Genomic DNA, 100,500 nt, shown 5'->3' on the forward strand with positions numbered 1-100,500 from the left:
ACCTGTTCCATATAGCGAGGATATTAAAATGGTTTTTACACCTAGAAAATATATGACAGACGACCAACGTTTTGCAGCTAGACGTCCAGATGTATTGGTTTTTGAAACTCCAGTTTTAGAAGAAGATATGACAGTTATTGGTGATATTTTAGCAAAATTAACGGTTTCTACTACGGGAACTGCTGCCGATTGGGTTGTGAAAATTATTGATGTTTTCCCAGAAGATGCTGAAGATTTTGAAGAAACACAAGATTACTTAAAAATGAGTAATTACCACATGATGGTACGTAGCGAAGTAATGCGTGGACGTTTTAGAAATAGCTTTGAAAACCCAGAGCCTTTTGTGCCAAACGAAGAAACGAAGGTAAATATCAAACTTCAAGATGTGTACCACACCTTTAAAAAAGGACACAAAATGCAGGTGCAAATTCAAAGTACGTGGTTTCCTTTAATCGATATCAATCCGCAAACCTATGTGGACAATATTTTTAAAGCTAAAAAAGAGGATTTTCAGAAACAAACACATCGCGTTTACAATTCATCTAAAATAGAATTTAAAGTTTTAGATTAACTAGAACTTGATGTTGATTGATAAAACATTCGTTTTCAGCGCATTGAAAATAAGTCAACATCTGATAAATACTATTATTTAAACCCTTATTTATTGAGAAAACTGCAAATAAGTTTCTCTAAAAATTATATATTCGCAATCAAACTTAAACTAGATACGGCATGGCAATACTTTCCTTTGTAGGATTTACACTTCTTGTTGCAATAATTGCATATTTTGCTACAAAGAAGACAAACGAAAGCACCTCTGATGGATATTTTCTTGGAGGAAGAAGTTTAACAGCAGGCGTAGTAGCGGGTTCGCTACTCTTAACAAATTTATCAACCGAGCAAATTGTAGGACTTAACGGGTCGGCATATTCCGAAGGAATATCTGTTATGGCATGGGAAACCCTTGCTGCACTTGCAATGGTGGTAACCGCAATTTTTTTATTACCTAAATATTTAAAAGGCGGACTCACAACGGTACCTCAATTTTTGGAAACACGTTATGATAAAGGAACCAAAACTATTGCTTCTGGACTTTTCTTACTGGGGTATGTTGTCATCTTTTTACCAATCGTTTTATACTCGGGTTCTTTGGCAATTTCAACCATGTTTAACATCCCAGAACTATTAGGAGTTTCTCTTGGAACTTCTATTTGGATTTGTGTTTGGGGAATTGGAATTATAGGTTCTATTTACGCCATTTTTGGTGGACTAAAAGCCGTTGCAGTTTCCGATACTGTTAATGCAATTGGTTTACTTATTGGTGGATTAATGATTCCTGTTTTTGGATTGATGCTTATTGGAGATGGTTCTGTTACCGATGGAATTTCTACGTTGGTTGCTGAAGCTCCAGAAAAGTTTAAATCGATGGGAGGACCAACAAATTCAGTGCCTTTTAGTACAATTTTTACAGGGATGATGCTGGTGCAACTTTTCTATTGGGGAACCAACCAAGCTATTATCCAACGTGCTTTAGCGGCCAAAAACCTAAAAGAAGGACAAAAAGGATTACTATTGGCAGCCTTTATCAAAATTTTAGGGCCACTTATCGTGGTACTACCTGGAATTATTGCATATTATATTTTTGGGCCAGATTTGGAAACTCCAGATCAAGCTTATCCATTATTGGTAAATAAAGTACTTCCAACGGCCTTACTTGGCTTTTTTGCAGCTGTGCTTTTTGGAGCGATTTTGAGTTCGTTTAACAGTGCTTTAAACAGTTCTGTTACTTTGTTTAGTATAGATTTTTATAAAGAATATATCAATAAAGAAGCTTCGGAAATTACTGTAATTAAAAACGGGAAATACTTCGGAATTGTATTAGCAATTGCAGCAATGCTTATCGCACCTTTTATCGCTAATGCACCAAACGGATTGTTTGGATATTTACAAGAAGTAAACGGTTGTTATAGTATCCCAATTCTTACAATTATCGTGGTAGGATATACTACCAAACGTGTTCCTGCAATTGCTGCGAAAGTAGGAATTATTTCTGGATGTGTTTTGTACATTATTAGTCAGTTTATTGTTAAGCCACTTGTTGCTAGTAATGCTATAGAAGCGGCTAAAGCTTCAGGAATTACAGACGCAGATAAACTTGCAGAAATAGGTACACTTGCTTATCCGCATTACCTGCATGTAATGGCAATTTTATTTGTTATTAATATTATTATCATGCTTATTATCGGAAAAATAGCGCCAAGAGAAACCGATTTCGAATTAGAGTACACGCAAAAAGTAAGTATCGAACCTTACAAATATTTAATTCCAGTTGGAGTTGCTATTTGTTTAATGGTGATAGGTATTTATGCATATTTTGCTTAGTCTATAACCTGATTTACAACATATTTAAAAGCGGAAAACTTAATTGTTTTCCGCTTTTTTGTTTTTACAGATGTTTTAAATAATCGATATTTTGTAGAAAAAATTCGTAACTTTAATACGTTAACGTGAGTTCGACATAAGAATGATGTATATATGATAAAATTGACCTATTAAAAAAGTATAGAAAATCAAGGAAGCAGTGAGGGGTGATAGATTAAAAGCTGTTTGAGCGGAGCGAGTTCTTTTAATCTGTGGCGGGTGTTTCCGTAGATTTTTATTACTTTTTTAATCAGTCTTGACTTTTTTGTTTCGTTTTTGTGTCAAGACAAAAATGAAAGCATTGTTAAATGAAATAAATAGCTATGTTACGAAAAGTTTTTGGAAGTGCTGTATTTGGTATCGAAGCTACAATAATTACTGTTGAAGTAAATATAGACAAAGGCATTGGGTATCATTTGGTGGGATTGCCAGACAATGCTATCAAAGAAAGTAATTACCGTATTGCTGCGGCGTTGCAACACAACGGATACAAAATCCCTGGAAAGAAAATTACTATCAATATGGCTCCTGCGGATATGCGCAAAGAAGGGTCGGCATACGACTTAACTTTGGCAATGGGAATTTTAGCAGCGTCTGAGCAAATAAAAGCTGATAACTTAGCAGATTATTTAATCATGGGTGAACTCTCCTTAGACGGCACTTTACAACCCATAAAAGGCGCATTGCCAATTGCTATTAAAGCAAAAGAAGCAGGCTTTAAAGGTTTTATTTTACCTGCGGAAAATGCCAAGGAGGCTGCCATTGTATCTGGATTGGAAGTTTATAGCGTAACCGATATCAAAGAAGTAATTGCTTATTTTAATGAGAACACGCCTTTACAACCTACGGTTGTTAATATAGCTGATGAATTTGCCAAAGCACTCGAATTTCCAGAGTTTGATTTTGCCGATGTAAAAGGGCAGGAGAGCATCAAAAGAAGTATGGAAATTGCCGCTGCTGGCGGACATAATATTATTTTAATTGGTCCTCCAGGTTCTGGGAAAACCATGCTTGCCAAGCGCTTGCCGTCTATTTTGCCACCCATGACACTCGACGAAGCGCTCGAAACAACCAAAATTCATTCGGTTACGGGAAGAACAATTAATAGCGGAATTATGAATGCGCGTCCGTTTCGGAGTCCGCATCACACTATTTCCGATGTTGCACTGGTGGGCGGTGGTGCTTATCCACAGCCTGGCGAAATATCGATGGCGCACAACGGCGTTTTGTTTTTAGATGAATTACCCGAATTTAAACGCAGTGTTTTGGAGGTTATGCGCCAACCGTTGGAAGATAGAGAGGTTACCATTTCGAGAGCTAAATTTACCGTTACGTATCCGTCGAGTTTTATGTTGGTGGCTAGTATGAATCCGAGTCCAGGCGGATATTTCAACGACCCCGATGCTCCCGTAGCGACTTCGCCTGCCGAAATGCAACGTTATTTGAGTAAAATTTCTGGTCCGTTGCTCGACCGAATTGATATACATATTGAAGTAACTCCTGTGCCGTTCGAAAAACTTTCCGAAGAAAGAAAAGGAGAACGTAGCACTATTATTCGGGAGCGGGTGAATAAAGCCAGAAGGATACAAACAAACAGGTTTGAGAAATTGCCAAACATTCATTACAACGCACAAATGAATACCAAACAAATCCGAATGTACTGCCAACTGGATGAAGCTTCATTACAATTGCTTAAAAGCGCAATGGAACGTTTAAATTTATCGGCTAGAGCCTACGACCGTATTTTAAAAGTAGCACGTACGATTGCCGATTTAGAAGAAGCCGAACAAATAAATGGCACGCATATTAGCGAAGCTATTCAGTATAGAAGTTTGGATAGGGAGGGTTGGCTTAGCTAAGTTGCTTGTTTTACAAAGAATTTACTCAGATAATTTAGCGATTTATAAAACTTACTGTATATTTATTCTGAATGATTGAAGCTTAATCTTTTACAGAAAATATGACAGAAATAAATATCAATTGCGATGTAGGTGAGGGGTTTCAAAACGAAGCCGACTTGATGCCGTACATCCAATCGTGTAATATTGCTTGTGGTGGCCATGCTGGCGATGCTCATTCTATAGCCGAAGTTGTAGCTATTGCGCAACAAAATAAGGTGGCTATTGGAGCGCATCCGTCGTATCCAGATGTTGAAAATTTTGGTCGGGTGTCTATGAAGCTTTCCGAAGAAAAATTATTAGCAACCCTACAAGCGCAATTACAATTATTTGAAAACGTACTTTCTCAACAAAATGCTGTTTTTCATCATATAAAACCACACGGCGCACTGTATAACGATTTGGCAAAAGATGAAGTTTTATCAACTGTATTTTTAAAGGCTGTACTTCCGTATAAAAAAAGTGTAGCACTGTACGCTCCTTATAAAAGTGCTATTGCGCGAAAGGCTTTGCAAAACGGATTCAGAATTTTTTATGAGGCTTTTGCCGACCGTGCTTATAACGACGATTTGTCGTTGGTAAGTAGAACCAAACCCAATGCTGTTTTAACTGATAAACAAGCTGTGTTACAGCAAGTTTTACAAATTGCTACGCAAGAAGAAGTTACAACCTATCAAAACACAAAAGTACCGCTAGAAGCTAGTACATTTTGCGTGCATTCTGACACCGAAAATGCGGTGGACATTGTAAAATATTTACACCAAAACAAACAAACTGTTACTCTTGGATAAGTTTAAAATTGAATACCGACCGTACGGCAATAAAGCTTTATTGATGGAATGGCCCCGCACTGTGAGTGAGGCTATTTTAAAAGATATATTGAAGTTTAAAAGTGTTATTGCTAAAGAAATAGAAAATGTAGAACTCATACCTGCCTACAATTCGTTAACGCTTATTGCTACGCAAAATATCGAGTTTTCAAAGTTAATAGCTCATTTAAAGACACTGTATAAACTAAATTATACGCAGGAAGATATCGAACGGAAATTATGGCATATTCCTGTGTGTTACGACCTCGATTTTGGAATTGACATGGAAGCTTTTTCGTTGGAAAAAAAACTAGCAATCGATGAAATTATTGAATTGCATACAGCGCCTTTGTACACTATTTACTGCATTGGTTTTTTACCTGGATTTATGTATTTGGGCGGACTTTCTAAAACTTTACATCATCCCAGACGTAAAGAACCGCGCTTACACATTCCGCAGGGTTCTGTAGGGATTGGAGGTGAGCAAACAGGTATTTATCCGCAGGAATCGCCAGGAGGTTGGAATATTATTGGCAACTCGCCAGTAAAAGTATTTAACCCAAGCAACGAGCCACCATGTGGGGTGCAAGTGGGCGATAAAATTAAATTTTACCCCATCAATAAAGACGAGCACGAACTTATTACCATTCAGGTAGATGCTAAAATTTTTCACCTTAAAACCTACGAGCTAGATGATACAAATACTTAATCCAGGATTTTATACTACCATTCAAGATTTAGGACGTTTTAGCTATCGTGATAAAGGAGTGCCTGTAAGTGGAGTGATGGATGCTATTTCGGCGCAATTTGCCAATAAGTTATTGGGAAATTCTAAAAACTCGGCAGTACTCGAAATAACAATGGTTGGCCCCGAATTACTCTTTGAGACCGAAACGCTTATTGCCATTAGTGGCGCAATTTTGTCGCCTAAACTTAATGGAAAACCTATTTTTAATGATGAAGTGTATCATGTTCAAAAAAACGATGTGTTGAGCTTTGGGAAATTAAAAAGCGGGTTTCGGTGTTATTTGGCGGTACAAGGTGGTTTTAAAACCGAAACAGTGTTGGGAAGCAAATCGTGGTATGTATCGCTTACCGAATTTTCGTATTTGCAAAAAGAAAAAACCTTAGAAATTGCCAAACGCAAGGAACATAAAATAAAAGCCCATTTGCCAGGTATGGACCACGATTTTAACCAAAAAGAACTCGAAGTTTACAAAGGGCCAGAATTCAACTTACTTACCAAAGAGCAAGAACAGCAAGTGTTGAGTGGCATTTTTAATGTTGCCAAAGAAAACAATAGGATGGCATATCAGCTAAAGCAACATTTGTATCCGCACTCGTATTCTATTTTAACCTCGGCAACACTTCCAGGAACGGTGCAACTTACGCCTTCGGGGAAACTTATTGTGTTAATGAAAGACGCTCAAACAACGGGCGGATATCCACGAATTTTACAACTTACAGAACAAGCAATTGCTTTGTTGGCTCAAAAACGTACTGGCGACGAACTTATTTTTACACTCATAGCATAAACTTCTTCGCAAATAAGCATTAAAATATCATCTTGTGGGAGTGCTTTTGCTACTTTAAACGCTTTTTCTTTAAAGCTGTCGTGGTTGATAAAAAGCGCCCATAAATTGGTAGCCATTTCGGTGAAGTTTTTCGGCGGAACCGAAGTTATAATATTGCTGTCGTAGGCAGTAAATATTAAGGTTTTAATAATATTTCTAGCGGTATTAATTTTGGTTTCTATGGGTTTTAATACCTCACTTACCGTTTGTGTAATGTTGGGGATAAGCGCCGATGTTGTATCGAGTTGGTATTTTTTCTGCGGAATACGTTGGTCAATAGCTGTGCGCGCATTGAGCAATTCGATGCGGTAAGTAGCTATGGTTGTAAATGCTGAAATTTGATTTCTACGGAAAATATCTTCTATTTCATTTAAAAACACATACAAAGCATCTGGCGCACTTCCGTCGTCGTTATCGAGCAATAGCTGTATTTTTCCTACCGAATGCGTTGTTTTTGTGTGTATATGATGGTACACATCGAGGTATGAAATAGTTGGTAACATAGCATTTTATTTTGTTGCAAGTTGCTGAAAATTAAGCGATTTGAAAAGGGGAAAATACCGTTTTTTGTTTTTTTAGTTTGAAGTCTTTAGTTTTTGGTTTTTAGTTTGAAGTTTCTTGTTTCGTCATTTCGACAGAGTGAGGCAACGAACGACGAGAAATCACATTACGTAAGGTTTTTTGGTTTTAGGTTTTTAGTTTCAAGTTTCTTGTTTCGTCATTTCGACAGAGCGAGGCAACGAGCGACGAGAAATCGCATTATGAAGGGTTTTAGGTTTTGGTTTTTTTGTTTGAAGTTTCTTGTTTCGTCATTTCGACAGAGTGAGGCAACGAGCGACGAGAAATCGCATTACGAAGGGTTTTAGGTTTTAGGTTTTTGGTTTGAGGTTGCAAAGATGCAGAGGTGCAGAGGGACAAAGTTTCAACCGAGAAACCCTTAACTATTTTACTTATTTACTCTTTCACTTCTTTTAAACAATTAACCGATTCAACGATTCAACAGGATGTGATACCTCGACTCCGCCTGTCTGCCGACAAAGGCAGGCTCGGTATGACTATTTATTTTCAATTGTCATTTCGACAGAGCGAGGCAACGAGCGACGAGAAATCGCATTATGAAGGGTTTTTGGTTTTGGTTTGAGGTTGCAAAGTTTCAAAATTGCAAAGTTGCAAAGGGACAAAGTTTCAATCGAGACAACCTTAACTTATTACCTCATTAACTTTTTCACTTTTCTAATAAGATGCGATACCTCGACTCCGCTCGGTATGACAGTTAGAAAGAAGGTTGTAATCGAGAAAACCTTAACTCATTAGCTCATTAACTCTTTCACTTCTCTTAAACAATTAACCGATTCAACAATTAAACAATTCAACAGTTAATCAATTAACTTTTTCATTTAAAAAAAACAATCAAGGTCTTTATAGATAGAAATAGCATTTCATCAAAAAAAATAAAAACGATATAAAAACTAAAAATAAAAATATCTATTTTAGTAAACGAAAGAAAAACCTTAACAATACCAACTGAAAAATGGCACAAAAACCTAAAAAATGCATTACGCATAAAAAGGCGTTAAAACTACAAGAAAAGTACGCTAAAACTATCGAGAAAACCCTTAAAAAAGAATACGGCAAAGACTTTGCAAGCCAATTTTGGTGGTCTGTAGAGGAGTTGGAGGAGTATATTGCTTATTTTAAGCAAGAAGCCAAAGACAAAGGTTATACCGATTTAGGCTTACGTTTTTCCTTAGGGAAATACGAAGACGACGACAAAGACGGAAACCTCTCGGGCTTTATTATGCCAACGGGCGTAAAAACTACTAAGGCACTTGCCGACGACCCCGAAATGATTGAGGACGTAGATTCTTATAATGATTCTATGACAGGGTGGCCACCAGCTTAGATATACCAGATGTTGTACTTACGAATTTTAATTTTTTTACTCATACTGGCTACCACTGTGGTGGCTGGTATGAGCTTTAAAAAGTACCAACATACCCCAAATCGAATTATTTTTTATTTGTTACTATGTACTGTTTTTACAGAGTTTGTAGGACATTTATATGCCTTCTTTTATTATTTTCCTAATGCTGAAATAACCATTCTTACAAAAAAATATTTTCCCAATAAAAATTATTGGATATATAATATTTTTAGGATTCTTACCTTTTATTTATACCTGTATTATTTTTTAAAAACGCTCCGTTTGCCTTTACACAAAACCATTGTAAAATGGCTTTTTGCAATATATACCTCCTGTATCATTGCCAATTTCTGGATGATTGAAAACACTTTTTTTGAAAAAAATATGATGTTTGTACGGTTTTTTGGAGGTATAGGCTTGCTCTTAGGTGCATTTTTGTATTTCCGAGAGGTGTTTTTATCAGAAAAAATAATAAATGTGTATCATCGGTTATCGTTTTGGGTCATTACAGGCTCTATGTTTTATTATTTAATAACAGTACCTATTATAATTTTCGATAAGTTTTTGTACGACCATCAAGATATTTATTTAAGTATTTTAGTGTGTTGTAATATAGTCCTTTATGGAAGTTTTATAATAGGGTTTATAATTCATAGGAGACGGAGTAATAACGCAGAAAACAGTAAATTGCAACCAAACAGAGGTTAACTTTTCAGTTTAAATAATCATTCCTATGGAAAGTAGAGAAGTACTTATTGGGGTTATTGTGTACGGAAGTCTGGTTGTATTACTGGTTACACTGATAGGAATTATTTCGTTTTTATTTTATCAGAAAAGCAGAAACAAACTTTTAATACAACGCGCAGAAGAGCGTCAAAAATTTCAGCAAGAATTAACGCATGCACAGGTAGAAATGCAAGAGCAAACCTACCGAAATTTAAGTTGGGAGTTGCACGATAACATTGGGCAATTGCTCTCTATAGCCAATCTCGAGGCAAACAGGTTGCGTTTTAGTCTTGATAAAGACGAGCAATTGAGTTACCAAGAGTTGCGCAATGTACTACGGCAAGGTGTTAACGAAGTCCGTTTATTATCGCACGCTTTAAATGCCGATGTGGTTTCGAGAGCGGGCTTAAAAACTTCTTTAGAAAACGAGTTAGAACGCTTTAAAAGACTCAACTTTTTGGAAGTAGATTATAAACTGAAAGGAACTCCTTTTGAAGTAGATAGCAAACACGAACTGATTATTTTTAGAATTTTTCAAGAGTGTTTTTCCAATGTGGTAAAGTACTCCAAAGCCACCAAATTAAAAATCGATTTGGAATATCATCCTTCAGAAATAATAATTAAAGTAGCCGATAACGGAATAGGTTTTAATACTGAAGAAGAAAAATCGGGCTCAGGAATGTTAAATATGCAAAACCGAGCCAATCTTATCGGTGCAAATTTATTGATTGAAAGTAAAATAAATGAAGGAGTTTCTGTAACTTTGACGTATCCAACCAAGCTAAACTCGTAATGAAAAAGTATACTATTGCCATTGTAGACGACCATTTATTATTTGCAAAATCCTTATCCTCTTTAGTAGAATCGTTTCAAAAATATGAAGTTACCTTTCATGCTGCAAACGGACAGAGTTTTATAAATACCATACAACACAAACCTTTACCAGATATCGTTTTAATGGATATTAATATGCCACAAATGAATGGTATCGAAACCATGAAATGGCTTAAAAAACACCATCCAAAACAAAAAGTATTGGCACTTTCGATGGACGATAACGAAACTACCATTATCCAAATGCTGTGCCATGGCGCCAAAGGTTACATTTTAAAAGATATTCATCCCGATTTTTTTGAGCGCGCCTTAAACGATGTGATTGAAAAAGGGTTTTATTATTCTGATATGATTACCGACGACCTTATGGATGCAGTGATGCGAGAAGAAGCCAACCCATCTGAAAATTTAATCAAACCTCGTGAAGCAGAATTTTTAAGGCATGCCTGCTCTGAAATGACGTACAAAGAAATTGCCTCGCTTATGAATCTTTCTCCAAAAACCATAGACGGCTACCGCGAAAGTTTGTTTTATAAACTCAACCTTAAAAGTAGAGTAGGACTGGTTCTTTACGGCATCCGAAATAGGTATGTTGAGATTTAGAATTTTTAGTTTTTGGTTTGAAGTTTCTGGTTTTAGGTTTTGGGTTTGAGGTTTTGGGTTTTTGGTTTGAAGTTGCAGAGAGACAAAGTTTCAACTGAGAAAACCTTAACTTATTACCTCATTAACTCTTTCACTTTCCTTATTTCGTCATTTCGACAGAGTAAGGAACGAACGACGAGAAATCGCATTATGAAGGGTTTTTGGTTTGAGGTTTTTTGTTTGAGGTTTCAAAGGTGCAGAGAGACAAAGTTTGAATCGAGATACCTTAACTTATTTACTTTTTACAATTCTCTTATTTCGTCATTTCGACAGAGTGAGGAACGAACGACGAGAAATCGCATTAGGAAGGGTTTTAGGTTTCTTGTTTTGTCATTTCGACAGAGTGAGGCAACGAACGACGAGAAATCTCATTAGGAAGGGTTTTAGATTTTTGGTTTTTAGTTTGAAGTTTCAATGGTGCAAAGGTGAAAAGAGACAAGGTTTTAAACGAGAAAACCTTTACTTTTTACCTCTTTCACTTATTTTAAACAATTAACCGATTCAACACTTCAACAAGATGAGATACCTCGACTTCGCCTGTCTGCCGACAAAGGCAGGCTCGGTATGACTTCAAATTATCAATTCTCAATTAATATTTATCAATTAAAAATTCTCACTCCCCATAATATTCCAACAAATCTTGAAGTTTTTCGATAGAATCGTCGAGACCACCGTTGCGGTTACGCAATAGCCAAGTCTGTTTTTGGTTTTCAATAATCGGTGCAAGTTCGTTTGCTAAAGCTTCTTTTTTTGCTGTTGGAATGTTTTCGGTGGCATAGTTTTTAGCTTTTAGTCTGGCTTCTCCCAAATGAGCGCCATGCAATGCAAGTGCCGAGGCTTGTTTGAGTTCGGCAATTACAATATCGGCATCTTTGGCGGTCGGTTTTCCTTGTGCTAAAATTGCCAAAGCCTTGTTGATTTCTTCTTCCGAAGCTTTTAAACCTTTTATCGTTAAATGTTTTGTTTGGTAATGTCCTTTCATTGTCCATCTAAAGCGACGCAACATCAAATGAAAAGCATTGGCATTTCCTGCAGGAATATCGGCTTTTAAATACGCATCGCCCAACATAAGTACAGCTTTGCCTGTGTTTCCTGTAGCATCTTCAAAAACATATTCATTCAGTAAAAACTCTAAGTTATCGACGGTGTTTTCGTTGTAATTCCACGAATATGAAGCGCCCAATAAAAAAGGAGCATAGCTAACAGATAGCGGTTGAAAGTGTCCGAAATCTCCCCAATTGGTGTTTAGAAAACCTTTTGCGCCATTTTTATAACCTTCTAGTGCCGCATTTTTTAAATTCTCGAAAGCGTTCGAATTCCGCCCGATTTCCGAACGCCAAGAAGAAGTACCAGGACACACGTAAAAGTCGAGTCCTGCTTCTTTAAATTTCGGTAAGTTTTCATCAAAAGGATAAGTAGCATCGTAGCCCCAAACTACGGCTGTCATATTTTTCGGAATATCTTTAATCAGTTCTGGATGATTTAAAATAATATCGCCCCAAAACTGTGCTTGGTAGCCTTGTTTATTTACTTCGTCGTTGAGTTGTGTAAGGTAATTTAAGTAGACTTGTCCTTTTCCGAGTTTCTCACAAGCATCTTTCGATTTTCCGAGGCAAAGTTCCACAGTTTCATCGCCACCAATATTAAAATATTTACTCGAAAAGTTAGGCAGTAACTCTTCGTACAAGCTCTTCATCAATTCAAAAGAAGCAGGGTCGGTAGGGTTTAAACTTGTGCGTTTGCGTTTTCCCCAAACAGTTTCGCAATCGTCGGGACATTCAGCCAAATCCAAATACGTATCGTGCTTCAGCCAATTTTCCATATGTCCAAACGAATTTTGATTCGGCACCAAATCGATATGGCGTTGGGTACAGTACGCATCGAGTTGCCTAATTTCTTCCGCAGTAAAAGGACTCGCATTTTTCCAAACCTCTTCGTGGTCTTTATAAGCAAACGTATGTTCGATATACAATTGTAATTCGTTAATTTTCCAAGTCGCCAATTTATCGATAAGTTGGTAGAGCGTTTCCATGGTAGGCACCTTATCGCGACTTACATCGAGCATTACGCCACGACGTTCAAAATTTGGCCAGTCGGTAATTGTTAGGCAAGGCAACGCTTTTTGTTGGTCTGCCGAGTAGGTAAGGAGTTGTAAAAGTGTTTGTTTTCCGTAGTATAAACCCGCCAAATTTTGCCCAGTAAGTTGGATGCTGTCGGTACTTATTTTTAGCGAATATTCCTGCGGTCGTAGGTTGAGTGAATCGATACTGAGATTGATGTATAATTTTGAAAAGCCAACTTTTTCAGCAATATCCATACTGCCCACAAAATCGTTATTGATTCCTAAACTGATGAGTTTTTGAAGTTGCGTAGCATTTGCAGGAGTCAACACAGTGCAGGAGTCGGAAACCGTAATCTTTTGAGGCGGATTGATAAGATAGTTTTGTATAGTTTGCGCCGTAGCGCTGTATATGGTAAGACAGAAAAAAAGGCCGTAAATAATACTTTTCATATAAAAAAATTAAATAGTTCTGAAAGATACTAATAAATTTAAAATGAAGATTGAGCTGTGTTTGGAGGATGAATTTTGCATATTTATAATAGAGAGAAATTGAAGAAGGCGTTACTATGGCACGGGTATTGCCTATACAAGTTGATTAAAATGTTAATTGTTGTGTAGAGCGAGTAAAATAGCAGTAAAAAAGACAATTAACTTTCTACAGAAACTGAAAAATAATATCCATTCTGTGTGACAGAATGACTTAAAAAATACTATGAGTAATAATAAATTTTTGAATATGGACAGTTTGTCATTGCAAAATATTGACGATGACGCCGAATTGATTCCGTTGATGACTCCAGAAGATGAGGAGGAAATAAATAATGAAGTTTTACCAGAAACGCTTCCAATTTTACCATTGAGAAATACAGTGCTTTTTCCAGGTGTGGTAATTCCGATTACGGCGGGAAGAGACAAATCGATTAAACTGATAAAAGACGCTTCTAACGGAAGTAAGGTGATTGGAGTTGTTGCTCAAAAAGACGAAACTGTTGAAGACCCAGCTATTAGCGATTTAAACACAACGGGAACTGTTGCTAGAATTCTACGAGTTTTAAAAATGCCCGATGGAAATACAACAGTAATTATACAAGGGAAAAAGCGTTTTGAAATTGAAGAAATCACTTCGACAGAGCCTTATTTTACTGCAAAAATTAAAGATTTACCAGAAGTAAAACCAGCAAACGATGATGAGGAGTTTCAAACCATTATCGATTCGATTAAAGAGTTGGCATTACAAATTATAAAAGAGAGTCCGAATATTCCTTCGGAAGCATCTTTTGCGATAAAAAATATTGAGAGTAATTCGTTTTTAATCAACTTTATTTCTTCAAATATGAATTTGGAAGTAAAGGACAAACAGCAATTACTTGAAACCCAAAATTTACAAGAAAGAGCGCTTAATACTTTGAAGTACATGAATGTTGAACTTCAGAAGTTGGCGCTTCGAAACGATATACAATCGAAAGTTCGTTCGGATTTAGACCAACAGCAACGCGAATACTTTTTACACCAACAAATGAAAACCATTCAGGAAGAATTGGGCGGGGTTTCTTATGAAGAAGAAGTTGAGCAAATGCGAGAGCGTGCTACCAAGAAAAAGTGGGATGCTAAAGTTAAAGAGCATTTTGACAAGGAATTGGCAAAAATGCAACGTATGAATCCGCAAGTTGCCGAATATTCTATTCAGCGTAATTATTTGGATTTGTTTTTGGACTTGCCATGGAATGAATTTTCAAAAGATAAATTCGATTTAAAACGCGCACAAAAAATATTAGATAGAGACCACTACGGACTCGAAGATGTTAAAAAGCGAATTATCGAATATTTGGCAGTTTTAAAGCTACGTAACGATATGAAATCGCCTATTTTGTGTTTATACGGACCTCCAGGAGTTGGGAAAACCTCTTTAGGGAAGTCGGTTGCCGAAGCCTTAGGGAGAGAGTATGTGCGTATTTCGTTGGGAGGTTTACGCGATGAAGCCGAGATTAGAGGGCACCGTAAAACTTATATTGGAGCGATGCCAGGAAGAATTATTCAGTCGCTTAAAAAAGCAGGAACATCCAATCCTGTGTTTATTTTAGATGAAATAGATAAACTTTCTAGTAGTCATAACGGCGATCCTTCTTCAGCAATGTTAGAGGTATTGGACCCAGAGCAAAACAAAGAGTTTTACGATAACTTTTTAGAAATGGGTTACGATTTATCGAAAGTAATGTTTATTGCTACTGCCAATAATTTAGGTCCAATTCAGCCAGCACTTCGCGACCGTATGGAAATTATCAATGTAACGGGATATACCATTGAAGAAAAGGTCGAAATTGGAAAACGTCATTTACTTCCGAAGCAATTAAAAGAACACGGATTAAAAGCAACCGATTTAAAAGTAGGGAAGAAGGAACTCGAAAAAATTGTTGAAGGTTACACTCGCGAGTCGGGTGTTAGAGGACTTGATAAGCAAGTAGCAAAGATGGTGCGCCACGCAGCAAAATCGATTGCTATGGAAGAAGAATACAATGTAAAAGTTACCCCAGAAGATGTTGTTGAAGTTTTGGGTGCTGCTCGTTTAGAACGCGATAAATACGAAAATAACGATGTTGCCGGAGTGGTAACAGGTTTGGCTTGGACGAGTGTTGGAGGTGATATTTTGTTTATCGAATCGATACTTTCTAAAGGAAAAGGAGCGCTTTCAATTACTGGAAATTTAGGAAAAGTAATGAAAGAGTCGGCTACCATTGCGATGGAATATATCAAATCGAATGCCGAAAGTTTAGGAATTAAACCAGATATTTTCGATAAGTACAATGTGCATATTCACGTGCCAGAAGGAGCAACACCAAAAGATGGTCCAAGTGCCGGAATTACGATGCTTACTTCGTTGGTGTCTTTATTCACTCAGAAAAAAGTAAAGAAAAATATTGCGATGACTGGCGAAATTACACTTCGTGGAAAAGTATTACCAGTTGGAGGAATCAAAGAAAAAATACTTGCGGCTAAAAGAGCTCGTATTAAAGAATTGATTTTATGTAACGAAAACAAACGCGATATTTTAGAAATAAAAGAAGAGTATTTAAAAGGACTGACTTTTCATTATGTAAATGAAATGAGCGAAGTAATTGATATTGCAATCACCGACCAAAAAGTGAAGAACGCGAAGGAGTTGTAGGGAAGAGGTAATTATTAATTTATAATAAGAAGTCATACCGAGCCTGCCTTTGTCGGCAGACAGGCGGAGTAGAGGTACCCCATAAAGTTTAACTGTTGAAGTGTTTAATCGGTTAATTGGATTAATAAGTGAAAAAGTAAAATAGTTAAGATTTTCTCAGTTGAAACTTTGTCTCTCTGCACCTTTGAAACTTTGCAACCTCAAACCAAAAACCTCAAACCAAAAACCTCAAACCAGAAACATCAAACACGAAACGCGAAACAAAAACCTTTAAGGCAATAATAAATAAACAAATGAAAAAAATAACAATCGCAATTGACGGATTTTCATCCACAGGGAAAAGTACCATTGCAAAGCAATTGGCAAAAAAGCTAAACTATGTGTACGTAGACACTGGCGCGATGTACCGAGCGGTTGCATTGTTTGCGCTTAACAATGGTTTTATTTCAGAAAAAGGAGTTGATATAGTTAAGTTGATTGAGAAATTACCAACAATTGATTTGAGTTTTAAACGCAATGAAACTTCTGGAAATGCCGATATGTACTTAAACGGGGAAAATGTAGAAAAGGAAATTCGAACTTTACGCGTGTCGAATGTGGTGAGTACAGTAGCCGCTATTTCTGAGGTTCGAAAAAAGCTAGTAGAACAACAGCAAATAATGGGCGCCGAAAAAGGTGTTGTAATGGATGGGAGAGATATAGGAACTGTTGTTTTTCCTGATGCTGAATTAAAACTGTTTATGACTGCTTCTGCGGAAAAAAGAGCATTCAGAAGATATAAAGAACTTTTAGACGGTGGTGAAAGTGTGGTTTTTGAAGATGTTTTGAAGAATGTACAAAATCGCGACCATATCGATTCAACTCGAGAAGATTCTCCATTATTGCAAGCCCCCGATGCTATAGAATTTGATAATAGTGATATGGGCTTAGAAGAACAATTTGAACGCATCTACAATTTCGCACTTCGAATTATAGAAGCTTAAATATTAAACTTAAAATATTCATTTGAATTTCAGTTATTTAAACTTTCAGTCTAATTATTTGAAAATCAAAAAATAAGTTGTAAATTTGCACTCCTTTTTAGCATACCCAAGAGGGAAAAGGGATTGAAAATCAATTTTTTATATAAACATCTTCTGTGTTTAAATTGTGTTAACCTCTTGATTTAAAGCAGAATACAAATTTTTATCAGCACATGGCTGAAACTAAAGAAAACACAGCAAAAGAAACTGTTTCAAAAGAAGAGTTTTTACAAAATTTCAACTGGCACAACTACCAAGAAGGTATTGATCAAGTTGAAGATGCTAAATTAAAAGAATTCGAAAACTTAGTAGAAGAGAACTTTGTAGATACAGCTGATGAGGAAGTTGTTGAAGGAACTGTAGTTCATTTAACAGACAGAGAAGCGATTATCGATATCAACGCGAAGTCTGAAGGTGTAATCTCTTTAAACGAGTTTCGTTACAATCCAAACTTAAAAGTTGGAGACAAAGTAGAAGTTTTAATCGACGTTCGCGAAGATAAAACTGGACAGTTAGTATTATCTCACCGTAAAGCTAGAACTATCAAAGCTTGGGATAGAGTTAATGCAGCTCATGATAAAGCAGAAATTGTTAACGGTTTTGTTAAGTGCAGAACTAAAGGAGGTATGATTGTAGACGTATTCGGTATCGAAGCGTTCTTACCAGGATCTCAAATTGATGTGAAGCCAATCCGCGATTACGATGCGTATGTTGGTAAAACAATGGAATTCAAAGTTGTTAAAATCAACCACGAATTTAAAAACGTTGTTGTTTCTCACAAAGCGCTTATCGAAGCAGATATCGAAGAGCAGAAAAAAGAAATCATCGGGCAGCTTGAAAAAGGTCAAGTACTTGAAGGGACCGTTAAGAATATTACTTCTTACGGGGTATTCATCGACCTTGGTGGCGTAGATGGTCTTATCCATATTACAGACCTTTCTTGGTCTCGTATCAACCACCCGAACGAGGTTGTTGAGTTAGATCAGAAATTAAACGTTGTAATTTTAGACTTTGATGATAACAAATCTAGAATTCAATTAGGTCTTAAACAATTACAAAAACACCCATGGGAAGCTTTAGGTGAAGACGTTAAAGTTGGAGATAAAGTAAAAGGTAAAGTAGTTGTTATTGCAGATTACGGTGCGTTTATCGAAGTAGCTGATGGTGTTGAAGGATTAATCCACGTTTCTGAAATGTCTTGGTCTACACACTTACGTTCAGCTCAAGATTTCGTAAACGTAGGAGACGAAGTAGAAGCAGTAGTTCTTACTTTAGATAGAGAAGATCGTAAAATGTCTCTTGGAATTAAGCAATTAACTCCAGATCCATGGACTGATATCACTACTAAATACCCTGTAGGTTCTAAGCACACAGGTATCGTACGTAACTTTACAAACTTTGGAGTATTTGTTGAATTAGAAGAAGGAATTGACGGATTGATTTACATCTCTGATCTTTCTTGGACTAAGAAAATCAAACACCCATCTGAATTTGTAAACGTAGGAGACAAATTAGAAGTTGAAGTTCTTGAGTTAGACGTTGACGGACGTAAATTAAGTCTTGGTCACAAACAAACTACAGAAAACCCTTGGGATAAGTACGAAGCAGAATTTGCTGAAGGAACTGTTCACAATGCAGAAATTTCTGAGTTAGTTGACAAAGGAGCTACAATCGAGTTTAACGAAGATATCGTAGCATTTGTTCCTTCTCGTCACTTAGAGAAAGAAGATGGTAAGAAGTTGAAAAAAGGAGATACAGCAGATTTCAAAATCATTGAGTTCAACAAAGAATTCAAAAGAGTTGTAGCTTCTCATACAGCTATCTTCAAAGAAGAAGAAGAGAAAAACGTTAAAGCTGCTGCAAAACGTAGCAACCAAGCAGAGAAAACTACTCTTGGTGATGCTAATGCTGAGCTTCAAGCGTTGAAAGATAAAATGGAAGGGAAAAACTAATTTCTATTTCATTTAAAAATTAAACCCTCCAATTCGGAGGGTTTTTTTATGTCTTATTTTTATGAATGTCCGCAATCTGTCATAATGTACAGTCACCTCGAGCGTAGTCGAGAGGTAATTTGGCTTCACAGCTTTAAATAAGGTCTCGACTACGCCTGTCTGCCGACAAAGGCAGGCTTGACTTGACATTTTAATCTTGGTATGATATTATAGATATTCAATATTTTTTAAATCAGTCTAGACTTTCCTGCCTGCCTTTGTCGGCTCTTAGGTTTGTTTCGTTTTTGTGTCAAGACAAAAATGAAAGAACTAATTAAAACGTTACAGGACGTTACCTCTTAAATATGATTCAACAGAAGTACTACTTTAACGCTTCCTTATAAGTACGTAAACAACGTTCGCGTGCTTCTTTATGATCTACAATTTTTTCAGGATATGTAAGTTCGTTATAATCTTTCACCCAAGTTTGGATGTATTTCAAATCTTTGTCGAATTTTTTAATTTGAGTAGTAGGGTTAAAAATTCTAAAATATGGTGCAGCATCAACGCCACTTCCTGCAGCCCATTGCCAATTCCCAACATTACTACTCAACTCGTAATCGAGTAGTTTTTTGGCAAAATAAGCCTCGCCCCAACGCCAATCGATAAGAAGATGTTTGCATAAAAAACTAGCAACCAACATTCGTACGCGGTTGTGCATATAGCCAGTTTCATTAAGTTGTCGCATCCCTGCATCAACTAGCGGATATCCAGTTTTTCCTTCGCACCATTTTTTAAATTCTGTTTCGTTATTTCTCCATTGAATACGGTCGTATTTTTCACGGAAGGCATTGTGTGTGGTTTTTGGAAAATGCCATAAAATTTGCATAAAAAACTCCCTCCATATCAATTCATTAAAAAAAGCTTCCCCTTTGTTTACAATTGTTTTTTTTATGATACTTCGGATGCTTACAGTGCCAAACCTTAAATGAACGCTTAAATTGCTAGTAGCATTTTCCGCAGGAAAATCTCTTGTGTCTTTGTAATTGCTGATGAGTTTTTCTGAAATATCGTAGTCTTTCACACTGATGGCCGATTTTTCAAAACCAATTTCTTCTAAAGTGAGTTGTGGAAGTTTTGTATTTTTATAAAAGTTTCGAAATTGATTTTCAGTATCACTTTCAGTTAATAATGAAGTTTTAAACGTAGCTTTCCATTTTTTCATGTACGGCGTGTACACTACGTAAGGATCGCCGTCGTCCTTTACAATCTCGTCTTTTTCAAATATTACTTGATCTTTATACGTTTTAAATTCAATTTCATTTTCTTTTAAAAACTCAGCTATTGCTTGGTCTCTTTTTCGTGCATAAGGTTCGTAATCGTGGTTGGTGTAAACAGCCTCAATTTTGTATTCAGCAATTAAATTTTTAAAAACATCAAGCGGGGAGCTGTAGTAAAGTGCAATCGAACTTTGATGCTTTTCTTGTAGTGTACTTCTGAGTTTTTGGAGTGTTTCATAAATAAGAGTAACGCGAGCATCGTCTTTTGGAAGTTCGGTTAAAATGTCTTTGTCGAATATAAAAATAGGTAAAACAGGAAGTTTACTTTGTAATGCTTTATTTAGTGCTGTATTATCGTCAATTCGTAAGTCTCTTCGGAACCAAAATAGAGCAATGGGAGTTTTCATTTGTAGGCGGATGTTATTTCTGTTTAATAAAATCAGTATAAAATTAAACAAAATTAAATTGGCAATCGATTCTTTTTAAGGTTTCATTAACAATTAGAATCTAGTTAATATGTAAATTCGTGGAGATTCTAACTAATTAATAGATTAAAATGAAAAAACTTTTCCTTTCTGCATTTGCGCTTTTAGCGATAAATTTTGCGAGCGCACAAATTACAACACCACAACCTAGTCCGACTTCAAAGTTGGAGCAAAAAGTTGGATTAACCGACGTTACTGTTGCGTATTCACGACCATCGATGCGTGGACGTGCAGTGTTTGGAGACTTGGTTCCTTATGGAGAAATCTGGAGAACTGGAGCAAACCAAAACACGATAGTTACTTTTAGTGACGATGTTAAAATAGGAGGTTCTACCGTAAAAAAAGGAAGCTATGCTTTGTACACCAAACCAAATCAAGGAAGTTGGGAAGTGTATTTTTACACAGATACAAACAACTGGGGAAATCCAGAAAAATGGGATGATAGCAAAGTAGCGGCAAAGCTTACAGCCGAAACGTATCAATTACCTTTTGAAGTTGAAACTTTTACAATTGATGTAGATAATTTAACAAACAATGGCGCTTCTTTAGGGATTTTATGGGAGAACACGTATGTAGAAGTGCCTTTTGAAGTTCCAACTTCAGAAAAAGCAACTGCGAGTATTGAAAAAGTAATGGGAGGTCCACAAGCTGGCGATTATTATGCTGCTGCAGTTTACTATTTACAAGAAGATAAAAATTTAGATCAGGCGCAAGAGTGGATTGATAAAGCTATTTCAATGCAAAAAGAGCCACCGTTTTGGATGCTTCGTCAAAAATCGTTAATTCAAGCTAAAAATGGTGATACCAAAGGAGCTATTGCTACCGCTAAACAATCGTTGGCAGCAGCAGAGAAAGCAGGAAACAAAGATTATATCAAGCTAAATCAAGATTCAATATCAGCTTGGGAAGCACAATAAACAATCAATTTTGAAATATTTTTCTGTAAAATGTTTTTTCAGCAAAAAAAATATTCATAATATTGAAGTATGAACAAACAACTAATTAACATCGTTTCTATTCAAGTCGCAGTGATTATTTCATTGGGATAGGGAAGGATGTGATTATAATATAACAAAGCCTTCCTATTTTCGGAAGGCTTTTTTTATTGCCAAATTTTATGAAATATATAAAAGTCATTAGCAGCGTCATTATTATTAATTCAACTTAAGTTGATATGATTCTGTATGTATAAAAAGGACTTGTATCAATGTTGATGCAAGTCCTTTTTCTTTTTATACGCTGAATTTAGACGCTATATTTTGAAAGAAATAGATTAAAAATCATAAAAAATTACAGTTGAATGTCCTAAAAAAATGCATTTAACTTACTGAAAAACATATAATTAACTGTTAATGATTGCAATTGAATTTAAAGTTAAAAGATAAATACAGGAAAAATTAGAAAAACATTAATATAATTTTGAATATCATTAAATAATACTCGAAAATTTAACATATAAAGTGAATTTAAAAAAATTTAGTTACCAAGTTACACAAGACCCAACGCTACCAGCAGCACAAGCCATGTTGCATGCTTTGGGATTAACAGATGAAGATTTACAAAAGCCTTTTGTAGGGATTGCAAGTACAGGGTACGAAGGTAACCCTTGTAATATGCACCTAAACGATTTGGCTACGCATGTTAAAAAAGGAACAGAAAATGCAAATTTAGTAGGGCTGATTTTTAACACCATTGGAGTGAGTGATGGAATTTCTAACGGAACTCCAGGAATGCGTTTTTCATTACCTTCTAGAGATATCATTGCCGACTCTATGGAAACGGTTGTCGAAGCGATGAGTTATGATGCTTTGGTAACTGTTGTAGGATGCGATAAAAATATGCCTGGTGCTTTAATGGCGATGTTGCGTTTAAACCGTCCTTCAATTTTGGTGTACGGAGGAACTATTGCCTCTGGATGCCACAAAGGAGAAAAACTTGATATCATATCTGCTTTTGAGGCCTACGGAAAGAAAGTAGCAGGAACTATAGATGAGTCTGAATTTAAAGAAGTAATTCATAAAGCCTGCCCAGGAGCAGGAGCTTGTGGGGGGATGTACACCGCAAATACAATGGCTTCGGCTATTGAGGCGTTGGGAATGTCGTTGCCTTTTAACGCATCCAATCCTGCGGTAAGTTCAGAAAAAATAAAAGAGCAAGAGTCAGTAAAAGCTGGAGAAGCACTTCGATACTTAATTGAAAATGATATCAAACCATTAGATATCGTTACTAAAAAGTCCTTAGAAAATGCTTTTAGATTGGTTACTGTTTTAGGAGGTTCAACCAATGCAGTTTTACACTTTTTGGCAATTGCAAAAGCAGCACAGCTTGAGTTTACGTTAGAAGATTTTAAACGTATAAGTGATAATACTCCTTTGTTGGCCGATTTAAAACCAAGTGGAAAGTATTCTATGGAAGATTTACACGGAGTGGGAGGAATTCCAGGAGTTTTAAAATACATGCTTGAAAACGGAATGTTACACGGCGATTGTTTAACGGTTACAGGAAAAACATTGGCTGAAAATTTAGCCGATGTTCCTAACTTAATTGATGGACAAGAAATCATTAAAACATTAGACAAGCCAGTAAAAGATACAGGACATATCCGTATCCTATTTGGAAATCTTGCTACTGAAGGTGCCGTGGCAAAAATTACAGGAAAAGAAGGACTTTCGTTTAAAGGGCCAGCAAATGTATTTGATAGCGAGGCAGCAGTAAATGAAGGAATAAAATCTGGAAAAGTTAAAAAAGGAGATGTGGTTATCATCCGTTATGAAGGACCAAAAGGAGCACCAGGAATGCCAGAAATGCTAAAACCAACTTCTTCTATTATGGGTGCTGGTTTAGGAAAAGATGTGGCACTTATTACCGACGGACGTTTCTCTGGAGGTTCGCACGGATTTGTAGTCGGGCACGTTGCTCCAGAAGCACAAGTAGGAGGGAATATAGCCTTGGTGGAAAACGGAGACATCATTTCGATTGATGCTGTAAACAACACAATAGATATTGAAATTTCTGAAGAAGAACTTTCAGAAAGAAGAGCAAAATGGGTAGCTCCACCTTTAAAGATACAAAGAGGAGCATTATATAAATATGCTAAAACGGTTTCTTCAGCCTCAAAAGGGTGTGTAACCGACGAATTTTAGATCATCCAATTTGATAATTGCAACAGGGAAGCTGCAACTAAAAGATTGTTACTTATGGAAGTAAAAACATTGAAAAAAGAGGAAAGTAAAACCGGAACTACAATTAGAATTTCGGGAGCTGAAGCAGTAATTCACTGTTTGTTAGCCGAAGGCATTGATACTGTTTATGGATATCCAGGCGGTGCAATTATGCCAATTTATGATGAGTTGTACAAGTTTAGAGACGAACTTCATCATGTATTAACAAGACATGAGCAAGGTGCTACGCATGCTGCGCAAGGGTATGCACGAGTTTCTGGAAAAGTAGGGGTCGCAATGGCTACTTCGGGACCAGGAGCTACCAATTTAATTACCGGAATTGCCGATGCGCAAATCGATTCGACACCAATGGTTTGTATCACCGGGCAAGTAGCACGTCATCTTTTAGGTTCTGATGCCTTCCAAGAAACAGATATCGTAGGAATTTCTACACCTGTTACCAAGTGGAATTATCAAATTACGGAGGCTTCAGAAATACCAGAAATTATGGCAAAAGCTTTTTATATTGCCAAATCTGGTCGTCCTGGACCTGTATTGATTGATATTACTAAAAATGCGCAGTTCGAAGAGTTTGATTTTGAATATCAAAAATGTACTGCCATCCGTAGTTATACAGCAAAACCAACCGTAGAAACTTCAAAAATAGAAGAAGCTGCAAAACTGATAAACAATGCCAAAAAACCAATGATTGTTTGGGGACAAGGTATTATTTTAGGAAAAGCAGAAGCCGAATTAAAAGCGTTTGTAGAAAAAGCAGGAATACCTGCCGCTTGGACTATTTTAGGAGCTTCGGCATTGCCTTCAACGCATCCTTTAAATGTTGGGATGGTAGGAATGCACGGAAATTATGCGCCTAATTTACTTACTAACGAGTGTGATGTGTTAATTGCACTAGGAATGCGTTTTGACGACCGTGTAACGGGCGATTTATCGACCTATGCAAAACAAGCTAAAGTGTTGCATTTTGAAATTGACCCTGCCGAAATTAACAAAAATGTTCATGCCGATGTTCCTGTTTTAGGTGATGTGAAAGAGTCGTTACAGCAGTTATTACCGCTTGTAAATGAAAACAAACACGAAGCTTGGCACAACGAGTTTAAAGCAAAATACCAGATAGAGTTTGATAAAGTAATTAAGAACGACATTCACCCAGAGAAAGAAGGTTTAACGATGGGAGAGGTTATCGAGCAAATTAATATTGCATCCAACCGCGAAGCTGTTATTGTTTCCGATGTAGGTCAGCATCAAATGATTGCGTGTCGTTATGCTAAATTCAACACCACCAAAAGTAACATTACTTCTGGGGGTTTAGGAACTATGGGGTTTGCACTTCCAGCGGCTATTGGAGCTAAAATGGGAGCGCCAGACCGTGAAGTTGTTGCTGTTGTTGGAGATGGAGGTTACCAAATGACAATTCAAGAATTGGGAACTATTTTCCAATCGCAAGTCCCTGTAAAAATAGTGGTGCTTAACAATGAGTTTTTAGGAATGGTACGCCAGTGGCAACAATTATTTTTTGATAAACGATATGCTTCTACAGAAATGACAAATCCAAATTTTGTTGCTATTGCTGAAGGGTATCATATCCAAGCTAAAAAAGTAACCAAAAGAGAAGATTTGGAAGCTGCAGTACATGAAATGATTGCTTCACCAGATGCGTATTTCTTAGAAGTTTGCGTGGAAAAAGAAGATAATGTATTCCCGATGATTCCTACAGGAGCTTCGGTTTCAGATATTCGTTTGAGTTAAAAATTAGCAACTTTATTTTGATTGAAACAAATGTTCAGTCAGCAGTAAAATGCTAGTAACAAGATAATAATGGAAGAAAATAAAACATTTACTATATCGGTTTATTCTGAAAACAACGTAGGTTTATTAAACCGAATTTCTGGAATATTTTTGAAAAGACATATCAATATTGAAAGTCTAAATGTTTCAAAATCAGAAATCGACAATGTGTCTAAATTTACAATTGTGGTACACACTACAGAAGAGTGGACACGTAAAATTGTTGGGCAAATTGAAAAGCAAATAGAAGTAATAAAAGCGTATTATCACACCGATGATGAAACGATATTTTTAGAAAATGCACTTTTTAAAATTGCTTCAAATTTATTGTTTGACGAGCGTCAAATTCAAAATATCATCAAAGAAAATCATTCAGATATTGTAACGGTTTCGCCTCAGTTTTTTGTGATTTCAAAATCGGGAAGACGTGAAGAAATTGAAAATATGTACGAGCAATTAAAACCTTACGGAATTATGCAATTTGTTCGTTCAGGAAGAATTTCAGTATCAAAATCAGAAATGCAAATTTCAAATCTTTTAAAAGAATTTCAACTTTAATTAATCAACTAAAAATAACAAATAGAAAAAATGGCAAATTATTTTAATACACTTTCACTAAGACAGCAATTGGAGCAATTGGGAGTTTGTGAATTTATGGATATCTCTGAGTTTAGTGATGGTGTAGAGAAGCTAAAAGGTAAAAAAGTAGTAATTGTAGGTTGTGGAGCGCAAGGACTTAACCAAGGACTTAACATGAGAGATTCTGGGTTAGATGTTTCGTATGCACTTAGAGAGGGCGCTATTAAAGAAAAAAGACAATCGTATGTAAATGCTTCTGAAAACGGATTTACTGTTGGAACTTATGAAGAGTTGATTCCTACGGCCGATTTGGTTTGTAACTTAACACCAGATAAACAACATACCAACGTAGTGAGTACGATTATGCCGTTAATGAAAAAAGGTGCTACTTTATCGTATTCTCACGGATTTAATATTGTTGAAGAAGGAATGAAAGTGCGCGAAGATATTACCGTAATTATGGTTGCGCCAAAATGTCCTGGTTCGGAAGTTAGAGAAGAATATAAAAGAGGATTTGGGGTACCAACATTAATTGCTGTACACCCTGAAAACGACCCAGAAGGAAAAGGTTTAGAGCAAGCGAAGGCTTATGCTGCTGCTACTGGAGGACATAAAGCTGGAGTGTTGCGTTCTTCTTTTGTAGCTGAAGTAAAATCGGATTTAATGGGAGAGCAAACCATTTTATGTGGATTGTTGCAAACAGGTTCGATTCTTTCATTTGATAAAATGGTAGAAAAAGGAATTGACGCTGGTTATGCTTCAAAACTTATTCAATACGGATGGGAAACCATTACAGAGGCTTTAAAGCACGGTGGAATTACCAACATGATGGATCGTTTGTCGAATCCTGCAAAAATTGAAGCGTTTAAAATTTCAGAAGAATTAAAAGAAATTATGCGTCCGCTTTTCCAAAAGCATATGGATGATATTATGAGCGGTCATTTCTCGAAAACCATGATGGAAGATTGGGCAAACGACGATAAAAATTTATTGACTTGGAGAGCTGCTACAGGAGAAACAGCTTTTGAAAAAACACCAGCGGGAGATGTTGCAATTTCAGAACAAGAGTATTTTGACAATGCTGTTTTGATGGTTGCTTTTGTAAAGTCGGGTGTAGAATTGGCTTTTGAAACAATGACAGAAGCTGGTATCATTGAAGAATCGGCTTATTATGAATCGTTACACGAAACGCCACTTATTGCAAACACCATTGCTAGAAAGAAATTATTTGAAATGAATCGAGTTATTTCGGATACTGCAGAGTACGGATGTTATTTATTCGACCATGCGTGTAAACCACTTTTAACTGATTTTATGAAAAAGGTAGATACTAATATTATTGGGAAGCCTTTTGCAACTTCAAATGCTGTTGATAATAAAGAATTGATTGAGGTAAATGCACAAATCCGAAATCATCCTGTAGAAGAAGTAGGAGCTTGGTTGCGTTCTTCAATGACAGCAATGAAAAAGATAGTTTAACGTCCCTTCCAACTTCTTCAAAATGGAGGAGAGATAGGGCATAATTAAAACCACTTTTACAGTCTCTTTACATTTTAAAGAGGTTTACGGTGGAGACAAATTTTATGCAAACAAAATCAATATTCATACCTACATTAGAAAATGTAAGAAATGCTGCTGCTACCCTCAATGGGGTGGCGGCAGTTACTCCTTTAATGAAAAATCTTCGTTATTCGAAGGCTTTTGATGCCAATATTCTTTTAAAAAGAGAAGATTTACAAATTGTACGTTCGTACAAAATTAGAGGAGCTTACAATAAAATTAGTTCGCTTACTTCTGAGGAAAGAGCAAAAGGAATTGTGTGTGCTTCTGCAGGGAATCATTCGCAAGGAGTAGCTTTTTCGTGTAAGGCTTTAAAAATTAAAGGAACTATTTATATGCCAGCGCCAACACCTCAGCAAAAAATTGAGCAGGTGCAAATGTTTGGAGAAGAATTTATTGATATTGTTTTAGAGGGCGACACTTTTGACGATGCTTACAAAGCTGCCATGGCAGAATGTACGCGTGTTGGTAAAACTTTTGTGCATCCTTTTGATGATGAAAAAGTTATTGAAGGGCAGGCTACTGTTGGACTTGAAGTGCTGGAGCAAACCAAAAAAACAATCGATTATGTGTTTGTGCCTGTTGGCGGCGGTGGCTTATCGTCTGGTTTGGCAAGTGTTTTTAATGTACTTTCTCCGCAAACCAAAATTATTGGTGTGGAACCTATGGGAGCGCCTTCGATGAAAACTTCTTTGGAAAAGAAAGAAAATACCGAACTGAAAGAAATTGACAAGTTTGTAGATGGAGCAGCAGTGCAACGTGTGGGAGATAAAACTTTTGCAATTTGCCAACAATTATTAGACGAGATGGTTACTGTTCCTGAAGGAAAAGTTTGTCAAGAAATACTCGATTTATACAATAAAGATGCGATTGTTGTGGAGCCAGCTGGAGCCTTAACCTTGTCTGCACTCGAGCAATATAAAGAGCAAATAAAAGGGAAAAATGTAGTTTGTGTTGTGAGCGGTAGTAATAACGATATTACACGAACTGCAGAAATTAAGGAGCGAGCTTTATTGTATGCCAATTTAAAGCATTATTTTATCATTCGTTTTCCGCAACGTGCTGGTGCTTTAAAAGAGTTTGTTGCTGAAATATTAGGCCCTACCGACGATATTACTCATTTTCAGTATACCAAAAAGAATGCAAAAGAAAATGCGCCTGCAGTAGTTGGGATTGAATTGAAAAATGAAGACGATTTAGAACCATTGATAGACCGAATGAAAGCTAAAAATTTCTTTGGAGAATACTTAAACAATAAACCCGATTTGTTTCAATACCTAGTTTAAAATTATTGTTATTTTAAGTAGTTGCACATGTAAATTGTTGCATTTTAATAGAAGAATTACGAATTTTATATCATTCGAGGAAAGTAATAAAACCTGAACTTGTTTCGGGTTTTTCTATTCCGAAGCAAAACGAATAACTCCAAATAGTTGTCTTTTAAATGAAAAAAGAATATGGAGGTTAACGATAATCAAAAAAATATTTATGGAAACCAACACTTTTAATAAAATACCCGAGAAATACCAAATTACAGAACTTGTACATCAAGATAAATTTTTAGTTGGCGGACAGCTAAAACCATGGACAGGTAAAACCACCGAAGTATATTCTTCTATTTCTTCTACGGAAGATTATAAACCAACGCTGTTAGGAACAATTCCGTATATGAGCGAACCCGAAGCAGATGAAGCGCTTGAAGCTGCTGCAAAAGCTTTTGATAAAGGAAAAGGACTTTGGCCAACTATGAAAGTAGCCGACCGTGTGGCGTGTATGGAGAAGTTTGTAAAGCAAATGGAAACCAAACGCGATGAAGTAGTAAAACTTTTGATGTGGGAAATTGGTAAAAACCTTCCAGATTCTGAAAAGGAATTTGACCGAACTGTTGAATACATTTATGATACAATTGAAGATTATAAACAACTCGATAGAGATTCGGCTAACTTTCAAAAACGTGACGGGATTTATGCGCATATCCGCAGAGGACCGTTAGGAATTGTGTTGTGTTTAGGACCTTATAATTATCCGTTAAACGAAACTTTTGCATTGCTTATTCCAGCGCTTATTATGGGGAATACGGCTATTTTTAAGCCTGCAAAACACGGAGTTTTACTAATAACTCCTTTGTTGGAAGCGTTTAAAAATTCGTTTCCGAAGGGAGTGGTAAATATTGTTTACGGACGTGGAAGAGAAGTGGCTGCTCCAATTATGAAATCGGGGAGAGTAGATGTGTTGGCGCTTATCGGAAATAGTAAGTCGGCAGTTGCGTTGCAAGACCAACATCCGTACAAAAACAGATTGCGACTCGTATTAGGTTTGGAAGCAAAAAATCCAGCTATTGTTATGCCAGATGCCGATTTAGATTTGGCAATAAACGAATGTATCGCAGGAACATTGTCGTTTAACGGGCAGCGTTGTACCGCTTTAAAATTAGTGTATGTACATGAGGATATTGTAGAAGAATTTAACAAACGATTTGCTACTAGAGTAGATGCTTTAAAGTTTGGAAACCCTTGGGAAGAAGATGTAAAATTAACTCCGCTTCCAGAGCCAGAAAAGCCAAATTATATTCAAGAATTGATTGAAGATGCTAAATCTTTTGGGGCAACTGTTATTAATGAAAAAGGAGGAGAAATTACCGATAATTATATTTTTCCAGCAATGCTTTATCCTGTAAATAAACAAATGCGCGTGTTTAATGAGGAGCAGTTTGGGCCTGTTGTTCCAATTGTACCTTTTAAAGATATAGACGAGCCGTTAAATGATGTTGCAGATTCTAATTACGGACAACAAGTAAGTTTGTTTGGGTCTAATATTCGCACTTTGGCACCGCTTATCGATACGCTTGTAAACTTAGTTTGTCGAGTTAATTTAAACAGTTCTTGTCAGCGTGGGCCAGATGTGTATCCATTCACTGGGCGCAAAGATTCAGCGGTAGGGACTTTAAGTGTGCACGATGCTTTGCGTTCGTTTTCAATTAGAACTTTTGTCGCTTCAAAAGACAACGAGTATAACAATAGAATTTTAAACGATTTATTGGGAAGTAAAGCTTCTAACTTTGTGAGTACGGATTATATCTTATAACTCAACAACACTAGAAACTAAATTAATTGAGGTCTGAAAAGTCTGAAAAACGTTTTGCTGAATTTATTTCAGTAGCTCACAAATGTGATGAGAAACTGAGTCGAGCTCAGTTTGACGAATTTTAAACTTTTCAGACCTCATTTTTATATTTTTAAATTTGAATATCCATAACATTAAAATGTTAGGTGAGCCTGCCTTTGTCGGAAGACAGGCGTATTCGAGACCCTATTTAAAGCTGTTAAGCCAAATAACCTCTCGACTACGCTCGAGGCTGACGGTACACTATAACAGATTACGGACAATCATATTTTCAAATAAAATCAATTGATTTCATCTTTAATTGTGTCTAGTATTTCTAGCGCAGTTGCATGCTCGTCTTGATGAACAAATACTTGAACCTGATCTACAACTGTTGGACCAAATCCAGCTAGTCGTCCCGACTCTGTGTCGTTTTTAATTACTGGAGATATATTTGCTTCTTCAAACCGACTTTTAATAAGTGTTGCTTGAATGTAACTTCCTGTAAATACTCTGATATAATCTTTGTTTTCCATAAATGTTGTGCTTAAAATTAATTTATTCTGGGGTAAAAAGGACCTAAACGTTGGTTGTATTTCCGCTGAAAATACAAAAAGTAATTGTAGAGTTTGTAATTTACTTCATATCCATAATCGATTTTCGGACTATAGTCAATTTGCATTTCGTATAAGTTTGGATTGTAACGTTGCGGATTCAGCACACGTTGATTCCAATTTATAACATAGATATTGTTTCGACTTTCTAAAAATTCTTGAGAGTAATAACCTTCGGGTTGCGCAATACTATTTAACCAACTGTAAAAACCTGGATCGATAATAATTATTTCGTACTCAGTTTCTTCATCTGCAATTCGAACGGTGTCTTGTGTTCCTTTATTGTCAAATGCCTGTTTTTCTTCTGCTGAAATATTTAAGTCTGATATTTCATCATCAGTATAAGAAGCATCTGAAGTGTTTGTGGTACCACATGCCATCAGTATAAAAAGAAGAAAGAAAGTTGCTAAATATTTCATGAATTTTAGAAGGTTGTTTGTATTAAAGATATAAAAAAGTCAGGCGAAAAACCTGACTTTAACTTTTAATAATGATATGTTGAATGTTTTTTAGCTGTTAAAGAAGCTTCCTAACAAACCTCCAAGACCACCTTTTTTCTTACTTGATCCAATTACCATATCGGCAACATCATCTAAAACACTTCCGTCTCCATCTGTATCGATTAAAGAAGTGATTAAGCTTTGGTTTTCTTGCGATTGCCCACCAAGCATACTTCCTAAAAGGCTACTCATATCGTTCGAACCGCTAATGTTGTTTTCTTTAGTTTGTTTTCCTAGATATCCTAAAACTAGTGGCGCAGCAATTTTTAAAATCTGACTTACAGTTCCTGCGTCGATACCAGTTTTACTACTTAATGCATTTTCGATATTCGATTGGTTTCCACCCAAAACATGTCCTAAAATTCCAGCACCGTCATTAATAGCAGTATCGTCTACACCGCCACCAAAGAAGCCACCTAAATTATCTAAAATACTTCCGTCGTGCTTGCTGTTAATTGCATTTAAAAGTCCTGCAGCTCCATCTGGAGAAGAGGCATTTTTTTTCATTGCACCGGTTAAAAGTGGCAAAGCCATATTTAATAAGTTAGAAGTTTGATCTTCTGAAGTTCCTGCTTGGCTACTAATTCCGCCAATTATCTGACGACCTACGTCGCTATCTAATAATGATGCTAATCCTGACATTTGCTATTTTTTTATAAAGGTTATAATTTCTTACAAGATACAAAAAAAGTCCTTCGATTTGGAAGGACTTTTCTAAAATATTAATTTGTTTAGATTATTTTCTATTTAATACAGAAAACATCGATGTATAACCTATTTAAGCAGACTTTCAATTTGGTTTGCCAATTCAACTCCAATTCGGTCTTGTGCTTCTGCAGTAGCAGCTCCAATATGCGGTGTAAGTGAAATTTTTGGATGCATTAAAACTTTGATAGCAGGTGTTGGTTCGTTTTCAAAAACGTCGATACCAGCAAATGCAACTTTGTTACTATCTAGCGCATCGATTAATGCAACTTCATCTATAACACCGCCACGAGCAGCGTTTACAATTCCTACACCATCTTTAAGTATTTCAAATTCTTTTTTCCCTAAAACGTACTCTTTCTGTGCAGGAACGTGTAAGGTTAAAAAGTCAGCTTGCTTTAAAACTTCTTCTTTTGAAACTGTTTTGATATTGAAATCTACTTTTTGTCCGTCGAAAAACTCAAGTGGAATAGTGATATTTTCAATAAAAGGATCGAAAGCAACTACTTTCATTCCTACACCTAAAGCAATTTTTGCTGTCTCTTGTCCGATTCTCCCGATTCCGATAATACCAAGTGTTTTACCTCTTAATTCAATTCCGCCAGCATATGCTTTTTTAAGTTGTCCAAATTTGCTTTCACCTTCCAAAGGCATATTTCTGTTGGCATCGTATAAAAAACGAACACCTCCGTATAAATGAGCAAAAACAAGTTCTGCAACAGATGCAGAAGAAGCGGCAGGGGTGTTAATTACGTGTAACCCTTTTTCTTTAGCATACGCCACGTCGATATTATCCATACCAACACCACCACGACCAATAAGTTTTAACGATGGACAAGCATCGATAAGATCTTTACGAACCTTTGTTGCGCTACGTACTAAAAGCGCGTCGATGTTGTTTTGGTTGATATAATTTTCGAGTTGTTCTTGTGCTACTTTTGTGGTGATAATCTCAAATCCTTTACTTTTTAAAGCATCAATTCCGCTTTGAGATATTCCATCGTTTGCTAATACTTTCATTTGTTTTATTGTTTTTTGATTTTGAATTATCGGTATAATTCAAAGTGGTACTTTTTTATATTTTTAAGCTTTTTGTTCGAGGGCTTGCATAACATCTACTAACGCTTGTACGCTTTCAATTGGCATTGCGTTGTACATTGAAGCTCTATATCCGCCAACACTTCTGTGTCCGTTTATGCCATTTAGTCCTGCTTCTTTTGCAAGGGTGTCAAAAGTTTCTTTGTGCGTTTCATCTACCAAGTTAAAGGTAGCATTCATAGGCGAACGATCTTCTTTTGCAGCAAAACCTTCAAATAAAGGATTTCTATCAATTTCAGTATATAAAAGTTCAGCTTTAGCGTTGTTACGTTTTTCAATTTCAGCAACACCACCAAGGTCTTTTAACCATTGTAATGTAAGCATCGATACATACACAGCAAAAACAGGAGGCGTGTTAAACATACTCTCTTTATCGGCATGCACACGGTAATCGAGCATAGAAGGAATGACTCTGTCAACTTTCCCTAATACATCTTCTTTAACAACAACAAGGGTTGTACCAGCTGGTCCCATATTTTTTTGAGCTCCCGCATAAATGATATCGAATTTTGAAAAGTCTAAAACTCTTGAAAAAATATCCGAACTCATATCGCAAACCAAAGGCGCATCAACTTCTGGAAATTCTTTTATTTGAGTTCCGAAGATGGTATTGTTGGAAGTGCAGTGGAAATAATCAATATCCGACGGGATGCTGTAATTTTTTGGAATGTAATTAAAGTTTGCATCTTTTGAAGACGCTACTTCAACCACTTCACCAAAAAGTTTAGCCTCCTTAATGGCTTTGCTAGACCAAGTACCAGTGTTTAAATACGCAGCTTTTTTGTTTAGTAAATTATAAGCTACATTTAAAAACTGTGTGCTCGCACCACCTTGAAGAAACAAAGCTTTGTAACCTTTGTCTTGCAATCCTAAATGCTCTAATGCCAATGCTTGCGCTTGGTCCATTACGGCGATAAAATCTTTGCTACGGTGAGAAATTTCGATAAGCGATAAGTCTAACCCATTAAAATTGAGAATAGCTTCTGAAGCTTTTTTAAAGACCTCTTGTGGTAAAATGCAAGGTCCTGCACTAAAATTATGCTTTTTCATCTGTTATTTTTTATACGTATTTGTTCAGATGAAATTTACCTAAATGTATATTGATTGCGTTTTCAAATTAATTTTTAGGCTTATTTCATACAAATAGTTAGTTGTGTTTATTCTCTACAAATTTGCTAATTTATAATAGAAATACCGTTATAAAAAGTATAATAATTTTGTTGGATTGTTAACAAAAATTAGAGAGTTGTTAGATAGTTGCGATATGAGTTGTTAATTTATTAAACACTTCATATACTGATGTTTCTATTTTGGTGAACTAACTTCTAGAATATTAATAGTTTAACCTATAGATTAAATAGATTTATTGCTGAATGTTATAAGCTTCAGTTAAAATGAAAAATAAGCTTCAGATGAAAAGTAGTTTAAACTTTTAGAAGAAACTGAATAGTATCTACACCATCGGCATAATCCCAAAGCGCAGGATGTTGAGTTTGTCCAAAGGCAATTTCGTTTTCCATAAAATTGTCAGCAACCACACATTGAATCTTATCTTCGTCTTGTTTTAATTTTTCTTTTAAAGCTGTTGTGGACTTGTATTTTTCGTAGAAAACTGTAGCGATAGGCGAGGCGTAATTTTCGTCTTCCTTCAGCATTAAAAATCCGTTTTCTAGCAAATCAAACAAACTCATTAAATACACGGCTTTGTTGTAATCGTAATTGTTGGCATATTTATTTTGATGAATAATATCGCCATACTCAAAAATAGCCTTAAAGAAAGTGTCAAAATTATAATCTTCTGGAACAAACAGTTTTGACACACTGCGACAACCGAGTCCGTAATACGTAAAAATGTCTTTCCCGAGCGCTGTAAGTTGCTCTTGGGTTTCGTTGCCAGTAAGTACAGCGACCGAATTTCTGTTTTTTCTGATGATGTTGGGTTTGCTTCCAAAGTAATATTCAAAATAGCGAGCGGTATTGTCGCTTCCAGTGGCAATTACAGCATCGAAGTTTTCTAATTTTTCTTCAGTAAAAACAATTTTGTCTTTAAACGAAGGAGCAACAAATTCTAGATATTTAGCTAAAAAGGGGAGCAAGTGCTTGTCGTTTGACGATTGTTTAACAGTAACACGATGACCAGAAATTAAAACCGACAAAAAATCGTGAAAGCCAACCAAAGGAATATTTCCAGCCATAATAATGGCGATGTTTTTTGGTGTAACATCTTCCATAAGGTAAGCACTTAACCACTTTTTCAAGTTACTTTCGGTTAAAGCTTCAGCCCAGTTTTGCAGTGCAAACTGTATATTTTGCTTGGTAAACCACGAATTGTGTTCTTCTGCTAGTTTTATTTGGTGTTTAAAACCATCGTATAAATCGGCCTCTTTGCTATTGGCTTCAAAAACAGGAGTTTCGTTGGTTGAAAATTGCGCCATAAAGGCACCAAGTTTAACAAAAGCATTAATTCTGTTGTGAATGTCACTCATTATATTTGGTTAAGATTTTGTTTGTCTTTATTTTTGACATTGCAAATTTACACAATAGAACCGAGGCGTACTTTTATTCTGAATAAATTTTATTTTTTATGAAAGGATAACTTTTAAAAATCGACTTAAAAAACTATTGAATTTGCCGATTGTTTAAAATATGAAAAAGTAGAATTATGGCGATTATTATAACTGATGAATGTATAAATTGCGGGGCTTGTGAACCAGAATGCCCAAATACCGCAATATATGAAGGAGCAGACGATTGGAGATATAGCGATGGAACCTCGTTAAATGGAGATGTTGTATTACCAGATGGAAAGGCTGTAAATGCCGAAGATGCACAAGACCCAATTAGCGATGAAATTTATTACATCGTTCCAGATAAATGTACGGAGTGTAAAGGTTTTCATGAAGAGCCTCAATGTGCTGCTGTTTGTCCGGTTGACTGTTGTGTTCCAGACGACGACCATGTAGAAGGGGAAGACGAGTTGTTAGCAAAACAACGTTTTATGCACCCAGATGGATAAGATTGTATTCTTTTTTAAATAGAAAAGGGATTCGATATCGAATCCCTTTTTGTTTTTTAAAGATGTTGGTTATTACTGTTGTTTGTAAATTCGTTTTACAACAGTGTTATTGTCGGGGTTAGCAATTTCTACCACAAAGTTTTGATTGGCATCAAAATATCCAACGCCTTTACCATTTTTAGTTTCTACAATGTATTTATTGTTTGTAGATTGGTAAATTGTAGCATTTAAGTTTTGATTTTCAGAATTTATAACAAACCCGTTGTCGCTTGGTAAAAAATCGCAATGCGTGTCATTACACACAAATTGTGTTTTTTTATCAATAACAATATTCCCAGAACTTTCTACCATTGTTTCTTGTTTTGTAACCTTTACAGGTGTTTGAGCTCTGTCTTGGTTTAATTCATTTCTGTCTGCAACATCAAGACGCACATCTTGCTCTTGTGTTACTTGTACTTGCTCTTTTACTTCTTCTTCTCCTAAGTTGGTTTTTACCTTAGTAGTTTTGGTAACAGTTTCTTCCAATACGTTTTTGTTTTGTGCAAACCCGATTGAAGTTGTCAAAATAATAGTGGTTAATAAAATTAAATTTTTCATGTCTTTTTTTGTTTTGATTATACTTTAATATACGGTTTTACAGTCGCTAAAGATGTTAAGGACTTATTAATCAGTTGTTAGAATTTGTTAAGATGAAGAAGGAATTTTATTTACATGACACTTTGTCATTTTTAATGTCGTGGCATAATGATTGACTTTTACAACACGAATCGAAAATAGAATTTCAAACACTATAAAAACATAAACATGAGTAAAATTATTGGAATAGACTTAGGTACAACCAACTCTTGTGTTTCCGTAATGGAAGGAAACGAACCAGTGGTAATACCTAATGCTGAAGGAAAAAGAACAACCCCTTCTGTAATTGCTTTTGTTGAAGGCGGAGAAATAAAAGTAGGAGACCCTGCAAAGCGTCAAGCAGTTACAAACCCTAATAAAACTATATATTCTATTAAACGTTTTATGGGGAATAAATTTTCTGAATCTCAAAAAGAAGCAGATAGAGTACCTTATAATGTAGTAAAAGGAGATAACGACACTCCACGTGTTGATATTGACGGACGTTTATATACACCTCAAGAATTATCAGCAATGATTCTTCAAAAAATGAAGAAAACTGCTGAAGATTATTTAGGACAAGACGTAAGGCAAGCAGTTATTACAGTACCAGCTTACTTTAACGATTCTCAACGTCAAGCAACAAAAGAAGCTGGTGAGATTGCAGGTTTAAAAGTTGAAAGAATTATCAACGAGCCTACTGCCGCTGCTTTAGCTTACGGAATGGATAAAAAAGGAGACGACCAAAAAATTGTTGTATTTGACTTTGGTGGTGGTACACACGACGTTTCTATTTTAGAATTAGGAGATGGTGTTTTTGAAGTACTTTCTACTGATGGAGATACACACTTAGGAGGAGATGATGTTGATGAAAAAATCATCGATTGGTTAGCAGATGAGTTCCAAGCGGAAGAAAACATGGATCTTAGAAAAGATTCTATTGCACTTCAACGTTTAAAAGAAGCTGCTGAGAAAGCTAAAATCGAATTGTCTTCTGCAAATCAAACAGAAATCAATTTACCATATATTACAGCTACAGCTAGCGGACCAAAACACTTGGTAAAAACATTAAGCAAAGCTAAGTTCGAGCAATTAATTGCCGATTTAGTAGAGCGCACAATCAAGCCTTGTGAGTCTGCTTTAAAAAGCGCTGGATTATCAAAAAGCGATATCGACGAAATTATCTTAGTAGGTGGTTCTACCAGAATTCCTGCAGTACAAGAAGCTGTAGAGAAATTCTTCGGGAAAAAACCTTCTAAAGGAGTTAACCCAGACGAGGTAGTTGCTGTTGGAGCTGCTATTCAAGGAGGGGTGTTAACAGGAGATGTAAAAGACGTATTACTTTTAGATGTAACGCCACTTTCATTAGGTATCGAAACAATGGGAGGTGTAATGACCAAGTTAATCGAGGCAAACACAACAATTCCTTCTAAAAAATCGCAAGTGTTCTCTACGGCTGCCGACAATCAGCCATCTGTAGAAATTCACGTATTACAAGGAGAGCGCCCAATGGCTGCCGATAACAAAACTATCGGACGTTTTCACCTTGACGGAATTCCACCAGCGCAACGAGGGGTACCGCAAATTGAAGTAACTTTTGATATTGATGCGAACGGAATTATCAACGTTTCTGCAAAAGATAAAGGAACAAACAAAGAGCAAAACATTCGTATCGAAGCTTCTTCAGGATTAACAGAAGAAGAAATCGAGAAAATGAAAAAAGAAGCTGAAGCAAATGCTGATGCTGATAAAAAGGCTAAAGAAAAAGTAGATAAGTTAAATGAAGCAGATGGAATGATTTTCCAAACTGAAAAACAGTTAAAAGAGTTTGGTGATAAACTTTCTGCTGATAAAAAACAGCCTATCGAAGCTGCTTTAGAAGAATTGAAAAAAGCTTACGAAACTAAAGATGTTGAAACCATTCAACCAGCTTTAGATAAAATTAACGAGGCTTGGAAAGTTGCTTCTGAAGAAATGTACAAAGCACAAGCTGAAGCACAACAAAACGGTGCTCCTGGAGCAGACGCTCAAGCAAATGCTGGGGATGCAAAAGAAGGCGATGATGTTCAAGATGTTGATTTTGAAGAAGTGAAGTAATTCGTTTTAAATTATAGCATAAAAAAACCCGAAACAAAAGTTTCGGGTTTTTTTATGTTTTACTGTTTTGAAATTTTTTTAAAGATCTCTAAGAAAAACCAAAGTATAATGCCTAAAGCTGCTGCGTATAGGCCAACTGTAATTAATATTTCATTCATTGCTTATTGATTTTTTTAATCGGATGCAAAACTAAATTATCTAAAACCGGAAGTTGTTAAATCCAATATATTAAATTATTGTAAGAAATTACTTTCTTGTAGAGTTTTAAACTGAAAGCTTAACTGCCTTTTTTCAGTATAAAAACTCCAATTTCTTTAACAAGCCAAACGGCCATCCCGATTACAGCGGCAATTTTTCCTATTTGTATCAAAATAAATTGTGTATCCATAACTATAAGTTTTTAATGTGCAATATTAAATGGAGATGAAAAACTAAAATATGATTTCAGTCATATCATTTCATTGCAATTATATGATGATAGATACGTAGAGAGGTTGCTTCTTAGATTTGAATTTAGAATAACTTTAACACAAGTTAATTCGCCTCATCTTTTAAAAGTGTAAGACATAAACGAATGGTCCAGTAGTCTATAGCTTCTTCAAAATGTTCAAAATAGACTTTTAATTGATCTGGATCGTTTAAAGTTTCTTTGGCTTTTTTTACTGCTTCTAAATCGGTTTTAGTAACAAACTTCATTAGGTCTATGGCTTTTCCTTCTTCGTAAAGTTTTGCCAAATGCGAGTAAATGGTTGTGGTGCTTAATTTTCTTTTTTGTGCAATTTCTTCAATTGATAATCCATCTTGATACAGCTGAAAAGTTTCGAGGTATGTTTTACCTTTTTTGCGTCCGCGTTTTTCGTCTTTCTGTTTATTAAAAGCAATAATTTCTTTGATGAATTGATAGCCGTAGGTTTCCATCTTTCTTCTACCAACCCCGTTTATACGCATAAAGTCGTCGTCGGTAAGCGGGCGTTCTGCTTCAATTTCTTTCAGTGTAGCGTCGTTAAAAATTAAATAAGCAGGAATGTCTTCTTCATTGGCAATTTGTAAACGTAATTGGCGTAGACGTTCAAACAAACTGTCTTTTGATTTTGCTTGTTTTTTCGTTGTTTTTTCAGCAGAAATAATTGTAGTCTGAGGTTTTGTAAGTGCAACCTTTTTCGAATTGAAAAGTACTTCATGTGCCTGCGGAGTTAGTTTTAGTGCATTTTTTTCGTGAAAAGCAATTTCTAAAACTCCAAGATTAACCATTTGGATAATGTAATGTTGCCAATCTCTCCAAGAAATATCGCTACCAACGCCATAGGTTTTTATGTGTTGGTATCCGTTTTCGATAACGTGTTGGTTGTGCGAACCTCTCAAAACATCAATTACAAGACTGATGTTTTCTTTTTCTTTTAAGCGCGCAATACACGACAGCGCTTTTTGGGTGATTATTGAGCCATCAAAAAATTGAGGTGGATTTTTACAAACATCGCAATTACCACAATCTTTCTCGATGTATTCACCAAAATAACTAAGTAATATTTTTCTTCTGCAAGAAAGTGCATCGGCATATTGTTTCATGCGCTCCAGTTTTGCCATCTGTACTTCGCTATTACCACTGCCTTCGGCAAACTTTTGTAGTTGCACCACATCGGCATAACTATGAAAAAGTAGGGTAGCAGATGGGAGTCCGTCTCGACCAGCACGACCAATTTCTTGGTAATAACCTTCTATGTTTTTAGGTAAATTGTAATGAATAACCCAACGTACATTCGATTTGTCGATTCCCATTCCAAAAGCAACGGTAGCGCAAACAATTTGAGTTTTATCGTTGATAAAATCTTCTTGAACTTTAGAGCGTTTGTCGTGGTTTAATCCTGCGTGGTAGGCTTCTGCTTGAAAGCCCGCTTGTTGGAGTTTTTCTGATAAATTTTCGGTTGTTTTTCGGCTTAAACAATAAACAATACCACTTTCGGTAGGTCGACTGTTTAAAAACTGAACAATTTGTTTTATTCTATCGGTACCAGGACGAACTTCTAAACTTAGATTTTTTCGGTCGAAGGAAGCTACAAACTTTTGCGCGTTCGGAATATTTAACTGCGTAGCAATATCTTCTCTTGTAGCTTTATCGGCGGTAGCAGTTAAGGCAATTAAAGGCGTGTTTGGAAATCTGTTTTTTAAGAAACCTAATTGTGTGTAAGCAGGTCTAAAATCGTGTCCCCATGATGAAATACAATGTGCCTCATCGACTGCAATTAAACTGATTTTAGTTGTGTTGAAAATGTTTTCTAAGTACGATAAACTTTCTGGAGCTACGTATAAAAGTTTGATTTCGCTACTTTCGATGACTTTAAAAATAGCTTCTTGTTCTTCTGTAGATTGACTGCTATTTAAGAAAGAAGCCGAAATACCATTTACATTTAGCCCATCTACTTGGTCCTTCATTAAAGCAATAAGTGGCGAGATTACAATGGTTAATCCGTCGAGTAACAGTGCTGGTAATTGGTAACAAATAGATTTTCCACCTCCAGTAGGCATAATCACGATACAATCGTCGCCTTTTAAAAGCGTGTCTATTATTTCTTTTTGAAGTGGTCTAAACGAGTCGTACCCAAAATATTCTTTTAGGGTATTTTGTATGGCAGTTTCTTTCATCATCATTGCAAAGAAACAGCATTGGAGTTATAGCAAAAAGAGGATTAGCTATTTTTTTTGAACAACATCCATTCTTCTTTTAAAATTCCGTAGCAACAAGTGTTTCTTTTATAACCGTCGAGCAAATATACATTTCTGCGTAAAAGTCCTTCAAACTTGGCGCCTAGTTTTTCAACTGCTTTTCGCGAACGAAAGTTACGCTCGTCTATTCTAAACTCTACTTTTTCAAAATTCATTTTAAAAAAAGCATAGTCCAACATAAGGTGCTTCATGGCTGTATTTAAACCAGTTCCGTGAAAATCTCGACCAATCCAAGTAGACCCAATATGTAGCACTTTGTTGTACCAATCGATGTTCATGTATCGTGTAGAACCTGCGTAGCTGTTTTTCCTTTTGTCGTAAATTATAAAAGGAATGGCAGTATTATTTTCGGCATTTGCTAAAGCCGTTTTTACATACTGTGTAAGCGTTTGTAGGGTAGAAATATTTGAAGGCGAGTATTGTACCAAATCTTTTTCGGATGCAATGGCATATAAATTCTTGAAATTCTCAAGCGACAAAGGCATAAGTTTTACAATTTCGTTTTCTAGAGTCGGAATATTCATTGCGGTTGTTGTATTTTTACAATCCAAAAGTAGACATATGAATCCTGATAAAGAAACAATATTGTCGATTATCCGTGAGCGTTGCAAAAATACGCTTATGGAAACTCTTGAAATCGAATATACAGAAATTGGAGAAGATTATCTAATTGCCAAAATGCCTGTTACGCCACGCGTGCATCAACCAGACGGAGTACTTCACGGCGGAGCGATGGTGGCATTGGCGGAAAGTGTTGGGAGTGCGGCTTCTTATATTTTTTTAAATACTGATGAGTTTTTTATCCGCGGAATTGAAATTTCGGCAAATCATGTAAAAAGTATCAAAGAAGGATGGGTTTTTGCAAAAGCTACTTTTTTGCACAAAGGAAGAACAACACAACTTTGGGAGATTAAAATTACGGATGAAGAAAGTCGTTTGATTTCTATTTGTAAGCTTACAACAATTGCCTTACCAAAATCGAATTAAATTCATGGAGGTAACACCAACATCTTTTTTTGAAGTTGTTTCTACGCAGTTTGAGAATTCGCTTCCGTTTGTAATTTATAACAAACCAAACAGTAATGAAATAAGTGGTTTATTGCAATCTAGCGATGTGTTGTTTACTGCGGAAACTTATACTGAAAGCGGATTTGTTTTTGCACCTTTTGATGCTGATGAAGTGGCGGTAATGATTCCGTTTTCTGAATCGAAAAAAGTGTCATGTTCAGTAGGTTTTTCAGCTGATGACGTTCAAGAAATAGAAAATATTGAAGCAACTTCAGCAGAAAAAAATCATATTTCTTTAGTCGAAAAAACAATCAATGAGATAAACACTTCAGCAATAAAAAAAATTGTTATTTCTAGAACTAAGGAAGTACAAGTTGCTACATTCGACTTTATTTCGGTTTTTAAAAAACTCGTAAAAACATATCCTACAGCTTTTTGCTACGCGTGGTATCATCCTAAAGTAGGGTTTTGGATGGGTGCAACTCCAGAAACTTTACTCACTTTAAACGGAAATGCATTTCAAACCATGGCGCTTGCGGGAACTCAGCCGTATAAAAACACCATAGATGTGTTGTGGGGAGCTAAGGAACAAGAGGAGCAACGTTTGGTTACAGAGTCGATTGTAAATAATTTAAAGCCGATTACAACCAATTTGCAAGTTTCGGAAGTTGAAACGATTAAGGCAGGGACATTACTACATTTAAGAACTGTAATTAATGGAACGCTTGGCGATACTACGGTGAAAGATTTTATTTACCGACTGCATCCAACTCCCGCTGTTTGTGGGTTACCAATGCAAGATGCAAAGGCTTTTATTTTAAAAAATGAAGGTTATCCTAGAAGGTTTTACACTGGCTTTTTAGGAGAACTTAATGCCGATAAAACTCATACTGAATTGTATGTGAATTTACGTTGTATGGAATATGTGGAAGAGAAACTCCTGTTGTATGTAGGTGGTGGAATCACCAAAGATTCTGATGCTAAATCGGAGTGGGAGGAAACCGAAAACAAAACCCAAACCATGCTAAATGTACTTGCAAAATAAGATGGTTTTATAAAATAGTTTCTTGTTTTTATTTGTTTGAATAATAGTCTGACCTATTAAAAAAGTAGTAAAAATCAAGGAAGCAGCAGTGGTAGAAGCTAAAAAGCTGTTTGAGCGAAGCGAGTTCTTTTTAGCTGTGGTGGGTGTTTCCGTAGATTTTCTTATGCTTTTTTAATCAGTCTTGACTTTCCTGCCTACCGCAGGCAGGTTTGTTTCGTTTTTGTGTCAAGACAAAAATGAAAGTATTAATAATTTATAGTGTATTGAAGTTGAATTAAACGCTTACTTTGATTTTCACCTTTGTTTAAAAGAATGAATTATCAATTTTCTTTTACAGTAATATCAATTTATAAGTGGTATAATTTGAGTACTTTTGTAGATAGAAATCATTAGTTTTTTATTTTGATGAAGTATTCTAACATTCCGTTAGCACAAACAGTTTCTGCATTGTGTAAAGCCAAAGGAATTGAACATATTGTAATTTCTCCAGGGAGTAGAAATGCACCTTTAACCATAAGTTTTACTGAAGATTCTTTTTTTAAAACCTACAGTGTTGTAGACGAACGAAGCGCTGCTTTTTTTGCATTAGGAATAGCGCAACAAATTAAAAAGCCTGTGGCTTTGGTTTGTTCTTCGGGGTCTGCTTTGCTAAATTATTATCCTGCAATTTCAGAAGCTTTTTACAGCGATATTCCGTTGGTGGTGCTTTCGGCAGATAGACCTTCTTATAGAATTGATATTGGCGACGGACAAACCATCCGTCAAGACCATGTGTATGAGCGCCATATTTTGTATTCAGCAAATTTAAAACAAGATATACGTGGAGAGGATGTAAAGGTTTTAGGTGATGGAAAAAACAAACCTAAACTGGATAAAATTTTAGACCCAATTCAGCTTCAAAATGGTATACAAACATATAACGAAAAGGAAATTAATACGGCCTTAAACACAGCTTTTGAGCAAAGCGGACCAGTACATATTAATATTCCGTTTGAAGAGCCACTGTATCAAAAAGTGGAAGAGCAGTTTGTAAAGCCAAAAGATATAGCTTTTAATCCAGTTGAAGAAAATTATACTACAGAAACGCTCAAACATTATATTGATATTTGGAATAACGCAAAGCGAAAAATGATTTTAGTTGGAGTTTTAGCACCCAATAGCATTGATTCTGCTTTGTTGGAAATTTTAGCAAACGACGAATCGGTTGTGGTATTTACCGAAACAACCTCAAATTTGAATCATTCAAATTTCTTCCCGAACATCGATAAAATTATAGCTCCGCTAGAAAAGCTAGAAGATGCCGATACTCATTTTAAAGCATTGCAACCAGAAGTGTTGTTAACTTTGGGAGGGATGGTAGTTTCCAAAAAAATAAAAGCATTTTTAAGAAAGTATCAGCCAGCAAATCATTGGCATATCGACACAAAGAAAGCGTATGACACATACTATTGCTTAAACAAGCATTTTAAAACAACACCAAATACATTTCTTAAAGTTTTTACTGAAAGTGTTGTTCCGCAACAAAACGAATATCAACCAAGTTGGTTGGCTATTAAAGCTAGAAGAAGTAATGCACATAAAGAATATGTGGTGCAAATTCCGTTTTCCGACTTTAAAGTGTACGAGCGTATTTTAAAAACAATTCCAGAGAATTATCAGTTGCAATTAAGTAATAGTTCGACCATTCGGTATGCGCAATTGTTTCAGTTAAACGAATCTTTACATGTATTTTGTAATCGCGGTACTAGTGGTATTGACGGAAGTACAAGTACTGCAGTTGGAGCATCCGTAGTAGCAAACAGACCAGTACTTTTTATTACTGGAGATTTGAGTTTCTTTTACGATTCGAATGCACTTTGGAACAATTACATCAATCATCAGTTTAGAATAATTGTTATAAATAATGGAGGAGGAGGTATCTTCAGAATCCTTCCTGGCGATAAAGATTCTGATAAATTTGATACTTATTTCGAAACCACACACGAGCTCAATGCAAAAGGTTTGTGTGAAACTTATGGAATTCAATATCAATCGGTAAACTCAGAAGAAGCTTTAGAACAAGCTTTACCAAACTTTTACAAAAGTAGCAAGCGCCCTTCATTGTTAGAAATATTTACGCCACGAAAAATTAATGATGAAATTTTACTCAATTATTTTAGTTTTCTAAGTAAAAATTAATAATTTTAAGTCGACTTAATAAAATAATAAAAAATAATTATGAGTAAAAGAGACGAATTAGTAGAAAAATATGCCACAGATTTAAAAGAAAAATGTGGTGTTACTGCAGATACAGATTTGCTAACAAAAGTAGTTGTTGGATTAGGACCAGCAGTTTACAACGCAGATGCTTCTATGGTATCTGGTTCTGACGAGAAAGAATTGGAAACCATTAAAAACAACTTCTTGATTAAAAAATTAGGTCTTTCTGCTTCAGACGATTTGGATGGTGCTATTGATTCAGTAATCGAAAAATACGGAAGATCAAACCGTAATAAATACAGAGCTGTAGTGTATTATTTATTAGTAAAACACTTCAAAAAAGAGTCAGCATATTAATCTGTACTTTTGATAGATATTGAAAAGGCATTTTTTAATGCCTTTTTTTTGTTTCTAATTTTATGGAATCCTTCGGAAATATTTAAAAAATTCAGATTAAATAACGTCCTTTGCAAAAGATAAAACAATAAGGTTTAGATGATACAAATAGGAGAATACAATACATTGGAAATATTAAGAGAAACCTCTGTAGGTTTGTTTTTGGGAGATGAAGAAGGAAATGATATTTTATTGCCTAACAAGTACGTACCTCAAGAATACGAAATTGGAGATACCTTGGCGGTATTTTGTTACCTTGACCACGAAGAACGCCCAATTGCAACTACATTAATCCCGAAAATTACACGTAATAAATTTGCGTTGCTTAAAGTGGTAGAAGTAAACCGTATTGGAGCCTTTTTAGATTGGGGACTTGAAAAACATTTGTTTGCGCCATACAAAGAGCAAGCACGCCCAATGGAAGAAGGAAAACGTTATTTGGTGTATGCTTTTCTAGACGATGAATCTAACCGAATGGTGGCTTCGAGTAAAACCAATCAATACCTAAGCAACGAAAGTTTATCGGTTGAATTGTACGAAGAAGTATCGCTTATTGTGTCTCGTTTTACAGAACTTGGAGTGGAAGTTATTATAAACGAATTACATAAAGGATTGGTGTATAACGATGAGATTTATGCCGATTTAAAACTGGGACAAAACCTTAAAGGATATATCAAAAAGATTCGTCCAGACCACAAAATAGACGTTAGTTTACAACCTATTGGCTACAAAAATATTGAGCCTTCTTCTCAAAAAGTGCTCGATGCGATTAAACGAAACGGAGGTTTCTTAGGATTGCACGACAAAAGTGCTCCAGAAGATGTAAAAGCGATATTAGGAATGAGTAAGAAAAGCTTCAAAAAAGCAATAGGTTCTTTGTATAAAGACAAGCAAATACTCATTAAAGAAGACGGAATTACCTTGGTTGACTAGTTTTGTTTTTTCTGCTGAATAATCACCTTAAAATAATTCAGCAACACACTTTTTAATTCCTTTCAGCAAAAGAAGTTGAGGAATTAAACCTTTAAAAAATCTTGAAAATATTTAATATTCAAAAGTATATCTTTTACTTTTGAAAAAAATACAAATAAACATGAGCGAACCACAGTGGAAAACTGCTAAGGAGTTTGAAGATATAACCTATAAAAAAGCAAATGGTGTAGCGCGTATTGCTTTTAATCGTCCGAATGTTAGAAACGCTTTCAGACCAAAAACTACAAGCGAACTGTATCAAGCATTTTACGATGCGCAAGAAGATACAAGCATCGGGGTAGTTTTACTTTCTGCTGAAGGACCTTCAACTAAAGACGGCGTGTACTCGTTTTGTAGTGGTGGAGACCAAAAGGCAAGAGGACATCAAGGGTATGTTGGAGACGACGGAATGCACCGACTTAATATTTTGGAAGTGCAACGCCTTATTCGTTTTATGCCAAAAGTGGTTATTGCAGTTGTTCCAGGTTGGGCAGTAGGTGGCGGACACAGTTTACATGTTGTTTGTGATATGACGTTGGCCAGTAAAGAACACGCTATTTTTAAGCAAACCGATGCCGATGTTACAAGTTTTGACGGCGGATATGGGTCGGCTTATTTAGCAAAAATGGTAGGTCAGAAAAAAGCTAGAGAGATATTTTTCTTAGGAAGAAATTACTCTGCTCAAGAAGCCTACGAAATGGGAATGGTAAATGCTGTAATTCCTCATGATGAATTAGAAGCAACTGCCTATCAATGGGCACAAGAAATATTAGAAAAATCGCCAACATCTATTAAAATGTTGAAGTTTGCTATGAACTTGACTGATGATGGAATGGTTGGACAACAAGTATTTGCAGGGGAAGCTACTCGTTTGGCTTATATGACAGAAGAAGCCAAAGAAGGTAGAAATGCGTTTTTAGAGAAAAGAAAACCAAATTTTAAAGATATTAAGTGGATTCCTTAGCAAGTGCATAAATGTTTAATTAAAAACGAATCGAATATGCCTTACATAGACGAAAATCATTTAGTTAACTTGCATAAAACCATAGAGTCTAAAGAAATTACAGAAGCTAGACTTTTAAATGAATTAAGAAAAAATAGAGCCGAGAAAGAACAATTGTACCGCTCTAAAAATATTTTCAAATGGAGCGCCTTATTTTTAGGTACTTTTATTTTGTTTGGGTTTGTTTTATATATTGTAAAGCCTTCATTTTTTGTAAGTGACCAATATTTACAGTCTGAAAATAAACTGTTAATCGATAAAGAAGAAGTTCAGTTGTATCAACATCAAATTTCTGCTTTGCAAGAAAATTTACGTGATTCAGAAAGTACTTTAAACACTGTTGATTACAGAGATTTAAACACAGAAGTGATTTACGCAGTACAAGTTGCTGCTCTAGAAAGTAAAGATCTTTCGTTGTATTCTGAAGAACTCAGAAATATCAGTCAGTATAAAGATAAACCATACAATAAATACTCTTTGGGGAATTTCACTTCTTTGGAAGATGCTAAAATATTCCGAAAAGAGTTAGTTTCACTCGGATTTCAAGATGCGTTTGTAGCTTCTTATCAAAATGGTAAACGCATAAAAATAGAAGAAGCATTATAATTTATACATGACAAAATTTAAAACACTCCTTTCGGCAGCTCGCTTGCGTACGCTTCCGTTGTCTCTTTCAGGAATTATTGTAGGTTCTGCAATAGCTTTTTCACAAGGATTTTACAATACTTCTATTTTTGTTTTAGCTTTAATTACTACGGTCGGACTGCAAATTCTATCCAACTTTGCAAACGATTATGGGGATGGCGTAAAAGGGACTGATAATGAAGATAGAGTAGGACCAATGCGTGCTATTCAAAGCGGAGTAATTTCAGATAAAGAAATGTTACGAGCTATTATTGTAACTGTTATTTTGACTTTATTGGTTGCTGTAGCTCTAATTTATGTGTCGTTTAAAGACACTAATTTAGGATATTCACTTTTCTTTTTTCTCCTCGGAATTGCGGCGGTAGTTGCTGCTATTAAATATACAGTAGGAAAATCTGCTTACGGCTATAATGGTTTAGGCGACGTTTTTGTCTTTATCTTTTTCGGATTGGTAAGTGTGTTGGGTTCGTACTTTTTGTATGTAAAACAATTACATTGGCAAACATTTTTGCCTGCCATCAGTATCGGATTGTTAAGTGTTGGGGTGTTAAATTTGAATAATATGCGCGATGTTCTTAGCGATACAAAGTCAAATAAAAACACTTTGGTTGTCAAAATTGGAGTGGAAAGTGCAAAAAAATATCACTTTTTCATCATTTTAATGGCAATGTTAGCGGGAGTATTGTATTTATTTTTAAACTATCAATCTCCGCTAAATGTATTGTTTTTGATTTCCTATATTCCTATTACACTGCATTTAAGACGTGTTTACTTAAATAAAAATACAGCCGATTTAGATCCGGAATTAAAGAAGCTAGCCCTAAGTACTTTTCTATTTGCTATTTTGTTTTTGTTCAGTTTTAATAATTTTTTGTAGTTTTAAACTGATTTTAACAGTAGAAAATTTTGGACCAACTTATAAGAATTCTCATCGTTGAAGATAACGTAATTATTGCAGACGATATGCAATCTATGCTTGAAGATATAGGTTATAGCATTGTAGCAAATGTTGTAGATTATGAAAGTGCAACAGAAGCTTTAGCTACAATGGATGTTGACTTAGCCTTAGTGGATATTGTTTTAGCCTCTAAGAAAACCGGAATTGATTTAGGGAAACACATCAGAGAAAACTACAACATTCCTTTTATTTTTGTTACTTCAAACTCCGACAAAGCAACTGTAGAGAATGCTAAAAGTGTAAAACCAAATGGTTATTTGGTAAAGCCATTTGAGCAACAAGATCTTTTTACATCCATAGAAATAGCACTTTCTAATTTTAATAACGAAACTACATCGATTGCAAAAGAAACTGTAGAGGATGAAACCGAAGAAAAAATGGTTTCTAATTCAGTTTTAAGAAATTCAATTTTCGTAAAAAAGAATCAGCATTATTACCGTATTCCATTTGATGATATTCATTATGTAAAAGCAGATAATGTGTATTTGGAGGTTTATACGGAAGATAAAACTTTCTTAGTTCGTTCAGCATTAAAAGACTATTTAGAGAAACTTCCATCGAAACAATTTTACAGAGCGCACAAATCGTACATTGTAAATATCGATCAAATTGAAGCTATCAACACCAAGGATATTTTAATTAATGGTAAGAATATTCCTATATCTAAAGAGTTTAGGGAGTTTATTCTTTCGAATATGAACTCCTAATCTTTCATTTACAACATTATAATCCAGACTTACCTCATAAATAAGTCTGTTTACAACAATATTTTGGAATCATAAAACATGCAGTATACATTTGAAGTGTTGTTAATTAAGCTTATGCGCCCCAAATATGAGCTAAATTAACATCCCCCAAAGTTGCACAATAACTTAAATTATGATTGCCTTAAATTGGTTAACAAAAAAGAACTCTCCTCAAAAGAGTTCTTTTTTTGTTTTACAACAGTTTTTACTGGTTTTACAACAAAAAATAGCTAAACAGTATTTAGTTTTATACATTCGTCTCGTTGATAAAAGATTATTGGTTTTACCCAAACAAAATTTTCATGATTTTTTATAAAAAGAGTTTTAAGCAACTGCCTAAAACTCTTTTTTGTTTTCTACATTACTTCCATCAACTTAGTTTACCACATAAAACAAGCATTATACAACATAAATTTAGTTTCTTCTGATAGAAATTTTAAGTTTACTTCGCTGTTAAGATGTTAATTACATAGTAATATTACTTTTAAAATATTATTATAAAAGCCTAAATGCTATATTTAGGCTTTTTTTAAAACAAATGCTTTAGAAAGAATAAAAATCAGCATGAATTGTTTCTGCATAAACCCCCTATGTTAATTAAAATGAATAATAGAGTTGTATTATTTTATTTCAGAAAAAAAACCATAGCTATTGCAACCCTTTTATTGCTTACAGTTGCGATTTTTGCTCAGCATAAAACTTTTGAAGAAGAAGATCCGTTATACGAGTTTTTAGAAATTGAAAATGAAAGCGCTCGTTTTGATTATTTCTTTAGCGTTGAACAGCACTACAAAATAAGTTCGGCGTATACTTGGATAGAAGTTGTAAATAAATCGATTGCTTTAGCTGAAGAAAAAAACGACTCCGAAGCTGTTATAAAATACAAAACCATTTTGATGCGTTTGTATTACGATGTTGGCAATTATGATAAAGGAGCACTTATAGGGGAGTTGCTCTACGATGAGGAAAAGAAACTCGATGTAAAAGTTAAAATTCAAATTCTCTACACACTCGATTTACTGTACAAAGAACTTCAAATTTACGATAAGCAATTGGAGGTTAGGCGAGCCTTAAAAAGCCTTGGAGAAAAAATTGTACTCTACGATGTGTATGCCGAGTTAGGTTTGTATAGGCAAGCCATGATGGAATATGTAATTACAAACCAAAGTAAGCTAGCCTCGAGTAACGATAAGTATTTTAGTGCAAATTACTACAACGATTTGGGGGCGTATTTACTAAAAGACGGCTCGATTTATACCGCCTATAAAAACATAAAAACAGCGCACGAGGAGATTACAAAATACCTTATTGTGAATAGAGATTTGTCTGTAGACGAATTTAATGAAGCAATTTATTTAAAAGGAAAAATAGAGAGTAATTTAGGGAAATGTAAAATGTTTCAGAATAAATTTGATGAAGCAATTTCTTACCTTGAAGCTGGAGTTTCGGCAAGCAAAATTCACGACAAAGGGAAATATTCAAACACCATTGTGGGACTTTGGGAAAGTTTAGCAGAGTGTCATTTAGAGCTTGGGAATTTAGAACTTGCGCAAACTTATTTGGATAGTATTGTACTCGATCAAAAAATTGTAAAATCGAACATTGTAAATTACAACCGTTTAAGAGCTAATTTTCATTTAAAAGACAGTAATCCAGACTCGGCTTCTTTGTATTTTAAAAAGTACGTAAAACTCAAAGATTCGCTCGATTACAGCAGTCGCAAAAAACAATTGTTGAGTTTACTGGTGCAGTTCGATTTAGACAATCAAAAGGAAACTATCGAAAAGCAACGTCGTAATTTAGAGAAAAACCGAACCGAAATTTTAGCTCGCGAAAAGACTATTTACCTAAGTGTTTCTGCGCTTATTTTGTGTTTTTTATCGGTTATTGGTTTGATTGTAGCGTATGTACGAAGTATTAAAAACAAACGTCTTATTGAAAACCAAAAGAAGATTATTGAAAACTCACTAACCGAAAAAGATTCTCTTTTAAAAGAAATTCATCATCGGGTAAAAAACAATTTACAAGTGGTTTCTAGTTTGTTAAGCATTCAAACCAAAAACACCAAAAGTAAAGCCGCAATTGCTGCGCTTGAAGAAGGGAAGAGTAGAGTGAAAGCAATGGCACTTATTCACCAAAAATTATATCAAAACGAAGATCTTTCAGTTATAAAAATGCAGGAGTATATTGAGTCGCTCGGTGCGAGTATTCAATCGGTTTATAAAACTTCTGGAAGTAAAATAAAACTACATATCAATGCTTCGAGTACCGATTTGGATGTCGATAGAGCAATTCCTATCGGTTTAATTTTAAATGAACTGATTTCAAATTCTTTTAAATACGCTTTCGAAAATCATACAGAAGGTAATATTTACATCAGTTTACTTAAAAATAACGATCAATATTATTTTGAGTATAAAGATGATGGCGTTGGTCTCCCTGAAAATTTCGATGCAAAAACCTCTGGGTCAATGGGAATGACGCTCATTGGGCGTTTGGCAAACCAGTTGCGTTCTTCATTGCATATCGATAAAGAAAGTCACGGCGTTCGTTTTTGGTTTAATTTTCATTAATTTTATTTAACTTTAACTACTGTCTTTTTTATACCTAAGACAGATTGCTATATTTATAGTTGAATAAAAAATAAACTCATGAAAATTACATTTTACGGACACGCATCTTTGGCTATTCAGGTTGACGATGTACATATATTGGTAGATCCATTTATCTCAGGAAACGAAAAAGCTTCGCATATCGATATCGATGCTATTAAAGCCGATTATATTTTGGTGACTCATGCGCATCAAGATCATATTTTGGATGTAGAGCGCATAGCAAAACGCACAGGTGCAGTTGTGGTTTCGAATGCAGAAATTGCTGGACATTATGGTAAAATGGGAATTGAAACACACCCGATGAATCACGGCGGAAGTTGGGATTTTGAATTTGGTTTAGTGAAATATGTAAATGCTACACATTCTTCTTCTTTTCCCGACGGTAGTTACGGTGGGCAACCTGGTGGTTTTGTAATCGAAGGGGAACATAAAAATATCTATATCGCTGGAGATACTGGTTTAACAATGGATATGAAAATCATTCCGCTTTTTACAAAGTTAGATTTAGCAATTTTACCTATCGGAGATAACTTTACCATGGGAATAAAAGAAGCCATCCACGCATCAAATTTTGTAGAATGCGATAAGGTTTTAGGCTATCACTTTGATACTTTTGGTTATATTGAAATTGACCACGAGGAGGCTAAAAAAGAGTTTTACAACGCAGGGAAAGACCTAATGTTACTCGAAATTGGTGAAAGTATAGAACTCTAAATGAAAGCGACTTACAAAAAGTATATTTTAAACTTTAAGCGTCCAAGTGGAACTTCTAGAGGCGTACTTACTACCAAAGAAACTTGGTTTATTATTTTAGAAGAAGGCGAAAATTTTGGTATTGGTGAATGCGGAATTTTACGCTCGTTGAGTATTGACGACCGTCCAGATTACGAAGAAAAATTGCAGTGGGTTTGCCAAAATATCCATTTAGGAAAAGACGCCCTTTGGGATGCTTTGTTGGAGTTTCCTTCCATTCAATTTGGAGTTGAGCAAGCATTTTTGTCATTGCAAAACAAAAATGCTTTTGAATTATTTCCTTCGGAATTTACGCAGGGGAAGCAGGCAATTCCGATTAACGGTTTGGTGTGGATGGGCGATGAAAGTTTTATGACGACTCAAATTCAAGAAAAAATAGCTGATGGTTTTCAGTGTATTAAAATGAAAATTGGAGCTATCGATTTTGATACGGAATTTAAACTTCTAAGTAGCATCAGAAACAAATTTTCTTCCGAAGAAATAGAACTTCGTGTTGATGCAAATGGAGCCTTTTCTCCTTCCGAAGCAACATACAAACTAAAGCAGTTAGCAACACTTAATTTACATTCTATTGAACAACCAATAAAACAAGGAAACATAGTTGAAATGGGGGCTTTATGTGCAGAAACTCCTTTACCAATTGCATTGGATGAAGAATTAATTGGTGTTTTTACTGTAACAGAAAAGCGAGAATTGCTACAAACTATTAAACCCCAATACATAATTTTAAAACCAAGTTTGGTTGGCGGATTTAAAGGTTCGCAAGAGTGGATTTCGCTTAGCGAAGAATTGAAAATAGGGTGGTGGATTACGAGTGCTTTGGAGAGTAATGTGGGGCTAAATGCAATTTCGCAATGGACTGCAACCTTGAATAATTCAATGCCTCAAGGTTTAGGAACAGGCAGTTTATATACCAACAATATTGAGAGTCCGCTTACAGTTAAAAACGGTACTTTACTGTACGATATTAATAAAAAATGGGACATAAGTCCTTTAAAAAAATAAACAGAATTGAAATATATAGAACAAGTTTTTAAGGTTAGACACGAGTTTTGGAGGTATTTATTGGGCTCGATTTTTATAATTTTCATGAGCCAGATAATGCAAATTCCATTTGTGTTGGCAGTACTTTGGAAAGGCGGAACAAGCGCAGTACAATCTGGAGACACCGCTAGTTTACTAAGTGTTTTAGAACCAAATTTAAATTTGTTTTTACTGATGTTGCCCTTTGCAGTTTGCTTGCCATTACTGTTTATGTGGGTAACAAAATTCCATAAACAATCGGTTGTTGCATTAACAACGGCTCGAAAAAAAATAGATTGGAAGCGTGTGTTGTTTTCGTTTGTATTGTGGGGTGGAATTACGGCTGCTTTGGCATTTTTAGATGCGTTGGTACTGTCGCCAGAAGATTACGAATACAACTTTAAACTCGTTCCCTTTTTAATTTTATTTGTTATTGGCGTTGTAATGATACCGTTGCAAACCAGTTTAGAAGAATATATTTTTAGAGGATATTTAATGCAAGGTTTTGGAGCTCTCTTTCTCAACCGTTGGGCGCCTTTACTTTTAACTTCTGTTATCTTTGGAAGTCTTCATGTATTTAATCCTGAAGTAGATAAATTAGGATACGGAATCATGATTTATTATATCGGAACAGGATTGTTTTTAGGGATTCTAACACTTATGGATGAAGGAATGGAGCTCAGTATTGGGTTTCACGCAGCAAACAATTTAGTTACAGCTTTATTGGTTACAGCCAATTGGACTGCTTTTCAAACGCATTCAGTATTTAAAGACATTTCTGAACCAGCATTAGGTTGGGATGTTTACGTGCCTATTTTTATTGTATTTCCTATACTATTATTCATTTTTGCTAAGAAATACAAGTGGAGTAATTGGAAAGAGAAACTTACAGGTAACATCACACCTCCTCAAGATGTTGATAAAATATCTGAAACTACCTCTGTATAAACTTTTTTATACAAATTATAGGGGTTAATTTTATACAAAATTCCAGTGTTAGTTTGTGTTTTGTGCAGATTAATGCATTTATGGAATGGTATTTTAAACTAAAATTATTCCTATGGAAAACACTCCATCTTTTGATAAAATACACTTAAAATTCAAGCTCAACGGGACTTATTTTGACAGAGAAGACTTAAAAGAAGTTGCTTATAGTTTTGTAAAAGAAGGCGAGGATTACGAGCAATCTATCGGTAACTTTTTAATGGATTGGTTGGATGCCAAAGACCATTTATTTGTGCGAACTTCTGGTTCCACAGGCACGCCAAAGCACATTAAAATTCAGAAGCAGTTTATGGTAAATTCTGCTATTGCTTCAGGAGATTTCTTCGGAATTTCTGTTGGTGATACTGCACTTCATTGTTTGCCTGCTGCCTATATCGCAGGAAAGATGATGTTGGTTCGTGCCATGATTTTAGGACTGGAAATCGACTTAGTTGCGCCAACTTTACATCCTTTGGAGGAGATAGAAGAGCAGTATGATTTTTCAGCAATGATACCTTTGCAGGTGTCAAATTCACTCAATAAAATCAACAACATCAAACAGCTAATTGTTGGCGGTGCTCCTGTCACAAAAGATTTAGTAGAAAGTGTTCAAGATAAGTCTACACAAGTTTTTGAAACTTATGGAATGACTGAAACGGTAACACATATTGCAGCCAAGAAAATCAATAATTTTTCTGCTTCGGAAAGTATTGATTCCGCACATTTTAAAATTTTACCCAATGTAACAATTAGCACAGATAAACGAGGTTGTTTGGTTATTGATGCTCCTTATATTGCAGAAGAAACTATAGTAACCAATGATATTGTTACGCTGATAAGTGAAAGTGAGTTTGATTGGAAAGGACGTTACGATAATGTAATTAATTCTGGCGGAGTAAAACTTATTCCTGAGCAGATTGAAAAGAAGTTAGCTAAAGTTATTTCGCAACGTTTCTTCGTGTACGGTTTAAATGATGCCGAACTAGGAGAGAAGTTAATTCTTGTTATTGAAGGAAAAGCGCAGGAAGCTTTGAAAACTTCAGTAAAAGAATTAAAAAGCCTTGAAAAGTTTGAGCATCCGAAAGCTATTTATTTTACTGATAAATTTGAAGAAACAGCTAACGGAAAACTACTTCGTGAAGCAACTGTCGAGAAATTAAAATAGTATAGCTAGCGAGTAAAAATTATAAAAAATAAACAATGAGTAAAGTATATGATTGCCCAACCTGTGGAGGAAAGGCAAAAGTGAAAGAGAGAGATGGGGAGACAACCTATCAAGCCATTAAGAATGACGAAATGGTAAAGAAGATTGAACAACTAAAAAAGGCAATGCAAAAGTTTAAAGAAAAATCGGAAGCATTGGAAAAACAGTTAGAAGAAATTCAAAATAGTAATTAATATTTAATGTGAGTTCGACGTAAGAAGAATGAATATGAGGCACGACCTGTTTAAAAAGTATTGAAAATCAAGGAAGCAGCGTGGGGCGAAAGATAAAAAGTTGTTTGAACGTAGTGAGTTCTTTTTATCTGTGGAGGTTGTTTCCGTAGATTTTCTTATGCTTTTTAAATCAGTCTTGATTTTTTTGTTTCGTTTTTGTGTCAAGACAAAAATGAAAATATCATTAAATAATTTATACTGTAAACAGTTGAAGTTATTCAATATTGATTTTACATCGAATTAGGTTATTTAAGTTTGTATCACTCCCAAATTAAAAGGCTTTTCAATAGGAGCATGGTTGGCAGCTTCTATTCCCATGCTAATCCATTTTCGAGTGTCTAGCGGATCGATAATCGCGTCCGTCCATAAACGAGCCGCCGCATAATATGGCGATACTTGTTTGTCGTATTTCGATTTTATTTTATTAAAAAGTTCGTCTTCTTTCTCTTTGGTAATTTCTTCTCCTTTTTTCTTTAAGGAAGCGGTTTCAATTTGCAATAATACTTTGGCAGCTTGCGCACCGCCCATAACCGCAAGTTCGGCACTTGGCCATGCAAAGATGAGGCGCGGGTCGTATGCTTTTCCGCACATGGCGTAATTTCCAGCTCCGTAAGAATTCCCGATAACAACAGTAAATTTAGGCACCACAGAATTACTCACAGCATTTACCATTTTTGCGCCATCTTTAATAATGCCACCGTGCTCCGATTTACTTCCAACCATAAAACCAGTTACATCTTGTAGAAAAATAAGTGGAATTTTCTTTTGATTACAGTTGGCAATAAATCGCGTTGCTTTATCGGCAGAATCCGAATAGATAACACCTCCAAATTGTAATTCTCCTTTCTTAGTCTTTACAACTTTTCGTTGATTGGCAACAATTCCAACAGCCCAACCATCAATACGAGCATAACCTGTTATAATGGTTTTTCCGAAGCCTTCTTTGTATTCTTCAAAAGAATTAGCGTCGACAATTCTGCTAATAATTTCTTTCATATCGTACTGCTCAGCTCTACTTTTTGGTAATATTCCGTAGATATCGGCAGGTTCGTCTATCGGTTTTACAGGTTTTTTTCTGTTGAATCCAGCCTTGTCAAAATCACCAATTTTATCAACGATATTTCGAATGGTATCCAACGCATCTTTATCATCTTTGGCTTTATAATCGGTGACCCCACTTATTTCTGAATGCGTTGTAGCGCCTCCCAATGTTTCATTATCGATATTTTCGCCTATAGCAGCTTTTACCAAATAACTACCAGCGAGAAAAATACTACCAGTTTTATCTACAATTAAAGCTTCATCACTCATAATAGGGAGGTAGGCGCCACCAGCTACGCAACTTCCCATAACGGCTGCAATTTGAGTAATTCCCATACTACTCATTTGAGCATTATTTCTGAAAATTCGACCAAAATGCTCTTTGTCTGGAAAAATTTCGTCCTGCATAGGGAGGTACACCCCAGCGCTATCTACAAGATAAATAATAGGAAGTTTGTTTTCGATAGCTATTTCTTGCGCACGTAAGTTTTTCTTTCCAGTAATGGGAAACCAAGCACCAGCTTTTACAGTAGCGTCGTTGGCAACTACAATGCATTGTTTGTTATTGATGTATCCAATCTTTACTACAACACCTCCAGAAGGACAACCTCCGTGCTCTTTGTACATTCCTTCGCCAGCAAAAGCACCAATTTCAATACTGTTACTATCTTTATCAAGAAGGTAGTCGATACGTTCTCTTGCTGTCATTTTTCCTTGTGCATGGAGTTTTTCAATGCGTTTTTCGCCTCCGCCTAATGAAACTTTGGCAAATCTTCGTTTTAATTCAGCAACAGAAAGTTTGTTGTAATCTTCGTTTTGATTGAATTTTAAATCCATCTATTCTATTAATTTCAAATGATTTAAGTGTTGTATTCAATTTAACAATTTACGAAAAGTTGAAAAATCTTCTAAAAACACTTATTAATACTGCTAAAATACAAAATCAAGCATTATATATTTGGCTAATAATTCCTTAAATTGTACGATATTTGTCAATCTTAAAAAGAATAACCCTAAACCTGAATAAATTACATAAAAATGGGAATGAATAAAAATACAGTATTGGCCTGGGCTACGTGGATAATGATTGTGGTTGGACTCGGATTGATAGCTTTGGGCGCATTTAAGTATAGTGAAGTTGCTGGATACGGTTTTGCATCGGTAGGAGTAGGATTTTTTGCTATTGCATGGGTATTTAACGCACTTAAAGGAAGAGTTTAAGTAATTATATTTAATTTATTATAATACAATAATATATGTCAGATGATAAAAAAGTGATATTCTCGATGTCGGGCGTATCAAAAACCTATCAAAGTTCGAATAAGCAAGTGCTTAAAGATATCTATTTGAGTTTCTTTTATGGAGCGAAAATTGGAATTTTAGGTTTAAATGGTTCGGGTAAATCGACCTTGTTAAAGATTATCGCAGGAGAAGAAAAAAACTATCAAGGTGATGTTGTTTTCTCTCCAGGATATTCCGTAGGGTATTTGGAGCAGGAACCTAAATTGGATGAGTCTAAAACAGTTATAGAAATTGTAAAAGAAGGTGTTGCCGAAACTGTTGCTATTTTAGATGAATACAATAAGATTAACGATATGTTTGGGCTTCCAGAAGTTTATGAAGATGCAGATAAGATGCAAAAACTGATGGATAAGCAGGCAGAACTTCAAGATAAAATTGATGCAACCAATGCTTGGGAGCTCGATACAAAACTTGAAATTGCAATGGATGCTTTGCGTACGCCAGAGCCAGATACGCCAATTAGTGTACTTTCTGGAGGAGAGCGTCGTCGTGTAGCGTTGTGTAGATTGTTATTGAAACAACCAGATATTTTATTGCTCGATGAGCCTACCAACCACCTTGATGCCGAATCGGTTTTATGGTTGGAGCAACATTTACAGCAGTATTCAGGAACTGTAATTGCAGTAACGCACGACCGTTATTTCTTGGATAATGTAGCAGGATGGATTTTAGAGTTAGATAGAGGTGAGGGGATTCCGTGGAAAGGAAATTACTCGTCTTGGTTAGACCAAAAGTCGAAACGCTTGGCACAAGAGCAAAAACAAGCTTCTAAACGTCAGAAAACATTAGAACGAGAGTTGGAGTGGGTTCGTATGGCGCCAAAAGGACGTCAAGCGAAACAAAAAGCGCGTTTAAATAATTACGATAAACTTTTAAATGAAGACCAAAGTAAACTTGACGAAAAGTTAGAGATTTATATTCCTAATGGACCGCGTTTGGGTACAAATGTAATTGAGGCGAAAGGAGTTTCGAAAGCTTTTGGAGATAAACTTTTATATGAAAACTTAAACTTCAACCTTCCGCAAGCAGGAATTGTTGGAATTATCGGACCAAATGGAGCTGGTAAAACAACCATTTTCAGAATGATTATGGGTGAAGAAACTCCAGATAAAGGTTCGTTTGAGGTAGGAGATACTGCAAAAATCGCTTATGTCGACCAATCGCACTCAAATATAGACCCTTCAAAATCGATTTACGAGAATTTTTCTGACGGACAAGAATTGGTGATGATGGGAGGAAAGCAAGTAAATGCAAGAGCTTATTTAAGCCGATTTAACTTTGCTGGAAGTGAACAAAATAAAAAAGTAGAAATGCTTTCTGGAGGTGAACGTAACCGTTTACATTTGGCAATGACATTAAAGGAAGAAGGAAACGTATTGTTGCTCGATGAGCCAACTAACGACCTTGATGTAAATACATTGCGTGCTTTGGAAGAAGGTTTAGAAAACTTTGCAGGTTGTGCAGTTGTTATCTCTCACGACCGTTGGTTTTTAGATCGTATTTGTACGCATATTTTGGCTTTTGAAGGAAACTCGGAAGTATATTTCTTTGAAGGTAGTTTCTCTGACTATGAAGAGAACAAACGTAAACGTTTAGGTGCCGATGTAACACCAACACGAATTAAATATAAAAAGTTAATTAGAGACTAGTTGCTTAGTTTCTGATGGAGAATAGAAAACCCCAAGAGAATCAATTTCTCTTGGGGTTTGTTTTATATGGTATTTAAATTCTCTTTATTGAAAGGTTAGAAGTTGGATATTAGATGAAGTATTTACTTAACTCTCTCTCCTTGTAAACTATTTTCAAGGTTTTTACGGTGGTAAATATCTCCAAAACCGTCAACTATTTTTCCGTTTCTGTCAACAATAATAATTTTGTTTAAACTCTTAATTACTAAGTTTTCAAAAAGTTCGTCAATATTATCGGTTTGGTATTGCTCTAAAGTATCGCCAGTTTTAGAAATCGAAGCTAAGTTTCTAAGCCATTCAGAGCGATCTTCATTTACATTGATCCCAACGTAGTTGTAATTTGGATAATCTCTCTTTAAACGAGAAATTCTATTTAAAACATTTGTCTGGTGGTCTTTTTGGTGATAATTCCAAAAGTAAAATACCGTATTTTTTTTGTATGAATTAGAATCAATAGTAACCTTGTTTCCTTTTATATCTACTAAATGAATAGAAGGCAGTGTTAATCCCTTTTGAAGATTTTGTACATTTTGGTAGAATTTGTTTATCTCTTCTTCATGCTGATTGTCTTTCGCAATTTCATGAAAAGCATCTATAAATTTTTTATTGTATTCAGCAGAATGTCTTTCGAGCAAATAAGTGTAGGCTACATTACGAGTTAAATTATCTCGAATGGTTTTGTTTTCTGTAACTGTACTATCAATCAACTTTAATTTGTGCGTGCTGTAATGTAAAGAGCGTTGAATGTGGTTGAAATCGCCGTTACACTCATTCTTACAATGATTGTATGCTAGATTGTTAAAATGAACCACCAAATAATTAAAATAGGGTTTGTAGTACATTAAAAGAGTGTCGTTGTAATTTACTTGATTTCTAAAATCGTAGTAATTGGCAGGTAGTTCAGGAACACTTTTAAGTCCGTTTCGTCTTTTATGGATAAACGGAAATTCTTCCATATCGGTAAAATACCTGTAATTTATAGCGCCTTGAGCAATGTGATTTGCTTTTGGAGATAAAGGTTTTTTAAGGTTTATATCACTTAAAAGCTCTTCTTTCATCTGCTTCAAAGAATCAATTTTAGCTAAAAATTCTTCCGCAGTTAATTCACTATAATTATTCACCAATTTTTCTTCATCTTCATAAATCAAAAACATGTCGATTAAGAAATTATTTTTTTCGGCACCTTCACCAGAATACACTAACGACTCATCAAAATCCAACGTGTTTAAGCGCATTAATAAACTGTCGCCTTTTTCAAGTATAATGTATTGGTATTCGTTATGATCAAAGTGGTAGAGACCTTCTTTTACTTTTTCTAACTGAAAAGAAAACCTGTTGTTGCGGTCTAATTTAGAGGAGTCTATCAACTCATTATTGTAATACAAATAGACATAGTCTGCGTTAGGGTTGACAATTTCTCCGCCAAAAAAAGTGCTTTTGGGAGCTTCTGAACAACTATAGGTGAGGGCGATTATGAGCGCTAAAAAAGAGTACTTCATATAAGGTCTCGATGTTTTCTAAGCATCATTACCAACAAATCTATAAAAGCAAGGTTAAGAATAATGTTAAGATGAAGTTAAATAAGCTGTTTTTAACGTTTTTAATATAGATTGTGTTTTCTGCGTATTCACAAGTTTTACAGCTTTTAATTGATTCGATTTACAGCGTTAACTTTGTAGTAAAATTCTAGTTGAAATTTGTTACTTTTGCACTCGAATAATTAAAACAATTGTGAATGTTATCAGTTTCTAATTTATCTGTACAATTTGGAAAACGTGTTCTGTTTGATGAAGTTAATGTGACCTTTACCCAAGGAAATTGCTACGGAATTATTGGTGCCAATGGTGCTGGAAAATCTACATTTTTAAAAATATTATCAGGAAAACAAGACGCAACAAGTGGACATGTACACTTAGAGCCAGGAAAACGTATGTCGGTTTTAGAGCAAGATCACTACGCTTATGACGAATATCCTGTGTTAGAAACCGTTTTAAGAGGGAACAAACCTTTGTTTGCGATTAAAAAAGAGATGGATGAGCTTTATGCTGATTATTCTGATGAAAATGCTGATAGAATAGGGGAACTTCAAGTGCAATTTGAAGAAATGAATGGCTGGAATGCCGATAGCGATGCCGCAGCACTTTTATCAAATTTAGGAATCAATGAAGATTTGCATTACAGTTTAATGGCCGACCTTGACGGAAAGCAAAAAGTACGTGTGTTATTGGCACAGGCACTTTTTGGAAATCCAGATGTGTTGATTATGGATGAGCCTACCAACGACTTGGATTTTGAAACAATTAGTTGGTTAGAAAACTTTTTGGCAAACTACGACAATACAGTTATTGTTGTATCTCACGACCGTCACTTCTTGGATGCAGTGTGTACTAATATTGCTGATATTGACTTCGGAAAAGTTAACCTTTACAGTGGTAACTATACGTTTTGGTACGAAAGTAGCCAATTGGCAGCAAGACAACGTGCACAACAAAACAAAAAAGCAGAAGAAAAAGCGAAAGAATTACAAGAATTTATTCAGCGTTTTAGTGCCAACGTTGCAAAAAGTAAACAAGCTACATCTCGTAAAAAGATGTTGGATAAACTTAAAATTGACGATATCAAACCTTCAAGTCGTCGTTATCCTGCTATTATTTTTGAACGCGAACGTGAGGCTGGAGACCAAATATTAAATGTTGAAGGACTTTCTGCAAGTATTGATGGTGAAGTACTTTTTAAAGGCGTAGACATCAATTTAGCTAAAGGAGATAAAGTTGCTGTAATTTCGAAAGACTCTCGTGCTACAACAGCTTTTTATGAAATTATTAATGATAACGAAAAAGCAGATGCAGGGAAATTCCAATGGGGAGTTACAACTACACATGCGTATTTACCATCAGATAACTCGGCGTTTTTCGACACAGACGATACGTTGGTAGATTGGTTAAGACAATATGCTAAAACTGAAGAAGAGCGCGAAGAAGTATTTGTACGTGGCTTTTTAGGGAAAATGTTATTTAGTGGAGAAGAAGCCTTAAAAACAGGACGCGTACTCTCTGGAGGTGAAAAAGTACGTTGTATGTTAAGTAGAATGATGATGATAAGAGGAAATGTATTGATGCTCGACGAACCAACAAACCACTTGGACTTAGAGAGTATCACAGCGTTTAATAACTCTTTGAAGAAATTTCCAGGAACTATTATGTTGACTTCTCATGACCATGAGTTTACACAATCTATCGCGAATAGAATTATTGAGTTAACTCCAAACGGAACAATAGACCGTTATTTATCTTTCGATGATTATATGGCAGATGCAGGAGTGAAAGAACAACGCATTAAAATGTATCAAAAGTAAGATTGAAACAATAAAGTTTAAAAAGTCTGTTTAGGTATTACTAGACAGACTTTTTTGTTTTTATAAATTACAAGTTACTTTTTGTAATGCTTGAGCTGAATTAAAGTCGAGTTTTGAATTTTCTTTGAAAACAAACTTTCCTTCTTTTTCAATAGTTTCTCCGTAGGCAGGAATTAATTGGTCGTTACTTTTCATAAAAATAACTTCGCGGGTAGAGGTTGTGCCTTCAGCTTTAAATGTGTAATCAGCTTTTAAAATATCACCGTTTAATTTTCCGTTGATGGTACCAAAACTTTTGTCCTTTTCAAAAAACTTATACGCTAGCGTTCCAGAAACTAAATTGTCATGCGTTTCTATATTTAAACTGATGGTGTCTTTTCCTTGAATATATTGATAACATTCAACAGTTGGAAGCGCTTTCACTACCGTTTCTTTGTTTAAGTCTCCGAGTTCGATAATGGTTTCTTTTTCCGCAGGTTTTTCTTTACATGAAAAGAGGAGTAAAGTGCATACACTAAAACTGATTCTTAAGTAATTTTTCATATTGTCTTTGTTGATTCAGAAAAAATAATAAAAAAAGCTGAATGAAAAATATTTCCATTCAGCTTTAACTTTTATACTAACGTTGAGAATTATTTTAATCCACCAACCATTTCTTCTGGTTTAACCCATTCGTCAAACTCTTCCGAAGTAACATATTTTAAAGCTAAAGCAGCTTCTTTTAAAGTTGTTCCTTCTTCGTGTGCTTTGTTTGCAATTTCTGCAGCTTTGTAGTAACCAATTTTAGTGTTTAAAGCAGTTACAAGCATTAACGAATTATTTACAAGCTCATTAATACGCTTTGTATTTGGCTCGATGCCGCTAGCGCAATGTTCGTCAAAACTTACACAAGCATCACCAATTAATCTAGCCGATTGTAATAAGTTGGCAGCCATCATTGGTTTGAAAACGTTTAGCTCGTAATGACCTTGAGTTCCACCAACTGTAATTGCTACGTCGTTCCCCATAACTTGTGCACAAACCATTGTAAGTGCTTCGCATTGCGTAGGATTTACTTTTCCTGGCATAATAGAACTTCCTGGCTCGTTGGCAGGAATGATAATTTCACCAATTCCACTTCGAGGTCCAGATGCCATTAAACGGATATCGTTTGCAATTTTATTTAAAGAAACTGCCAATTGTTTAAGTGCACCATGTGTTTCTACAAAAGCATCGTGTGCAGCAAGTGCTTCAAATTTATTATCTGCCGATTTAAAAGGGTGTTCGGTAAACTTAGCAATAAATTCAGCTACACGTTTTGCATAACCTTTTGGAGTGTTTAATCCAGTTCCTACGGCTGTACCTCCTAAAGCTAGTTCTGATAAGTGGTCTAAAGTATTGTTTAAAGCCTTTAAACCGTGGTCTAATTGAGAAACGTAACCAGAAAATTCCTGACCTAATGTAAGCGGTGTAGCATCCATTAAGTGTGTTCTTCCAATTTTAACTACGTTTTTATATTCTTCCGACTTTTTCTTAAGTGTGTTGCGTAATTGCGTTACTCCAGGAATGGTAGTTTCTACAACCATTTTATAAGCAGCAATGTGCATTCCGGTAGGGAAGGTGTCGTTTGATGATTGCGACTTGTTAACATCGTCGTTTGGTTGCAATGTTTTTTCACCTTCGCCAATTTTCTTTCCTGCAAGTTGATGTGCTCTGTTGGCAATCACCTCGTTTACATTCATGTTACTTTGCGTACCAGAACCTGTTTGCCATACAACTAACGGAAATTGGTCGTCGTGCTTTCCTTCTAAAATTTCATCACAAACTTGTGCAATAAGATCTCTTTTGTCGATAGGTAAAACTCCAAGTTCGCAGTTGGTATAAGCGGCTGCTTTTTTTAAGTAAGCAAAACCATAAACCACTTCCAATGGCATAGAAGCTGGCGCTCCAATTTTAAAGTTGTTTCTTGAGCGTTCGGTTTGTGCTCCCCATAATTTTTTTGAAGGAACTTTTACTTCCCCCATGGTGTCTTTTTCTATTCTAAAATCCATAGTATGAATTAATCTTTTTGAGTCACAAATTTACATTATTCTCCAATAAAATCGAAGGTAATAAATGTCAATTTATGCCAATTAACATCTGTTTATTCTGCTAAAAAATCAAGTTTAGAGCCTTCCAAAGTATTGTCTAAATAACGCTTGATAAAAAAGAAAGCGGTAGTTTTTTCAACACCAATAGCTTTTACAAATTTGCTGTAATACTTTTTATCTGTTTTTACTTTTTGAAGGTCTGTTTTGATTACATTTTTGTTTAAATCGTTTATTTCTTCGGAAGAAAGTGCCGATAGGTTATGGACATAATCGTCAAACAATGATGCTTTTTCGAGCACAATCTTTCCACTTTCTTCTAAATAATTATCAAAAATAGGTGCAAAAGTTTCTCTTTCGGTAGCAGAAAGTTCTAACTCGTCGTACACAAACGATTTGATTTCAAGGTTTAAATTAGCTTTGATTAAGTCGATGTAATCTTGCTTATCTTGAGCATTTATAAATAGACTAGTAAAAATAAATGCAACTACTAATAATTTTTTCATGAGTTTATTTTATTGAACTGTTAAATACGATTCTGATTGTTCGAAGGCATCTTCTACACGATCTTCAATAAAATCGATGTTTGCACTTTGCGAACCTCTTACCAAGCCGTTAATACCAGCTCCCCAAACAATATCTATTTGTTCGTTTTCAACATCTATAGAAGAAGTGCTTGCCATTTCGATAAATAAAGTTCCTTCGATCCATTCGTAATAAACAGGGTAATATCCGCCAGGGTAGTAAGGGTCGTAATATCCCCACCAATCATACCAACCGTCCCAAATAAAATCGATATCTGCATAGGTTGTAGCCAAAGCTTGTGCAGCAATAATAAGGTCTGGTAGATTTTCTTCGTCTAATTGTGTTACTTTGGTGTACCCTAATTCGGCCATGTTTTCGTCTATACTATTTAAAATAGTTTGGTCGTAATTTCTGGTTAAATCTGGATTTGAATTTCCTTCACCACCATCTGTTTCAATCCATCGAACGTTGTTAACCAAATAGTAAGTTGTTGGGTTTTCGGTTTCCCAATAATCTCTAGAATATTCGGTTTTTACAATATCGTAGTCAGAAATATCGTCATCGTCATTATTACATCCAGTAAATAATGAGAGACTTAAAAAACTAAAGGCTAAAATTTTTTTCATAGATTTTTTTAAATTGATTTTCAGTTTAATTAGCATTTATAGTACTAATAGTAAAAGTAACTAAAAGTATCAAAACAGCCTTATAATTTTTTGTGATATTGATTTTGGAAGAATAGGAGGACTTCTAAAAGTATATTCTGTGTAAATAATTTAATTTAATACTGAAATTATTAAGAATTGTGCTTATATTTGGAGCGAATTCAGAAAATTTCCGGAAACTATGTTCGAATTTGATCAGTATCTTGGCTTTTTAGCAATCATGACCGTTTTAACAATCGGGTTTTGGTTGATGATTTTTTTATTAACTTTCGTAATTCCTTATTGGTTGGGAGGTTCAATCATTGAGTTGATCAAAGAAAAGAGAGAAGCTAAGAAAGCTAAGTTAGAAGAATAAAAAAAGAAGCCGAATGGCTTCTTTTTTTGTATTGTATGTTTTGGTTTCTATCCTTCAAATTCTCCACCTTCGTCATCTCCGTTATTTCCATTTCTACCTCTTTCACCACGTTTACCTTTTGGTTGATTGAATCGGTAAATAAATGATACTGTAAATTGACGTTGTCTCCATTGAAACTCACTATCCGAAGTAAACGATAATTGCCCAGCATCGTTGTAAGACTCTGTGTACGATCTTCTTTTACGAGAGTTTAGCAAGTCGCTAACATTCATAGAAATTGTTGCATTGTCGTTTAAAATATCTTTGCTCAATGCCATATCAATTGAAAGCATTCCTTCGCTTTTTGTTTGAGAGTTTTCTCTTGGACCCATGTAAAAACCGTTGGTTTGCCAGTCGATACTTGATGGAAGTTTAACTTTTGCACTCAAACGCGAAAACCAACTTGTGTTTGAAGCGCCATAATCTACACCATCGTATTCTCCTTCAGTATCAAATTTAAAGAAGTTAAAACTACCGTTTAATTGCAACCATTTTATCGCGTTATACATTACACCAACTTCACCACCAATACGCTCATTGGTTGAGAGGTTAATTGGGATGGTTCGAATAATGTCAATGCCATCGGAAGTTTGTTGTCCGGTTTCTGTTTGTACACGCTCAAAAGCATCGGTTTCTCTTTGGTAATATACCGATGAAGTAAGGGTTAACTTATCCCATCTTTTTAAATATCCTAAATCAAAAGCATCTGCAAAAGCCGGATTCAAATCTGGATTTCCTTGGAAAATGTTTGCTCTACTTGATCTTGATGGAAACGGATTGATAAACCATCCTCTTGGGCGGTTAATCCTTCTGTTGTATCCTAAAGTAATATTGTCGGTATCGTTAATCTCGTACGTAAGGTTTACAGTAGGGAATAGGTTTAAGTAATTTTTATCAAAATCTGGATCGAAGTTAAATCCTAAGGTATCGATAAGTTCTTCATCACTTAAATCTGAATCTACTTTCCCTTTTAATTGTGTGTTTTCTAATCGAAGTCCAACTAATACTGAAAACTTACCGTATTTGTTTCCGTATTGAGAGTACACCGAATTTACATTTTGTTCGTAAGTAAATTTGTTGGTTAAGCTGTAGTTGGTTTCGTAGTTATCAGAATCTGGATTGTAAGTTTGTAACTCATAATCGTTTACATTTTTCTGAAAATTACCACGGTAACCAGCTTCAAATTGTGCTTCTCCCATAGGAAGTACATAATCTGCTTGCACTAAATATTCATTTTCCTTTTCAGTTTCAAAAACTCTTTCAAGGTTTATAACTTCTTCTGAAGGGAAAAATTGATTTTCATCTATATCAGTATTGATAGTTTCTTTGTCTGTTGAATACTGAAAATCGGCAGTAAGTTTGTGTCCGTCATCATTAAAGTTATTCGTGTAATTTAATGAGTATTGGTACGTATTATCATCTTCATTTTCAACTTCTCTACGGAGCGTTCTACTGTCTACAGTTCCGTCGACATATCGAGTGGTGTTGTTTTCTGTAGCATCTTGTTCATCTCCAAAACGCGTGAAGAAACTACCAGTAATAGACGATTTATCGGTTAAGAAATATTCCATTCCTAAGTTGATGTTAAACCCTTTGTCTTTACGGTTCATTTTACGGTCTTCAATAATTCTGCTGTATGTAGAATTGTAATAGTAGTTGTCAAAATAAGCTTCTCCTGGAGGCTCTCTGTAAAAATGCCCTAAGGTTGTAAACAAATTAAATTTGTTTGTTCTCAAGTTTAAATTGGCGTTTACTTGGCTTGTTGTTGGATATCCTGTGTTGATATTGATAGACCCGTTTAATCCAAGAGTTTTCTCTTTTTTAAGAACGATATTTAAAATACCAGCAGTTCCTTCGGCATCGTAACGAGCAGAAGGACTTGTAATAACTTCAACCTTTTCGATAGCATCTGCAGGAAGCTGACGCAAAGCGTCTGTAGACCCAAAACCAGCAAGCGCAGAAGGTTTTCCGTTGATAAGAATACGAACGTTTTCGTTTCCTCTTAAGCTAATTGCTCCTTCAACATCAACTGTAACCGATGGTACGTTGTTTAATGCATCACTAACTGAAGCTCCACTCGTAGTTAAATCCTTACCGATATTGTACACTTTTTTGTCAAGACGAATTTCTACCGTAGTTTTTTCTCCAACTACTTCTACAGCATCCAATTGCGCTACATCTAACGCTAGTTTTATGGTACCTAAATTTTTGTCTTGTGTAATGTTTTGATTGTTGAGTTCGTACGATTTATAAGAAATGTACTCGAGTTTTAAGTTGTATTTACCAGCAGGGGCTTCCACGCTAAAGTTTCCTTTTTCGTCGGTTACACCACCTGTAACTTGTCCTGGGTTGTCTATGCTTTGTAAAACAAGCGTGGCGTATTCTAAAGGCTCAGAAGTTTCAGAATCGATTGCTTTACCGGATACAGTAATTTGTTGCGCACCTCCTTGCCGTTGCTGGGCATACATAAAGGTACTTAATAGGGTTGCTGCGAGAAGGCAGTAATGTCTAAATTTCATAGTTAGTAATTATTAATCGGTAGTATTTAGTTACTCTTTGGTCTATGACGCCAAATTTAGACTAAGGTTTAACCCTATTTGGTTAAACTTTTCATAAAATTGCCTTAATGTTTTCTGGCGGACGCCCAATTACCGCAACATTGTTTTTAATAACTATCGGACGTTCAATAAGTTTTGGATGGTTTAACATCGCTTGAATAATTTCGTCGTCTGTTAAAATTTTGTTTTTAAAATTATCCTTCCAAATCGCTTCATTTTTTCGAACCAAGTTAATAGGCTTTATCCCTAAACAATTAATAACTTCTCTAAGTTCTTTTTCTGAAGGAACATCGTCTAGGTATTTTACTACTTCGTATTCTTTTCCAGATTCTTCAACAATTTGAAGTCCTTCTCTAGATTTTCTACAACGCGGATTGTGATATATTTTAATCATGCTATTCGTGCTTTTTTCAGTAACAAAAGTCTAATTATTTTAAACTTTTTTATAGTTAATTGTATTCTTTAAAATGATGATTGTATAGTGTAAACCTATTATTCGTCATCTCTTTGCCCCATCATCATTAAATAGGCTTTTAAAAACTCGTCTATGTTTCCGTCCATTACGGCATCCACATTTCCAGTTTCGTGAGTTGTACGTACATCTTTCACCAATTTATAAGGATGCATTACGTAGTTTCTAATTTGAGAACCCCATTCGATTTTCATTTTAGAAGATTCAATTTCATCGCGTGCAGCTTGACGTTTTTTCAATTCAATTTCATACAATTGCGATTTAAGCATTTGCATTGCTTTTTCTCTATTTTCGAGCTGCGAACGTGTTTCGGAGTTGTGAATTATAATTCCGGTAGGGTGGTGGGTTAGAATAGCTTTGGTTTCAACTTTATTTACATTTTGCCCTCCAGCACCGCTAGAACGTGCAAAATCCCAAGAAATATCTGCAGGGTTGATATCAATTTCAATAGAATCATCTGCAAGTGGGTACACATAAACAGATGCGAACGAGGTGTGACGTTTTGCATTACTATCAAAAGGAGAAATTCTCACCAAACGATGCACGCCGTTTTCACCTTTCAACCAACCAAAGGCAAAGTCGCCTTCAAACTCTAGCGTAACTGTTTTGATACCCGCTACGTCGCCTTCCTGGTGGTTGAGTTCTTTTATTTTATAACCATTTTTTTCGCCCCACATTAAATACATTCGCATAAGCATCGAAGCCCAATCGCAACTTTCGGTACCACCAGCACCTGCCGTAATTTGCAATACAGCGCTCATGTTGTCTCCTTCTTCAGAAAGCATATTTTTAAATTCCATGCTTTCTATTAAGGTTTTTGCCTTTTCAAATTGCGAAGTTACATCGTCTTCGGTAGCATCACCTTCTTTGTAAAATTCAAATAACACATCGAGGTCGGCTACCAAAGTATTTGCTTTATTGTAGTCGTCTACCCATTTTTTTTGAGTACGCAATTCGCGCATTATAGCTTCGGCTTCCTTAGGTTTATCCCAAAAGTTTGGCGCGAAGGTTTTTTCTTCTTCATTTTGAATTTCAATGAGCTTTTGCTCTATATTGAGGTAATCTTTTAATTGTGCAGTTCTTTCAGCAAGATTTTTTACCTGATCGGCAGTAATCATAATCTCTATATTTTCTTCAAAAGTAAAACACTTTTTTAAATGATAAGTAGTTTTTGAGCCTAGTGTAGTAACTTTACAAAAAATAGCAAGCGTTAGCTACGTAAATTAAACCGATAAAGATTATACCAAATACAACTAAAATGAAGATTAACCTGATTAGTGATACTGTTACAAAACCTACCGAAGCAATGTTGGATGCGATGATGCAAGCAAAAGTTGGTGACGATGTTTTTAAAGATGATGTTTCTGTAAACGAATTGGAAGCCAAAGTGGCACAGATGTTTGGAAAGGAAGCTGCGCTTTTTTTTCCTAGCGGAACTATGGCAAACCAAACTGCAATAAAAGTACATACGCAACCAGGAGAACAGTTAATTGCTGATAAAGACGCACATATTTTTAATTATGAAGGCGGTGGCGTTAGTTTTAATAGTGGTGTTTCATGTAAGTTGATTGATGGTGATAACGGACGGTTTACAGCAAATCAAGTAATCGATGCTATCAATCCGCCAGATTTTTATCACAGTCCGTTAACAACCTTAGTTTGTCTTGAAAACACTGCAAATAGAGGAGGGGGTGCTTGTTGGGATTTTGATGAAATTGTAAAAATAAGAAAAGTATGCGATGAAAATTCGTTGGGGTTACATTTGGATGGAGCCCGACTTTGGAATGCTTTGGTAGCAAAAAACGAAACTACGCTTCAATATGGTAAAATATTCGATTCCATATCTGTTTGTTTAAGTAAAGGTTTAGGTTGTCCTGTAGGTTCTGTTTTGGTAGGAAGTAAAACATTTATGGATAAAGCGCTAAGAGTACGAAAAGTACTTGGAGGAGGAATGCGACAAGCAGGATATCTAGCAGCTGCCGGAATTTATGCTTTAGACAATAATATTAGTCGTCTTGCCGACGACCATCGTAGAGCTAAAGAAATTGCCGAAGTATTGTCAAAAACCAATTATATCGAAAAAATAGACCCGGTAGAAACTAATATTTTAATTTTTTATTTGAAGCCGCATATCGATATTGCTTTGTTTATGGAAACGTTGGCAAAGCGTAATATTTCTATCATCAATATGGGACAAGGTAAACTTCGTATTGTAACGCATTTAGATTATACAGAAGCAATGCACGAAAAAGTATTGGAAGTATTTTCAAATTTAACGTTATAAAAAAAGCATCTCAAAGGGGATTGAGATGCTTAACAATGTAGGTTTAGATTTATATAAAAACATTAGTCTTATATCTTAAATCTGTTACTTGGTTTTGCTAAAGTTTATAGCAGCACTACTATTATTAACATTTGAAAAAATCGATAGTGTAAAAGTAGTCTCTATTTCCCTCTTAAAACATGATATAAATCAGTATTTAAATTTTTTTATATTATTTTTTTATTACTGCTGAAGTGATGTATTGTTGCATCGTATTTATTCCGTTTTCCATACCAGCTTCCGAAGAGTAATTCTGACTTTTTCCTATAACATTTCCATTTTTATCAGAAATAATAAAGAAGAATTTTCCATCGGTATTTGTTTTTCTTTCGTACAATACTGTTTTTAAGTCTTTTAAATTCTCAATGTTTTCGGTAGCTTCACTAATACTGCTAAAGTTTGTGCTTGTAAAAAGGAGTTTTCGACTATTATTTTCAATATTAAATAAGATATAGCCGTTGTTTTTTGTTAAAATAATTTTAAACATATAGTAAATATTTTATATTTGCACTCGCTATACATTAGCTTGTAGGAATGTGGTAACGTAAAATATGAATTTTTTACGATAATTTAATGAGGATAAATTTGATATATATAAAAGTTATTCCTAATTTTATGTTAAATTACTCTTCCCTCAAGCGCTATAAATAGCTAATACTAATCTTTTTAATTAAAAAAAATCATGAAAAGAATTTTATTTTTATTCTTATTGGCATCTAGTTATGGAGCATTTGCTCAGGATTTGCCTGAGAATCCAGAACCGGGGAAGTGTTACGTACGTTGTACAACCCCAGATGTTTACGTTAACGAAGATGTACAAATTATGGTAAAACCTGCTTACAAGGTTTTAAAAACGTACCCAGCAGAATACAAAACAGTTACCGAAAGAGTTTTGGTAAAAGAAGCTAGTAAAAAACTTACAATTATTCCTGCAAAATGGGGTACAGAAACAGTTTCTTACATTTCTAAAGAGAAATCTAGTGAGTTAAGCGTTGTTCCTGCAACTTTTTCTCCTAGCTCAGAAACTATCGAAATGAAACCAGCGTATGCACAATGGGAACTTGGAGCTCCAGCACCTGACTGTGATTCTTCAAATCCAGACGATTGTAGATACTGGTGTTACAAAGGATATCCTGCAGAGTACGAAACTTTCCCTAAAGAAGTTTTAGCTACAGATGCATCTACAGTATCTGCTCCTGTTGCTGAAAGAGGAGATAGCTACGTGAAAAAAGTTATCGTTGAGCCAGCTAGAGTTGAAGAAGTAGAAATTCCTGCTGAATACGATGAAATCACTAAAACTGTTTTAGTAAAAGATGCATATTCTGTAGAAGAAACTATTCCTGCAGTTTACAAAACTATCTCTCGTGAGGTACTTAAGCAAAAAGGTGGTTTAACTACTTGGAGAGAAGTAGAGTGTGCTTTAGTTGAGTACAATGCTTTACCTATTAACTGGAATTTAGCTAGCTATACTTTAACTCCAGAAGCTAAAAGAATTATCGACGAAAACTTAATGCCAGTTTTACAACAAAATCCAGGTGTTAAAGTTGAGTTAGCTTCTCATACAGATTCAAGAGGATCTAGCGAGAGCAACCAAGTTTTATCTGAAAGAAGAGCACAAGCTGTAGCAAACTATTTAGTTGAAAAAGGAATCAACAGAAGTTTATTAGTTGCTAACGGTTACGGTGAGTCTAAACTTAAAAACAGATGTTCAGACGGTGTTTCTTGTACTGAGCGTGAGCATGCTGTAAATAGAAGAACAGAATTTAGATTGATTAACTAACCAACTTTTATTCAATTTAAAATTCAAAAAAAAGAGCTGTTGTAAAACAGCTCTTTTTTTTATTGATGCTTTTTAATCATCTCAAAATAATTTCTTGGATCTCGTAAAGAATTATATCCTTCAATTTGATCTATTTTTTTACCTCTATCATTTAAAAAAACAATTTTAGGAAATACTTTTTGAGGATTGTAATCGTCTAGCAATTCTCTGTTTTTCTTCATTTGTTCTTCAGAAATAATATCTATACGTCTTGGAATATCAACTTTAACAAGTACATAGTCTTTAGCGAGTTCTTTAAACTCTTCGCTATCAAATAAATCTTGTTTCAGCATAATACATGGACCACACCAATCGCTTCCTGTAAAATACATCATGATGTTTTTATCTTGACGTTTTGCTTCTTTTTTTGCTTTTGAAAAATCGGTTAGCCATTGCGCTTCATCGGCACTTGTGGAAAGAAGTACGCTTGTTAAGAAAAGGGATATTATAAATTTCATAGATATATATTTACAATGTTATTGTGTATGTCTTTACAAAGATTAAGCCAAAAAATAAATTATCAGTTAAAAAGCTAGTTTAGGTAAATTAGATAGGCTTACTTAAACATGTCCATACCAGGTATATTTGGCATACCTTCTTTTGCTACAGCACCTAATTCGGCTTCATTAATATCGGTTGCTTTTTTAATAAGTTTATTAAGGTGTAAAACTAAATAATCTTCTAACTGCTCTTTATCTTTTAACAATTCATCATTAATTTCAACAGCTTTTACTTCTCTATTTGCAGTCATTGTAAGTTTTAGAAGTTGGTCGTTACTTTCTTCAGAAACAGTTACAGTGTCTAATCTTTTTTTAGTTTCTTCAATTTTTTGTTGGGTTTCTTTAATCTTACCCATCATTCCCATTAGGTCTCCAAACATAATTTTATATTTTATATCAACAAAATTACTAAATTAGAAACATAGAAATCAAATAAATAATTATGAATATACGCCTGCTAATTCTTGTTCTATGTGTTATTTTTGCATCTTCTTGTAAACAGAAAGAAGTACATACTATGAAAAATATAACACCTCCAATTGCCGATAAAAAGCCAATAAACTTAGAGAAACACGGAGATATTCGAGTGGACGATTATTATTGGATGAATGAAAGAGAGAATCCTGAAGTAATAGATTATTTGGAGCGTGAGAATGCTTATTTTGACGAAATGACAGCGCATACCGATGCCTTTGAAGAAGCGCTTTTTAAAGAAATGAAAGGACGAATTAAGGAAGATGATGAGTCGGTGCCATACAAATACAACGGATATTGGTACATTACTAAATATGAAGAAGGAAAAGATTATCCTATTTATTTAAGAAAGAAGGATTCGGCAGGAGCAAAAGAAGAAGTAATGTTTGACTGTAACGAAATGGCATCAGACTTTTCGTATTTTAACTTACGAGGAATAAACATCAGTCCAGATAATAAATTGGCTGTTTTTGGTGTTGATACCTTAAGTAGAAGACAATATACATTACAAGTGAAAAACTTGGAAACAGGAGAAATACTTCCTTTAAAAATTGAAAATACAACCGGCGGAAGCACTTGGGCAAACGATAATAAAACCTTGTTTTACACTCGAAAGGATGCGCAAACATTGCGTTCAGATAAAGTTTACAAACATGTTTTAGGGCAAACTAATACAGAAGATGAACTAGTGTATCATGAAGAAGACGATACATTTAATGCCTTTGTTTATAAAACTAAATCAAAAAAATACATTGTTTTTGGTTCGAGTAGTACGCTAACTTCAGAATTCAGTATTTTAAATGCTGATACACCTAATGGTGAAATTCAAGTTTTTCAACCGCGAGTTAGAGGTTTAGAATACAGTATTTCGCATTATGAAGATGCGTTTTATATTATTACAAATGCTGATAATGCTACCAATTTTAAACTGATGAAAACTTCAGTAGATAATACTACAAAAGAAAATTGGCAAGAAGTAATTCCGCATCGAGAAGACGTTTTACTTGAAGATATCGATCTTTTTAAAGATTATTTGGTGGTAAGTGAGCGCTCAAACGGACTCAACAAAATAAAAGTTACCCGTTGGGATGGTACAGCCGATTATTTTATTCCTTTTGATAATGAAACGTATACCGTTTTTCCATCTACAAATTTAGAGTTCGATACCGATACGCTTCGTTATGTGTATAATTCGTTAACAACGCCAGCAAGTACGGTAGATTTTAATATGATCACCAAAGAAAAAACTGTATTAAAAGAGCAAGAAATTTTGGGCGGTAAGTTCGATAAAGACAATTATGCTTCCGAGCGTGTTTGGGCAAAAGCTGGTGACGGAACTATGATTCCGATTTCGATGGTGTATAAAAAAGGAATGGAGCGTAATGGTAAAAATCCGTTATTACTTTATGGTTATGGTTCGTACGGCGCTACAATCGACCCGTATTTTTCAACTGTTAGATTATCGCTGTTAGACAGAGGTTTTATCTATGCAATTGCACATATTAGAGGAGGAGAGTATTTAGGAAGAAAATGGTACGAAGATGGTAAATTACTCACAAAGAAAAATACATTTACCGATTTTGTAGACTGTTCTAAGTTTTTAATTGCTGAAAACTATACTTCCGAAAAGCATTTATACGCAATGGGAGGTTCTGCAGGCGGACTCTTAATGGGGGCTGTAATCAATATGGCACCAGAACTTTATAACGGAGTGATTGCGGCCGTACCTTTTGTAGATGTTGTAACTACAATGCTCGATGAATCGATTCCGTTAACAACAGGGGAATATGATGAGTGGGGAAATCCAAACGATAAAACATATTATGAATACATAAAGTCGTATTCGCCTTACGATAATGTTACCGAAAAAGAATATCCAAATTTATTAGTTACAACAGGATTACACGATTCGCAAGTGCAATATTGGGAGCCTGCAAAGTGGGTAGCAAAGTTAAGAAATGTTAAAAAAGGAGACAACCTTTTATTGTTCCATACAAACATGGATGCAGGCCACGGGGGAGCTTCGGGAAGATTTGAAGCTTTAAAAGAGGTTGCCGAGGAGTACGCTTTTCTCTTAGATTTAGAAGGAATCCTACAGTAATTAAAAAAAATAATTAAATTTGCATGGTTTGGAGGAATTCAAAACTATTTTGTATCTAACCAAATTGTTTATATGAAACAACAGATAAATGCATACGATAATGTTTTAGATTTAATAGGGAACACCCCATTACTAAAACTGAAAAAAATAACCCAAAATCTTATCGGAAATTTTTACGCTAAAGTAGAAGCTTTCAATCCGGGTCATTCTAGTAAAGATCGTATAGCACTCCACATTATAGAAGAAGCAGAGCGCAAAGGTATTTTAAAACCTGGCGACACTATTATAGAAACTACTTCTGGAAATACAGGTTTTAGTATTGCAATGGTAAGTGTTATCAAAGGGTATGAATGTATCTTGGCGGTAAGTTCAAAATCTTCACCAGATAAAATAGACATGCTTCGTGCCATGGGAGCAAAGGTTTATGTGTGTCCTGCACATGTAAGCGCCGACGATCCTAGGTCATACTACCAAGTAGCTAAGCGCATGCACGACGAAATGAAGGGTTCTGTTTATATCAATCAATATTTCAATGAGCTCAACATGGAAGCTCATTACCAATCTACAGGTCCAGAAATTTGGAAGCAAACAAACGGACAAATAACTCACTTTATTGCTTGTAGCGGAACAGGAGGGACAATCTCTGGAACTGCAAGGTTTTTAAAAGAACAAAATCCTGCAATTAAAGTAATAGGTGTAGATGCTTATGGTTCGGTACTTAAAAAATACCACGAAACTAGAGAGTTTGATACAGATGAAATTTATCCATACCGAATTGAAGGTCTTGGTAAAAACCTAATTCCAACAGCTACCGATTTTGATGTGATTGATAAATTTATCAAAGTTACAGATGAAGAAAGTGCGCACACTGCTCGCGAAATCTCAAAAACAGAAGGTTGTTTTGTAGGTTACACTAGTGGAGCTGTAATGCAAGCTGTTAAACAATTGGCAGAAGAAGGAGAATTTGACGCAAACAGCAATGTTGTAATGATTTTTCCAGATCACGGATCTCGTTATATGAGTAAAATTTATAGCGACGATTGGATGAGAGCGCAAGGCTTTTTTGATTCTGTAAACACAGAAGAAACTCAAAAAATAGAGTACGTAAAGTAATTGAGGTATGTCTAAATTCAGTTTGGTTGATAAGGTTTCGAACATCACCAAAGAGGAATTTAAAGAAAAATATCTTTCTACCAATACCCCGGTAATATTTAAAGACTTAGCCAAAGATTGGGAAGCAACTTCTAAATGGACGTTCGATTTTTTTAAAGAACAATACGGAGATTGGGAAATTCCTATGTACGATGATTCGTATCATAATCCAGGAAATGGCTATATGAAGCCTGTTTCTCATAAAAAATTTGGCGAGTATCTTTCTATTATTGAAAAGGAACCAACAAACTTAAGGTTTCATAATTTTCAAATAATGAAAAGGGCTCCAGAACTCGCCAACGATTACCAAACACCAACCATTATGGATGGTTTTATGAAGTTTGCTTTAATGTTTTTTGGAGGTAAAGGCTCTGCATTAAACCTTCATTACGATATCGATTGTTCTCATGTGTTTTTAACGCATTTTCAAACGCAAAAAAAGGTTTATTTATTTCCGCAGGAACAATCCAAATTACTCTATAAACTTCCATACACCAACCACTCGCACTTGGATGTTTTAAATCCAGATTACCAAAAATACCCAGCTTATAAATATGCTCATGGACTAGAGGCCGTTTTGGAGCATGGAGAAACACTTTTCATTCCGAAGCTTTGGTGGCACTATGTTTTTTATTCAGAAGGAGGATATTCCTTGGCTTTGCGTGCCAACGATTCAATAAAAACAAAAGCAAAAGGACTTTCTAATTTAATAAGATTGTTTACGGTAGATAATGGGATGAATTCTCTTTTTGGGGTAAAATGGAAGACGTATAAAGAAAATAAAGCGCAAGAAAATGCACTTCGCGCAATGCAGAAAATAAATCAGTAAAACAAAATGTTGGATGCTGATTGTAGAAAGTAATTATAGTAGTACTTTTATTTTTTCAGCAGTAATAGAACAATTATAAAGATGAAAAATATATTAATTACTGGAGTTTCTTCAGGAATAGGGTATGCAACTGCCAAACAATTTCTAGATAATGGATTTTTGGTTTTTGGTAGCGTTCGTAAAGAAAAAGATGCGTTGGCATTAAAAGAAAAGTTGGGCGATAATTTCCATCCGCTTTTATTCGATGTAGTCGATGAAGTAGCTATTAAAAAAGCGGTAACAGAAGTCGAAAATATTTTGGGAGATGCTTCTTTGGATTGCTTGGTAAATAATGCTGGAGTTTCTGTAAACGGACCTTTAGCTTACATTCCTATTGATGAATTTTCAAATCAGTTGGATATAAATGTTTTAGGTGTTTTGCGTGTAACACAGGCTTTTTTACCACTTTTAGGTTTCGATAACAATCGTCCGAAAGGTAGAATTATCAATATCAGTAGTGGTTCTGGAAGGGTTGTTAGACCGTTTATGGCACCGTATTCAGCTTCAAAATATGCAGTGGAGGCACTTTCAGATGGTTTCCGTAGAGAATTAAGCGATTTTGGAATTGAAGTTTCTGTAATCGAACCAGGGCCTATAAAGTCTCAAATTTGGAATAAAGCCAAAGCAGATGCCGAAAATCAAGTGAATAAATACAAAAATACTCCATACGAAAAAATATACGACCACATGGACGATATGGTTGAAAGTATGGAAGGTATCGCGTTGGATGCTAGCGAAGTATCGAATTTAATCTACGGAATTTATCACGGAAAGAAAAAGAAAACAAGATATCTTGTAGCGCCTAAAAAATGGCTATTTTGGCTAGCAATTAATGTGTTTTCTGATAAGTTTTTAGATAAGATGTTTCAAAAACAATTCAAGAAACTTGTAGAAGAAAAGTAAAAAATTTATGATAACTATTTTAATTTCGTTACTTTTGCAAGCTGTAATTTAACGTTTATTAGAATATAAAAAGAAACTCCATTTACATGAGAGATTTATTTGATAGAATTATTGAGAACAAAGGGCCATTAGGAAAATGGGCTTCTCAGGCAGAGGGATATTTTGTGTTTCCTAAATTAGAAGGAAATATTTCAAACAGAATGAAGTTTAATGGAAAGGAAGTAATAACCTGGAGTATCAATGATTATCTCGGTCTTGCGAATCATCCTGAAGTTTTAAAAGCAGATGCAGATGCAGCTGCCGAGCATGGTGCAGCTTACCCAATGGGTGCACGTATGATGAGTGGACACACCGACTTACACGAGCAATTACAAAACGAACTTGCAGAATTTGTAAATAAAGAAGCAACTTATTTGTTAAACTTTGGTTACCAAGGAATGGTTTCTGCCATTGATGCATTGGTTACTAAAGACGATATTATTGTATACGATGTAGATTCGCATGCATGTATTATTGATGGAGTTCGTTTACACATGGGGAAACGCTTTACGTATCAACACAACGATATGGAAAGCCTTGAGAAAAACTTGGAGCGTGCTACAAAAATGGCAGAGCAAACAGGTGGAGGAATTCTAGTGATTTCTGAAGGAGTTTTTGGGATGCGTGGAGAACAAGGTCGATTAAAAGAAATTGTTGCGTTAAAACAAAAATTTAACTTCAGACTATTAGTAGACGATGCTCATGGTTTTGGTACATTAGGTGAAACAGGAGCAGGAGCAGGAGAAGAGCAAGGAGTACAAGATCAAATCGATGTGTACTTTGCAACTTTTGCAAAATCAATGGCGAGTATCGGTGCGTTTTTAGCAGGAGATAAAGAAGTTATCGATTATTTAAAATACAACTTACGTTCACAAATGTTTGCAAAATCATTACCGATGATTTTTGTAAAAGGAGCTTTAAAACGTTTGGATATGTTGAGAAGCATGCCAGAACTTAAAGCTAAATTATGGGAGAACGTAAATGCGTTGCAAAACGGATTAAAAGACAGAGGTTTTGATATTGGAACGACACAAAGTTGTGTAACTCCTGTTTATCTTAACGGAAGTATCCCTGAGGCGATGGCATTGGTAAAAGACTTGAGAGAGAACTACGGTATTTTCTGTTCAATTGTAGTTTACCCTGTTATTCCTAAAGGATTAATTTTACTTCGTATGATTCCTACAGCAACACATACGCTTGAAGATATCAATATTACATTAGACGCTTTCTCTGCAATTAGAGATCGTTTGGAAAATGGTACTTACAAAAGACTTTCAGCTGCAGTAGCTGCTGCAATGGGAGATAAATAAGAAATATTTCTTTTTAGATATAAATGAAAAATCCGCTTTTAAAGCGGATTTTTTTATGTTGTTATTTTATTTCTGAATTGTAAGAAATTAAAGGTACTTTCTATACGTACGCCATTTTTTAATGAGCTGTGGATTGTAATCTTTCCAAAGTGCTTGCACCTGATTATTGGTTTCCAACTCCGGATTTGTTTCTATTATCTTAATATTACGTTTTGTGAAAGTTTTATAAGTTTCATGAAAAATTATAGAAGTTAAACCTTTACGCATGTATTCAGGAGCAATTCCTATTAAAAGTAATGTTACTTTATCATTTTTCTTTTGCGCTTTTAGTAAGTGGTAAAATCCAAAAGGAAATAGTTTTCCGTTAGCTTTTTGCAACGCTTTTGCAAAGGAAGGCATAATGATAGAAAAACCAACTAAGTTTTCATTTTCATCAGCAATAAGAATCACAAAATCTGGATCTAAAAACTTTAAATACTTGTTTTTGTAATGCTCAATTTGATAAGGTTTTATTGGGGTGAAAGATTCTAAATGCTCATGCGAACGATTCATTAAATCAAAAATCTTTTCAGCATACGGAAGAAGTGTTTTTGTGTTTGGCGCTTTAATGAGTTTTAAGTTGAATTTTTTCATCAGTAAATTGGCAAATTTTTCCAATTTATCTGGTACAGTTTCAGGCATGATAATTTCATACTCTTTCCAATCTACTTCTTTTTTAAGCCCAACTTTTTCCATCAAAGTAGGGTAGTAGGCGTAATTGTAGTTGGTAGGCATACTTCCAATACGGTCAAAACCTTCAATCAGCATTCCGGCTTTATCCATATTTGAAAAACCGGCAGGACCTTCTACAAATTCTAACTCATGTTGTCTTCCAATTTCAAAAACTTTGTCGAACAGTGCTTGCGTAACCTCTTCATCTTCGATGGCGTCAAACCAACCAAAGCGTAACTTTTTATTTTTTAATTCTTTTACTTCATTCCAATTGATAATAGCGCAAACCCGACCTACAATTTTATTGTTTTTGTAGGCTAATAAAAACCAAGCTTGGGCATCTTTAAAAGCAGGGTTTTTAGTTTTATCAAAATTATTGAGTTCTTCTTTAATGATGGGAGGAACCCAATTTTTTGAGTTTTTATATAATGAAAAAGGAAACTTTACAAATTGTTCTAATTCCTTCTTATTAGTAACTTCTTTAATCTCTATCATGTTAATCTTCGGTTTCTATATCTTCAAAAGGATTACTTTTCTTACGGTTCTTTTTAGCTTCTTTTACAAACTCTTTTTCTTCATCTGATAAATTATCGATACGTTTTTGTCTGTCGGAATGATTGTCGATTCGGTAAGACATTCCTGCGGAAACAAAAAATCGAGAAGGTGTGTCTTTTATGTTAATTCCAACGGAAGCATCTATTTGCATGTTTTTATTGAATAATCGTGCTGCTCCACCTCTAAAAATACCATCTCCATAGGAGTCGCTTTTATAACCTTGATGCTCAATAAAAATTGAATATCGAGGGTCTGGAAGCGCATGTGTTAAAGTAATTATGTAGTTGAAAAGCGGATCGTCTGAAGTAAACTTATCATATATAAAGTTCATAACTAATACCCAATTTGCCGTGAAATGGTTTTGTGTAGCCACCATAACTTTCGGGCTTATTTGGGGGTCGTTTGGGTAAAACGGATTGTCGCCAAAATTAAAATTAGCTCCCGCATACACAGCCACAGCTGGAATTAAATCTCTCCATTGCACATGGTTATTGGCTTTCCAACTGTATAAATCGGGTTTGTTGGTTTCTGGATTTTTGTAGGGGTCGTAAATTAAATATTTTACACCAATGGTATTGTGCGTAAAATTACTTCGCGAATATTCTTCCGAAGGAGAAATTGAATAATCAGTGAGGTTTTCTTTGATAAAAGTTCCGTCTAAAATAACTTCTAGTTGTTCAAATAGCAATCCATATCTAATGGCATAATCAACACCATAGCGGTTGGCTTCAGTATCTAAAAGTGTGTGTTCTTGACGCTCGTAATATAAACCTCCTTCTCCCTGTATTACATTTTTACCAACAGCAAATGCACTGTATGATGCTCCAGGACGATTTGAGTTAATAACTTCGGTATATTGGGCGTATGTAAACTGGGTAACAAATATTAAAATAGCAATTAAGTAGTAAAGTCTATTCATCATAATATTTTAATTTTTCTCGGAAAAGAAATTGTTAGTAACGAAAATAATTTAATTATGGTAATATTGGGATGTAAATGTCGTGAAAAATAATACTTTTTCATCCCCAATTCCCACCTTATTCCATTACAAAACTCCTTTTTTGGGTATTTTATTATTTTTTTAAGGATTAATATCTTTATTTGCGCTGAATCTATTGTATTTTTGGAAGGATATTAATGAGAAGTCAATGCAGTTATTAAGAACAATTTTAATTATATTATTTGTTTGGTACGGAATTAAAATTCTTTCACGATTATTAAAGCCGTATTTAGTGAAATACGCTTCAAAGAAAATGGAGGAAAAATTTGGCGGTCAGTTTAACCAACAGTACCGACGTCCGCAGGAAACAAATTACAAAGAAGGCGAAACAGTAATAGATAAAAAGCCAAATAAATCGGGTTCTAATTCTTCTGAAAAAGTTGGAGAATACATAGAATTTGAAGAAATTGATTAACTAAACTTAAACTTTAATGACTAACCAATTGAAAAGAATTTTACCACATTTTGTGGTATTTTTAGTTTTTATACTTACCTCCTTAATCTATTTTTCTCCTGTTTTACAAGGAAAGCAAATTTTCCAAAGCGATATTGTTCAATACATCGGAATGTCTAAAGAACGTAACGATTTTAAAGAACAAACAGGCGAGGAGTCGTATTGGACAAACAGTGCTTTTGGGGGGATGCCAACATACCAGTTGGGAGCAAATTACCCGCATAATTACATCAAAAAAATTGATAAAGTAATTCGGTTTTTACCACGACCTGCAGATTATTTGTTTTTATATTTTATAGGTTTTTACGTTTTAATTTTGGTTTTAAAAGTAGATTGGAAATTGGCTGGAATTGGAGCTTTAGCTTTTGGTTTTTCTACTTATTTAATCATAATTTTAGGAGTAGGTCATAACGCAAAAGCGCATGCCGTTGGTTATTTTGCCTTTGTGTTGGCAGGAATTATTCTTGCTTTTAGAAAAAAATATCTTCTTGGGTTTTTGGTGACAGCTTTTGCAATGGCATTGGAAATCAATGCGAACCATTTCCAAATGACGTATTATTTACTGTTGCTAGTGTTAGTTTTAGGTATAGTTTATTTGATTGATTCTTTTAAAAAGAAACAACTTCCACACTTTTTTAAAACAGTAGGGATTTTAGCAGTTGCCGTAATTTTGGCAGTAGCAACCAATGCTACCAACTTATTGGCAACACAGGAATATGCGAAGTGGAGTACCAGAGGGAAATCGGAATTGACCTTTAATCCAAATGGTTCAGCAAAAGAAATAACATCAGGACTTGATAAAGAATATATTACGAGTTATAGCTACGGAATTTTCGAATCGTTAAACTTGTTTGTTCCTCGACTTTTGGGAGGAGGAAACGATGAAACTTTAGGAAACAATTCCAATAGTTATGAATACTTGGTACGTCAAGGTGTGCCTCCTGCACAAGCGCAAGATTTTGTGCAAAACCAAGCTTCGCATATGATGTATTGGGGTGATCAGCCCGGAACAGCTGGTCCTGCTTATGTAGGAGCCGTTATTTTCTTTTTATTTCTGATGAGTTTGTTTTTGGTAAAAGGAAAACTTAAGTGGTGGTTGGTAGCAGGAGCAACAATGTCCTTGCTATTGTCTTGGGGACATAATTTTAATGCGCTCACCAACGCAATGATTGATTACTTTCCGTTGTACAATAAATTTAGAGCCATTACTTCTATTCAGGTTATTTTAGAGTTGTGTTTACCAATATTGGCAATTTTAGCACTCAAGGAAATATTCAGCAAAGAAGTTTTAACTTCAGAAAAAATAAAAGCTTTAAAGTGGTCTGGAGTTATAGCTGGAGGTACAATCGTAGCCTTGTTTTTGTTGAAAGGAACATTCGATTTTTCGCATGCTAATGATGCTTATTACCGTCAGCAGTTTGATCAAATGGGACTCAACCAATTAATGAGTAGCATTAAAAACGACCGAATGGCGCTTTATACCAAAGACTTGTTTCGGAGCTTTATTTTGATTGCGATTGCTGTTGGAATTGTTTGGTTTTTGATAAAACAAAAAATAAAAGCAACCTACGCCATTGTTGCATTTGGAGTGTTGTTTTTAGTTGATTTGGTAGGAGTTGACCGCCAATATGTAAACAATGATGATTTTGTTAGTGCTCGCGTGTTAAATAAGCCTTTTGTTGCTTCTGATGTCGACAAACAAATTTTAGAAGACAAAGGCTATTACAGAGTTTTCAATACGCAAGAAAGCATCAATGGAGCGAGTACTTCGTATTATCATAAATCTCTTGGAGGCTATCACGCCGCAAAACCGAAGCGTTTACAAGATTTATTTGAATACCAAATTGCCAACAATAATGTAGGGGTTTTAAATATGCTGAATGTAAAATACATCATTAGGCCGAATGAGAAAGGAGCGCTATATCCTGCAGAGAATCCTTATGCAAATGGTCCTGCTTGGTTTGTAAGCACATTGAAATCAGTTGAAAATGCCGATACAGAGATGAAAGCTTTAAACGATTTGGATGTTAAATCAACGGCTGTATTCAATAAAACTGCATTTGAGCATATCAGTGAAAATACTTTTATGGTCGATAGTACTTCGTCAATACGTTTAAAAAACTATCAACCTAATAAACTGACCTACGAGAGTTCGAATTCGCATAACGGATTGGCAGTTTTTTCTGAAATGTATTATCCGCATGGGTGGAAAGTAACGATTGACGGTAAGGAAGCAACAGAATTTAGAGTAAACTATGCCTTACGCGCTTTAGAAATTCCTTCTGGCACACACACCATTGTTTTTAATTTCGATCCTGAAGTTGTAAAAACAGGAAGTAGTATCAGTTTGGCGAGTAATATCTTGTTGCTTTTGTGTCTTATTGGCGGGATTTTTTATCAATTCAGAAACAAAAGAGAAGTAGAGGCTTAGATGAAAAAAGTTTTAATTATATGCTATTATTGGCCGCCTGCTGGTGGTCCAGGTGTACAGCGTTGGTTAAACTTTGTAAAGTATTTGCCCGAGTTTGGGGTGGAACCTATAGTGTATGTGCCCGAAAATCCAGATTACCCAATGGAGGACACTTCTTTTTTAGCAGAAGTTCCAACATCGGTACGCGTAATCAAACAGCCTATTTTTGAGCCTTATAAATTGGCATCGCTTTTTTCTGGAAAGAAAACAAAGCAAATTAGTAAAGGGATAATTTCAAAGAAAAAGCAAAGTCTTTCAGAGAAGTTTTTACTTTGGGTGCGAGGGAATTTTTTCATTCCAGATGCACGTATTTTCTGGGTGAAACCGTCAGTTACCTTTCTAGAGGAATTTCTTCAGCAAGAAAAAATAGGAACTATCATAACTACTGGTCCGCCTCATAGTGTACATTTAATTGGAATGAAGCTAAAAGCGCTTTTAAATGTAAATTGGATAGCTGATTTTAGAGATCCATGGACAACCATTGGATATCATTCAGAATTAAAACTTTCGGAAAAATCGAAAGCTAAACATGAAAAATTAGAGCAAGCTGTTTTAACTTCAGCAGATCAAATTATCGTAACAAGTTTTACCACAAAAACCGAATTTAAAGCACTTACAAACCGACCAATAGAAGTAATAACAAATGGTTTTTTAGATACTGATGATAAAAACATTAAGTTGAACAAAAACTTTACATTATCACACATAGGCTCTTTATTATCAGGAAGAAATCCAAATATTCTATGGGAAGTTTTAGGAAGTCTTATTGAAGAAAATGAAAATTTTAAAAAAGATTTTCAACTACAACTTGCTGGTGCTGTAAGTGAGGATGTTTTGGAAACAATTAATGAAAACGGACTCCAATCAAACTTGTCGTTGTTAGGATATGTTTCTCATGATGAGGCTTTACAATTACAACGTTCTGCTAGTGTTTTACTTCTTATAGAAATAGATGCTGAGAAAACGCGTGGAATTATTCCTGGGAAGTTATTCGAATATCTTGCTTCCGAGCGTCCGATTGTAGCTATAGGCCCTGAAAAATGGGATGTTTTTACAATTCTGAATGAAACAAAAGCGGGGTCTTGTTTTTTATATACGGATAGAGAAAAACTTAAGTCGGAAATACTTTCGCTGTACAATGCCTTTAAAAATGATAAATTGTATGTAAATTCGGAAGGGATAGCAAAGTACCACCGAAAATCGCTTACCGAACATTTGGCTACCCTAATTAAGTAGTATGGGAATTGTTTTAAATCAAACTCTTAAAAACACCGTTGTTACCTACATTGGCTTTGCCATTGGGGCTGTAAGTACTTTATTTTTGTACACTAATTTTCTTTCCGACGAGTATTACGGTTTGGTTGCTTATTTACTTTCTGCGGCCAATGTTTTAATGCCTATTTTGGCATTTGGCGTTCAAAATACATTGATAAAGTTTTACACTTCATATAAAGATACCGAAGCGCAAAATACCTTTACAGGCTTTATGTTTGTATTGCCATTAGCAATAATTATTCCTGTTGGAATTATAGGTGTGTTTAGTTATAAATGGATTGTGGCTTATCTTTCAGAAACAAATACAATTCTAGCGCCTTACGTTTGGACTATCTATGTGTTGGCGTTTTCGATGGCTTATTTTGAAGTGTTTTTTGCGTGGGCAAAAGTGCATATGAAAAGTGTTTATGGTAACTTTTTAAAAGAAGTTTACCACCGAATCATGGTAGTGGTATTACTGCTTTTGGTACATTTTGATGTATTGTCGACTTCCAATTTTATTTATGCACTTATGGGTGTGTATTTCAGCAGAACTATTTTAATGCTTATCAGTGCATATTTTATTAAGAAACCTAAATTTACTTTAGGCCTGCCAGAAAATTATAAAAGTGTTTTAAAGTATTCGTTTTTAATAATTCTAACAGGCTCTATCGCTGCAGTTTTATTGGATATTGATAAAGTTATGCTCGGACAGTTTGAAAGTATCGAGAACATTGCATATTACAACGTAGCTGTTTTTATAGCCATTGTTATTGCAGTTCCAGCTAGGGCAATGCACCAAATTACATACCCTATTACGAGTAAACTTTTAAACACCAAAAACTTTAAAGAGCTCGATAGTTTGTACAAAAAGAGTTCGATTAATTTATTTATTGTTGGAGGCTTTATTTTTTTGCTGATTTTACTGAATATCAACGAACTCTACAAATTGCTTCCATCGCAGTACAGCGGAGGCGTAACGGTTGTGTTTTTTATTTCCTTGGCAAAATTGTTTGATAACTTAATAGGAAATAATAACGCCATTATTTTTAATTCAGATTATTACAGAATGGTACTATTTTTTGGAGTGCTGTTGGCTATTTTAACTGTTTTACTAAATATTATTTTTATTCCGATTTGGGGAATTAACGGAGCTTCATTTGCTACGTTTTTGGCATTTACTAGTTATAATTTGATAAAGTTATATTTCGTAAAAAAGAAACTTCATTTACAACCATTTACATTTAAAACTTTCCAAACATCACTATTACTTATAGTTTTACTCTTTGCATTTTATTATTGGGATTTCAGTTTTCATCCAATTGTAAATATCATTTTAAAATCAGTTATTGTTGGAGTAGTGTTTGTCTTTGCAGTGTATAAGCTTAAACTTTCGGAAGATTTAAATCTACTTTTCAATAAAGTTTTCAGCATAAAAAATCCGTAAACAAAACTGCTACGGATTTTTTGGGTTTCAATGTTTTGGAGTTAGTTTTTAAGGCTAGACTCCGAGGTAATTAACGAACTAAATTTATTGATTTCTATTATTGCTACTTCTGCTTGAAGAAGAACGCGTAATAGTTGATGATCTACTTGGTGAAGTACTCGAAGATCGAGATACGTTGCTAGATGAACTTCTTGAGCTTCTACTATAAGAATTGCTCGGAGTACTTCTAGTTGCAGTGTTACTACTTCTACTACTATTATAACTTCTGCTATATGAACTATTCGAATTAGAACTTCTACTGTTAGACGAATTTGTAGCGTTACTATTGTTTCGGCTACTATACGACCTAGCGTTATTACTTCTACTAATAGAGCTTCTAGCATCTATAGGCGTTGCATTTGAAGAACTCTTAGGGTTACTCGAGTATCCACTGGTTCGAGAATAACTAGTTCGACTCGCATTCGCGCCTTGATTGTTTGAATAACTATCACGAGAAGTTGTCGCTGTTCTGCTAGTGTTACTTCTGTTGTTTTCGTATGTTAGACTTCTGCTTCTAATACTACTGCTTACGCGTTCATCGTTACGCTTGCTTACGCGACGATCGTTGGTATAAACCGATCTTCTTGCATTATTTTCTTTGTAATGATACGTTCTCCCAACACTTGCATACGCACGACGATTGTTGTTTTTATACGGTTTGTAATACGTGTATCGAACAGGAGTGTAATACCTTCTGTAAGGCTGATAGTACACCATGCAAAAACTAGGTTGAGGCCTTACAAAATAACGGTGATAGGGCACATAAACATAGTTTCTGTTGTAAACGTTTATATATCCAGAAGTATGCGTGTAAACACCACTGTTGTTGTAATAAATTTGCAACCCACCAATTCTGTTTACATAGTTTCCTCTGTAAAAAATATCGACCATTCCAATTCGGGTAACTCTCCCGTAAAAGTCGTAGTAAATAGGCGTATTTTCAATTTGAATTACAGCACCATAATCGTCGTATTGCACATAGGCATCATAACGATAACCAGAGTTAAACGTAATATTTACATTTCCTGTATTTACACTTGCTTGAATGTATTGTGAGTTATCGATATAAAAATCGAATTCACCATCTGGATACACCGAAAACGAAATTCCACCTTCATTAAAAATAAAAGAATTGTTATAAGGGTTTGTATATGTATTTTCTGAATTAGCAAAGCTTGAACTTATACCAAGAAAGAAGGATAATAGAATTAATAACTGTTTCATAATTTCTAGGTTTTAATAATTAAAAATCGCTTTTTGAAAGGATTCCGAAGTATGAGAATCAAACTGCGTGCCAAAAATTAGTTTCTATTATTTGTACTGCTGAAGCTTTATTGCTGAATTGATTAATGAGCGTATAAGTGAATCATTTTTAAGAGGTTTGAAAAGAAGAGGGGAGGTTGGAAATTTTTTTAACTTCAGTTAGATTATAAATCAATTTTATAAATATCTTCTGTTAACGTGAGTTCGACGTAAGAATGATGGAATATGAGGTGAAATTGACCTATTTAAAAAGTATTGAAAATCAAGGAAGCAGCGTGGGCTAATAGATAAAAAGCTGTTTGAACGAAGTGAGTTCTTTTTATCTGTGGCGGTTGTTTCCGTAGATTTTCTGATACTTTTTTAATCAGTCTTGACTTTTTTGTTTCGTTTTTGTGTCAAGACAAAAACGAAAGAGATGTTAAGTGGTTAAAATACAGGTTTTTAAAGCCTGTCTATATTGAAAAATTATATCGAACTGAGGTTTCTGTTAAGTTCAGATTATAATATTTGTTTGTCTTTTCAATTACATCTCCCGTCATTCCAAATTTAATTTGGAATCTCATCATTATGAGAACCTGAATCAAGTTCAGGTTGACGAAACTTTTTAAGCTGAAAACAAAAAGTATAGACTAATACCATTTATACATCAATATTACTGGAATAAAATGTTTCTTTTTCCTTTTATCTTCATCATAAAATAAAACCGTAGCTTAGGCTATGCTTTGATTTTCTTCTTTGCTAAAAGAAAAAAATCATCCACTTTCTTTTACAGTAAAATCAATCTATAAATGGTATAACAAAAAAAAGAACACCTCACTGTTTTTGCAAACTTTGTGAGGTGTTCTCAACTAACCAACCAAAAAAATTCAACTATGAAATTTATATGGTATATTTCAAACAGCATGCCAAATTACATGCTCTAAATAAAATTAACTTATTATTTGGTTTTTAAGGCTTTAAGGATATCTTCAATTTCAGCTCTTTTTGTATAGTCTTCATTTACAAACTGATAAATAATTTTTCCGTTTTCATCTAAAACAAAAGTAGCCGGCATTGGAAGCTCAAAATCATCGTTGTTATTGTGTTTTTTTACGTCGATTCCGAAGTTGTTATAAATCGCTTTGATATCTTCTGGAAGCTCAAAAACAAGTCCGATTTCCTTAGCAAATACATTATCAACATCGCTTAAAACTTCAAAAGATAAATTGTTTTTTTCTGAAGTAGATAAAGAATTGTCGGGAGTTTCTGGAGTAATCGCTACCAACTCGGCACCGTTTTCTTTAAAAGTGTCCAATGAATTTTGCAACGCTTTTAACTCCAAATTACAATAAGGACACCAACCGCCACGGTAGAAGGATACAATTAGCTTTTTACCTTCGTTTAGGTTGTTTAGGCTTATTTTTTCTCCTTTTGCGTTCGGTAAAGTAGTGTTAGGGAAAGTATCACCAACTTGTAAAGTTATTTCTGCAAAATGCTTCGCTTTTAAATCGGCTGTAGCTTTATCCATTTTTGCCAAAATTTCCTCTGGAATTTGACTTCTATTTTTATCGTTTAACGCTTGTAATTCTGTAGTTAAAGACATATTATAATTTTTTAAGTTATGGCTATTGAGTCGGCACAAAACTCGAAAGATTACAGTATGGATGTTAAGTTATTGTTAATCTAAATTTGAAGTTCGTTGATAGGTTAGCGTAGGTCCATCACATTCGTTCCAAGTATTTTTTAGCTGATAACTGTCGTTGATAATTAAATTTTCTTCGGAAGTACCTGTACATGAACCAACGATTATACTTTCATCAGTATAGGTTAATTTAAATTGTAGCTGATTTTCGTTTTCAACCCATTCAAAAGTACCAGAAGCTTCAGTTGTTTCTTCTGTGTTTTTATCAAATCGAGTTTTTGTAAAAGTGTTGTTTGTATTGAAAACATAACTTTCTTGCCATTCCATAGCATCACCAGTAGTGGTAGAATTTGGTGTGCTTCCTTGCATTTCTATAAGGTTCCAAATACCATAAATTGTGGTTGTTGGTGCATTATTTTCAACCGTATTATCGTCGTCTGAACTGCACGAAAGTAATCCAAATAAAAGAAAAATGTAAAAAGTATAGGTACTAGTTTTCATTCCAAAGTATTTTTATTTGTAGATGAATTTCAGTAAAAAAGGTTGCGTTTAAAACATTTATAAACTGATGCTGAAACTTAAGTTAATGTGAGTTCGACGTAGGAATAATGAATATGAGGTGAAATTGACCTATTTAAAAAAGTATTGAAAATCAAGGAAGCAGTTGTGGTTAGAGATAAAAAGCTGTTTGAGCGTAGCGAGTTCTTTTTATCTGTGGCGGTTGATTCCGTAGATTTTCAGGTACTTTTTTAATCAGTCTTGACTTTTTTGTTTCGTTTTTGTGTCAAGACAAAAATGAAAGTATTATTAAATGACAAAAATCCATGTAACAAAACTTCTATTAATTGACATTAATATCGAATTGAGGTTGAATTATTCCGAAGCAGTACACTTACAATTTATCTTTTAAATACTGTCCTGTAAAACTGGTTTTGGTTTTTGCAATTTCTTCAGGAGCCCCCGTAGCCATTAAATTTCCGCCTTGTTCACCACCAAGTGGCCCGAGGTCGATAATGTAATCGGCACATTTAATTAAATCAAGATTGTGCTCAACAACAATAATTGAATGTCCGATTTCTAATAAGGCGTCAAACGACTTTAAAAGTTTCTTTATATCATGAAAATGCAAGCCTGTTGTAGGTTCGTCAAAAATGAATAAAGTTTTATTTTTTGTTTGTCCTTTTACCAAGAAAGAAGCTAGCTTGATACGTTGTGCCTCCCCACCAGAAAGGGTAGAAGAGGACTGCCCCAAAGTTACATATCCTAAACCAACATCTTGGAGCGGTTGAAGTTTGTTAATAATTTTGGTTTCTTTATACTGACTAAAAAACGAAACAGCATCGTCGATAGTCATAGAAAGAATGTCGTCGATATTTTTGTCGTTGAATTTTACTTCGAGAATTTCCTTTTTAAAGCGTTTTCCTCCGCAAGTTTCGCATTCCAAATGCACATCGGCCATAAATTGCATTTCGATGGTCACTTCGCCTTCTCCTTTACAAGTTTCACAACGACCACCATCCACATTAAACGAAAAGTGTTTTGGCTGGTAACCTCGCAATTTGGCAAGCTTTTGCTTTGTAAATAAAGCTCTAATATCGTCGTAAGCCTTAATATAAGTTACAGGATTAGAACGAGAGGAACGTCCGATTGGGTTTTGGTCTACAAATTCAACAGAAGTAAGGTTGCTGTATTTTCCTTCAATTGCTGTGAACTGCCCAATTTTTTCTCCGTATCCTCCAGTTTCTTTTAAAATAGCAGGATATAGTATTTTTTTAACGAGTGTACTTTTTCCGCTACCTGAAACTCCTGTAACAACAGTAAGTGTATTCAGCGGAAACGTAACATCTATATTTTTTAAATTGTTTTCGCGAGCACCTTTTATATTGATGTAATAATCGCTAGTTCGACGTTTTTTTGGAACATCAATTTTTAAATCCTCGTTTAGGTATTTTGCGGTAAGCGAATCGGCTTTCAAAATGTCTTTATAACTTCCTGTAGCCACTACTTCACCACCAAAAGTTCCAGCTTCCGGACCGATATCAATAATTTCATCGGATGCTTTCATGATGTCTTCATCGTGCTCAACTACAATAACGGTATTTCCTAAATCGCGAAGCGATTGTAAAACGCTTATTAGTTTTTCGGTGTCTTTGGGATGCAATCCAATACTTGGTTCGTCTAAAATATACATCGAACCAACTAAGCTACTACCTAGAGAAGTAGCAAGATTGATACGTTGAGATTCTCCTCCAGAAAGCGAATTTGATTTTCGATTTAAAGTAAGGTAATCGAGTCCGACATTGCTTAAAAACTCAAGGCGACTGTTAATTTCTTTCAGTAATCGGTTAGAGATAGACTCATCATTTTCAGTTAAACTTAGACTTTTAAAATAGTCTTGAAGTTTGTGCAAAGGCATTTCTACCAATTCGGTAATTGTTTTGTCGCTAACTTTTACATAGTTTGCTTCTTCTCGAAGTCTTTTTCCTTTACAACGCGTACATTTTGTTTTTCCGCGGTAGCGCGAAAGCATCACACGGTTTTGAATTTTATAGCTTTTCTCTTCTAATTCAGCAAAAAAATCGGTTAATCCAGTAAAATATTTATTTCCGCTCCAAACAAGTTCTTTTTGAGCTTCTGTAAGTTCGTACCAAGGTTTGTGGATGGGAAAATCAAACTTATAAGCGTTGTTGACCAATTGATCGCGGTACCAACTCATGCTATCGCCTCGCCAAGCAAATATGGCATTGTCGTAAATTGAAAGTGCTGTGTTGGGAACGATAAGATCTTGATCTAAACCAATAACATCTCCGTAACCTTCGCAAACTGGGCAAGCCCCGTAAGGATTGTTAAAACTGAATAAATGTACATTAGGCTCTAGAAACTGCATGCCGTCGAGCTCAAATTTATTGCTGAAATGTGTTTGTTTTTCAGAAGTTAAATCTTCGATAATACATTCGTCTTTCCCTTCAAAATAAGCCGTATCGATAGCATCTGCAAGACGGTTGAAAAAGTCTTCATCATTTTTAACTACAATTCGGTCTATTACCAAAAAGAAGTTGTTTTCAATTTCCTTTTCAATCTCGTCAATTCGTAGTACTTCGTCTTTGTATTTAATACGCGCATACCCTTGTTGTGCTAAAATTTGAAGTGTTTTTAAAACATCTCTATCTTCAGGAATATGCACAGGAGCCAGCAGTAAAAGTTTACTGCGTTCTTCGAACTTCTTTACAAAATTCACAACATCGGTTACCGTATTCTTTTTGACTTCGTTACCTGAAATAGGAGAGTAGGTCCTTCCGATACGGGCGTACAAAAGTTTTAGGTAATCGTAAATTTCGGTAGTTGTCCCAACCGTAGATCGAGGATTAGTAGAGTTTACCTTTTGTTCGATGGCTATGGCAGGAGCAATTCCTTTAATATAGTCGACTTTTGGTTTGTTGAGTCGCCCTAAAAATTGTCTTACATAAGACGATAAACTTTCAACATAACGTCGTTGTCCTTCAGCATAAAGTGTATCGAACGCTAAAGACGATTTTCCGCTACCAGAAAGTCCTGTTAAGACCACTAGTTTGTTACGAGGAATAACAACGTCTATGTTTTTTAGGTTGTGGAGTTTAGCTCCTTTTATGATAATATTTTCTTTCGGATTTACCTTATTTATGTCTGTCATAGCAATAAAACAAACCACAAAGATAAGAATCTAAAATGAGCTTTTAAACTGTATATAAAAGTTGAAAATGAAGATGTTTGATTCTGAGAAATGAGTGTTGAAACGTAATTATGCTTGCAATATTATGATGTGTTAACGGAAATTTTCAGATAATTTATAAGCAAACTTGCATTTTATATAAGAATTATACTATATTTGATTTCAACTTAATAAATAAAAACAAACGCCTATACCATAAAATTACTTTTAAAACTAATGTAAAAATTAGCGTTGCAGTAAATGCAACACCAACTAACATTCTTAAAAAGTAATTATATGGAGAACACTCTTCAAGACTCTGCTTTGGTGGCAAAGTATATAAAAGGCGATGAAAAATCACTCGAAATTTTAATTAATAGGCACTCTCAACGTGTGTATAGTTTTATTTTTTCTAAAGTTTATGATAAAGATGTAACTGAAGATATTTTTCAGGATACCTTTATTAAGGTGATTAAAACCTTGAAACGCGGAAACTATAACGAAGAAGGGAAGTTTTTACCTTGGGTGATGCGTATTTCTCATAACTTGGTGATAGATTACTTCAGAAAAAACGCCAGAATGCCAAAATTTGAAGGTAGCGAAGATTTTAATATTTTTTCGGTATTGGGGGATCCTTCATTGAACGCAGAGCGTCAAATTATTAAAGATCAAGTAGAAACCGATATAAAAAAGCTCATTGAAGAACTTCCAGAAGATCAAAAAGAAGTACTGTATATGCGACTTTACAAGGATATGAGCTTTAAAGAAATAGCCGATCAAACCAATGTGAGTATAAATACAGCTTTGGGGAGAATGCGTTATGCTATTATAAATTTGAGAAAAATGGTTGAAAAGAATAATATTGTTTTGACTAATTAGCACAATATAAAATGTATAGCTCCGTTATTTAAATATCAATAAATAAAACTTGGGGCATGCAAAAACTTTACTCTTTTCAAAAATCAAAATCTGAACCTTTAAAACCGAAAGATTCGACTGTCGAATTTTTGCTTGGTTACTCAAAGGCTTTAAGTGTTATGAAGTATAAAAAGTTGGAATTTGATACTATATTAAATTAAACTTTTTCTGAAAAGACCTGTTGGTTATCCTACAATAATCAACGGGTCTTTTTAGTATTTTTAGCTTCGTATTCTTTAATCACAGATTTTCTTCCGATAGTTTTAGTGATGATATCGTTGTCTAAATTCCATCCTCTTGCGGGTGAATATTCTCGTGCGTAATAAATAATTTGTAAATGAAGTTTGTTCCATAATTCCTTCGGAAACAATCGCTTTGCATCCTTTTCGGTTTGCACTACATTTTTTCCGTTAGATAAACCCCATCGATACATTAACCTATGAATATGTGTATCTACCGGAAAAGCAGGGATACCAAAGGCTTGCGATAAAACAACACTAGCTGTTTTGTGTCCAACAGCGGGTAAACTTTCGAGTGCTTCCATGTCGGCAGGAACTTCTCCGTTGTATTTATCAATCAATATTTGAGAAAGTCCGTGAATTCCTTTTGATTTCATTGGAGACAGCCCAACAGGCTTGATAATTTCTCTAATTTCATCCACCGAAAGTTTTACCATTTGATAAGGATTTATTGCTCTATCAAATAAAAGTGGTGTAATTTGGTTTACACGCGCATCTGTACTTTGAGCCGACATTAGTACGGCAATGAGTAAAGTATACGGATCGGTATGGTCTAGCGGTATCGGAACTGTTGGATAAATACGTTCGAGCGTATCAATAACAAAATCAACCTTTTCTGCTTTGGTCATTTTTATGTAATTTTAAACAAAAATAGTAGAACATCTTTCAAATAAAAAAAATGTTTATGAATACCTTAAAAGTAGGAGATAAAGTACCAAGTTTTACCGTAAACGACCAAGATGGAAATGCCATTTCCTTAACAGATTATAAAGGGAAAAAACTAATTGTGTTTTTTTACCCAAAAGCAAGTACTCCAGGATGTACCGCAGAGGCGTGTAATTTAAGAGACAATTACCAAGAATTGCAAGCACAAGGATATAGTTTGCTTGGCGTTAGTGCCGATTCTCAAAAGCGACAAACAAATTTTAGAGATAAACACGAATTTCCTTTTCCTTTATTGGCAGATGAAGAAAAAGAGGTGATTAATGCATTTGGCGTTTGGGGACCAAAAAAGTTTATGGGTCGCGAGTACGACGGAATTCACCGTAAAACATTTATCGTTGATGAAAATGGAGTAGTGGAGAGAGTTATAGATAAAGTAAAAACTAAAGATCATGCTACTCAAATATTGGAAGCATAACTTTAGCTAATTA

Annotated in this window: 85 protein-coding genes (1 of these 85 cut by a window edge); 54 read left to right on the plus strand and 31 right to left on the minus strand. The window is 35.0% G+C overall.

Going from position 1 to position 100,500, the window contains the following annotated elements; all coding sequences use genetic code 11:
* From JMA43_RS10260 to JMA43_RS10285, 6 genes are all read left to right on the plus strand, one after another.
* Positions 1–571: the final stretch of a CocE/NonD family hydrolase gene (locus JMA43_RS10260; protein ID WP_342156447.1), read on the plus strand. It extends 1,265 nt beyond the left edge of the window; only the last 571 of its 1,836 coding nucleotides appear in the window; the start codon falls outside the window, past its left edge; it ends in the stop codon at positions 569–571.
* A 161-nt stretch (positions 572–732) separates the two neighbouring features.
* Positions 733–2,382: a solute:sodium symporter family transporter gene (locus tag JMA43_RS10265; protein WP_342156449.1), complete on the plus strand. Its 1,650-nt coding sequence runs from the start codon at positions 733–735 to the stop codon at positions 2,380–2,382.
* Positions 2,383–2,744: 362 nt separating this feature from the next.
* Entirely contained in the window at positions 2,745–4,280 is a 1,536-nt protein-coding gene (locus JMA43_RS10270; RefSeq protein ID WP_342156451.1) for a YifB family Mg chelatase-like AAA ATPase, read from the plus strand.
* A 101-nt stretch (positions 4,281–4,381) separates the two neighbouring features.
* Positions 4,382–5,110 (plus strand): 5-oxoprolinase subunit PxpA, encoded by a 729-nt coding sequence (gene pxpA, locus JMA43_RS10275; protein ID WP_342156454.1) that lies wholly within the window; start codon positions 4,382–4,384, stop codon positions 5,108–5,110.
* Positions 5,103–5,837, plus strand: a complete 735-nt coding sequence (gene pxpB, locus JMA43_RS10280) for a 5-oxoprolinase subunit PxpB (RefSeq protein WP_342156455.1) — start codon at positions 5,103–5,105, stop codon at positions 5,835–5,837. The genes pxpA and pxpB overlap by 8 nt, the downstream gene beginning before the upstream one ends.
* On the plus strand, positions 5,821–6,663 hold the full coding sequence (locus tag JMA43_RS10285) for a 5-oxoprolinase subunit C family protein (protein WP_342156456.1): 843 nt from the start codon (positions 5,821–5,823) through the stop codon (positions 6,661–6,663). The genes pxpB and JMA43_RS10285 overlap by 17 nt, the downstream gene beginning before the upstream one ends.
* Here the strand turns inward: JMA43_RS10285 and JMA43_RS10290 are convergent.
* Positions 6,618–7,205: a hypothetical protein gene (locus JMA43_RS10290; RefSeq protein WP_342156458.1), complete on the minus strand. Its 588-nt coding sequence runs from the start codon at positions 7,203–7,205 to the stop codon at positions 6,618–6,620. The genes JMA43_RS10285 and JMA43_RS10290 overlap by 46 nt on opposite strands.
* Positions 7,206–8,233: 1,028 nt before the next feature.
* Here JMA43_RS10290 and JMA43_RS10295 point away from each other — a divergent pair.
* From JMA43_RS10295 to JMA43_RS10310, 4 genes are all read left to right on the plus strand, one after another.
* Complete coding sequence (locus JMA43_RS10295) at positions 8,234–8,605, plus strand: hypothetical protein (RefSeq protein WP_342156460.1); 372 nt, start codon at positions 8,234–8,236, stop codon at positions 8,603–8,605.
* A 303-nt stretch (positions 8,606–8,908) separates the two neighbouring features.
* Positions 8,909–9,334, plus strand: coding sequence for a hypothetical protein (locus tag JMA43_RS10300; RefSeq protein ID WP_342156462.1), 426 nt, complete (start codon positions 8,909–8,911; stop codon positions 9,332–9,334).
* Positions 9,335–9,359: 25 nt separating this feature from the next.
* The gene (locus JMA43_RS10305; protein WP_342156464.1) at positions 9,360–10,145 is read left to right on the plus strand and encodes a sensor histidine kinase; all 786 of its coding nucleotides are present in this window, start codon (positions 9,360–9,362) and stop codon (positions 10,143–10,145) included.
* Positions 10,145–10,789 (plus strand): response regulator transcription factor, encoded by a 645-nt coding sequence (locus JMA43_RS10310; protein WP_342156466.1) that lies wholly within the window; start codon positions 10,145–10,147, stop codon positions 10,787–10,789. Before JMA43_RS10305 ends, JMA43_RS10310 begins: the two co-directional genes overlap by 1 nt.
* Before the next feature lie 652 nt (positions 10,790–11,441).
* Here the strand turns inward: JMA43_RS10310 and JMA43_RS10315 are convergent.
* Positions 11,442–13,340 carry a beta-N-acetylhexosaminidase gene (locus JMA43_RS10315; protein ID WP_342156468.1) on the minus strand — a complete coding sequence of 633 codons (1,899 nt, stop codon included), beginning with the start codon at positions 13,338–13,340 and terminating at the stop codon, positions 11,442–11,444.
* Between the two features lie 262 nt (positions 13,341–13,602).
* Between JMA43_RS10315 and lon the strand changes: the two genes are divergently transcribed.
* The 3 genes from lon to rpsA all read left to right on the plus strand — a co-directional run bounded on the left by lon (position 13,603) and on the right by rpsA (position 19,027).
* Positions 13,603–16,053 carry an endopeptidase La gene (gene lon / locus JMA43_RS10320; protein ID WP_342156470.1) on the plus strand — a complete coding sequence of 817 codons (2,451 nt, stop codon included), beginning with the start codon at positions 13,603–13,605 and terminating at the stop codon, positions 16,051–16,053.
* A 293-nt stretch (positions 16,054–16,346) separates the two neighbouring features.
* Positions 16,347–17,036, plus strand: coding sequence for a (d)CMP kinase (gene cmk, locus JMA43_RS10325; protein WP_342156472.1), 690 nt, complete (start codon positions 16,347–16,349; stop codon positions 17,034–17,036).
* Positions 17,037–17,248: 212 nt separating this feature from the next.
* A complete protein-coding gene (gene rpsA / locus JMA43_RS10330; protein WP_342156474.1) occupies positions 17,249–19,027 on the plus strand; it encodes a 30S ribosomal protein S1 in 1,779 nt (592 codons plus the stop codon).
* 361 nt (positions 19,028–19,388) lie between these two features.
* Here rpsA and JMA43_RS10335 read toward each other — a convergent pair whose 3' ends face one another.
* Positions 19,389–20,693, minus strand: a complete 1,305-nt coding sequence (locus JMA43_RS10335) for a cryptochrome/photolyase family protein (protein WP_342156475.1) — start codon at positions 20,691–20,693, stop codon at positions 19,389–19,391.
* A 149-nt stretch (positions 20,694–20,842) separates the two neighbouring features.
* On the opposite strand from JMA43_RS10335, the gene JMA43_RS10340 reads away from it, so the two are divergent.
* The 7 genes from JMA43_RS10340 to JMA43_RS10370 all read left to right on the plus strand — a co-directional run bounded on the left by JMA43_RS10340 (position 20,843) and on the right by JMA43_RS10370 (position 30,964).
* Positions 20,843–21,688, plus strand: coding sequence for a DUF2911 domain-containing protein (locus JMA43_RS10340; protein WP_342156476.1), 846 nt, complete (start codon positions 20,843–20,845; stop codon positions 21,686–21,688).
* Positions 21,689–22,231: 543 nt separating this feature from the next.
* On the plus strand, positions 22,232–23,914 hold the full coding sequence (gene ilvD, locus JMA43_RS10345) for a dihydroxy-acid dehydratase (RefSeq protein WP_342156478.1): 1,683 nt from the start codon (positions 22,232–22,234) through the stop codon (positions 23,912–23,914).
* A gap of 54 nt (positions 23,915–23,968) precedes the next feature.
* Complete coding sequence (ilvB, locus tag JMA43_RS10350; RefSeq protein ID WP_342156480.1) at positions 23,969–25,702, plus strand: biosynthetic-type acetolactate synthase large subunit; 1,734 nt, start codon at positions 23,969–23,971, stop codon at positions 25,700–25,702.
* A 69-nt stretch (positions 25,703–25,771) separates the two neighbouring features.
* A complete protein-coding gene (ilvN, locus tag JMA43_RS10355) occupies positions 25,772–26,299 on the plus strand; it encodes an acetolactate synthase small subunit (protein WP_342156482.1) in 528 nt (175 codons plus the stop codon).
* A gap of 30 nt (positions 26,300–26,329) precedes the next feature.
* Entirely contained in the window at positions 26,330–27,799 is a 1,470-nt protein-coding gene (ilvC, locus tag JMA43_RS10360) for a ketol-acid reductoisomerase (protein WP_342156483.1), read from the plus strand.
* A gap of 104 nt (positions 27,800–27,903) precedes the next feature.
* Complete coding sequence (ilvA, locus tag JMA43_RS10365) at positions 27,904–29,166, plus strand: threonine ammonia-lyase IlvA (RefSeq protein ID WP_342156485.1); 1,263 nt, start codon at positions 27,904–27,906, stop codon at positions 29,164–29,166.
* Between the two features lie 202 nt (positions 29,167–29,368).
* Positions 29,369–30,964: an NADP-dependent glyceraldehyde-3-phosphate dehydrogenase gene (locus JMA43_RS10370; RefSeq protein ID WP_342156486.1), complete on the plus strand. Its 1,596-nt coding sequence runs from the start codon at positions 29,369–29,371 to the stop codon at positions 30,962–30,964.
* A gap of 320 nt (positions 30,965–31,284) precedes the next feature.
* Here JMA43_RS10370 and JMA43_RS10375 read toward each other — a convergent pair whose 3' ends face one another.
* The 6 genes from JMA43_RS10375 to JMA43_RS10400 all read right to left on the minus strand — a co-directional run bounded on the left by JMA43_RS10375 (position 31,285) and on the right by JMA43_RS10400 (position 36,385).
* Complete coding sequence (locus tag JMA43_RS10375) at positions 31,285–31,518, minus strand: putative signal transducing protein (RefSeq protein ID WP_342156487.1); 234 nt, start codon at positions 31,516–31,518, stop codon at positions 31,285–31,287.
* Positions 31,519–31,535: 17 nt separating this feature from the next.
* Positions 31,536–32,015, minus strand: a complete 480-nt coding sequence (locus JMA43_RS10380; RefSeq protein WP_342156488.1) for a DUF6146 family protein — start codon at positions 32,013–32,015, stop codon at positions 31,536–31,538.
* Positions 32,016–32,105: 90 nt separating this feature from the next.
* On the minus strand, positions 32,106–32,738 hold the full coding sequence (locus tag JMA43_RS10385) for a DUF937 domain-containing protein (protein ID WP_342156490.1): 633 nt from the start codon (positions 32,736–32,738) through the stop codon (positions 32,106–32,108).
* 132 nt (positions 32,739–32,870) lie between these two features.
* Positions 32,871–33,821, minus strand: coding sequence for a D-2-hydroxyacid dehydrogenase (locus tag JMA43_RS10390; protein WP_342156491.1), 951 nt, complete (start codon positions 33,819–33,821; stop codon positions 32,871–32,873).
* Between the two features lie 63 nt (positions 33,822–33,884).
* A complete protein-coding gene (serC, locus tag JMA43_RS10395; protein ID WP_342156493.1) occupies positions 33,885–34,949 on the minus strand; it encodes a 3-phosphoserine/phosphohydroxythreonine transaminase in 1,065 nt (354 codons plus the stop codon).
* Positions 34,950–35,323: 374 nt separating this feature from the next.
* Positions 35,324–36,385 carry an acyl-CoA reductase gene (locus tag JMA43_RS10400; RefSeq protein WP_342156495.1) on the minus strand — a complete coding sequence of 354 codons (1,062 nt, stop codon included), beginning with the start codon at positions 36,383–36,385 and terminating at the stop codon, positions 35,324–35,326.
* Positions 36,386–36,561: 176 nt separating this feature from the next.
* On the opposite strand from JMA43_RS10400, the gene JMA43_RS10405 reads away from it, so the two are divergent.
* A complete protein-coding gene (locus JMA43_RS10405; RefSeq protein ID WP_342156497.1) occupies positions 36,562–36,915 on the plus strand; it encodes a 4Fe-4S dicluster domain-containing protein in 354 nt (117 codons plus the stop codon).
* Between the two features lie 72 nt (positions 36,916–36,987).
* Here the strand turns inward: JMA43_RS10405 and JMA43_RS10410 are convergent, their stop codons facing one another.
* Positions 36,988–37,512, minus strand: a complete 525-nt coding sequence (locus JMA43_RS10410) for a hypothetical protein (RefSeq protein ID WP_342156499.1) — start codon at positions 37,510–37,512, stop codon at positions 36,988–36,990.
* 207 nt (positions 37,513–37,719) lie between these two features.
* Between JMA43_RS10410 and dnaK the strand changes: the two genes are divergently transcribed.
* Positions 37,720–39,627 (plus strand): molecular chaperone DnaK, encoded by a 1,908-nt coding sequence (gene dnaK, locus JMA43_RS10415; RefSeq protein WP_342156501.1) that lies wholly within the window; start codon positions 37,720–37,722, stop codon positions 39,625–39,627.
* A gap of 534 nt (positions 39,628–40,161) precedes the next feature.
* Here dnaK and recQ read toward each other — a convergent pair.
* Positions 40,162–42,267 carry a DNA helicase RecQ gene (gene recQ / locus JMA43_RS10420; RefSeq protein WP_446719404.1) on the minus strand — a complete coding sequence of 702 codons (2,106 nt, stop codon included), beginning with the start codon at positions 42,265–42,267 and terminating at the stop codon, positions 40,162–40,164.
* A gap of 44 nt (positions 42,268–42,311) precedes the next feature.
* A complete protein-coding gene (locus JMA43_RS10425) occupies positions 42,312–42,872 on the minus strand; it encodes a GNAT family N-acetyltransferase (protein ID WP_342156503.1) in 561 nt (186 codons plus the stop codon).
* Between the two features lie 37 nt (positions 42,873–42,909).
* Between JMA43_RS10425 and JMA43_RS10430 the strand changes: the two genes are divergently transcribed.
* From JMA43_RS10430 to JMA43_RS10500, 15 genes are all read left to right on the plus strand, one after another.
* Positions 42,910–43,335 (plus strand): PaaI family thioesterase, encoded by a 426-nt coding sequence (locus JMA43_RS10430; RefSeq protein WP_342156505.1) that lies wholly within the window; start codon positions 42,910–42,912, stop codon positions 43,333–43,335.
* 4 nt (positions 43,336–43,339) lie between these two features.
* Positions 43,340–44,401, plus strand: coding sequence for an isochorismate synthase (locus JMA43_RS10435; protein WP_342156507.1), 1,062 nt, complete (start codon positions 43,340–43,342; stop codon positions 44,399–44,401).
* Between the two features lie 405 nt (positions 44,402–44,806).
* A complete protein-coding gene (menD, locus tag JMA43_RS10440) occupies positions 44,807–46,579 on the plus strand; it encodes a 2-succinyl-5-enolpyruvyl-6-hydroxy-3-cyclohexene-1-carboxylate synthase (RefSeq protein WP_342156509.1) in 1,773 nt (590 codons plus the stop codon).
* A 39-nt stretch (positions 46,580–46,618) separates the two neighbouring features.
* On the plus strand, positions 46,619–46,957 hold the full coding sequence (locus tag JMA43_RS10445; protein ID WP_342156511.1) for a DUF2853 family protein: 339 nt from the start codon (positions 46,619–46,621) through the stop codon (positions 46,955–46,957).
* A gap of 138 nt (positions 46,958–47,095) precedes the next feature.
* On the plus strand, positions 47,096–47,929 hold the full coding sequence (locus tag JMA43_RS10450) for a CvfB family protein (protein WP_342156513.1): 834 nt from the start codon (positions 47,096–47,098) through the stop codon (positions 47,927–47,929).
* A 160-nt stretch (positions 47,930–48,089) separates the two neighbouring features.
* A complete protein-coding gene (locus JMA43_RS10455) occupies positions 48,090–48,932 on the plus strand; it encodes a 1,4-dihydroxy-2-naphthoyl-CoA synthase (RefSeq protein WP_342156515.1) in 843 nt (280 codons plus the stop codon).
* 36 nt (positions 48,933–48,968) lie between these two features.
* A complete protein-coding gene (locus JMA43_RS10460) occupies positions 48,969–49,577 on the plus strand; it encodes an SPOR domain-containing protein (protein ID WP_342156516.1) in 609 nt (202 codons plus the stop codon).
* 7 nt (positions 49,578–49,584) lie between these two features.
* A complete protein-coding gene (menA, locus tag JMA43_RS10465) occupies positions 49,585–50,493 on the plus strand; it encodes a 1,4-dihydroxy-2-naphthoate octaprenyltransferase (RefSeq protein WP_342156518.1) in 909 nt (302 codons plus the stop codon).
* A gap of 29 nt (positions 50,494–50,522) precedes the next feature.
* Positions 50,523–51,281, plus strand: coding sequence for a LytR/AlgR family response regulator transcription factor (locus JMA43_RS10470; RefSeq protein ID WP_342156520.1), 759 nt, complete (start codon positions 50,523–50,525; stop codon positions 51,279–51,281).
* Positions 51,282–51,922: 641 nt separating this feature from the next.
* Positions 51,923–53,893 (plus strand): tetratricopeptide repeat-containing sensor histidine kinase, encoded by a 1,971-nt coding sequence (locus JMA43_RS10475; RefSeq protein ID WP_342156522.1) that lies wholly within the window; start codon positions 51,923–51,925, stop codon positions 53,891–53,893.
* Between the two features lie 78 nt (positions 53,894–53,971).
* The gene (locus JMA43_RS10480; protein ID WP_342156524.1) at positions 53,972–54,649 is read left to right on the plus strand and encodes a metal-dependent hydrolase; all 678 of its coding nucleotides are present in this window, start codon (positions 53,972–53,974) and stop codon (positions 54,647–54,649) included.
* Positions 54,650–55,693 carry an o-succinylbenzoate synthase gene (locus tag JMA43_RS10485; protein ID WP_342156526.1) on the plus strand — a complete coding sequence of 348 codons (1,044 nt, stop codon included), beginning with the start codon at positions 54,650–54,652 and terminating at the stop codon, positions 55,691–55,693.
* A 6-nt stretch (positions 55,694–55,699) separates the two neighbouring features.
* The gene (locus tag JMA43_RS10490) at positions 55,700–56,659 is read left to right on the plus strand and encodes a CPBP family intramembrane glutamic endopeptidase (RefSeq protein ID WP_342156527.1); all 960 of its coding nucleotides are present in this window, start codon (positions 55,700–55,702) and stop codon (positions 56,657–56,659) included.
* Positions 56,660–56,771: 112 nt separating this feature from the next.
* Positions 56,772–57,860, plus strand: a complete 1,089-nt coding sequence (locus tag JMA43_RS10495) for an AMP-binding protein (RefSeq protein WP_342156528.1) — start codon at positions 56,772–56,774, stop codon at positions 57,858–57,860.
* 35 nt (positions 57,861–57,895) lie between these two features.
* On the plus strand, positions 57,896–58,093 hold the full coding sequence (locus tag JMA43_RS10500) for a hypothetical protein (RefSeq protein WP_342156530.1): 198 nt from the start codon (positions 57,896–57,898) through the stop codon (positions 58,091–58,093).
* Between the two features lie 288 nt (positions 58,094–58,381).
* On the opposite strand, the gene JMA43_RS10505 is transcribed toward JMA43_RS10500, so the two are convergent.
* The gene (locus tag JMA43_RS10505) at positions 58,382–60,010 is read right to left on the minus strand and encodes an acyl-CoA carboxylase subunit beta (protein ID WP_342156531.1); all 1,629 of its coding nucleotides are present in this window, start codon (positions 60,008–60,010) and stop codon (positions 58,382–58,384) included.
* A 207-nt stretch (positions 60,011–60,217) separates the two neighbouring features.
* On the opposite strand from JMA43_RS10505, the gene JMA43_RS10510 reads away from it, so the two are divergent.
* Together JMA43_RS10510 and ettA are read left to right on the plus strand one after the other, a co-directional pair.
* Positions 60,218–60,394 (plus strand): CAL67264 family membrane protein, encoded by a 177-nt coding sequence (locus JMA43_RS10510; RefSeq protein ID WP_342156532.1) that lies wholly within the window; start codon positions 60,218–60,220, stop codon positions 60,392–60,394.
* 35 nt (positions 60,395–60,429) lie between these two features.
* Positions 60,430–62,124: an energy-dependent translational throttle protein EttA gene (gene ettA / locus JMA43_RS10515; protein ID WP_342156534.1), complete on the plus strand. Its 1,695-nt coding sequence runs from the start codon at positions 60,430–60,432 to the stop codon at positions 62,122–62,124.
* Between the two features lie 122 nt (positions 62,125–62,246).
* Here the strand turns inward: ettA and JMA43_RS10520 are convergent, their stop codons facing one another.
* Positions 62,247–63,662 carry a TlpA family protein disulfide reductase gene (locus JMA43_RS10520; protein ID WP_342156535.1) on the minus strand — a complete coding sequence of 472 codons (1,416 nt, stop codon included), beginning with the start codon at positions 63,660–63,662 and terminating at the stop codon, positions 62,247–62,249.
* Between the two features lie 236 nt (positions 63,663–63,898).
* On the opposite strand from JMA43_RS10520, the gene JMA43_RS10525 reads away from it, so the two are divergent.
* On the plus strand, positions 63,899–65,518 hold the full coding sequence (locus JMA43_RS10525) for an ABC-F family ATP-binding cassette domain-containing protein (RefSeq protein ID WP_342156536.1): 1,620 nt from the start codon (positions 63,899–63,901) through the stop codon (positions 65,516–65,518).
* A gap of 60 nt (positions 65,519–65,578) precedes the next feature.
* Here JMA43_RS10525 and JMA43_RS10530 read toward each other — a convergent pair whose 3' ends face one another.
* From JMA43_RS10530 to JMA43_RS10545, 4 genes are all read right to left on the minus strand, one after another.
* Positions 65,579–66,061 carry a hypothetical protein gene (locus JMA43_RS10530; RefSeq protein WP_342156537.1) on the minus strand — a complete coding sequence of 161 codons (483 nt, stop codon included), beginning with the start codon at positions 66,059–66,061 and terminating at the stop codon, positions 65,579–65,581.
* A gap of 89 nt (positions 66,062–66,150) precedes the next feature.
* On the minus strand, positions 66,151–67,548 hold the full coding sequence (gene fumC, locus JMA43_RS10535) for a class II fumarate hydratase (protein ID WP_342156539.1): 1,398 nt from the start codon (positions 67,546–67,548) through the stop codon (positions 66,151–66,153).
* Positions 67,549–67,640: 92 nt separating this feature from the next.
* Positions 67,641–68,090 (minus strand): hypothetical protein, encoded by a 450-nt coding sequence (locus JMA43_RS10540; protein WP_342156541.1) that lies wholly within the window; start codon positions 68,088–68,090, stop codon positions 67,641–67,643.
* Between the two features lie 9 nt (positions 68,091–68,099).
* Positions 68,100–68,735 carry a DUF4136 domain-containing protein gene (locus JMA43_RS10545; RefSeq protein ID WP_342156543.1) on the minus strand — a complete coding sequence of 212 codons (636 nt, stop codon included), beginning with the start codon at positions 68,733–68,735 and terminating at the stop codon, positions 68,100–68,102.
* Positions 68,736–68,955: 220 nt separating this feature from the next.
* On the opposite strand from JMA43_RS10545, the gene JMA43_RS10550 reads away from it, so the two are divergent.
* On the plus strand, positions 68,956–69,129 hold the full coding sequence (locus tag JMA43_RS10550; RefSeq protein WP_342156545.1) for a hypothetical protein: 174 nt from the start codon (positions 68,956–68,958) through the stop codon (positions 69,127–69,129).
* A gap of 47 nt (positions 69,130–69,176) precedes the next feature.
* Here the strand turns inward: JMA43_RS10550 and JMA43_RS10555 are convergent, their stop codons facing one another.
* From JMA43_RS10555 to prfB, 3 genes are all read right to left on the minus strand, one after another.
* Positions 69,177–71,687, minus strand: a complete 2,511-nt coding sequence (locus tag JMA43_RS10555) for a TonB-dependent receptor domain-containing protein (RefSeq protein ID WP_342156547.1) — start codon at positions 71,685–71,687, stop codon at positions 69,177–69,179.
* A gap of 91 nt (positions 71,688–71,778) precedes the next feature.
* Positions 71,779–72,120: an arsenate reductase (glutaredoxin) gene (gene arsC, locus JMA43_RS10560; protein WP_342156549.1), complete on the minus strand. Its 342-nt coding sequence runs from the start codon at positions 72,118–72,120 to the stop codon at positions 71,779–71,781.
* Positions 72,121–72,218: 98 nt separating this feature from the next.
* Entirely contained in the window at positions 72,219–73,316 is a 1,098-nt protein-coding gene (gene prfB / locus JMA43_RS10565) for a peptide chain release factor 2 (protein ID WP_342156550.1), read from the minus strand.
* A gap of 140 nt (positions 73,317–73,456) precedes the next feature.
* On the opposite strand from prfB, the gene JMA43_RS10570 reads away from it, so the two are divergent.
* Entirely contained in the window at positions 73,457–74,482 is a 1,026-nt protein-coding gene (locus JMA43_RS10570) for a threonine aldolase family protein (protein WP_342156551.1), read from the plus strand.
* A 211-nt stretch (positions 74,483–74,693) separates the two neighbouring features.
* Here the strand turns inward: JMA43_RS10570 and JMA43_RS10575 are convergent, their stop codons facing one another.
* Positions 74,694–75,008, minus strand: coding sequence for a YegP family protein (locus tag JMA43_RS10575; RefSeq protein WP_342156552.1), 315 nt, complete (start codon positions 75,006–75,008; stop codon positions 74,694–74,696).
* 195 nt (positions 75,009–75,203) lie between these two features.
* Here JMA43_RS10575 and JMA43_RS10580 point away from each other — a divergent pair, with 195 nt between their 5' ends.
* Positions 75,204–76,301 (plus strand): OmpA family protein, encoded by a 1,098-nt coding sequence (locus JMA43_RS10580; RefSeq protein WP_342156553.1) that lies wholly within the window; start codon positions 75,204–75,206, stop codon positions 76,299–76,301.
* Positions 76,302–76,360: 59 nt separating this feature from the next.
* Here the strand turns inward: JMA43_RS10580 and JMA43_RS10585 are convergent, their stop codons facing one another.
* Positions 76,361–76,798 carry a thioredoxin family protein gene (locus JMA43_RS10585; RefSeq protein ID WP_342156554.1) on the minus strand — a complete coding sequence of 146 codons (438 nt, stop codon included), beginning with the start codon at positions 76,796–76,798 and terminating at the stop codon, positions 76,361–76,363.
* 98 nt (positions 76,799–76,896) lie between these two features.
* Positions 76,897–77,220: a YbaB/EbfC family nucleoid-associated protein gene (locus JMA43_RS10590; RefSeq protein WP_342156555.1), complete on the minus strand. Its 324-nt coding sequence runs from the start codon at positions 77,218–77,220 to the stop codon at positions 76,897–76,899.
* Positions 77,221–77,357: 137 nt separating this feature from the next.
* Here JMA43_RS10590 and JMA43_RS10595 point away from each other — a divergent pair, with 137 nt between their 5' ends.
* From JMA43_RS10595 to JMA43_RS10615, 5 genes are all read left to right on the plus strand, one after another.
* Positions 77,358–79,415, plus strand: a complete 2,058-nt coding sequence (locus JMA43_RS10595) for a S9 family peptidase (protein ID WP_446719403.1) — start codon at positions 77,358–77,360, stop codon at positions 79,413–79,415.
* 72 nt (positions 79,416–79,487) lie between these two features.
* Positions 79,488–80,528 (plus strand): PLP-dependent cysteine synthase family protein, encoded by a 1,041-nt coding sequence (locus tag JMA43_RS10600; RefSeq protein WP_342156557.1) that lies wholly within the window; start codon positions 79,488–79,490, stop codon positions 80,526–80,528.
* Positions 80,529–80,535: 7 nt separating this feature from the next.
* Positions 80,536–81,396, plus strand: a complete 861-nt coding sequence (locus JMA43_RS10605) for a cupin-like domain-containing protein (RefSeq protein WP_342156559.1) — start codon at positions 80,536–80,538, stop codon at positions 81,394–81,396.
* A gap of 81 nt (positions 81,397–81,477) precedes the next feature.
* On the plus strand, positions 81,478–82,338 hold the full coding sequence (locus JMA43_RS10610; protein WP_342156560.1) for an SDR family oxidoreductase: 861 nt from the start codon (positions 81,478–81,480) through the stop codon (positions 82,336–82,338).
* Positions 82,339–82,424: 86 nt separating this feature from the next.
* Positions 82,425–83,687 carry an aminotransferase class I/II-fold pyridoxal phosphate-dependent enzyme gene (locus JMA43_RS10615; RefSeq protein WP_342156561.1) on the plus strand — a complete coding sequence of 421 codons (1,263 nt, stop codon included), beginning with the start codon at positions 82,425–82,427 and terminating at the stop codon, positions 83,685–83,687.
* 87 nt (positions 83,688–83,774) lie between these two features.
* Here the strand turns inward: JMA43_RS10615 and JMA43_RS10620 are convergent, their stop codons facing one another.
* On the minus strand, positions 83,775–84,893 hold the full coding sequence (locus tag JMA43_RS10620) for a GTP cyclohydrolase (RefSeq protein WP_342156562.1): 1,119 nt from the start codon (positions 84,891–84,893) through the stop codon (positions 83,775–83,777).
* A gap of 1 nt (position 84,894) precedes the next feature.
* On the minus strand, positions 84,895–85,875 hold the full coding sequence (locus JMA43_RS10625) for a transporter (protein WP_342156563.1): 981 nt from the start codon (positions 85,873–85,875) through the stop codon (positions 84,895–84,897).
* A 226-nt stretch (positions 85,876–86,101) separates the two neighbouring features.
* Between JMA43_RS10625 and JMA43_RS10630 the strand changes: the two genes are divergently transcribed.
* The 4 genes from JMA43_RS10630 to JMA43_RS10645 are packed head-to-tail and all read left to right on the plus strand — an operon-like array spanning position 86,102 to position 91,578.
* Positions 86,102–86,368: a DUF4834 family protein gene (locus tag JMA43_RS10630; RefSeq protein ID WP_342156564.1), complete on the plus strand. Its 267-nt coding sequence runs from the start codon at positions 86,102–86,104 to the stop codon at positions 86,366–86,368.
* A 16-nt stretch (positions 86,369–86,384) separates the two neighbouring features.
* The gene (locus JMA43_RS10635) at positions 86,385–88,838 is read left to right on the plus strand and encodes a YfhO family protein (RefSeq protein ID WP_342156566.1); all 2,454 of its coding nucleotides are present in this window, start codon (positions 86,385–86,387) and stop codon (positions 88,836–88,838) included.
* Positions 88,839–90,113: a glycosyltransferase family 4 protein gene (locus JMA43_RS10640; RefSeq protein WP_342156567.1), complete on the plus strand. Its 1,275-nt coding sequence runs from the start codon at positions 88,839–88,841 to the stop codon at positions 90,111–90,113.
* Position 90,114: 1 nt separating this feature from the next.
* Entirely contained in the window at positions 90,115–91,578 is a 1,464-nt protein-coding gene (locus tag JMA43_RS10645) for a lipopolysaccharide biosynthesis protein (protein ID WP_342156568.1), read from the plus strand.
* Positions 91,579–91,662: 84 nt separating this feature from the next.
* Here the strand turns inward: JMA43_RS10645 and JMA43_RS10650 are convergent, their stop codons facing one another.
* The 4 genes from JMA43_RS10650 to uvrA form a co-directional block, all read right to left on the minus strand.
* Positions 91,663–92,841, minus strand: a complete 1,179-nt coding sequence (locus tag JMA43_RS10650; RefSeq protein WP_342156569.1) for a hypothetical protein — start codon at positions 92,839–92,841, stop codon at positions 91,663–91,665.
* 976 nt (positions 92,842–93,817) lie between these two features.
* Positions 93,818–94,462 carry a peroxiredoxin-like family protein gene (locus JMA43_RS10655; RefSeq protein WP_342156570.1) on the minus strand — a complete coding sequence of 215 codons (645 nt, stop codon included), beginning with the start codon at positions 94,460–94,462 and terminating at the stop codon, positions 93,818–93,820.
* Between the two features lie 75 nt (positions 94,463–94,537).
* The gene (locus JMA43_RS10660; protein ID WP_342156571.1) at positions 94,538–95,002 is read right to left on the minus strand and encodes a hypothetical protein; all 465 of its coding nucleotides are present in this window, start codon (positions 95,000–95,002) and stop codon (positions 94,538–94,540) included.
* Positions 95,003–95,393: 391 nt separating this feature from the next.
* Positions 95,394–98,171 (minus strand): excinuclease ABC subunit UvrA, encoded by a 2,778-nt coding sequence (gene uvrA / locus JMA43_RS10665; protein ID WP_342156572.1) that lies wholly within the window; start codon positions 98,169–98,171, stop codon positions 95,394–95,396.
* A 315-nt stretch (positions 98,172–98,486) separates the two neighbouring features.
* Between uvrA and JMA43_RS10670 the strand changes: the two genes are divergently transcribed.
* The gene (locus JMA43_RS10670) at positions 98,487–99,068 is read left to right on the plus strand and encodes an RNA polymerase sigma factor (RefSeq protein WP_342156573.1); all 582 of its coding nucleotides are present in this window, start codon (positions 98,487–98,489) and stop codon (positions 99,066–99,068) included.
* A 238-nt stretch (positions 99,069–99,306) separates the two neighbouring features.
* On the opposite strand, the gene JMA43_RS10675 is transcribed toward JMA43_RS10670, so the two are convergent.
* Positions 99,307–99,975 carry an endonuclease III domain-containing protein gene (locus tag JMA43_RS10675; RefSeq protein ID WP_342156574.1) on the minus strand — a complete coding sequence of 223 codons (669 nt, stop codon included), beginning with the start codon at positions 99,973–99,975 and terminating at the stop codon, positions 99,307–99,309.
* A 56-nt stretch (positions 99,976–100,031) separates the two neighbouring features.
* On the opposite strand from JMA43_RS10675, the gene bcp reads away from it, so the two are divergent.
* Positions 100,032–100,487: a thioredoxin-dependent thiol peroxidase gene (gene bcp / locus JMA43_RS10680; protein WP_342156575.1), complete on the plus strand. Its 456-nt coding sequence runs from the start codon at positions 100,032–100,034 to the stop codon at positions 100,485–100,487.
* Positions 100,488–100,500 lie beyond the last annotated feature (13 nt).

The sequence above is a fragment of the Joostella sp. CR20 genome (assembly GCF_038433465.1).
Taxonomy (GTDB): Bacteria; Bacteroidota; Bacteroidia; order Flavobacteriales; family Flavobacteriaceae; genus Galbibacter.

What these genes read in the sequence shown, in the direction of transcription:
- JMA43_RS10265 (WP_342156449.1), top strand. Translation starts at nt 733, where the DNA reads ATGGCAATACTTTCCTTTGTAGGATTTACACTTCTTGTTGCAATAATT.
- JMA43_RS10270 (WP_342156451.1), top strand. Translation starts at nt 2,745, where the DNA reads ATGTTACGAAAAGTTTTTGGAAGTGCTGTATTTGGTATCGAAGCTACA.
- pxpA (WP_342156454.1), top strand. Translation starts at nt 4,382, where the DNA reads ATGACAGAAATAAATATCAATTGCGATGTAGGTGAGGGGTTTCAAAAC.
- JMA43_RS10285 (WP_342156456.1), top strand. Translation starts at nt 5,821, where the DNA reads ATGATACAAATACTTAATCCAGGATTTTATACTACCATTCAAGATTTA.
- JMA43_RS10290 (WP_342156458.1), bottom strand. Translation starts at nt 7,205, where the DNA reads ATGTTACCAACTATTTCATACCTCGATGTGTACCATCATATACACACA.
- JMA43_RS10295 (WP_342156460.1), top strand. Translation starts at nt 8,234, where the DNA reads ATGGCACAAAAACCTAAAAAATGCATTACGCATAAAAAGGCGTTAAAA.
- JMA43_RS10305 (WP_342156464.1), top strand. Translation starts at nt 9,360, where the DNA reads ATGGAAAGTAGAGAAGTACTTATTGGGGTTATTGTGTACGGAAGTCTG.
- JMA43_RS10310 (WP_342156466.1), top strand. Translation starts at nt 10,145, where the DNA reads ATGAAAAAGTATACTATTGCCATTGTAGACGACCATTTATTATTTGCA.
- JMA43_RS10315 (WP_342156468.1), bottom strand. Translation starts at nt 13,340, where the DNA reads ATGAAAAGTATTATTTACGGCCTTTTTTTCTGTCTTACCATATACAGC.
- lon (WP_342156470.1), top strand. Translation starts at nt 13,603, where the DNA reads ATGAGTAATAATAAATTTTTGAATATGGACAGTTTGTCATTGCAAAAT.
- cmk (WP_342156472.1), top strand. Translation starts at nt 16,347, where the DNA reads ATGAAAAAAATAACAATCGCAATTGACGGATTTTCATCCACAGGGAAA.
- rpsA (WP_342156474.1), top strand. Translation starts at nt 17,249, where the DNA reads ATGGCTGAAACTAAAGAAAACACAGCAAAAGAAACTGTTTCAAAAGAA.
- JMA43_RS10335 (WP_342156475.1), bottom strand. Translation starts at nt 20,693, where the DNA reads ATGAAAACTCCCATTGCTCTATTTTGGTTCCGAAGAGACTTACGAATT.
- JMA43_RS10340 (WP_342156476.1), top strand. Translation starts at nt 20,843, where the DNA reads ATGAAAAAACTTTTCCTTTCTGCATTTGCGCTTTTAGCGATAAATTTT.
- ilvB (WP_342156480.1), top strand. Translation starts at nt 23,969, where the DNA reads ATGGAAGTAAAAACATTGAAAAAAGAGGAAAGTAAAACCGGAACTACA.
- ilvN (WP_342156482.1), top strand. Translation starts at nt 25,772, where the DNA reads ATGGAAGAAAATAAAACATTTACTATATCGGTTTATTCTGAAAACAAC.
- ilvC (WP_342156483.1), top strand. Translation starts at nt 26,330, where the DNA reads ATGGCAAATTATTTTAATACACTTTCACTAAGACAGCAATTGGAGCAA.
- ilvA (WP_342156485.1), top strand. Translation starts at nt 27,904, where the DNA reads ATGCAAACAAAATCAATATTCATACCTACATTAGAAAATGTAAGAAAT.
- JMA43_RS10370 (WP_342156486.1), top strand. Translation starts at nt 29,369, where the DNA reads ATGGAAACCAACACTTTTAATAAAATACCCGAGAAATACCAAATTACA.
- JMA43_RS10375 (WP_342156487.1), bottom strand. Translation starts at nt 31,518, where the DNA reads ATGGAAAACAAAGATTATATCAGAGTATTTACAGGAAGTTACATTCAA.
- JMA43_RS10380 (WP_342156488.1), bottom strand. Translation starts at nt 32,015, where the DNA reads ATGAAATATTTAGCAACTTTCTTTCTTCTTTTTATACTGATGGCATGT.
- JMA43_RS10385 (WP_342156490.1), bottom strand. Translation starts at nt 32,738, where the DNA reads ATGTCAGGATTAGCATCATTATTAGATAGCGACGTAGGTCGTCAGATA.
- JMA43_RS10390 (WP_342156491.1), bottom strand. Translation starts at nt 33,821, where the DNA reads ATGAAAGTATTAGCAAACGATGGAATATCTCAAAGCGGAATTGATGCT.
- serC (WP_342156493.1), bottom strand. Translation starts at nt 34,949, where the DNA reads ATGAAAAAGCATAATTTTAGTGCAGGACCTTGCATTTTACCACAAGAG.
- JMA43_RS10400 (WP_342156495.1), bottom strand. Translation starts at nt 36,385, where the DNA reads ATGAGTGACATTCACAACAGAATTAATGCTTTTGTTAAACTTGGTGCC.
- JMA43_RS10405 (WP_342156497.1), top strand. Translation starts at nt 36,562, where the DNA reads ATGGCGATTATTATAACTGATGAATGTATAAATTGCGGGGCTTGTGAA.
- JMA43_RS10410 (WP_342156499.1), bottom strand. Translation starts at nt 37,512, where the DNA reads ATGAAAAATTTAATTTTATTAACCACTATTATTTTGACAACTTCAATC.
- dnaK (WP_342156501.1), top strand. Translation starts at nt 37,720, where the DNA reads ATGAGTAAAATTATTGGAATAGACTTAGGTACAACCAACTCTTGTGTT.
- recQ (WP_446719404.1), bottom strand. Translation starts at nt 42,267, where the DNA reads ATGAAAGAAACTGCCATACAAAATACCCTAAAAGAATATTTTGGGTAC.
- JMA43_RS10425 (WP_342156503.1), bottom strand. Translation starts at nt 42,872, where the DNA reads ATGAATATTCCGACTCTAGAAAACGAAATTGTAAAACTTATGCCTTTG.
- JMA43_RS10430 (WP_342156505.1), top strand. Translation starts at nt 42,910, where the DNA reads ATGAATCCTGATAAAGAAACAATATTGTCGATTATCCGTGAGCGTTGC.
- JMA43_RS10435 (WP_342156507.1), top strand. Translation starts at nt 43,340, where the DNA reads ATGGAGGTAACACCAACATCTTTTTTTGAAGTTGTTTCTACGCAGTTT.
- menD (WP_342156509.1), top strand. Translation starts at nt 44,807, where the DNA reads ATGAAGTATTCTAACATTCCGTTAGCACAAACAGTTTCTGCATTGTGT.
- JMA43_RS10445 (WP_342156511.1), top strand. Translation starts at nt 46,619, where the DNA reads ATGAGTAAAAGAGACGAATTAGTAGAAAAATATGCCACAGATTTAAAA.
- JMA43_RS10450 (WP_342156513.1), top strand. Translation starts at nt 47,096, where the DNA reads ATGATACAAATAGGAGAATACAATACATTGGAAATATTAAGAGAAACC.
- JMA43_RS10455 (WP_342156515.1), top strand. Translation starts at nt 48,090, where the DNA reads ATGAGCGAACCACAGTGGAAAACTGCTAAGGAGTTTGAAGATATAACC.
- JMA43_RS10460 (WP_342156516.1), top strand. Translation starts at nt 48,969, where the DNA reads ATGCCTTACATAGACGAAAATCATTTAGTTAACTTGCATAAAACCATA.
- menA (WP_342156518.1), top strand. Translation starts at nt 49,585, where the DNA reads ATGACAAAATTTAAAACACTCCTTTCGGCAGCTCGCTTGCGTACGCTT.
- JMA43_RS10475 (WP_342156522.1), top strand. Translation starts at nt 51,923, where the DNA reads ATGAATAATAGAGTTGTATTATTTTATTTCAGAAAAAAAACCATAGCT.
- JMA43_RS10480 (WP_342156524.1), top strand. Translation starts at nt 53,972, where the DNA reads ATGAAAATTACATTTTACGGACACGCATCTTTGGCTATTCAGGTTGAC.
- JMA43_RS10485 (WP_342156526.1), top strand. Translation starts at nt 54,650, where the DNA reads ATGAAAGCGACTTACAAAAAGTATATTTTAAACTTTAAGCGTCCAAGT.
- JMA43_RS10495 (WP_342156528.1), top strand. Translation starts at nt 56,772, where the DNA reads ATGGAAAACACTCCATCTTTTGATAAAATACACTTAAAATTCAAGCTC.
- JMA43_RS10500 (WP_342156530.1), top strand. Translation starts at nt 57,896, where the DNA reads ATGAGTAAAGTATATGATTGCCCAACCTGTGGAGGAAAGGCAAAAGTG.
- JMA43_RS10505 (WP_342156531.1), bottom strand. Translation starts at nt 60,010, where the DNA reads ATGGATTTAAAATTCAATCAAAACGAAGATTACAACAAACTTTCTGTT.
- JMA43_RS10510 (WP_342156532.1), top strand. Translation starts at nt 60,218, where the DNA reads ATGAATAAAAATACAGTATTGGCCTGGGCTACGTGGATAATGATTGTG.
- ettA (WP_342156534.1), top strand. Translation starts at nt 60,430, where the DNA reads ATGTCAGATGATAAAAAAGTGATATTCTCGATGTCGGGCGTATCAAAA.
- JMA43_RS10520 (WP_342156535.1), bottom strand. Translation starts at nt 63,662, where the DNA reads ATGAAGTACTCTTTTTTAGCGCTCATAATCGCCCTCACCTATAGTTGT.
- JMA43_RS10525 (WP_342156536.1), top strand. Translation starts at nt 63,899, where the DNA reads ATGTTATCAGTTTCTAATTTATCTGTACAATTTGGAAAACGTGTTCTG.
- JMA43_RS10530 (WP_342156537.1), bottom strand. Translation starts at nt 66,061, where the DNA reads ATGAAAAATTACTTAAGAATCAGTTTTAGTGTATGCACTTTACTCCTC.
- fumC (WP_342156539.1), bottom strand. Translation starts at nt 67,548, where the DNA reads ATGGATTTTAGAATAGAAAAAGACACCATGGGGGAAGTAAAAGTTCCT.
- JMA43_RS10540 (WP_342156541.1), bottom strand. Translation starts at nt 68,090, where the DNA reads ATGAAAAAATTATTAGTAGTTGCATTTATTTTTACTAGTCTATTTATA.
- JMA43_RS10545 (WP_342156543.1), bottom strand. Translation starts at nt 68,735, where the DNA reads ATGAAAAAAATTTTAGCCTTTAGTTTTTTAAGTCTCTCATTATTTACT.
- JMA43_RS10550 (WP_342156545.1), top strand. Translation starts at nt 68,956, where the DNA reads ATGTTCGAATTTGATCAGTATCTTGGCTTTTTAGCAATCATGACCGTT.
- JMA43_RS10555 (WP_342156547.1), bottom strand. Translation starts at nt 71,687, where the DNA reads ATGAAATTTAGACATTACTGCCTTCTCGCAGCAACCCTATTAAGTACC.
- arsC (WP_342156549.1), bottom strand. Translation starts at nt 72,120, where the DNA reads ATGATTAAAATATATCACAATCCGCGTTGTAGAAAATCTAGAGAAGGA.
- prfB (WP_342156550.1), bottom strand. Translation starts at nt 73,316, where the DNA reads ATGATTACTGCCGATCAGGTAAAAAATCTTGCTGAAAGAACTGCACAA.
- JMA43_RS10570 (WP_342156551.1), top strand. Translation starts at nt 73,457, where the DNA reads ATGAAGATTAACCTGATTAGTGATACTGTTACAAAACCTACCGAAGCA.
- JMA43_RS10575 (WP_342156552.1), bottom strand. Translation starts at nt 75,008, where the DNA reads ATGTTTAAAATTATTTTAACAAAAAACAACGGCTATATCTTATTTAAT.
- JMA43_RS10580 (WP_342156553.1), top strand. Translation starts at nt 75,204, where the DNA reads ATGAAAAGAATTTTATTTTTATTCTTATTGGCATCTAGTTATGGAGCA.
- JMA43_RS10585 (WP_342156554.1), bottom strand. Translation starts at nt 76,798, where the DNA reads ATGAAATTTATAATATCCCTTTTCTTAACAAGCGTACTTCTTTCCACA.
- JMA43_RS10590 (WP_342156555.1), bottom strand. Translation starts at nt 77,220, where the DNA reads ATGTTTGGAGACCTAATGGGAATGATGGGTAAGATTAAAGAAACCCAA.
- JMA43_RS10595 (WP_446719403.1), top strand. Translation starts at nt 77,358, where the DNA reads ATGAAAAATATAACACCTCCAATTGCCGATAAAAAGCCAATAAACTTA.
- JMA43_RS10600 (WP_342156557.1), top strand. Translation starts at nt 79,488, where the DNA reads ATGAAACAACAGATAAATGCATACGATAATGTTTTAGATTTAATAGGG.
- JMA43_RS10605 (WP_342156559.1), top strand. Translation starts at nt 80,536, where the DNA reads ATGTCTAAATTCAGTTTGGTTGATAAGGTTTCGAACATCACCAAAGAG.
- JMA43_RS10610 (WP_342156560.1), top strand. Translation starts at nt 81,478, where the DNA reads ATGAAAAATATATTAATTACTGGAGTTTCTTCAGGAATAGGGTATGCA.
- JMA43_RS10615 (WP_342156561.1), top strand. Translation starts at nt 82,425, where the DNA reads ATGAGAGATTTATTTGATAGAATTATTGAGAACAAAGGGCCATTAGGA.
- JMA43_RS10620 (WP_342156562.1), bottom strand. Translation starts at nt 84,893, where the DNA reads ATGATAGAGATTAAAGAAGTTACTAATAAGAAGGAATTAGAACAATTT.
- JMA43_RS10625 (WP_342156563.1), bottom strand. Translation starts at nt 85,875, where the DNA reads ATGATGAATAGACTTTACTACTTAATTGCTATTTTAATATTTGTTACC.
- JMA43_RS10630 (WP_342156564.1), top strand. Translation starts at nt 86,102, where the DNA reads ATGCAGTTATTAAGAACAATTTTAATTATATTATTTGTTTGGTACGGA.
- JMA43_RS10635 (WP_342156566.1), top strand. Translation starts at nt 86,385, where the DNA reads ATGACTAACCAATTGAAAAGAATTTTACCACATTTTGTGGTATTTTTA.
- JMA43_RS10640 (WP_342156567.1), top strand. Translation starts at nt 88,839, where the DNA reads ATGAAAAAAGTTTTAATTATATGCTATTATTGGCCGCCTGCTGGTGGT.
- JMA43_RS10645 (WP_342156568.1), top strand. Translation starts at nt 90,115, where the DNA reads ATGGGAATTGTTTTAAATCAAACTCTTAAAAACACCGTTGTTACCTAC.
- JMA43_RS10650 (WP_342156569.1), bottom strand. Translation starts at nt 92,841, where the DNA reads ATGAAACAGTTATTAATTCTATTATCCTTCTTTCTTGGTATAAGTTCA.
- JMA43_RS10655 (WP_342156570.1), bottom strand. Translation starts at nt 94,462, where the DNA reads ATGTCTTTAACTACAGAATTACAAGCGTTAAACGATAAAAATAGAAGT.
- JMA43_RS10660 (WP_342156571.1), bottom strand. Translation starts at nt 95,002, where the DNA reads ATGAAAACTAGTACCTATACTTTTTACATTTTTCTTTTATTTGGATTA.
- uvrA (WP_342156572.1), bottom strand. Translation starts at nt 98,171, where the DNA reads ATGACAGACATAAATAAGGTAAATCCGAAAGAAAATATTATCATAAAA.
- JMA43_RS10670 (WP_342156573.1), top strand. Translation starts at nt 98,487, where the DNA reads ATGGAGAACACTCTTCAAGACTCTGCTTTGGTGGCAAAGTATATAAAA.
- JMA43_RS10675 (WP_342156574.1), bottom strand. Translation starts at nt 99,975, where the DNA reads ATGACCAAAGCAGAAAAGGTTGATTTTGTTATTGATACGCTCGAACGT.
- bcp (WP_342156575.1), top strand. Translation starts at nt 100,032, where the DNA reads ATGAATACCTTAAAAGTAGGAGATAAAGTACCAAGTTTTACCGTAAAC.